The sequence below is a fragment of the Kluyvera cryocrescens NBRC 102467 genome, from assembly GCF_001571285.1.
In the GTDB taxonomy this organism is placed as follows: domain Bacteria; phylum Pseudomonadota; class Gammaproteobacteria; order Enterobacterales; family Enterobacteriaceae; genus Kluyvera; species Kluyvera cryocrescens.
The window spans coordinates 1-99,344 of record NZ_BCTM01000021.1; the positions used below are offsets into that span (position 1 = coordinate 1).

84 protein-coding genes, 1 tRNA gene and 2 pseudogenes are annotated in these 99,344 nt (G+C 52.9%); 60 read left to right on the forward strand and 27 right to left on the reverse strand.

Annotation, left to right across the window (positions count from 1 at the left end; translation table 11 throughout):
- The 12 genes from ftsK to KCR01S_RS15595 form a co-directional block, all read left to right on the forward strand.
- On the forward strand, positions 1-2,701 hold a 2,701-nt coding region (gene ftsK / locus KCR01S_RS15540; RefSeq protein WP_061283683.1), incomplete at its 5' end, for a DNA translocase FtsK.
- Positions 2,702-2,823: 122 nt separating this feature from the next.
- Complete coding sequence (gene lolA, locus KCR01S_RS15545; RefSeq protein ID WP_052284017.1) at positions 2,824-3,435, forward strand: outer membrane lipoprotein periplasmic chaperone LolA; 612 nt, start codon at positions 2,824-2,826, stop codon at positions 3,433-3,435.
- Between the two features lie 9 nt (positions 3,436-3,444).
- On the forward strand, positions 3,445-4,788 hold the full coding sequence (gene rarA / locus KCR01S_RS15550) for a replication-associated recombination protein RarA (RefSeq protein WP_061283685.1): 1,344 nt from the start codon (positions 3,445-3,447) through the stop codon (positions 4,786-4,788).
- A gap of 92 nt (positions 4,789-4,880) precedes the next feature.
- A complete protein-coding gene (gene serS, locus KCR01S_RS15555; protein WP_061283687.1) occupies positions 4,881-6,173 on the forward strand; it encodes a serine--tRNA ligase in 1,293 nt (430 codons plus the stop codon).
- A 199-nt stretch (positions 6,174-6,372) separates the two neighbouring features.
- Positions 6,373-8,817: a dimethylsulfoxide reductase subunit A gene (gene dmsA / locus KCR01S_RS15560; RefSeq protein WP_061283689.1), complete on the forward strand. Its 2,445-nt coding sequence runs from the start codon at positions 6,373-6,375 to the stop codon at positions 8,815-8,817.
- 10 nt (positions 8,818-8,827) lie between these two features.
- Positions 8,828-9,445 (forward strand): DMSO/selenate family reductase complex B subunit, encoded by a 618-nt coding sequence (locus KCR01S_RS15565; RefSeq protein ID WP_052284021.1) that lies wholly within the window; start codon positions 8,828-8,830, stop codon positions 9,443-9,445.
- Between the two features lies 1 nt (position 9,446).
- A complete protein-coding gene (locus KCR01S_RS15570; RefSeq protein WP_061283690.1) occupies positions 9,447-10,310 on the forward strand; it encodes a dimethyl sulfoxide reductase anchor subunit family protein in 864 nt (287 codons plus the stop codon).
- 92 nt (positions 10,311-10,402) lie between these two features.
- On the forward strand, positions 10,403-12,808 hold the full coding sequence (gene ynfF / locus KCR01S_RS15575) for a selenate/tellurate reductase subunit YnfF (protein ID WP_156478774.1): 2,406 nt from the start codon (positions 10,403-10,405) through the stop codon (positions 12,806-12,808).
- Between the two features lie 10 nt (positions 12,809-12,818).
- A complete protein-coding gene (locus tag KCR01S_RS15580; RefSeq protein WP_052284021.1) occupies positions 12,819-13,436 on the forward strand; it encodes a DMSO/selenate family reductase complex B subunit in 618 nt (205 codons plus the stop codon).
- Position 13,437: 1 nt separating this feature from the next.
- On the forward strand, positions 13,438-14,301 hold the full coding sequence (locus tag KCR01S_RS15585; protein WP_061283692.1) for a dimethyl sulfoxide reductase anchor subunit family protein: 864 nt from the start codon (positions 13,438-13,440) through the stop codon (positions 14,299-14,301).
- 263 nt (positions 14,302-14,564) lie between these two features.
- Entirely contained in the window at positions 14,565-15,716 is a 1,152-nt protein-coding gene (locus tag KCR01S_RS15590; RefSeq protein WP_061283694.1) for an MFS transporter, read from the forward strand.
- A 245-nt stretch (positions 15,717-15,961) separates the two neighbouring features.
- Positions 15,962-17,380: an amino acid permease gene (locus KCR01S_RS15595; protein ID WP_061283696.1), complete on the forward strand. Its 1,419-nt coding sequence runs from the start codon at positions 15,962-15,964 to the stop codon at positions 17,378-17,380.
- A 71-nt stretch (positions 17,381-17,451) separates the two neighbouring features.
- On the opposite strand, the gene pflA is transcribed toward KCR01S_RS15595, so the two are convergent.
- The 4 genes from pflA to ycaO form a co-directional block, all read right to left on the reverse strand.
- Positions 17,452-18,192, reverse strand: a complete 741-nt coding sequence (gene pflA / locus KCR01S_RS15600; RefSeq protein ID WP_061283698.1) for a pyruvate formate lyase 1-activating protein — start codon at positions 18,190-18,192, stop codon at positions 17,452-17,454.
- Positions 18,193-18,396: 204 nt separating this feature from the next.
- Positions 18,397-20,679 (reverse strand): formate C-acetyltransferase, encoded by a 2,283-nt coding sequence (gene pflB, locus KCR01S_RS15605; RefSeq protein ID WP_061283700.1) that lies wholly within the window; start codon positions 20,677-20,679, stop codon positions 18,397-18,399.
- Between the two features lie 55 nt (positions 20,680-20,734).
- Complete coding sequence (focA, locus tag KCR01S_RS15610; protein WP_052284027.1) at positions 20,735-21,592, reverse strand: formate transporter FocA; 858 nt, start codon at positions 21,590-21,592, stop codon at positions 20,735-20,737.
- 404 nt (positions 21,593-21,996) lie between these two features.
- Complete coding sequence (ycaO, locus tag KCR01S_RS15615; protein WP_061283702.1) at positions 21,997-23,757, reverse strand: 30S ribosomal protein S12 methylthiotransferase accessory factor YcaO; 1,761 nt, start codon at positions 23,755-23,757, stop codon at positions 21,997-21,999.
- A 128-nt stretch (positions 23,758-23,885) separates the two neighbouring features.
- On the opposite strand from ycaO, the gene KCR01S_RS15620 reads away from it, so the two are divergent.
- The 13 genes from KCR01S_RS15620 to KCR01S_RS15680 all read left to right on the forward strand — a co-directional run bounded on the left by KCR01S_RS15620 (position 23,886) and on the right by KCR01S_RS15680 (position 38,806).
- Positions 23,886-24,578 (forward strand): DUF421 domain-containing protein, encoded by a 693-nt coding sequence (locus tag KCR01S_RS15620; protein ID WP_061283704.1) that lies wholly within the window; start codon positions 23,886-23,888, stop codon positions 24,576-24,578.
- Between the two features lie 162 nt (positions 24,579-24,740).
- Positions 24,741-25,829, forward strand: coding sequence for a 3-phosphoserine/phosphohydroxythreonine transaminase (serC, locus tag KCR01S_RS15625; protein WP_061283707.1), 1,089 nt, complete (start codon positions 24,741-24,743; stop codon positions 25,827-25,829).
- Positions 25,830-25,900: 71 nt separating this feature from the next.
- On the forward strand, positions 25,901-27,184 hold the full coding sequence (aroA, locus tag KCR01S_RS15630) for a 3-phosphoshikimate 1-carboxyvinyltransferase (protein WP_061283709.1): 1,284 nt from the start codon (positions 25,901-25,903) through the stop codon (positions 27,182-27,184).
- A gap of 186 nt (positions 27,185-27,370) precedes the next feature.
- Positions 27,371-28,054: a (d)CMP kinase gene (cmk, locus tag KCR01S_RS15635; RefSeq protein WP_052284032.1), complete on the forward strand. Its 684-nt coding sequence runs from the start codon at positions 27,371-27,373 to the stop codon at positions 28,052-28,054.
- Between the two features lie 113 nt (positions 28,055-28,167).
- Positions 28,168-29,841: a 30S ribosomal protein S1 gene (rpsA, locus tag KCR01S_RS15640; RefSeq protein ID WP_061283710.1), complete on the forward strand. Its 1,674-nt coding sequence runs from the start codon at positions 28,168-28,170 to the stop codon at positions 29,839-29,841.
- 152 nt (positions 29,842-29,993) lie between these two features.
- Positions 29,994-30,278: an integration host factor subunit beta gene (gene ihfB / locus KCR01S_RS15645; protein ID WP_052284034.1), complete on the forward strand. Its 285-nt coding sequence runs from the start codon at positions 29,994-29,996 to the stop codon at positions 30,276-30,278.
- Positions 30,279-30,506: 228 nt separating this feature from the next.
- The gene (locus tag KCR01S_RS15650; RefSeq protein WP_061283712.1) at positions 30,507-32,768 is read left to right on the forward strand and encodes a ComEC family protein; all 2,262 of its coding nucleotides are present in this window, start codon (positions 30,507-30,509) and stop codon (positions 32,766-32,768) included.
- A gap of 36 nt (positions 32,769-32,804) precedes the next feature.
- Positions 32,805-34,553 (forward strand): lipid A ABC transporter ATP-binding protein/permease MsbA, encoded by a 1,749-nt coding sequence (gene msbA / locus KCR01S_RS15655; protein WP_061283714.1) that lies wholly within the window; start codon positions 32,805-32,807, stop codon positions 34,551-34,553.
- Positions 34,550-35,530 carry a tetraacyldisaccharide 4'-kinase gene (lpxK, locus tag KCR01S_RS15660; RefSeq protein WP_061283715.1) on the forward strand — a complete coding sequence of 327 codons (981 nt, stop codon included), beginning with the start codon at positions 34,550-34,552 and terminating at the stop codon, positions 35,528-35,530. Before msbA ends, lpxK begins: the two co-directional genes overlap by 4 nt.
- Before the next feature lie 30 nt (positions 35,531-35,560).
- On the forward strand, positions 35,561-36,793 hold the full coding sequence (locus tag KCR01S_RS15665; RefSeq protein ID WP_061283717.1) for a winged helix-turn-helix domain-containing protein: 1,233 nt from the start codon (positions 35,561-35,563) through the stop codon (positions 36,791-36,793).
- Between the two features lie 51 nt (positions 36,794-36,844).
- Positions 36,845-37,027 (forward strand): protein YcaR, encoded by a 183-nt coding sequence (ycaR, locus tag KCR01S_RS15670; protein WP_052284039.1) that lies wholly within the window; start codon positions 36,845-36,847, stop codon positions 37,025-37,027.
- The gene (gene kdsB, locus KCR01S_RS15675) at positions 37,024-37,770 is read left to right on the forward strand and encodes a 3-deoxy-manno-octulosonate cytidylyltransferase (protein ID WP_061283719.1); all 747 of its coding nucleotides are present in this window, start codon (positions 37,024-37,026) and stop codon (positions 37,768-37,770) included. The genes ycaR and kdsB overlap by 4 nt, the downstream gene beginning before the upstream one ends.
- A 142-nt stretch (positions 37,771-37,912) precedes the next feature.
- On the forward strand, positions 37,913-38,806 hold the full coding sequence (locus tag KCR01S_RS15680; protein ID WP_061283720.1) for a YcbJ family phosphotransferase: 894 nt from the start codon (positions 37,913-37,915) through the stop codon (positions 38,804-38,806).
- Here KCR01S_RS15680 and elyC read toward each other — a convergent pair.
- Positions 38,783-39,562, reverse strand: a complete 780-nt coding sequence (gene elyC / locus KCR01S_RS15685; protein WP_061283722.1) for an envelope biogenesis factor ElyC — start codon at positions 39,560-39,562, stop codon at positions 38,783-38,785. The two genes, KCR01S_RS15680 and elyC, sit on opposite strands and share 24 nt — an antisense overlap.
- A 128-nt stretch (positions 39,563-39,690) precedes the next feature.
- Between elyC and cmoM the strand changes: the two genes are divergently transcribed.
- The 7 genes from cmoM (at position 39,691) to KCR01S_RS15720 (ending at position 50,454) form a co-directional block, all read left to right on the forward strand.
- Positions 39,691-40,485 carry a tRNA uridine 5-oxyacetic acid(34) methyltransferase CmoM gene (cmoM, locus tag KCR01S_RS15690; protein ID WP_061283724.1) on the forward strand — a complete coding sequence of 265 codons (795 nt, stop codon included), beginning with the start codon at positions 39,691-39,693 and terminating at the stop codon, positions 40,483-40,485.
- Positions 40,478-41,800, forward strand: a complete 1,323-nt coding sequence (mukF, locus tag KCR01S_RS15695) for a chromosome partition protein MukF (RefSeq protein ID WP_061283728.1) — start codon at positions 40,478-40,480, stop codon at positions 41,798-41,800. Before cmoM ends, mukF begins: the two co-directional genes overlap by 8 nt.
- A complete protein-coding gene (gene mukE, locus KCR01S_RS15700) occupies positions 41,781-42,485 on the forward strand; it encodes a chromosome partition protein MukE (RefSeq protein WP_061283730.1) in 705 nt (234 codons plus the stop codon). Before mukF ends, mukE begins: the two co-directional genes overlap by 20 nt.
- On the forward strand, positions 42,485-46,933 hold the full coding sequence (gene mukB / locus KCR01S_RS15705; RefSeq protein WP_061283732.1) for a chromosome partition protein MukB: 4,449 nt from the start codon (positions 42,485-42,487) through the stop codon (positions 46,931-46,933). Before mukE ends, mukB begins: the two co-directional genes overlap by 1 nt.
- Before the next feature lie 289 nt (positions 46,934-47,222).
- Positions 47,223-49,007, forward strand: coding sequence for a L,D-transpeptidase (gene ldtD, locus KCR01S_RS15710; protein WP_061283734.1), 1,785 nt, complete (start codon positions 47,223-47,225; stop codon positions 49,005-49,007).
- Between the two features lie 182 nt (positions 49,008-49,189).
- Positions 49,190-49,741, forward strand: coding sequence for a peptidoglycan L,D-endopeptidase MepK (mepK, locus tag KCR01S_RS15715; RefSeq protein ID WP_061283736.1), 552 nt, complete (start codon positions 49,190-49,192; stop codon positions 49,739-49,741).
- A 65-nt stretch (positions 49,742-49,806) separates the two neighbouring features.
- Positions 49,807-50,454, forward strand: a complete 648-nt coding sequence (locus tag KCR01S_RS15720) for an MBL fold metallo-hydrolase (RefSeq protein WP_061283738.1) — start codon at positions 49,807-49,809, stop codon at positions 50,452-50,454.
- 80 nt (positions 50,455-50,534) lie between these two features.
- On the opposite strand, the gene KCR01S_RS15725 is transcribed toward KCR01S_RS15720, so the two are convergent.
- The 4 genes from KCR01S_RS15725 to pncB all read right to left on the reverse strand — a co-directional run bounded on the left by KCR01S_RS15725 (position 50,535) and on the right by pncB (position 56,474).
- Entirely contained in the window at positions 50,535-51,725 is a 1,191-nt protein-coding gene (locus KCR01S_RS15725; RefSeq protein WP_061283740.1) for an amino acid aminotransferase, read from the reverse strand.
- Positions 51,726-51,909: 184 nt separating this feature from the next.
- Positions 51,910-53,088, reverse strand: a complete 1,179-nt coding sequence (locus KCR01S_RS15730) for a porin (protein ID WP_061283742.1) — start codon at positions 53,086-53,088, stop codon at positions 51,910-51,912.
- Positions 53,089-53,703: 615 nt separating this feature from the next.
- Positions 53,704-55,104: an asparagine--tRNA ligase gene (gene asnS, locus KCR01S_RS15735; protein ID WP_061283744.1), complete on the reverse strand. Its 1,401-nt coding sequence runs from the start codon at positions 55,102-55,104 to the stop codon at positions 53,704-53,706.
- A gap of 167 nt (positions 55,105-55,271) precedes the next feature.
- Entirely contained in the window at positions 55,272-56,474 is a 1,203-nt protein-coding gene (pncB, locus tag KCR01S_RS15740; protein WP_061283746.1) for a nicotinate phosphoribosyltransferase, read from the reverse strand.
- Positions 56,475-56,738: 264 nt separating this feature from the next.
- Here pncB and pepN point away from each other — a divergent pair, with 264 nt between their 5' ends.
- The gene (gene pepN, locus KCR01S_RS15745; protein ID WP_061283748.1) at positions 56,739-59,351 is read left to right on the forward strand and encodes an aminopeptidase N; all 2,613 of its coding nucleotides are present in this window, start codon (positions 56,739-56,741) and stop codon (positions 59,349-59,351) included.
- 124 nt (positions 59,352-59,475) lie between these two features.
- On the opposite strand, the gene ssuE is transcribed toward pepN, so the two are convergent.
- Positions 59,476-60,051, reverse strand: coding sequence for an NADPH-dependent FMN reductase (gene ssuE, locus KCR01S_RS15750; RefSeq protein ID WP_061283750.1), 576 nt, complete (start codon positions 60,049-60,051; stop codon positions 59,476-59,478).
- A 251-nt stretch (positions 60,052-60,302) separates the two neighbouring features.
- On the opposite strand from ssuE, the gene pyrD reads away from it, so the two are divergent.
- Both pyrD and zapC read left to right on the forward strand, forming a co-directional pair.
- The gene (gene pyrD / locus KCR01S_RS15755) at positions 60,303-61,313 is read left to right on the forward strand and encodes a quinone-dependent dihydroorotate dehydrogenase (RefSeq protein ID WP_061283752.1); all 1,011 of its coding nucleotides are present in this window, start codon (positions 60,303-60,305) and stop codon (positions 61,311-61,313) included.
- Positions 61,314-61,477: 164 nt separating this feature from the next.
- Positions 61,478-62,020 (forward strand): cell division protein ZapC, encoded by a 543-nt coding sequence (gene zapC, locus KCR01S_RS15760; RefSeq protein WP_061283754.1) that lies wholly within the window; start codon positions 61,478-61,480, stop codon positions 62,018-62,020.
- Here the strand turns inward: zapC and KCR01S_RS15765 are convergent.
- Positions 62,017-63,126 carry a YcbX family protein gene (locus KCR01S_RS15765; RefSeq protein ID WP_061283756.1) on the reverse strand — a complete coding sequence of 370 codons (1,110 nt, stop codon included), beginning with the start codon at positions 63,124-63,126 and terminating at the stop codon, positions 62,017-62,019. The genes zapC and KCR01S_RS15765 overlap by 4 nt on opposite strands.
- A 98-nt stretch (positions 63,127-63,224) precedes the next feature.
- Here KCR01S_RS15765 and rlmKL point away from each other — a divergent pair, with 98 nt between their 5' ends.
- The 6 genes from rlmKL to rmf all read left to right on the forward strand — a co-directional run bounded on the left by rlmKL (position 63,225) and on the right by rmf (position 71,151).
- Complete coding sequence (gene rlmKL / locus KCR01S_RS15770; protein ID WP_061283757.1) at positions 63,225-65,330, forward strand: bifunctional 23S rRNA (guanine(2069)-N(7))-methyltransferase RlmK/23S rRNA (guanine(2445)-N(2))-methyltransferase RlmL; 2,106 nt, start codon at positions 63,225-63,227, stop codon at positions 65,328-65,330.
- A gap of 12 nt (positions 65,331-65,342) precedes the next feature.
- Positions 65,343-67,250, forward strand: coding sequence for an ABC transporter ATP-binding protein (locus KCR01S_RS15775; protein ID WP_061283759.1), 1,908 nt, complete (start codon positions 65,343-65,345; stop codon positions 67,248-67,250).
- Between the two features lie 13 nt (positions 67,251-67,263).
- The gene (pqiA, locus tag KCR01S_RS15780; RefSeq protein ID WP_061283761.1) at positions 67,264-68,523 is read left to right on the forward strand and encodes a membrane integrity-associated transporter subunit PqiA; all 1,260 of its coding nucleotides are present in this window, start codon (positions 67,264-67,266) and stop codon (positions 68,521-68,523) included.
- Positions 68,524-68,527: 4 nt separating this feature from the next.
- Positions 68,528-70,165 carry an intermembrane transport protein PqiB gene (gene pqiB, locus KCR01S_RS15785; RefSeq protein WP_061283763.1) on the forward strand — a complete coding sequence of 546 codons (1,638 nt, stop codon included), beginning with the start codon at positions 68,528-68,530 and terminating at the stop codon, positions 70,163-70,165.
- The gene (gene pqiC / locus KCR01S_RS15790) at positions 70,165-70,728 is read left to right on the forward strand and encodes a membrane integrity-associated transporter subunit PqiC (protein WP_061283765.1); all 564 of its coding nucleotides are present in this window, start codon (positions 70,165-70,167) and stop codon (positions 70,726-70,728) included. The genes pqiB and pqiC overlap by 1 nt, the downstream gene beginning before the upstream one ends.
- A gap of 255 nt (positions 70,729-70,983) precedes the next feature.
- Positions 70,984-71,151: a ribosome modulation factor gene (rmf, locus tag KCR01S_RS24310; protein WP_052284062.1), complete on the forward strand. Its 168-nt coding sequence runs from the start codon at positions 70,984-70,986 to the stop codon at positions 71,149-71,151.
- Between the two features lie 96 nt (positions 71,152-71,247).
- Here the strand turns inward: rmf and fabA are convergent, their stop codons facing one another.
- Together fabA and KCR01S_RS15800 are read right to left on the reverse strand one after the other, a co-directional pair.
- Positions 71,248-71,766: a bifunctional 3-hydroxydecanoyl-ACP dehydratase/trans-2-decenoyl-ACP isomerase gene (gene fabA / locus KCR01S_RS15795; RefSeq protein ID WP_003035875.1), complete on the reverse strand. Its 519-nt coding sequence runs from the start codon at positions 71,764-71,766 to the stop codon at positions 71,248-71,250.
- Between the two features lie 69 nt (positions 71,767-71,835).
- The gene (locus KCR01S_RS15800) at positions 71,836-73,596 is read right to left on the reverse strand and encodes an AAA family ATPase (protein ID WP_061283767.1); all 1,761 of its coding nucleotides are present in this window, start codon (positions 73,594-73,596) and stop codon (positions 71,836-71,838) included.
- Between the two features lie 184 nt (positions 73,597-73,780).
- Here KCR01S_RS15800 and matP point away from each other — a divergent pair, with 184 nt between their 5' ends.
- Positions 73,781-74,236 carry a macrodomain Ter protein MatP gene (gene matP, locus KCR01S_RS15805; protein ID WP_061283769.1) on the forward strand — a complete coding sequence of 152 codons (456 nt, stop codon included), beginning with the start codon at positions 73,781-73,783 and terminating at the stop codon, positions 74,234-74,236.
- A gap of 81 nt (positions 74,237-74,317) precedes the next feature.
- On the opposite strand, the gene ompA is transcribed toward matP, so the two are convergent.
- Both ompA and sulA read right to left on the reverse strand, forming a co-directional pair.
- Complete coding sequence (gene ompA, locus KCR01S_RS15810; protein WP_061283771.1) at positions 74,318-75,373, reverse strand: porin OmpA; 1,056 nt, start codon at positions 75,371-75,373, stop codon at positions 74,318-74,320.
- A gap of 353 nt (positions 75,374-75,726) precedes the next feature.
- Complete coding sequence (sulA, locus tag KCR01S_RS15815) at positions 75,727-76,236, reverse strand: SOS-induced cell division inhibitor SulA (RefSeq protein WP_061283819.1); 510 nt, start codon at positions 76,234-76,236, stop codon at positions 75,727-75,729.
- 218 nt (positions 76,237-76,454) lie between these two features.
- On the opposite strand from sulA, the gene KCR01S_RS15820 reads away from it, so the two are divergent.
- Positions 76,455-77,063 carry a TfoX/Sxy family DNA transformation protein gene (locus KCR01S_RS15820; RefSeq protein ID WP_061283772.1) on the forward strand — a complete coding sequence of 203 codons (609 nt, stop codon included), beginning with the start codon at positions 76,455-76,457 and terminating at the stop codon, positions 77,061-77,063.
- An 11-nt stretch (positions 77,064-77,074) separates the two neighbouring features.
- Here KCR01S_RS15820 and yccS read toward each other — a convergent pair whose 3' ends face one another.
- A complete protein-coding gene (gene yccS / locus KCR01S_RS15825; protein WP_061283821.1) occupies positions 77,075-79,201 on the reverse strand; it encodes a YccS family putative transporter in 2,127 nt (708 codons plus the stop codon).
- A 20-nt stretch (positions 79,202-79,221) separates the two neighbouring features.
- Positions 79,222-79,668, reverse strand: a complete 447-nt coding sequence (locus KCR01S_RS15830; RefSeq protein ID WP_061283774.1) for a YccF domain-containing protein — start codon at positions 79,666-79,668, stop codon at positions 79,222-79,224.
- A 123-nt stretch (positions 79,669-79,791) separates the two neighbouring features.
- Between KCR01S_RS15830 and helD the strand changes: the two genes are divergently transcribed.
- Positions 79,792-81,846 (forward strand): DNA helicase IV, encoded by a 2,055-nt coding sequence (gene helD / locus KCR01S_RS15835; RefSeq protein ID WP_061283776.1) that lies wholly within the window; start codon positions 79,792-79,794, stop codon positions 81,844-81,846.
- Positions 81,847-81,888: 42 nt separating this feature from the next.
- Here helD and mgsA read toward each other — a convergent pair whose 3' ends face one another.
- A complete protein-coding gene (mgsA, locus tag KCR01S_RS15840) occupies positions 81,889-82,347 on the reverse strand; it encodes a methylglyoxal synthase (protein WP_061283778.1) in 459 nt (152 codons plus the stop codon).
- Positions 82,348-82,480: 133 nt separating this feature from the next.
- Here mgsA and KCR01S_RS15845 point away from each other — a divergent pair, with 133 nt between their 5' ends.
- Complete coding sequence (locus KCR01S_RS15845) at positions 82,481-82,894, forward strand: CoA-binding protein (protein WP_052284073.1); 414 nt, start codon at positions 82,481-82,483, stop codon at positions 82,892-82,894.
- 42 nt (positions 82,895-82,936) lie between these two features.
- Here the strand turns inward: KCR01S_RS15845 and hspQ are convergent, their stop codons facing one another.
- Both hspQ and rlmI read right to left on the reverse strand, forming a co-directional pair.
- Positions 82,937-83,254: a heat shock protein HspQ gene (gene hspQ / locus KCR01S_RS15850; RefSeq protein WP_061283823.1), complete on the reverse strand. Its 318-nt coding sequence runs from the start codon at positions 83,252-83,254 to the stop codon at positions 82,937-82,939.
- 68 nt (positions 83,255-83,322) lie between these two features.
- Positions 83,323-84,513, reverse strand: coding sequence for a 23S rRNA (cytosine(1962)-C(5))-methyltransferase RlmI (gene rlmI / locus KCR01S_RS15855; protein WP_061283780.1), 1,191 nt, complete (start codon positions 84,511-84,513; stop codon positions 83,323-83,325).
- Positions 84,514-84,655: 142 nt separating this feature from the next.
- Between rlmI and yccX the strand changes: the two genes are divergently transcribed.
- Complete coding sequence (yccX, locus tag KCR01S_RS15860; RefSeq protein ID WP_061283782.1) at positions 84,656-84,934, forward strand: acylphosphatase; 279 nt, start codon at positions 84,656-84,658, stop codon at positions 84,932-84,934.
- Here yccX and tusE read toward each other — a convergent pair.
- Both tusE and yccA read right to left on the reverse strand, forming a co-directional pair.
- Positions 84,931-85,260 carry a sulfurtransferase TusE gene (gene tusE, locus KCR01S_RS15865; RefSeq protein ID WP_061283784.1) on the reverse strand — a complete coding sequence of 110 codons (330 nt, stop codon included), beginning with the start codon at positions 85,258-85,260 and terminating at the stop codon, positions 84,931-84,933. The two genes, yccX and tusE, sit on opposite strands and share 4 nt — an antisense overlap.
- An 89-nt stretch (positions 85,261-85,349) precedes the next feature.
- Positions 85,350-86,009 carry an FtsH protease modulator YccA gene (gene yccA, locus KCR01S_RS15870; protein WP_061283786.1) on the reverse strand — a complete coding sequence of 220 codons (660 nt, stop codon included), beginning with the start codon at positions 86,007-86,009 and terminating at the stop codon, positions 85,350-85,352.
- Positions 86,010-86,244: 235 nt separating this feature from the next.
- Here yccA and KCR01S_RS15875 point away from each other — a divergent pair, with 235 nt between their 5' ends.
- Entirely contained in the window at positions 86,245-87,864 is a 1,620-nt protein-coding gene (locus KCR01S_RS15875; protein ID WP_061283788.1) for an ABC transporter substrate-binding protein, read from the forward strand.
- 144 nt (positions 87,865-88,008) lie between these two features.
- A tRNA-Ser gene (locus KCR01S_RS15880) sits at positions 88,009-88,096 on the forward strand.
- 103 nt (positions 88,097-88,199) lie between these two features.
- On the opposite strand, the gene KCR01S_RS25475 is transcribed toward KCR01S_RS15880, so the two are convergent.
- From KCR01S_RS25475 to KCR01S_RS25660, 3 genes and pseudogenes are all read right to left on the reverse strand, one after another.
- On the reverse strand, positions 88,200-90,545 hold the full coding sequence (locus tag KCR01S_RS25475; RefSeq protein ID WP_061283791.1) for a 3'-5' exonuclease: 2,346 nt from the start codon (positions 90,543-90,545) through the stop codon (positions 88,200-88,202).
- Positions 90,546-90,686: 141 nt separating this feature from the next.
- Positions 90,687-91,031, reverse strand: coding sequence for an Rrf2 family transcriptional regulator (locus KCR01S_RS15890; RefSeq protein WP_082221741.1), 345 nt, complete (start codon positions 91,029-91,031; stop codon positions 90,687-90,689).
- A 41-nt stretch (positions 91,032-91,072) separates the two neighbouring features.
- A pseudogene (locus KCR01S_RS25660) lies at positions 91,073-91,201 on the reverse strand (hypothetical protein); the annotation flags it as partial.
- Between the two features lie 12 nt (positions 91,202-91,213).
- Between KCR01S_RS25660 and KCR01S_RS15895 the strand changes: the two are divergent.
- Genes KCR01S_RS15895 through KCR01S_RS15915 form a run of 5 tightly spaced genes read left to right on the forward strand, consistent with a single transcriptional unit; the run spans position 91,214 to position 93,807 of the window.
- Positions 91,214-91,984, forward strand: a complete 771-nt coding sequence (locus KCR01S_RS15895; protein WP_061283793.1) for a DUF1376 domain-containing protein — start codon at positions 91,214-91,216, stop codon at positions 91,982-91,984.
- Between the two features lie 2 nt (positions 91,985-91,986).
- Positions 91,987-92,727, forward strand: a complete 741-nt coding sequence (locus KCR01S_RS15900) for an ATP-binding protein (protein WP_061283795.1) — start codon at positions 91,987-91,989, stop codon at positions 92,725-92,727.
- 18 nt (positions 92,728-92,745) lie between these two features.
- Complete coding sequence (locus KCR01S_RS15905) at positions 92,746-93,270, forward strand: hypothetical protein (protein WP_061283797.1); 525 nt, start codon at positions 92,746-92,748, stop codon at positions 93,268-93,270.
- Entirely contained in the window at positions 93,263-93,460 is a 198-nt protein-coding gene (locus KCR01S_RS15910) for a hypothetical protein (RefSeq protein ID WP_061283799.1), read from the forward strand. Before KCR01S_RS15905 ends, KCR01S_RS15910 begins: the two co-directional genes overlap by 8 nt.
- The gene (locus KCR01S_RS15915) at positions 93,457-93,807 is read left to right on the forward strand and encodes a hypothetical protein (RefSeq protein WP_061283801.1); all 351 of its coding nucleotides are present in this window, start codon (positions 93,457-93,459) and stop codon (positions 93,805-93,807) included. The genes KCR01S_RS15910 and KCR01S_RS15915 overlap by 4 nt, the downstream gene beginning before the upstream one ends.
- A gap of 402 nt (positions 93,808-94,209) precedes the next feature.
- On the opposite strand, the gene KCR01S_RS15920 is transcribed toward KCR01S_RS15915, so the two are convergent.
- Together KCR01S_RS15920 and KCR01S_RS25885 are read right to left on the reverse strand one after the other, a co-directional pair.
- Positions 94,210-94,707, reverse strand: a complete 498-nt coding sequence (locus KCR01S_RS15920) for a hypothetical protein (protein ID WP_061283803.1) — start codon at positions 94,705-94,707, stop codon at positions 94,210-94,212.
- A gap of 108 nt (positions 94,708-94,815) precedes the next feature.
- The gene (locus tag KCR01S_RS25885) at positions 94,816-95,019 is read right to left on the reverse strand and encodes an ECs_2282 family putative zinc-binding protein (RefSeq protein WP_072277164.1); all 204 of its coding nucleotides are present in this window, start codon (positions 95,017-95,019) and stop codon (positions 94,816-94,818) included.
- A gap of 219 nt (positions 95,020-95,238) precedes the next feature.
- On the opposite strand from KCR01S_RS25885, the gene KCR01S_RS15930 reads away from it, so the two are divergent.
- The 7 genes and pseudogenes from KCR01S_RS15930 (at position 95,239) to KCR01S_RS25380 (ending at position 99,279) form a co-directional block, all read left to right on the forward strand.
- Entirely contained in the window at positions 95,239-95,505 is a 267-nt protein-coding gene (locus KCR01S_RS15930; protein ID WP_061283806.1) for a phage holin, read from the forward strand.
- Positions 95,480-96,019: a lysozyme gene (locus KCR01S_RS15935; RefSeq protein WP_061283808.1), complete on the forward strand. Its 540-nt coding sequence runs from the start codon at positions 95,480-95,482 to the stop codon at positions 96,017-96,019. Before KCR01S_RS15930 ends, KCR01S_RS15935 begins: the two co-directional genes overlap by 26 nt.
- Entirely contained in the window at positions 95,998-96,534 is a 537-nt protein-coding gene (locus KCR01S_RS15940; RefSeq protein ID WP_061283810.1) for a DUF2514 domain-containing protein, read from the forward strand. Before KCR01S_RS15935 ends, KCR01S_RS15940 begins: the two co-directional genes overlap by 22 nt.
- An 83-nt stretch (positions 96,535-96,617) precedes the next feature.
- Positions 96,618-96,890, forward strand: a complete 273-nt coding sequence (locus KCR01S_RS15945; protein ID WP_061283812.1) for a hypothetical protein — start codon at positions 96,618-96,620, stop codon at positions 96,888-96,890.
- A 104-nt stretch (positions 96,891-96,994) separates the two neighbouring features.
- Positions 96,995-97,291, forward strand: a pseudogene (locus KCR01S_RS15950) (HNH endonuclease); the annotation flags it as partial.
- Between the two features lie 923 nt (positions 97,292-98,214).
- The gene (locus KCR01S_RS15955) at positions 98,215-98,601 is read left to right on the forward strand and encodes a tail fiber assembly protein (protein ID WP_061283814.1); all 387 of its coding nucleotides are present in this window, start codon (positions 98,215-98,217) and stop codon (positions 98,599-98,601) included.
- 279 nt (positions 98,602-98,880) lie between these two features.
- A complete protein-coding gene (locus KCR01S_RS25380; protein WP_061283816.1) occupies positions 98,881-99,279 on the forward strand; it encodes a hypothetical protein in 399 nt (132 codons plus the stop codon).
- The last annotated feature ends 65 nt before the right edge of the window (positions 99,280-99,344 follow it).

The following is a 99,344-nucleotide window of genomic DNA, read 5'->3' on the forward strand; positions in this document are numbered from 1 at the left end:
GCAGCAGCCTGCCTACGAGCAGCCGCAGTACACACAGCCGCAGCAGCCTGCCTACGAGCAGCCGCAGTACGCACAGCCACAGCAGCCTGTCTACGAGCAGCCGCAGTACGCGCCACCTGAACCGCCAGTCAATCAACAACCCTACGCGTCTGAGGAATCCGTTGCGCCGGTGGTTGATCCAGAACCGGCGGTTGAAGAAGAGGTTAAGCCCGCCCATCGCCCGCCACTCTACTATTTCGAAGAGGTAGAGGAGAAACGTGCGCGTGAGCGTGAGCAGTTGGAGGCGTGGTATCAGCCGATTCCAGAACCTTTAGCGCCGGTTGAGCAACGCGGTGTATTCCCGTCCACGACAGCATCGGTGCCGGTACCGGAGCCAACGGCTGCTGTTGCGCCGGTGGCTGCTAGCGTCCGCCATGCCTCCGTTGCAGCGGGTACCGCAGCTGCCGCGGCGGCGCCATTGTTCAGCCCAGCAGAAGGGCCGCGTCCGCAGGTGAAAGAGGGGATTGGTCCCAAGCTGCCGCCACCAAATCGCGTTCGCGTACCGACGCGTCGTGAGCTGGCGTCATACGGGATTAAATTGCCATCGCAGCGCATGGCGGAAGAGCGTGCGGCGCGAGAAGCTGAGAATTATCAACATGAAACTGATGAGAGCCTGACGGAAGATGAAGCCGAGGCAATACATCAGGATGCGCTGGCGCGCCAATTTGCCGCTTCTCAGCAGAGTCGTTACGGTGAAACGGCTGGCGAGAATGGTTACGCTGTTGACGAGGATGATGCGGATACCGCAGCCGAAGCCGAATTGGCCCGTCAGTTTGCCGCCTCACAGCAAACCCGTTATTCCAGCGAGCAGCCACAGGGAGCGCGTCCGTTCTCGGCTGAGGATTATGAATTCTCACCGATGAAAACGCTGGTGGATGACACACCAAAAGCGCCGCTGTTTACGCCGAGCGTGATGCCGGAGCCGACGCCGCCGCAGTATCAGCAGCAGCCGCCACAGCATGCCCAGAGCTACCAACAGCCGCAGCAGTATGCGCAACCGCAAGCGCTGGCCACGCCGCCTGTACAGCCGCATTCACAGTACGCGCAGCCGCAGCCAGCTACGCCGCCTGTACAGCCACAGTCACAGTATGCACAGCCGCAGCCGGCGACTCCGCCTCAGGAGAGTCTGATCCATCCGCTGCTGATGCGTAACGGTGACGATCGCCCGCTGCAGAAGCCAACAACGCCGCTGCCATCACTCGATCTCTTAACGCCGCCGCCAACGGAAGTGGAACCGGTCGACACCTTTGCGCTGGAGCAAATGGCGCGCCTGGTGGAAACTCGCCTTGCGGACTATCGCATTAAGGCCGATGTGGTGAACTACTCTCCGGGCCCGGTTATTACCCGTTTTGAGTTGAACCTGGCGCCGGGCGTGAAGGCTGCGCGAATTTCTAACCTGTCGCGTGACCTGGCGCGTTCACTTTCAACCGTTGCGGTACGCGTGGTTGAAGTCATTCCGGGCAAGCCATACGTTGGTTTGGAATTGCCGAACAAAAAACGCCAAACCGTCTACCTGCGTGAAGTGCTGGATTGTGACAAATTCCGCGATAATCCATCGCCATTGACCGTGGTGTTGGGAAAAGACATCGCCGGTGAACCGGTTGTTGCCGATCTGGCGAAGATGCCGCACCTGCTGGTCGCAGGTACTACCGGTTCAGGTAAATCTGTTGGTGTGAATGCCATGATCCTCAGCATGCTGTATAAAGCGCAGCCTGAAGATGTGCGTTTCATCATGATTGACCCGAAAATGCTGGAGCTGTCGGTCTACGAAGGCATTCCGCACCTGCTGACGGAAGTGGTTACCGACATGAAGGATGCCGCTAACGCCCTGCGCTGGAGCGTGAATGAGATGGAGCGTCGCTATAAGCTGATGTCCGCTTTGGGCGTGCGTAATCTTGCCGGTTATAACGATAAAATTGCCGAAGCGGCCCGGATGGGGCGTCCGATTCCGGACCCATACTGGAAGCCTGGCGACAGCATGGATGCCACGCATCCGGTGTTGGAAAAACTGCCGTATATCGTCGTGCTGGTTGATGAATTTGCCGATCTGATGATGACCGTCGGTAAAAAAGTTGAAGAATTGATTGCGCGACTGGCGCAGAAAGCGCGTGCCGCGGGGATCCACCTGGTGCTGGCAACTCAGCGTCCGTCAGTGGATGTGATTACCGGTCTGATTAAGGCCAATATCCCGACGCGTATTGCCTTTACGGTTTCCAGTAAAATTGACTCCCGCACTATCCTCGATCAGGGCGGCGCTGAGTCGTTACTGGGCATGGGTGACATGCTCTATGCTGGCCCGAACTCTAATAACCCGGTGCGTGTTCACGGCGCGTTCGTTCGCGATCAGGAAGTGCACGCGGTGGTTCAGGACTGGAAGGCTCGTGGGCGTCCGCAGTATGTCGATGGCATCACCTCCGACACGGAAAGCGAAGGCGGCGGCGGTGGTTTTGACGGCGGCGAAGAGCTGGATCCATTATTCGATCAAGCGGTGAATTTTGTTACCCAGAAGCGCAAAGCGTCAATTTCCGGCGTTCAGCGTCAGTTCCGAATCGGCTATAACCGTGCGGCGCGTATCATTGAACAGATGGAAGCGCAGGGCATCGTGAGTGAGCAGGGCCACAACGGCAACCGCGAGGTGCTGGCACCACCGCCATTCGATTGATTGCAAAGATGGGTAAATAAGTCAAAATTAAGCATTTTCTTCTGTCACCGCGCGATATGGCGTCATAGAGTGGGTGGCAGAGGCTCTCCTGGCGGGAGCATGAGGCTATTTAAGGATTAACAATGAAAAAGTTCGCGATCACGTGTGCATTACTTTCCAGTTTTGTTGTTAGCAGCGTTTGGGCTGATGCCGCCGGTGACCTGAAATCTCGTCTGGATAAAGTGAGCAGCTTCCACGCGAGTTTTACCCAAAAAGTGACTGATGGCAGCGGTAATGCGGTTCAGGACGGTCAAGGTGACCTGTGGGTGAAGCGCCCGAATCTGTTTAACTGGCACATGACTCAGCCGGATGAAAGTGTTCTGGTTTCTGATGGTAAAACGCTGTGGTTCTACAACCCATTCGTTGAACAGGCAACGGCCACCTGGCTGAAAGACGCTACGGGCAATACGCCGTTTATGCTGATTGCGCGTAACCAAGCCAGCGACTGGCAGCAGTACAATATTCAGCAAACCGGTGATGATTTCGTTCTGACCCCGCGCGGCAACAATGGCAATCTGAAGAAATTCACCATTAACGTCGGCCGTGACGGCACCATCCATCAGTTCAGCGCCATTGAGCAGGACGATCAGCGCAGCAGCTATCAGCTGAAAACGCAGCAGAATGGCGCCGTGGATGCATCTAAATTCACCTTTACACCGCCGCAGGGCGTGACGGTGGACGACCAGCGTAAGTAAGAGGCATGCGTGGGCAATCTGTCGCTCGATTTTTCCGATAATACTTTCCAACCTCTGGCCGCGCGTATGCGGCCAGAAAATTTAGCGCAGTACATCGGTCAGCAGCATCTGCTGGCTGTCGGCAAACCGTTGCCACGGGCCATTGAAGCAGGCCATCTGCATTCGATGATTCTGTGGGGACCGCCGGGAACCGGTAAAACAACGCTGGCGGAAGTGATTGGCCGCTATGCGAACGCTGACGTGGAACGCATCTCCGCGGTGACCTCCGGAGTGAAAGAGATCCGCGAGGCGATTGAACGTGCGCGGCAAAATCGCAATGCCGGACGGCGCACTATCCTGTTCGTTGATGAAGTCCATCGCTTTAATAAAAGCCAGCAGGATGCGTTTCTACCGCATATTGAAGATGGCACCATCACCTTCATTGGCGCGACCACGGAAAACCCTTCTTTTGAATTGAACTCGGCGCTCCTCTCCCGTGCACGCGTTTACCTGCTGAAATCATTGACCACCGAAGATATAGAGCACGTCCTCACGCAGGCGATGGAAGATAAAGAACGTGGCTATGGCGGGCAGGATATCGTTCTGCCGGAAGAAACGCGTCGCGCGATCGCTGAGTTGGTGAACGGTGATGCCAGACGAGCGCTCAATACGCTGGAAATGATGGCCGATATGGCCGAACTCGATGCCGCTGGCAAACGCGTGCTACAGCCGCAGTTGCTGACGGAAATTGCCGGGGAGCGCAGTGCGCGTTTCGATAATAAAGGCGATCGTTTCTACGATCTGATTTCGGCACTGCATAAATCCGTGCGCGGCAGTGCGCCTGACGCCGCCCTCTATTGGTATGCGCGGATCATTACCGCCGGTGGCGATCCGCTATACGTGGCGCGCCGCTGCTTGGCCATTGCTTCTGAAGATGTGGGGAATGCCGATCCGCGGGCAATGCAGGTGGCGCTTTCTGCTTGGGACTGCTTTACCCGCGTCGGCCCTGCAGAAGGGGAACGGGCTATCGCCCAGGCGATTGTCTACCTTGCCTGTGCGCCGAAAAGTAATGCGGTTTATACCGCGTTTAAAGCAGCAATGGCCGATGCCCGAGAGCGTCCGGATTATGATGTTCCGGAACATCTGCGCAACGCGCCGACCAAATTGATGAAAGAGATGGGCTATGGGCAGGAGTATCGCTATGCCCACGATGAACCTAACGCCTACGCAGCAGGTGAAGAGTATTTCCCCAGCGAAATGGCGCAAACTCGCTACTATCGACCAACGAATCGGGGTCTTGAAGGCAAGATTGGCGAAAAGCTCGCCTGGCTCGCTGAACAGGATCAAAATAGCCGCACAAAACGCTACCGCTAGCGCAGGCGTTGCGGTAATGTTGTCAATGTACCTCTGCGACCGCGGGCTGCGGTCGCATACTCCACTTTCAATTCGATAAGCATAGGATAAGCATGCTCGATCCCAATCTGCTGCGCACAGAGCCAGACGCAGTCGCAGAAAAACTGGCACGCCGGGGCTATAAGCTGGATGTAGATAAACTTCGCGCTCTTGAAGAGCGTCGTAAAGTACTGCAGGTAGAAACTGAAAATCTGCAGGCAGAGCGTAACTCGCGATCGAAATCCATCGGCCAGGCGAAAGCACGCGGGGAAGACATTGAGCCTTTACGCCTGGAAGTGAACAAGCTCGGCGAACAACTTGATGCCGCAAAATCTGAACTGGACGTTCTGCTGGCTGAGATCCGCGATATCGCGCTGGCGATCCCGAACGTTCCTCATGACGATGCACCGGTCGGTAGAGACGAAAACGACAACGTTGAAGTCAGCCGCTGGGGTACGCCACGTGAGTTTGATTTTGAAGTTCGTGACCACGTGACGTTGGGTGAAATGCACAGCGGTCTGGACTTTGCCGCCGCCGTTAAGCTGACCGGTTCACGCTTTGTCGTGATGAAAGGTCAGATCGCTCGTATGCACCGCGCACTGGCGCAGTTCATGCTGGATCTGCACACCGAGCAGCATGGCTATAGCGAAAACTATGTGCCTTACCTGGTTAACCACGACACCCTGTACGGTACCGGTCAACTGCCTAAATTTGCCGGCGACCTGTTCCATACCCGTCCGCTGGAAGAAGAGTCTGACAGCAGCAACTACGCGCTGATCCCAACGGCAGAAGTGCCGCTGACGAACCTGGTTCGCGATGAAATCATCGACGAAGACGATCTGCCGATCAAAATGACTGCACACACGCCGTGCTTCCGCTCCGAAGCGGGTTCTTACGGTCGTGATACGCGTGGTTTGATCCGTATGCACCAATTCGACAAAGTTGAAATGGTACAGATCGTGCGTCCGGAAGACTCCATGGCGGCGCTGGAAGAGATGACCGGTCATGCGGAAAAAGTGCTGCAGTTACTGGGCCTGCCGTACCGTAAAATCATTCTGTGTACTGGCGATATGGGCTTTAGCGCATGCAAAACCTATGACCTTGAAGTCTGGGTTCCTGCGCAGAATACCTATCGTGAGATCTCCTCATGCTCCAACGTCTGGGATTTCCAGGCGCGCCGCATGCAGGCTCGCTGCCGCAGCAAGTCCGACAAGAAAACACGTCTGGTGCATACCCTGAACGGGTCTGGCCTGGCCGTAGGACGTACGCTGGTTGCCGTGCTGGAAAACTATCAGCAGGCCGATGGCCGCATTGAAGTTCCTGCGGTACTGCGTCCTTACATGAATGGTCTGGAATTTATTGGTTAATCCACGCCATGTCGAAAAAAGCGCCGTAAGGCGCTTTTTTTATGTCTGACATTGATACCGAACAATACCTCTCCTGGTAGAACGTTTAATACTCCCTCCTAAGTACTACCAGCATATAAAACTACAATAACAGAATTTCGCTATATAAATAACTATATAGCGATTAATGTTTTCAATGTCAGCAACGAAGTGAGTATCCATGAAAACTGAAACCCCCGATGCTTTACTGGCAGCCGAGGTCAGCCGCCGTGGTTTGATGAAAACTACGGCAATAGGCGGACTGGCGATGGCCAGCAGCGCGTTAACGCTTCCGTTCAGCCGTATTGTCAGTGCTGCTGATGCGATTGCCCCAGCGACGGCTGCGGAACGTATCACCTGGAGCGCCTGTACGGTGAACTGCGGCAGCCGCTGTCCGCTACGCATGCATGTTGTCGACGGCGAGATTAAATACGTTGAGACCGACAATACCGGCGATGATGACTACGAGGGTCTCCATCAGGTTCGCGCCTGTCTGCGTGGCCGTTCAATGCGCCGTCGTGTCTACAACCCAGACCGTCTGAAGTATCCAATGAAGCGCGTGGGTAAGCGTGGGGAAGGTAAGTTCGAGCGCATCAGCTGGGACGAAGCGTTTGACCTGATTACCGATAATATGAAGCGCTTAATCAAAGACTACGGTAACGAGTCCATCTATCTCAACTACGGTACCGGTACGCTGGGTGGGACGATGACGCGCTCCTGGCCACCGGGAAGCACGCTGATTGCCCGCTTAATGAACTGCTGCGGTGGCTATCTTAACCACTATGGTGACTACTCCTCGGCGCAAATTGCCGCCGGTTTGAACTACACCTACGGTGGTTGGGCCGACGGGAACAGCCCGTCTGATATCGAAAACAGCAAGCTGGTTGTCCTTTTCGGTAATAACCCTGGCGAAACGCGCATGAGCGGCGGTGGGGTGACTTACTATCTGGAACAGGCGCGGCAGAAATCGAACGCGCGCATGATCATTGTCGATCCACGCTATACCGATACCGGTGCGGGCCGTGAAGATGAGTGGATCCCGATTCGTCCGGGTACCGATGCTGCGCTAGTCTCCGCGCTGGCGTGGGTGATGATCACGGAAAACATGGTCGATCAGCCGTTCCTCGACAAATACTGCGTCGGCTACGACGAGAAGACTCTGCCTGCAGGTGCGCCGGCTAATGGTCACTACAAAGCCTATATCCTGGGGCAGGGCAGCGATGCAACGGCGAAAACGCCGGAGTGGGCATCGACCATCACCGGTATCCCGGTTGAGCGTATTGTGAAGCTGGCTCGCGAAATTGGCAGCGCTAAACCGGCCTATATCTCCCAAGGCTGGGGCCCGCAGCGCCACGCCAATGGTGAAATTGCGACCCGCGCGATCTCGATGCTGTCAATTCTGACCGGCAACGTCGGGATTCATGGCGGTAACAGCGGCGCACGTGAAGGTTCTTATGAAGTGCCGTTTGAACGTATGCCGACGCTGGAAAACCCGATTGAAACCAGCATCTCCATGTTTATGTGGACCGATGCGATCGTACGTGGCCCGGAAATGACCGCGTTGCGCGATGGCGTCCGCGGGAAAGATAAACTGGACGTACCGATCAAAATGATCTGGAACTATGCCGGTAACTGCCTGATCAACCAGCACTCTGAAATTAACCGTACTCACGAAATCCTGCAGGATGATAAGAAGTGCGAAATGATTGTGGTGATTGACTGCCACATGACGTCCTCGGCGAAGTATGCCGATATTCTGCTGCCGGACTGCACGGCATCCGAGCAGATGGACTTCGCGCTGGATGCTTCCTGCGGCAACATGTCCTATGTCATCTTTACCGATCAGGTCATCAAACCGCGTTTTGAATGCAAAACGATTTATGACATGACGACGCAGTTGGCGAAACGCATGGGCGTGGAACAGAAATTTACCGAAGGGCGGACCCAGGAAGGCTGGATGCGTCACCTGTACGAAATTTCTCGCCAGGCTGTGCCGGAACTGCCAGATTTCGACACCTTCCGCAAGCAGGGCATCTTCAAACAACGCGATCCGGAAGGGCACCATGTGGCCTACAAAGCGTTCCGTGAAGATCCACAGGCGAATCCGCTGACGACGCCATCGGGGAAAATCGAGATCTACTCGCAGGAGCTGGCAAAAATCGCCGCGACCTGGGAGCTGGCGGAGGGGGATGTCATCGATCCGTTGCCGATCTACACCCCGGGCTTCGAAAACTATAACGATCCGCTTGCCGGGAAATATCCGCTGCAGCTGACCGGTTTCCACTACAAGTCCCGCGTTCACTCAACCTATGGCAACGTCGATGTACTGCAGGCGGCCTGTCGTCAGGAGATGTGGATCAACCCGCTGGATGCGAAGAAACGTGGTATTGCCAATGGCGATCGTATTCGTATCTTCAATGACCGAGGTGAAGTGCATATTGAAGCCAAAGTTACACCGCGCATGATGCCGGGCATCGTCGCGTTGGGTGAGGGGGCCTGGTACAACCCGGATGCGGGGCGTATCGATCAGGCCGGCTCTATCAACGTGCTGACTACCCAGCGCCCATCGCCACTGGCGAAGGGTAACCCATCGCACACGAATCTCGTCCAGGTTGAGAAGGTGTAAGGAGTAACCGATGACCACCCAATATGGCTTTTTTATTGACTCCGCCCGCTGCACCGGTTGTAAAACCTGCGAGCTGGCCTGTAAAGATTACAAGAACTTAACCCCGGACGTCAGCTTCCGTCGTATTTATGAATACGCCGGCGGCGACTGGCAGGAAGACAACGGCGTCTGGAACCAGAACGTCTTTGCCTACTACCTGTCGATTGCCTGTAACCACTGCGAAGATCCGGCCTGCACCAAAGTGTGCCCGAGCGGTGCGATGCACAAGCGCGAAGACGGTTTTGTGGTGGTTGACGAAGATGTCTGCATCGGCTGTCGCTACTGCCACATGGCCTGCCCGTACGGCGCACCGCAGTACAACGCCGCCAAAGGTCACATGACCAAATGCGACGGCTGTCATGAACGCGTGGCTGACGGCAAAAAGCCGATCTGCGTGGAATCCTGTCCGCTGCGCGCGCTGGATTTTGGCCCGATTGAAGAGCTGCGCCAGAAGCACGGCCAGCTCGCTGCCGTGGCGCCGCTGCCGTCTGCACACTTCACCAAACCGAGTATCGTGATTAAACCTAACGCCAACGCACGTCCGTGCGGTGACACAACCGGCTATCTGGCCAACCCGAAGGAGGTGTGAGATGGGAAGTGGATGGCATGAATGGCCGCTGATGATCTTCACGGTCTTTGGGCAGTGCGTTGCCGGCGGTTTTATCGTTCTGGCGCTGGCGCTGATGAAAGGTCAGCTGCCGCGTGAGCAACAGCAGCGCGTGGTATTGAGCATGTTTGCGCTGTGGGTGCTGATGGGGATTGGCTTTATCGCCTCAACGCTGCATCTCGGCTCGCCGATGCGCGCGTTCAACTCGCTGAATCGCGTGGGGGCATCCTCGCTAAGTAACGAAATCGCTAGCGGCGCGGTCTTCTTTGCCGTAGGCGGCATTGGCTGGCTACTGGCGGTAACCAATAAGCTGTCGTGCGCGCTGCGCAGCGTATGGCTGGTGGTGACGATGGTGCTGGGCGTGGTGTTCGTGTGGATGATGGTGCGTGTTTACAACACCATCGATACTGTTCCAACCTGGTACCGCATCTGGACGCCGCTGAGCTTCTTCCTGACGCTGTTTATTGGCGGTCCACTGCTGGGCTACCTGCTGCTGTGCTGGGCGGGCGTGCAGGGCTGGGCGCTGCGTCTGCTGCCGGCGGTAAGCCTGGCGGCGCTGGCGGTAAGCGTGGTGGTGTCGCTGATGCAGGGCGTCGAGCTGGCGTCGATTCATAGCTCTATCCAGCAGGCTTCGGCGCTGGTGCCGGAGTACGGTTCGCTGATGGCGTGGCGCATCGGTGCCATCGTGCTGGCGCTGGTGTGCTGGGTAGCCCCACAGCTGAAAGGTTATCAGCCGGCGCTGCCGCTGCTCAGTCTGGCCTTTGCGCTGGTGCTGGTGGGTGAATTAATCGGTCGAGGCGTGTTTTACGGTCTGCATATGACCGTCGGCATGGCGGTGGCCAGCTAAATTTAAAAGCCGGAATGATTTCCGGCTTTTTTTTACGTAAAAGCAAGGATGTATGGGGTGGAAAAATGTCAGATGAGCAAATTGATAAAATTATAAAAACACCGGTAAGTCGAAGAAAGGTTATTCAGGCAGGAGCCGCATCAGGGCTAATTGCCGCGGCTGGAGGTTTCTCATTACCTTTTAGTCGTAAGATTTACGCTGCTAGTGAAAAGGTGGCGAGATTAGAAGAAAAAGCTGTGTGGAGTTCCTGTACCGTTAACTGCGGTAGTCGCTGCCTTCTGCGGTTGCATGTGAAAGATGATGAAGTGTATTGGGTTGAATCTGATACCACCGGTGAAGATATCTATGGGCAGCATCAGGTGAGAGCCTGTCTGCGCGGTCGCTCTATCCGCCGGCGCATGAATCATCCGGACCGTATTAAATATCCGATGAAAAGAGTCGGCAAGCGCGGTGAAGGCAAGTTTGAAAGAATCAGTTGGGATGAGGCATTAGATACAATTGCCAATAGCCTGAAAAAAACGCTGAAAGATTATGGCAACGAAGCCGTGCATGTTTTATATGGCACTGGGGTTGATGGTGGGAATATTACTAACTCCAACGTTCCTTACCGCTTAATGAATTCCTGTGGGGGCTATTTAAGCCGTTATGGTAGCTACAGTACTGCGCAAATTAGCGCCGCTATGAGCTATTTATACGGTGGCAACGATGGTAATAGCCCGGATGATATTGCGAATACTAAATTAGTCGTAATGTTTGGCAATAACCCCGCTGAAACGCGAATGAGCGGCGGTGGGGTGACTTATTATGTTGAGCAGGCGCGTGAACGTTCAAATGCGCGAATGATCATGATTGACCCGCGTTACACCGATACTGGCGCGGGGCGTGAAGATGAGTGGTTACCCATTCGTCCTGGTACCGATGGCGCACTGGCGGCTGGTATTGCCTGGGTACTGATTGCTGAAAATCTGGTGGATCAGCCTTTTCTCGATAAATACTGCGTAGGTTATGATGAGAAAACGCTGCCTGCTGGTGCGTTGCCAAATGCCCATTATAAGGCCTATATCCAGGGTAACGGACCAGATGGTATCGCGAAAACGCCGGAGTGGGCCTCGCGAATTACCGGTATTCCGCAGGATAAAATCATCCAGTTGGCGCGTGAAATTGGTTCGGCTAAACCTGCATATATTTGTCAGGGATGGGGACCACAGCGGCACGCTAATGGTGAGCAAGCATCTCGTGCTATTGCCATGCTGTCGATTCTAACCGGCAACGTTGGGATTAATGGAGGGAACTCTGGCGCTCGCGAAGGAACATTTGATCTGGGTGTTGAGTGGTTTTCAATGCTGGAAAACCCAGTAAAAACACAGATTTCCGTATTCACCTGGACTGAAGCTATTGAGCGTGGCGCTGAAATGACGGCGATCCGTGATGGCATTAGAGGCAAAGATAAGCTCGATGTGCCGATTAAATTTATGTGGTGCTACGCCAGTAATACTCTAATTAACCAAAACAGCCATATCGCCAGAACCCACGAAATATTACAAGACGACACAAAATGCGAAATGATTGTCGGGATGGATCACTTCGTCACGGCGTCAGCAAAATATTATGACATCCTGTTACCCGACCTTATGCCTACCGAACAGGAGGACCTTATCTCCCATGAGTCGGCGGGGAATATGGGTTACGTTATTTTGGGTCAGCCAGCGACCACGGCGAAATTTGAACGCAAGCCTATTTATTGGATGCTCAGTGAAATAGCGAAACGATTGGGTGATGATGTCTGGCAAACCTTTACCGAAGGGCGTACTCAGCATGAATGGATAAAATATCTGTTTGAGAAAACCCGTGAGCGTAATCCGGATATGCCTTCTTACGAAGAGATGAAAACGACGGGGATCTATAAGCGTAAATGTCCCGAAGAGCACTATGTTGCCTATCGTTCCTTCCGTGAAGACCCGCAGGCGAATCCATTAAAAACACCGTCAGGAAAAATTGAAATCTATTCGCAGCGGCTAGCTGATATTGCATCGACCTGGGAACTACCTGAAGGAGACATTATCGATCCGCTGCCGGTATACGCCGCAGAGGTTGAAGGCTGGGACGATCCGCAGCGCCAGCATTATCCGCTACAGCTAACCGGTTTCCACTTTAAGGCGAGAACCCACTCCAGCTACGGCAATATCGATGTTTTGCAACAGGCCTGCCAGCAAGAAGTATGGATTAACCCTATTGATGCGAAACCACGCGGAATCGCCAATGGCGATAAGGTCAAAGTTTTTAATGATCGAGGTCAGCTGTTTATTCAGGCAAAAGTTACGCCAAGGATTATGCCTGGTGTGACGGCAATGGGGCAGGGAGCCTGGCTACAGGCCGATATGTTTGGCGACAAGATCGACCATGGTGGCTCTATCAACATTCTGACCTCATCACGGCCATCACCGCTGGCAAAAGGGAATCCGTCTCACACCAATCTTGTCCAGATTGAGAAGGCCTAAGGACTAACTGATGACGACTCAATACGGATTTTTCATCGACTCCGCCCGCTGCACCGGTTGTAAAACCTGCGAGCTGGCCTGTAAAGATTACAAGAACTTAACCCCGGACGTCAGCTTCCGTCGTATTTACGAATACGCCGGCGGCGACTGGCAGGAGGACAATGGCGTCTGGAACCAGAACGTCTTTGCCTACTACCTGTCGATCGCCTGTAACCACTGCGAAGATCCGGCCTGCACCAAAGTGTGCCCGAGCGGTGCGATGCACAAGCGCGAAGACGGTTTTGTGGTGGTTGACGAAGATGTCTGCATCGGCTGTCGCTACTGCCACATGGCCTGTCCGTACGGCGCACCGCAGTACAACGCCGCCAAAGGTCACATGACCAAATGCGACGGCTGTCATGAACGCGTGGCCGACGGCAAAAAGCCGATCTGCGTGGAATCCTGTCCGCTGCGCGCGCTGGATTTTGGCCCGATTGAAGAGCTGCGCCAGAAGCACGGCCAGCTCGCTGCCGTGGCGCCGCTGCCGTCTGCGCACTTCACCAAACCGAGTATCGTGATTAAACCTAACGCCAACGCACGTCCGTGCGGTGACACAACCGGCTATCTGGCCAACCCGAAGGAGGTGTGAGATGGGAAGTGGATGGCATGAATGGCCGCTGATGATCTTCACGGTCTTTGGGCAGTGCGTTGCCGGCGGTTTTATCGTTCTGGCGCTGGCGCTGATGAAAGGTCAGCTGCCGCGAGAGCAACAGCAGCGCGTGGTATTGAGCATGTTTGCGCTGTGGGTGCTGATGGGGATTGGCTTTATCGCCTCAACGCTGCATCTCGGTTCGCCGATGCGCGCGTTCAACTCGCTGAATCGCGTGGGGGCCTCCTCGCTAAGTAACGAAATCGCCAGCGGCGCGGTCTTCTTTGCCGTAGGCGGCATTGGCTGGCTACTGGCGGTAACCAATAAGCTGTCGTGTGCGCTGCGCAGCGTATGGCTGGTGGTGACGATGGTGCTGGGCGTGGTGTTCGTGTGGATGATGGTGCGTGTTTACAACACCATCGATACTGTTCCAACCTGGTACCGCATCTGGACGCCGCTGAGCTTCTTCCTGACGCTGTTTATTGGCGGTCCACTGCTGGGCTACCTGCTGCTGTGCTGGGCGGGCGTGCAGGGCTGGGCGCTGCGTCTGCTGCCGGCGGTAAGCCTGGCGGCGCTGGCGGTAAGCGTGGTGGTGTCGCCGATGCAGGGCGTCGAACTGGCGTCGATTCATAGCTCTATCCAGCAGGCTTCGGCGCTGGTGCCGGAGTACGGTTCGCTGATGGCGTGGCGCATCGGTGCCATCGTGCTGGCGCTGGTGTGCTGGGTAGCCCCACAGCTGAAAGGTTATCAGCCGGCGCTGCCGCTGCTCAGTCTGGCCTTTGCGCTGGTGCTGGTGGGTGAATTAATCGGTCGAGGCGTGTTCTACGGTCTGCATATGACCGTCGGCATGGCGGTGGCCAGCTAAGTGAATTAAGTCGCCGGGGCGGTTCCGCCCTGGCATTTTTTGTTCATGAATTATTTCGACTGAACTCCCTCCGGCTATTTTCCCCATTTTCTAATAAAAACAAATGAATAGATTTATCTAATGATTTTGTGCCCTCGCGCTGAATAAGAAACATCAATCGTGCTGTCATAAAGTGCCTGTTGGCTGGAATCGGGTGGATTGACAATGTTTTTGGCAGTGGCATGATGCGCTCGAAATCTGTCTATCCTCACGGTTTGTAGCCCATGTCCACCTATACTCGCCCAGTGCTGTTATTGCTCTGCGGCTTACTTTTATTAACGCTGGCGATCGCGGTATTAAACACGCTCGTCCCGCTCTGGCTCGCCCATGAAAATCTGCCAACCTGGCAGGTTGGGATGGTCGGCTCATCCTATTTCACCGGTAACCTGGTGGGTACCATGCTCACGGGACGCCTGATTAAGCGTTTGGGATTCAACTTCAGCTATTACATTGCGTCGCTGATTTTTGCCGCGGGCTGCGTTGGGCTGGGCTTTATGGTGGGCTTCTGGAGTTGGATGTTCTGGCGCTTTATTGCCGGCGTTGGCTGCGCCATGATTTGGGTCGTAGTAGAGAGTGCGCTGATGTGCAGCGGTACTTCACGTAACCGCGGGCGTCTGCTGGCCGCTTATATGATGATGTACTACATCGGCACCGTGCTGGGTCAGTTGATCGTTAGCAAGCTGCCGACCGATATGGCGACTATTTTACCGTTGATGACCGGGGTGATTCTGGCAGGCATTCTCCCGCTGCTGTTTACGCGTATCCTGAATCAGCAGAGCGAACCGCAGGACGGTACTACCCGCGTGTGGCCAATGTTTAAGCTGCGGCAGGCGCGTCTGGGCGTCAATGGCTGTATTATTTCCGGTATTGTGCTGGGATCGCTGTACGGCCTGATGCCGCTGTATCTTAATCACCGTGGAGTCAGCGATTCCGGTATCGGTTTTTGGATGGCGGTGATGGTGAGCGCTGGCATTCTGGGGCAGTGGCCGATTGGCCGCCTGGCAGACCGTTACGGTCGTCTGCTGGTACTGCGCGTGCAGGTATTTGTGGTGATTCTGGGCTGTATTGCGATGCTTAATCAGGCGATGATGGCCCCCGCGCTGTTTATTCTGGGGGCGGCAGGCTTTACGCTGTATCCGGTCGCGATGGCCTGGGCCTGCGAAAAAGTGGAACACCACCAGTTAGTTGCCATGAACCAGGCGCTGTTGCTGAGCTACACCATCGGCAGCCTGCTCGGGCCAACGTTTACCGCCATGCTGATGCAAAACTACTCGGATAACCTGCTGTTTATCATGATCGCGGGAGTATCGTTTGTGTATCTGATGATGCTGCTGCGCAAAGCGGGCCATCATCCAACCCCCGTTGCTCACGCCTGATCTTAGCGGCGCGTTGTTATCCTGATAACGCGCCTCCTCATTTGTTGCCTCCGCGTTATCCCACACTGCATCACGCGCCGGTAAGGCGAGGTTATATCCTTCTGTATCAAACGCCAATAACCACATTAAATGTGCGGGATGTTGGAGTTTTATACCACGACGTTATTCTTTTTTTCTGCCCCCCGCATAATCAGCCGTCTAAAAATAACGCATTTACAGAGAATAACATTCAAGGAACGGTATTTATGGCAAACGGTCAGGATAAGCAGCTGCGATGGTACAACATCGCGCTGATGTCGTTCATCACGGTGTGGGGTTTTGGCAACGTCGTTAATAACTATGCCAACCAGGGGTTGGTCGTTGTCTTTTCATGGATTTTTATCTTTGCGCTCTACTTTACGCCGTATGCGCTGATAGTAGGTCAACTAGGTTCGACCTTTAAAGACGGAAAAGGAGGCGTCAGTACCTGGATTAAAAATACGATGGGGCCAGGGCTGGCGTATCTGGCCGCCTGGACTTACTGGGTTGTCCATATTCCGTATCTGGCGCAGAAGCCGCAGGCTATCCTGATAGCGCTTGGCTGGGCGATTAAGGGCAATGGTTCCCTGATCACTGAGTATGGCGTGGTGGCGTTGCAGGGGTTTACGCTGGCGCTGTTTATTTTCTTTATGTGGGTGGCGTCCCGGGGCATGAAGTCGCTTAAGCTTGTTGGCTCTATTGCCGGGATTGCAATGTTTGTTATGTCGTTACTGTATGTGGTGATGGCCGTGACCGCACCGGCAATTACCGAGGTGACGATCGCCACCACCAATATCACCTGGCGTACCTTTATTCCTCATATTGATTTCACCTATATCACGACTATTTCCATGCTGGTGTTTGCGGTGGGCGGCGCGGAAAAAATCTCCCCGTACGTGAATAACACCCGTAATCCGGGAAAAGAGTTCCCCCGAGGGATGATTTTCCTCGCGGTCATGGTCGCGGTATGTGCGATTCTTGGTTCGCTAGCCATGGGGATGATGTTTGATTCAAACCATATTCCCGATGACCTGATGGCGAATGGCCAGTACTACGCGTTTCAGAAATTGGGCGAGTATTATCATATGGGCAATACGCTGATGGTTATCTACGCCATTGCTAATACCCTGGGGCAGGTTGCGGCGCTGGTGTTCTCTATCGATGCACCGCTGAAGGTGCTGTTGAGCGATGCCGATAGCCGCTACATTCCAGAAAAATTGTGCCGAACCAATGCCTCCGGAACACCGGTGAATGGCTACTTGTTGACGCTGGTGCTGGTGGCTTTGTTAATCATGCTGCCGACTCTGGGCATCGGTGATATGAACAATTTATACAAGTGGCTGCTTAATCTGAACTCGGTGGTGATGCCGCTGCGCTATCTGTGGGTATTCGTGGCCTTTATCGCGGTGATTCGCTTGGGGCAGAAATACCGTCCGGAGTATGTCTTTATTCGTAATCGCTCGCTGGCGATGACCGTCGGTATATGGTGTTTCCTATTCACCGCTTTTGCCTGTATTACGGGGATCTTCCCGAAAATGACCGCGTTCACGCCGGAGTGGATTTTCCAGCTGTCGCTCAACGTCGCAATGCCGTTTGTACTGATAGGGTTGGGACTGATTTTTCCTTTGTTAGCCCGTAAGCGCTAAAAACAAAGAACCCGGCATTATGCCGGGTTCTTTACATCAGCCGTAGAGCCGTGCGTGAAAAGGGAAGGGGATCAGTACATCACCTTATGGCCATACTGTTCGAGAATGCCTTTTACGCGTTCCATGGTCTCTTTCTTCGGCGGATGAACGCCGTCAAGTTTGTACTCTTCGCCCATGGCTACCCATTTATGTTTGCCCAGCTCGTGGTATGGCAACAGTTCAATTTTCTCAACGTTGCCCATATCGCGGGTAAATTCGCCTAATCGATGCGCAGAATCATCGTCATCTGACCAGCCCGGAACCACCACGTAGCGGATCCACACTTTCACGTCTTTCTTCGACAGATACTGGGCAAACTCCAGCGTACGATGGTTGGATACGCCCACCAGATTCTGGTGAATATCATCATTCATCTGCTTGAGATCGAGCATGACCAGATCGGTGACTTCCAGTAATTCATCGATCACCGGATCGTAACGACGAACAAAACCGTTAGTGTCTAGACAGGTGTGGATACCTTCTTTATGACAGGCGCGGAACCAGTCGCGCACGAACTCGGCCTGCAGAATGGCTTCACCGCCGGATGCAGTCACGCCGCCGCCTGATGCATTCATAAAGTGGCGATAGGTCACCACCTCTTTCATCAGCTCTTCGACGGTTATCTCTTTACCACCATGAGTGTCCCACGTATCGCGGTTATGGCAGTAAAGGCAGCGCATCAGGCAGCCCTGGAAGAAGGTAATAAAGCGGATGCCTGGGCCATCAACGGTGCCACAGGACTCAAAGGAGTGAATACGACCAATTACAGACATTGCGGTGTTATCTCCAGTTCTTCCCGGCTTCCAGCCAGGTTTGCGAGCACGGTTATAAAGCCGCGTCGAGTTTATTTTGCGCGTTAACCTCATTATAGAAGTCAGCAGGCAAAATCCACTCAGCGTGAGTAGGTTATAAGAAAGGCCCCACCGAAGTGGAGCCTTTATGTTACGCGTTTTTAATCGCGATTTCAGTCAAATCTATTAGATAGATTGAGTGAAGGTACGAGTGATAACGTCCTGCTGCTGTTCTTTAGTCAGGGAGTTAAAACGTACTGCGTAGCCAGATACGCGGATGGTCAGCTGCGGATATTTTTCCGGGTTTTCCATCGCGTCGAGCAGCATTTCGCGGTTCATAACGTTAACGTTCAGGTGCTGACCGCCTTCGATAGACGCTTCGTGGTGGAAGTAACCATCCATCAGGCCTGCCAGGTTAGTTTTACGAACATCGTCGTCTTTACCCAGTGCGTTAGGAACGATAGAGAAGGTATAAGAAATACCATCTTTAGCGTAAGCAAACGGCAGTTTAGCAACGGAAGTCAGAGAGGCAACAGCACCTTTCTGGTCACGACCGTGCATTGGGTTAGCACCTGGGCCGAATGGCGCGCCAGCACGACGACCGTCTGGGGTGTTACCGGTTTTCTTACCATAAACCACGTTAGAGGTGATGGTCAGAACAGACTGAGTCGGGATAGCGTTACGGTAAGTAGTCAGTTTCTGAATTTTCTTCATGAAACGTTCTACCAGGTCAACAGCCATGTCATCTACGCGAGCATCGTTGTTACCAAACTGCGGGTATTCGCCTTCGATTTCGAAGTCGATAGCCAGACCATCTTCGTCACGAATTGGTTTAACTTTCGCATATTTGATTGCAGACAGGGAGTCAGCAGCAACGGACAGACCTGCGATACCACACGCCATGGTGCGGATAACGTCACGGTCGTGCAGCGCCATCAGGGAGGCTTCGTAGCTGTACTTGTCGTGCATGTAGTGGATGACGTTCAGTGCGGTGACGTACTGTTTTGCCAGCCAATCCATGAAGTGGTCCATGCGGTCAATGACTTCGTCATAGTTCAGCACGTCGCCTTTGATTGGTTCAGATTTAGGACCAACCTGCATTTTCAGTTTTTCATCAACGCCGCCGTTGATTGCGTACAGCATGGTTTTCGCCAGGTTTGCACGAGCACCGAAGAACTGCATTTGTTTACCAACGATCATTGGGCTTACGCAGCAAGCGATAGCGTAGTCATCGTTGTTAAAGTCTGGACGCATCAGGTCATCGTTTTCATACTGCAGAGAAGAAGTATCGATAGACACTTTCGCTGCGTATTTTTTGAATGCCAGTGGCAGTTTTTCAGACCACAGAACGGTGATGTTCGGCTCTGGAGAAGGACCCATGGTGTACAGGGTGTTCAGGAAGCGGAAGCTGTTTTTGGTAACCAGAGTACGGCCATCAACGCCCATACCACCGATAGATTCAGTTGCCCAAATCGGGTCACCGGAGAACAGTTCATCATACTCAGGGGTACGCAGGAAGCGAACCATACGCAGTTTCATGACCAGGTGGTCAATCATTTCCTGAGCGTCTTGTTCAGTGATTTTGCCTGCTTTCAGGTCACGTTCGATGTAGATATCCAGGAAGCTGGAAGTACGACCGAAGGACATTGCAGCGCCGTTCTGAGATTTAACCGCAGCCAGGTAGCCGAAGTAAGTCCACTGAATAGCTTCCTGCGCGCTGGTTGCTGGACCAGAGATGTCGTAGCCGTATTTAGCAGCCATCTCTTTGATCTGACCCAGTGCACGGTGCTGTTCAGAGATTTCTTCACGCAGACGGATAGTTGCTTCCAGGTTTACGCCGTTTTCCAGATCAGACTGCAGAGACAGGAACTGTGCATATTTGTCTTTCATCAGGAAGTCGATACCGTACACCGCGATGCGACGGTAGTCACCAATGATACGACCACGGCCGTATGCATCTGGCAGACCAGTCAGAACGCCAGATTTACGGCAGTTCAGAATGTCTTTGGTGTAAACATCGAATACGCCCTGGTTGTGGGTTTTGCGGTATTCGGTGAAGATTTTTTTCAGCATTGGGTCCAGCTCGCGATTGTACGCTTTGCAGGAACCTTCAACCATTTTGATACCACCGAACGGGATAATCGCACGTTTCAGTGGAGCTTCAGTTTGCAGACCAACGATTTTTTCCAGCGCTTTGTTGATGTAGCCAGCGTCGTGGGAAGTGATGGTAGATGCAACGGAGGTGTCAAAGTCAACTGGCGCGTGAGTGCGGTTTTCCAGTTTAACGCCTTCCATAACGTTGTCCCACAGCTTGGTGGTCGCGTCAGTTGCGCCAGCCAGGAAGGACTCGTCACCCTCATACGGAGTGTAGTTTTTCTGGATGAAGTCACGTAAGTTTACTTCATTCTGCCAGTCACCTTTGGTAAAACCTTCCCAGGCTGTGGCTAACTTTTCATTAAGTTCGGACATGTAACACCTACCTTCTTAAGTGGACTTTTTATTTACTGCCTGGAGCAGCCGTCAATTAATGACGGTCACCGCCACGCAGGTAAATGACCCAGTATGTCAACCCAACCAGCAAACCGCCGCCGATAATGTTCCCGATAGTGACGGGAATCAGGTTATCGGTGATGAAGTGCATCACGGTCAGGTGAGAGAAATTTTCCGGAGACGAACCGACAGCGGTCCAGAATTCCGGGCTAGCAAAATCGCGTATTACGATACCCATAGGGATCATAAACATGTTTGCGATACTGTGCTCAAAACCGCTGGCAACGAACATGGCAACCGGTAAGACCATAATCATGGCTTTATCCATCAGGCTGCGGCCAGAGTAGCTCATCCAGACAGCCAGACAGACCATCAGGTTTGCCAGGATACCGAGAGCAACGGCTTCAATAAAAGTGTGATGCAATTTGTGATCGGCGGTTTGCAGGACGTTGAGTCCCCACCCACCGTTGGCCGTCATATATTCACCGGACAGCCACATGAGCAGTACGAAGAGCAGGCACCCTACCAGGTTACCAACATAGACGTTGAGCCAGTTTTTCGCCAGTTGACCCCAGGTGATTCGGCCGCTGGCTTTCGCCACAACGATAAGCACGGTCGACGTAAAGAGGTCAGCGCCACAAATAACGCAAAGAATGAGGCCTAGTGAGAAGCAGATACCACCAATCAGTTTCGCAATGCCGAACGGCATGCCAGCTGTACCTGTGGTTGCTGTAATATAAAATACAAAAGCAATCGAGATGAAGACGCCCGCAGTAATCGCCAGATAAAAGGTTTTCAGCGGATGCTTGGTTGCTTTATAGACACCTGCTTCTTCGGCAACTTTGGCCATTGCAGCAGGGAGAAGTAGATCAAAAGGGTTGTCAGCTTTCACACTAACTCTCTCTTTTTATTTAATCGGCGACGAGATACTAACAAAGCATTATAGATGAGAATTTGATATAGATCATATCTCGCCTGGCTTATAGGCCTGCAAGTTGGATGGTTTTTCAACGAAAGCAGGGTAATTTACTGAATATAAAGATAAAAATAAATTTTAAGATTTGCAAATTCAGTTGAATTTTTTCTTTACCCTTCATTTTTCGAGTTAATTAAAATGGAGTAATGATCAAGTAAATTAACAATAAAAGTAAGCTACTAATAATTGAGTTTACTTATCTTTAACTTTATTTTCACACTCAGGTGAAGCGAAGCGCGGAAATAAAAAAAGGGGCCAATATGTGGCCCCGTAATATAGCGTAGAGTGTAGGTTAAACCTACTTTTTCTGTGGCTTCAGGTTATTTCGCCCAAAACGCCGCTTTCGCGCGCTGCAGTTTTTCGTAGGCCTGCAACAGCGACTGATGCGCCGGGAAGGCTTTCAGAGAACCGTCAACAGACTGCAGGCCATAGAAAGCCTCTTCGCCGCTCAGCGCTGCGCTAGCTGCTTCTACCGCGTCAGCGCCGTACATCCGCACGAAGGCATTCAGGTATTGCAGCGGCTCGCGCTCTTCTTCCTGGGAGAGCAGCAGCAGCGTCTGCAGGCAGCGGTAGTAATTGGCGCGTTCAGCACTGAAGACCGAGGCGTTGAACTCCATTGTCCATTCCGTCCAAATCAACGCTTGCTCCAAATCGCCGCCCGCCAGCGCGAGCATGGCTTTCAGCTCGCCAATACGCAGGGTGTACCAGCCGTTATCAGAACCCGTCGCCAGACCCAGCAGCTCGCGCACGCGAGTGAAGTCATCCAGCCCTTCGTCATCGATCTGCTCAATCAGGTTCAGGTACTCTTCTTTTTCCCACTCGCTGCCCGGCAGGGAGAGAATGGTTTCACGCAGATGGCTACCCATGTTGTTGTTAGCCAGCCACAGATCTTCTGCCGGATAGATGTCGGACATGCCAGGCACGATGATGCGGCAAGCGTAGACGCTCAGGTGCTCATAGTCGGCGATGTACACTTCTTTATCTTCGGCGTTGAAGATAGCCATCAGCGTGGCGAACTCTTCTTCGGTGGTGCCGGAGAAACTCCAGTCAGCGAACGGATAGTCGGCATCCTGCTTGAACAGATCCCAGGAAATAGAACCGCTAGAATCGATGAAGTGGGTTTCCAGGTTGGTGTGTTCAGCCACTTCTTCATCATCGAAGGTCGGCGGGGTAAACACGTCGAGATCCTTCAGACCACGGCCCTGAAGCAGTTCAGTCACGGTGCGCTCCAGTGCGACACCGAAGTCAGGGTGCGCGCCGAAGGAGGCGAAGCAGGTGCCGTTAGCTGGGTTGAACAGCACAACGCAGATCACTGGATATTTTCCACCCAGAGAACCATCGTAAGCAAAGATTGGGAAACCTTCTGCTTCCAGTTTGGCGATAGACTCTACGACGCCAGGATAACGTGCCAGCACCTCGGATGGAATCTCAGGCAGGCTGATGCTCTCGGCGATAATACGGTTTTTCACGTAACGTTCGAACACCTCTGACAGCCCCTGAACGCGGGCTTCATTACGGGTGTTGCCCGCAGACATGCCGTTGGAAACGTACAGGTTGGCGACGATGTTCATAGGGATATAAATGGTTTCGCCGTCGGACTGGCGAGTGAACGGCAGGCCGCACACGCCGCGATCGTCGTTACCAGACTGCAGATCGACCAGCATGCTCGCGGTCAGCTGATCGTCCGGATCGTAGAATGCGCGCAGACGTGCATCAAGCAGGCCTTCTGGCACATCGTCGTTTTCGGTCAGCGGGAACCATTTTTCGTTCGGATAATGCACGAACGGGCCATTGGCAATTTCCTCACCCAGCCAGAAGTCTGCGAAGAAATAGTTGGTAGAGAGACGTTCAAAGTACTCACCGAGCGCAGACGCCAGCGCGGCTTTTTTGGTCGCGCCTTTGCCGTTGGTAAAGCATAAAGAGCATGCTTTATCACGAATATGCACCGACCAGACGTTAGGAACAGGGTTCAACCAGGAGGCTTCTTCGATATCGAAACCCAGGTCGAGCAGCTTTTGCTGGAAGCGAGCGATGGAATCTTCCAGTGCGGCATCTTTGCCGGGAATATAGGTCTGCGTCATAGCAATCTCTTTTGTCGTACGGAAAGCGCGCAATGATACGGGTTTTGCGTGACGGGTGCTATCTCCGGCGAAAATAAAAGGGAGGTCTATGCTTATAAGCAATAACCTATTGTTAAGGCGTAGAAAACATGAAAGCGTTTGATCTTCAACGGATGGCGTTTGATAAATTCCCGCCTGAATTCTTAGGCGAAGTCGCGCTGAGAACCCTGTTTACCTTTTTATTGGTCTTCCTGTTCCTCAAAATTACCGGGCGTCGCGGCGTTCGGCAGATGTCGCTGTTTGAGGTTTTGATCATTCTGACGCTGGGATCGGCGGCTGGGGACGTCGCCTTTTATGACGATGTGCCGCTAGTGCCGGTTTTCGTGGTCTTCGTCTCCCTCGCATTACTGTACCGCCTGGTGATGTGGCTGATGTCCAAAAGCGAAAAACTAGAAGATTTGCTGGAAGGCAAAGCCATTGTCATTGTGAAAGAGGGGCAGCTCGCCTGGGAGAATGTTCGTAAAGCCAATATGACCGAGCTGGAGTTTTTAATGGAACTGCGGCTCAACAGCGTCGAACAGCTTGGGCAGGTGCGCCTGGCGATTATGGAAACCAATGGGCAGATCAGCGTGTTCTATTATCACGATGATGACGTCAAGCCGGGCTTGTGCATTTTACCCGAAAATTTTGTGCCGCGATTTAGGGTGATGCCTGAGTCGGGCGAGTACGCTTGCGCCAGATGTAGCTATGTTACCGGCCTCAATGTCGGCGAGCGTCAATTATGTCCTCGCTGTATGAATCCGATATGGACGAAGGTTAGCCGGGCGAAACGCGTTGCCTGACAGCCATTTTGTCGGTTTTGCTATCATCGGGTGGCAGAATGTTTTGTGTGACCGGGGCCACATTTCACTGGCGAAAGGTTTTAGACATTGCGGCGCGTGTCACTGAATGATAAAACCGATATCCACAGTTATTACTTATGGCTTTTAGCGTGGTGAGGGAAAATGGCTCAGGTTTTTAATTTCAGTTCAGGTCCGGCGATGTTACCGGCAGATGTTCTTAAACTGGCACAGCAAGAACTTTGCGACTGGAACGGATTAGGCACGTCGGTGATGGAAGTTAGCCACCGTGGAAAAGAGTTTATTCAGGTGGCAGAAGAAGCAGAAAAAGATTTCCGCGACTTGCTTAATATTCCTTCCAACTACAAAGTGCTGTTCTGTCATGGCGGCGGCCGCGGCCAGTTTGCTGGCGTTCCACTGAATATCCTGGGCGATAAAACCACCGCCGACTACGTTGATGCCGGCTACTGGGCCGCCAGCGCGGTGAAGGAAGCGAAAAAATACTGCACCCCGAACGTGATTGATGCCAAAGTCACCATTGATGGTAAACGCGCCGTGAAACCAATGCGTGAATGGCAGCTCTCCGACAACGCGGCGTACCTGCACTTCTGCCCGAACGAAACTATCGACGGTATTGCTATTGAAGAAACGCCAGACTTTGGCAAAGACGTTGTGGTGGCTGCCGATTTCTCCTCCACTATCCTGTCCCGCGCGATTGACGTCAGCCGCTACGGCGTTATTTATGCGGGTGCGCAGAAAAATATCGGTCCTGCTGGGTTAACGCTGGTGATCGTGCGTGAAGATCTGTTGGGTAAAGCACACGTAGCCTGTCCGTCGATCCTTGATTACACCGTGCTCAATGACAACGACTCCATGTTCAACACGCCGCCGACCTTTGCCTGGTATCTCTCAGGCTTGGTGTTCAAATGGCTGAAAGAGCAGGGCGGCGTAGAGGCGATGGATCGCATCAATCAACAGAAGGCCGATCTTCTGTATAGCACCATTGATGGCAGCGATTTCTACCGTAACGACGTGGCGAGCGCTAACCGCTCCCGCATGAACGTTCCGTTCCAGTTGGCTGATAGCGCACTGGACAAAGTGTTCCTCGAAGAGTCCTTTGCTGCGGGTCTGCATTCGCTGAAAGGCCACCGCGTGGTCGGCGGGATGCGTGCTTCTATCTATAACGCGATGCCGCTGGCAGGCGTACAGGCGCTGACGGACTTCATGCAAGACTTCGAACGCCGTCACGGTTAATCTGGCTATATCTATTCATCCCCACGGTCATCCCGTGGGGTTTTTACTTCTGTTTTAGAGAGTTGAGTTTCATGGAATCCCTGACGTTACAACCTATCGCGCGTGTCGACGGCACCATTAATCTGCCCGGTTCTAAAAGCGTGTCGAACCGCGCTTTGCTGCTGGCGGCATTGGCTCGTGGTACGACTGTCCTGACCAATCTGCTGGACAGCGATGATGTTCGCCACATGCTCAACGCGCTGAAGGCTCTGGGAATTCACTATACCCTGTCCGCCGACCGTACCCGTTGTGAAGTCACCGGTAATGCAGGCATGCTGCAGTCTACTGACGAGCTGGAACTGTTCCTCGGCAACGCAGGAACGGCAATGCGCCCGCTGGCGGCGGCGTTATGCCTGGGTCAGAATAACATTGTGCTGACCGGCGAACCGCGTATGAAAGAACGCCCTATTGGCCATCTGGTCGATGCGCTGCGCCAGGGCGGTGCTCAGATTGATTATCTGGAGCAGGAAAATTATCCGCCGCTGCGCCTGAAAGGCGGTTTCACCGGGGGGAATGTCGAGGTTGACGGCAGCGTATCCAGCCAGTTCCTGACCGCGTTACTGATGACGGCTCCGCTGGCGCCGCAGGACACCACGATTGCTATCAAAGGCGATTTGGTTTCGAAACCGTATATCGATATCACTCTGCATCTGATGAAAACCTTTGGTGTGGAAGTGGAAAACCACCACTACCAGCGCTTTGTTGTGCGCGGTAGCCAGCAGTATGTCTCTCCAGGCCAATATCTGGTGGAAGGCGATGCGTCCTCCGCGTCCTATTTCCTTGCCGCGGGTGCGATTAAAGGCGGCACGGTGAAAGTGACCGGTATTGGTCGTCATAGCGTTCAGGGCGATATCCGTTTTGCGGATGTGCTGGAAAAAATGGGCGCGACCGTGACCTGGGGCGATGATTTTATTGCCTGTACTCGCGGTGAACTAAACGCCATCGATATGGACATGAACCATATCCCTGATGCGGCCATGACCATCGCCACTGCTGCACTGTTCGCCAAAGGCACCACCACGCTGCGCAATATCTACAACTGGCGCGTGAAAGAGACTGACCGCCTGTTTGCTATGGCTACCGAGCTGCGTAAAGTTGGCGCGGAAGTGGAAGAGGGCGAGGACTACATTCGCGTTACGCCGCCTGCGTCGCTGAACTTTGCGGAAATCGGCACCTATAACGATCACCGTATGGCGATGTGCTTCTCGCTGGTGGCGCTGTCTGATACGCCTGTCACCATTCTTGACCCGAAATGCACGGCGAAAACCTTCCCGGATTATTTCGAACAATTGGCGCGGATCAGCACCCTAGCCTGAGCCCGACGCTAGCGTAAAAAAGTACACTTTCCGGGCTGGCGTCCTGCCAGCCCACTATACTTATCTATTCTCCTGCACTTCTTAGGCCTAATTCTGGAATTCGCAGACAAAAGTAACCGTCTGGCGCAGAGATGCGTATAATGCGCGGCGTTTACGTTGAATATGCCTTTTATTAAGGAGATAGAGATGACGGCAATTGCCCCGGTAATTACCATTGATGGCCCAAGTGGCGCGGGTAAAGGCACACTGTGCAAAGCCATGGCAGAAGCATTGCAATGGCATTTACTGGACTCTGGCGCGATTTATCGCGTACTGGCTTTAGCTGCGTTGCATCATCATGTCGACGTGACGTCGGAAGATGCGCTAGTTCCATTGGCTGTTCACCTTGACGTGCGCTTTGTTTCGACCGATGGGACGCTGGAAGTTATCCTTGAAGGTGAAGACGTCAGCGGCGAAATCCGGACCCAGGACGTTGCCAATGCGGCGTCTCAGGTTGCGGCATTCCCACGCGTTCGTGAGGCGCTGCTGCGCCGCCAGCGCGGGTTCCGCGAAGCGCCAGGCCTGATTGCCGATGGCCGTGATATGGGCACCGTGGTCTTCCCGGATGCGCCGGTAAAAATCTTCCTGGATGCTTCATCGGAAGAACGTGCCAACCGCCGCATGCTACAGTTGCAGGAAAAGGGCTTTAGTGTTAACTTTGAGCGCCTTTTGGCAGAGATAAAGGAACGTGATGACCGCGATCGTAATCGTGCTGTTGCGCCACTGGTCCCTGCTGCTGATGCTTTAGTGTTGGATTCCACCACCTTAAGCATTGAGCAAGTAATTGAAAAAGCGTTAGACTATGCGCGCCAGAAATTGGCACTCGCGTAAAACGCGACAGAATTTGTAGTACCCCCGTTGCAATGGATTGACAGCGGGTATGTGAAACAACCCCATCCGACAAGGTGTCAGGTGGACGTTAAATCTAACTTCGAAGATTAAACATGACTGAATCTTTTGCTCAACTATTTGAAGAATCTTTAAAAACAATCGAAACCCGTCCGGGTTCCATCGTTCGTGGTGTTGTTGTTGCTATCGACAAAGACATCGTTCTGGTTGATGCGGGCCTGAAATCTGAATCTGCAATCCCTGCAGAGCAGTTCAAAAACGCAGCCGGCGAGCTGGAAATCCAGGTCGGTGACGAAGTTGACGTTGCGCTGGACGCAGTAGAAGACGGCTTCGGCGAAACCCTGCTGTCCCGTGAAAAAGCTAAGCGTCACGAAGCTTGGATCACGCTGGAAAAAGCATACGAAGACGCTGAAACTGTTGTTGGTGTTATCAACGGCAAAGTTAAAGGTGGCTTCACTGTTGAGCTGAACGGTATTCGTGCGTTCCTGCCAGGTTCCCTGGTAGACGTTCGTCCAGTGCGCGATACGCTGCACCTGGAAGGCAAAGAGCTTGAGTTCAAAGTAATCAAGCTGGACCAGAAACGTAACAACGTTGTTGTTTCTCGTCGTGCCGTGATCGAATCCGAAAACAGCGCAGAGCGCGATCAGCTGCTGGAAAACCTGCAGGAAGGCATGGAAGTTAAAGGTATCGTTAAGAACCTCACTGACTACGGTGCATTCGTTGATCTGGGCGGCGTTGACGGCCTGCTGCACATCACTGATATGGCATGGAAACGCGTTAAGCATCCAAGCGAAATCGTAAACGTTGGCGACGAAATCACTGTTAAAGTGCTGAAGTTCGACCGCGAGCGTACTCGTGTATCTCTGGGCCTGAAACAGCTGGGCGAAGATCCATGGGTAGCTATCGCTAAGCGTTATCCAGAAGGTACCAAACTGACTGGCCGCGTGACCAACCTGACCGACTACGGCTGCTTCGTTGAAATCGAAGAAGGCGTTGAAGGCCTGGTACACGTATCCGAAATGGATTGGACCAACAAAAACATCCACCCATCCAAAGTTGTTAACGTTGGTGACGTAGTGGAAGTTATGGTTCTGGATATCGACGAAGAACGTCGTCGTATCTCCCTGGGTCTGAAGCAGTGCAAAAACAACCCATGGCAGCAGTTCGCAGAAACCCACAACAAGGGCGACCGCGTTGAAGGTAAAATCAAGTCTATCACTGACTTCGGTATCTTCATCGGCCTGGACGGCGGCATCGACGGCCTGGTTCACCTGTCTGACATCTCCTGGAACGCTACAGGCGAAGAAGCAGTTCGTGAATACAAAAAAGGCGACGAAATCGCAGCAGTTGTTCTGCAGGTTGACGCAGAGCGTGAACGTATCTCCCTGGGCGTTAAACAGCTCGCAGAAGATCCGTTCAACAACTGGGTTGCTCTGAACAAGAAAGGCGCTATCGTTAACGGTAAAGTAACTGCAGTTGACGCGAAAGGCGCAACCGTAGAACTGGCCGACGGCGTTGAAGGTTACCTGCGTGCTTCTGAAGCATCCCGTGACCGCGTTGAAGATGCAACTCTGGTTCTGAGCGTTGGCGATGACGTTGAAGCTAAATTCACCGGCGTTGATCGTAAAAACCGCGCAATTAGCCTGTCTGTTCGTGCTAAAGACGAAGCTGACGAGAAAGATGCAATCGCTACTGTTAACAACAAACAGGAAGACGGCAACTTCTCCAACGCTATGGCTGAAGCATTCAAAGCAGCTAAAGGCGAGTAATCTTGCTGATTCGGGTTTAACAACCTGAATTGTGATGAGTTTACTTGACAGATTGCAGGTTTAGGCCTGTAATCTAGCACAAAGGGCGGCTACGGCCGCCCTTGTTTAATAAGCTGTTAGCTAATTTTCCTTAAAAGGAAACCGGAGGAATCATGACCAAGTCAGAATTGATTGAAAGACTTGCCAGCCAGCAATCCCATATCCCTGCAAAAGCAGTGGAAGATGCGGTGAAAGAGATGCTGGAGCATATGGCCTCAACTCTTGCTGAGGGTGAGCGCATTGAAATCCGCGGTTTCGGCAGCTTCTCTCTGCACTACAGAGCACCACGTACCGGGCGTAACCCGAAAACTGGCGACAAAGTGGAACTGGAAGGCAAATACGTGCCGCACTTCAAGCCGGGTAAAGAACTGCGCGATCGCGCCAATATTTACGATTGAGTTTTTATCGCCTGTGCGAAAAACTTGATTGAGAGAAAAGCACCTACGGGTGCTTTTTTCGTTTCTGCTCCCCTTAAGCATTGCATGCTGTCTGGAATCCGCCTCGTACATTCGCTGTAACGCGCCATCGCATTGACCGTTTCTCTGGAATTCCCCACCTAAAGCCAACTTTAGCAAGACGACAGCAGCAGTCCACCGCGCCACACTTCTGACGACAAGGAGGTGTTAATGCGTTTACCACAGCTGGCCGGCTGCGCACTGTTGGGCATTCTTCCAATAAGCGTACTGCCGGAATTGCCTTCGCCAGATACCCTTAAACTCGCTATGCCAGGAGTGATTGCTTTGGCGTTATTTGGGCGAGCAGGGCGGGCTGCGTCTCTTATCGGGCTCCTATTTTGTTGGGGAGTTTTTGCTGCATGGCAGGTGCTGTTGCCAGCGCAAATGCTACCGGGCAAAAACCGGCACATGGAGATAGTCATCACGCAAACGGATGGGCAAACCAGCCATCGGGGCGCAATGCTGCGGCTGGAAGGGCGGCGATATTTTCCGCAAACGGAAATAGCATTATATGGGAGCTATCTACCACAAGCCCCCTGCGTTGGACAGCGCTGGCAAATGACGGTGAGCGTGCGCGCCGTCCACGGGCAGCTCAATGACGGCGGTTTTGATGCCCAGCGTTACGCACTCTCACAAAATCGCCCGCTGACCGGGCGGATTGTTAAAGCGCAACCCATCGACAGACGATGTAGCCTTCGCGCTCGGTTTCTGGCTTCGCTGCAAGCATCGCTGGCTGACCTGCCGTGGCGCGATGTGATGCTGGCGCTAGGCCTGGGTGAGCGTCTATCGGTGGCTCCGGAAATCAAAATGCTGATGCAGCAAACCGGGACCTCGCATTTAATGGCCATTTCTGGACTGCATATAGCACTCGGTGCCTCACTGGGATGGTTGTTTGTTCGCGGCGTGCAATTTTTCTTGCCCGGGTGGCTCATTTGCTGGCGCCTACCCTCGGTTGTCGCGCTTTTTACGGCAATCGGCTATGCCATGCTGACGGGGATGCAACCCCCTGCGTTACGCACCGTTGTGGCCGCATCGATGTGGTACGCATTACGTTTGAGCGGCCGGCAGTGGACGGCGTGGGAAGTGTGGCTGTGTTGTCTGGCCGCAATCGTATTTATCGATCCCTTGGCGGTGCTCTCAGACAGTTTGTGGTTGTCGGTATTTGCGGTCGGCGTACTGATTTTTTGGTATCAATGGGCGCCATTGCCACGTGGGCGCTTTCCGCGTTTCCTTAGGCCACTGGCGAGCCTTATGCATTTGCAGATCGGATTATCGCTGTTGCTGTCGCCCGCGCAGATTGCCCTTTTTCACGGCATAAGCCTCACCTCATTGCTAGCAAATGTTGTTGCTGTGCCCGTGGTGACTTTGCTCGCCGTGCCGCTCATTTTACTGGCCATGTTTTTACACCTGTTCGCACCCGACATGATAGAGATGATGGTGTGGCGTTGCGCCAATGGTGTGTTAGCGCTGCTCTTTGATTATTTGCAGAGACTACCAACCGGATGGCTGAATATTGGCGTGGCCTGGCTGGGAGTATCGCTGCTCCCATGGCTGGCAGTGATTGTGTGGCGTTTGCATGCATGGCGGCGCTTTCCCGCGCTTTGGCTCTCCCTCGCAGTGCTGCTCTCATTTCCACTGTGGCGAAAAACACCTCAGGATCGGTGGCAGGTTGTGATGCTGGATGTGGGACAGGGTCTGGCGGTGGTGATTGTCAGGGGAGATAAAGCCCTGCTCTATGATACGGGGCTGGCATGGCCCGATGGTGACAGCGGTGAACAATTGATCGTTCCCTGGCTGCGCTGGCATGGGCTCACGCTGCAGGGGATCGTCCTGAGCCACGATCATCTGGATCATCGTGGCGGGCTGGGCTCCGTGCAGCAGGCATGGCCGCAGACGTGGATCAGAAGCCCACTTGGTTGGGAAGGGCATCTGCCCTGTGCACGAGGTGAGCGATGGCACTGGCAGGGGCTGACCTTCCGCGTACTCTGGCCATTAGCTGGAAAAGCGCCAAAAGGGAACAATAGTTCATGCGTGGTGAAGGTCAGTGAGGGTAAAAACAGCATTCTGCTGACGGGAGATATTGAATTCCCGGCGGAAATGGCCATGATTAGCCGTTTCTGGCAACCATTTGCGTCTACAATTATTCAGGTTCCACATCACGGCAGTTCGACATCGTCAGGGGTAGCGTTTATCCAACGGGTAGGAGGAGCTGCGGCGCTGGCTTCTGCATCTCGCTATAACGCATGGCGGCTGCCTTCTTCAAAAATAAAGGCACGCTATCTTCAACATCATTACGCCTGGTTTGATACCCCTCATCAGGGGCAGATAACCGTCACTTTCAGCGCGAATGGCTGGAAGATTGAGGGCTTACGAGATCAACTTTTACAGCGTTGGTATCATCAGTGGTTTGGCGAGACTCGCGATAACGGGTAGAATATGCGGCTATTTCAACATAAGCTGGTTTTTTGAATGCAGAACGACAAAGATCTCTCCACGTGGCAGACCTTCCGCCGACTCTGGCCGACTATCGCGCCGTTTAAAGCAGGGTTGATCGTGGCGGCCATTGCGTTAGTCCTTAACGCGGCCAGCGATACCTTCATGTTATCGCTTCTTAAACCATTACTGGATGATGGTTTTGGTAAAACAGATCGCTCAGTGCTGCTTTGGATGCCGCTGGTCGTTATTGGCTTGATGATCCTGCGTGGTATCACAAGCTATGTTTCAAGCTACTGTATCTCCTGGGTTTCTGGCAAAGTGGTTATGACCATGCGCCGTCGGCTGTTTAGCCATATGATGGGGATGCCGGTCTCATTCTTCGACAAGCAGTCCACCGGGACGCTGCTGTCGCGTATTACCTATGACTCCGAACAGGTCGCGTCATCTTCTTCAAGCGCGCTGATTACCGTGGTGCGTGAAGGTGCGTCGATCATTGGTCTGTTCATCATGATGTTTTACTACAGCTGGCAGCTGTCGGTCATTCTTATCGTTCTGGCACCTATTGTGTCGATTGCGATTCGCGTGGTCTCCAAGCGCTTCCGTAGCATCAGTAAAAACATGCAAAACACGATGGGTCAGGTTACTACCAGCGCTGAACAGATGCTGAAAGGGCATAAAGAAGTGCTGATGTTCGGCGGTCAGGCCGTAGAATCCCATCGCTTTGATAAAGTCAGCAACAAGATGCGTCTGCAGGGGATGAAGCTGGTCTCCGCGTCATCGATTTCTGATCCGATCATTCAGCTGATTGCTTCTCTGGCGCTGGCGTTTGTTCTCTATGCCGCAAGTTTCCCAAGCGTCATGGAAACGTTAACTGCCGGTACCATCACCGTGGTCTTCTCCTCAATGATTGCTCTGATGCGTCCGCTGAAATCGCTGACCAACGTCAATGCGCAGTTCCAGCGTGGGATGGCTGCCTGTCAGACGCTGTTTGCGATTCTTGATAGTGAGCAAGAAAAAGACGAAGGCAAACTGGAAATTGAGCGTGCGAAAGGGGCGATTGAGTTCCGTAACGTCACCTTTACCTACCCAGGCCGCGAAACACCGGCACTGCGTAATATCAACCTCGCGATCCCGGAAGGGAAAACGGTGGCTCTGGTTGGTCGCTCCGGTTCGGGCAAATCCACTATCGCCAGCCTGTTGACCCGTTTTTATGATATCGATGAAGGTGAAATCCTGCTCGATGGTCATGATTTACGCGAGTACAAGCTCTCCGCGCTACGTAATCAGGTCGCATTGGTCTCACAAAACGTGCATCTGTTCAACGATACCGTCGCCAACAACATTGCCTATGCGCGCACGGAAGAGTTCAGCCGTGAGCAGATTGAAGATGCGGCACGCATGGCCTATGCGATGGACTTTATCAACAAAATGGATAATGGCCTCGACACGATTATTGGTGAAAACGGCGTGCTGCTCTCCGGCGGTCAACGTCAGCGTATTGCCATTGCGCGTGCGCTGCTGCGCAACAGCCCGATTTTGATCCTTGATGAAGCCACGTCTGCGCTGGATACCGAATCTGAACGTGCGATTCAGTCGGCGCTAGATGAACTGCAGAAAAACCGCACCTCGCTGGTTATCGCGCACCGTCTCTCTACCATTGAACAGGCCGACGAAATTATCGTGGTCGAAGAGGGGCAGATTGTCGAACGCGGTAGCCACAGTGATTTGCTTGAGCAGCGCGGCGTGTATGCGCAACTGCATAAAATGCAGTTTGGCGAATGATAGCTAAAATCTGGTCGGGCGAATCGCCGCTTTGGCTACTGCTGTTGCCGCTTTCCTGGCTGTACGGCCTGGTGAGCGGCCTCATCCGACTTTGCTATCAGATCGGCCTGAAGAAAGCCTGGCGCGCACCTTGCCCGGTTGTCGTGGTAGGGAATCTGACCGCCGGCGGTAACGGTAAGACCCCGGTCGTTATTTGGCTTGTTGAGCAGTTACAGCGCCAGGGCATCAGGGTGGGGGTGGTTTCTCGCGGCTATGGCGGCAAAGCGGAAAGCTATCCGTTGCTGCTGGATGCCGACACCACCACTGCACAGGCGGGTGATGAACCGGTGCTTATATATCAGCGCACCGGTGCGCCGGTGGCTGTTTCTCCGGTACGCGTTGATGCGGTAAAAGCGCTGCTGGCCGCGCACGATCTTCAGCTTGTCGTGACGGATGATGGGCTTCAGCACTATCGTCTGGCGCGGGACAAAGAGATTGTCGTTATCGATGGCGTACGCCGATTTGGCAACGGCTGGTGGCTACCCGCAGGGCCAATGCGCGAACGCGCTTCGCGCTTGCGATCTGTTGATGCCCGGATTGTTAACGGTGGAGAGCCACAGGCTGGGGAAATCCCAATGACTCTACGTCCTGGCGAAGCGGTCAATTTACTCACGCATCAAAGGCTACCGGTTTCGGCGTTGCAAAACGTAGTCGCGATGGCCGGTATTGGCCATCCTCCCCGATTTTTTGCAACCTTAAATGAGTGCGGGTTACAACCGGTACGCACCGTTGCACTGGCAGACCACAAGGCACTCACTGAAGCGGACGTACGGGCGCTGGTTGAACCCGGGCAACAGCTTATTATGACTGAAAAAGATGCGGTGAAATGCCGCCGCTTTGCGCAGGAAAACTGGTGGTATCTGCCGGTCGATGCTGTTCTTTCCGGCGACCGCGCGCAGACGCTGCTACAGGACTTGATTACCCTCGCACGACGCTAAACGGCGTCGGCGATATCCGGGGGAACCGGTATGGCTGAACAGCATCTTACTCTGCGCGCCGCGCGTCATCTCCACCTTGCGGCGCAGGGGCTTCTCAATCGCCCGCGCCGGCAGGCAAAAGCGCACGATATTCTTCGTACTATCCAACAAATGTCTCTGCTGCAAATCGACACCATCAACGTGGTGGCCCGCAGCCCTTATCTGGTGTTATTCAGTCGTCTGGGCGCTTATCCATCGACATGGCTCGATGAGGCGCTTTCCCGCGGAGAGCTTATGGAATATTGGGCTCATGAGGCCTGCTTTCTGCCGCGTAGCGATTTTCCGCTGGTGCGCCACCGGATGCTGGCGCCGCATAAGATGGGCTGGAAGTATCACCAGAGCTGGATGAGTGAACACGCACAGGACATTGCAGCGCTTAAATCTCATATTGCTGAGAATGGTCCGGTGCGCTCTGCTGATTTTTCACACCCGCGCAAAGGTGAAAGCGGTTGGTGGGCGTGGAAGCCGCACAAGCGCCATCTGGAAGGTTTGTTTACGGCTGGCGAAGTCATGGTGGTAGCAAGGCGTCACTTCCAGCGCGTCTACGATCTCACCGAGCGTGTGATGCCCCACTGGAATGATGCAACGGATGCACTGACGCAACCGGCCGCGGAAAGGCTTATGCTGGAGAATAGCGCCCGGAGCTTAGGTATTTTCCGCCCTCAATGGCTGGCGGACTATTATCGTCTGCGCCAACCCGATCTCAATGCGCTGTTGGCACAGTGGCAGGATGAGCAGCAGATAGTGGCTGTTGATGTCGATACGCTGGGCGAGATGTGGGTGCACAGTAGCCTGTTACCGGAACTCGCCCGAGCGGTCGAGGGTAAGCTGAATGCGACCCACAGCGCGGTACTGTCGCCATTCGATCCTGTGGTCTGGGATCGCAAGCGAGCTGAGCAGCTATTTGATTTCAGCTACCGTCTTGAGTGCTACACGCCTGCGCCTAAACGACAGTATGGCTATTTTGTGCTGCCGCTGTTGCACCGTGGCGAAATCGTTGGCCGCATGGACAGCAAAATGCACCGTAGCCGCGGCGTGCTGGAAATATTCGCGCTGTATTTACAAGACGGCGTGCGGGTCAGTCAGCAGCTCGAACGTGGGCTAAAACTGGCCATTAATGACTTTGCTCGCTGGCAGGGGGCAACGCGCGTTGAGCTTGGCGCAATAGCGGAAAAACTCTTTAGTGAACAACGTGGCGGATGGGAGATTGACGCCGACCGTTAGCGCTCTATGATATGCTGCACTGGTTTTCGATACGGCCCATCAGGAGGAACCATGGATCACCGTCTACTTGAAATTATTGCCTGCCCGGTTTGCAACGGCAAACTCTACTACAGCCAGGACAAGCAAGAACTGATTTGCAAACTTGATAATCTGGCGTTTCCCCTGCGTGACGGGATCCCCGTATTGCTGGAAACCGAAGCCCGCGTGCTCGCTGCTGAAGAGAACAGACCATGAGTTTTGTCGTCATTATTCCCGCGCGTTTTGCCTCAACGCGCCTGCCGGGTAAACCGCTGCAGGATATCAACGGCAAACCGATGATTGTGCACGTGCTGGAGCGCGCGCGCGAGTCCGGCGCTGAGCGTATTATCGTGGCAACCGATCACCCGGAAGTGGCTAGCGCCGTTGAAGCCGCCGGGGGTGAGGTTTGCATGACCCGCGCTGACCATCAGTCAGGCACTGAGCGTCTGGCGGAAGTGGTTGAGAAGTGCGGCTTCAGCGACGATACCGTCATTGTTAATGTCCAGGGCGATGAGCCGATGATCCCTGCGGTCATTATCCGCCAGGTGGCAGAAAATTTAGCGGCCAGCCAATGCGGTATGGCTACGCTGGCAGTACCGATTCATGACGCTGAAGAAGCCTTTAATCCGAATGCGGTCAAAGTGGTCATGGACAAAGACGGCCACGCGCTCTATTTTTCACGCGCCACCATTCCATGGGATCGTGACCGCTTTGCGAAAAGCCGCGAAGAGATTGGCGATACGCTGCTGCGCCACATTGGTATCTATGGCTACCGCGCCGGATTTATTCGCCGCTACGTCACCTGGACGCCAAGCCCGCTTGAGCACATTGAGATGCTTGAACAGCTGCGCGTGCTGTGGTACGGCGAAAAAATTCACGTTGCCGTGGCGAAAGAAGTTCCGGGCACCGGCGTTGATACGCCAGAAGATCTGGCTCGCGTTCGCGCCGAAATGAAGTAATCTCCTCCGCCCCCTTGTTCACAGGGGGCGCATTCAGCCTCAATGTTTCCTGACTATCTGTTGCAATTTTGATCTTGTCTGGTGAAATTCACGCTCTATATGCTCATTATGAAAGCAATGGCTTTTATAGAGGCAATCTGACATGGAACAGCTACGTGTAGAACTCAGCCATCTTTTGGGTGAATCACTCAGCCGCGTGGAGTGTATTAACGAGCAGACGGATACCGCGCTATGGTCGCTGTATGATGCCAACGGCAATCCGATGCCGTTATTGGCGCGGAGCTTTTCCTCGCCGGGGCTGGCTCGCCAGCTAGCGTGGAAAATATCGATGCTGGCGCGAAGCGGCACCGTTCGGATGCCGGTGGTATACGGGGTGATGACGCATGAAGAACATCCAGGACCGGACGTCCTGCTGCTGGAGCGCCTGCGCGGTGTGCCAGTGGAAGCGCCTACCCGCAGCCCGCAGCGTTGGGATGCCCTGAAAGATCAAATTGTTGAGGCCATGCTGGCGTGGCACCGCGTGGACAGTTCCGGCAGCGTCGGCTTTGTCGATGGCACTCAGGAAAACAGTTGGCCTCAGTGGTATCGCCAGAGAATTGAAGTGCTGTGGGGTACCCTCAGCCTATACCACAGTACGGGGCTGACGATGCAGGACAAACGGCTGCTATTTCGCACGCGCGAATGTCTGGATGCGCTGTTTGCCGGTTTCAATGACAATTGCGTGCTGGTACACGGCCACTTAACGCTGCGCAGTATGCTTAAGGATGCCCGCAGCGATCAGCTGCTGGCGATGGTTGGGCCTGGGCCTATCTTGTGGGCACCGCGGGAATATGACCTGTTCCGCCTGCACGAGAGCGAACAGGCGGAACAGCTGATGTGGCATTATCTCCAGCGCGCCCCCGTTGCGGAGGCGTTTCTTTGGCGACGCTGGCTCTATCTGCTGTGGGACGAAGTCGAGAAACTCGTGAATACCGGTAAATTTAGCCGCGCGAATTTTGATCTCGCGTCAAAATCACTGCTCCCCTGGCTCTCCTGAGTTACCTTTCAACCATTGCCAGATACGGCCAAGCGTCTCATAACCGACCCGGTCGCTGTGCATCAGCCAGACCGGGGAAGGGATTATGCGCTCCCACGGATTGAGCGGTGAAACAATGGCCAGTTGGTTAGCCGGAGCGGGAAGCGGGTGCAGCCCAACGTGTTGGAAGAAAATCATCGCCCGGGGGAGATGAGAAGCGGAAGTCACCAGCAGGAAAGGCGCATCACCAATGGCCGCTTTAACGGCGCTGGCCTCTTCTTCGGTATCTTTTGGACTGTCCAGCACGATGATCTCACTGCGCGGTACGCCAAGGCTTTCCGCCACGCGGGCACCGGCTTCTGCGGTACTCACCGGATTGGTTAGCGCGCGGGCGCCGGTGAAGATCATTTTTGCTCCAGGATGGGCTTGCCATAGGCGAATCCCTTCCGCCAAACGCGGCAGACTGTTGTTGATCAGATTGGAGCTTGGTGCCCATTCGGGATTCCAGGTATAACCACCACCTAATACCACCACATATTGCACCGGCTCTTCGCCACGCCAGGTGGGATACTTATCTTCAATCGGTTTCAGCAGCCCATCCGCAACCGGCTGTAGGCTCAATAACAGTATGGCGAGCCAACCCGCGGTAATGGCGGTTTTGCCCAGTTTTTGAAAACGCGTAAACCAAACCAGGACAATTCCTAAACCTATCAGCAAAAGAAGCAGCGGCAGTGGCAGCATCATTCCACCGATATACTTTTTCAGCATAAAAAGCATTCTGTAGCGTACCTTTTTTAAGCATCTGACCGTATGAATGCAGTGATATTACACCAGGTAGCTTCATTCTCGCCGTGGGTGTGACAAAATAGACCTTTTGTGGCTGGCGAAGTCAGTAAGGATGCGCTGTGCAGGATCGCAATTTTGATGACATGGCGGAAAAGTTTTCACGCAACATCTATGGCACCACCAAGGGCCAGCTGCGTCAGGCTATTCTGTGGCAGGATCTGGACACGCTGCTGGCAACGATGGGCACCCAACCACTGCGCATCCTTGATGCTGGCGGCGGGGAGGGGCAGACAGCACTCAAAATGGCGGAACGTGGGCACCATGTGACGCTGTGCGATCTTTCCGCGGAGATGATTGCGCGTGCGCGCAAGGCGGCCGACGAGAAAGGTGTGAGCGACAACATGCATTTCATACATTGCGCGGTCCAGGATGTGGACGAGCATTTGGAAAGCCCGGTTGATCTGATATTGTTTCACGCTGTGCTGGAGTGGGTGGCCGATCCGCTGGACGTCTTAAAAACGCTGTGGTCGGTGCTTCGTCCGGGCGGCGCATTATCATTAATGTTCTACAATGCAAACGGCCTGTTGATGCATAACATGGTGGTGGGTAACTTCGATTACGTCGTTGCCGGCATGCCGAAAAAGAAAAGGCGGACGCTGTCGCCGAACTATCCGCGCGATCCGCAGCAGGTCTATAGCTGGCTGGAAGAGATAGGCTGGCACATTAACGGGAAAACCGGCGTGCGAGTGTTTCATGACTATTTGCGCGACAAGCAGATGCAGAAGAACTGTTTTGATATTCTGCTGGAACTTGAAACGCGCTATTGCCGCCAGGAACCGTATATTAGCCTGGGGCGCTATATTCATGTCACCGCGCTGAAGCCGCAGACAGAAACAAGGATAAACGATGAGTGAATTTTCCCAGACAGTCCCCGAACTGGTTGCCTGGGCCAGGAAAAATGATTTTGCCATCTCGCTCCCCGTCGATAGGCTCTCATTTCTGCTGGCCGTCGCAACGCTGAACGGCGAACGACTGGAAGGTGAAATGACGGAAGGCGAGCTGGTGGATGCATTTCGTCACGTCAGTGATGCGTTTGAGCAAACCAGTGAAACCATCGGAACGCGTGCCAACAACGCGATTAACGACCTGGTTCGCCAACGTCTGCTGAACCGCTTTACCAGCGAAATCACGGAAGGGAACGCCATCTATCGTTTGACGCCGCTGGGCATTGGCATTACCGACTACTATATTCGTCAGCGCGAATTTTCGACGCTGCGCCTGTCAATGCAGCTGTCTATCGTCGCCGGCGAATTAAAACGTGCGGCAGACTCTGCGGACGAAGGGGGCGACGAGTTCCACTGGCATCGCAACGTTTACGCGCCGCTGAAATACTCGGTGGCGGAGATTTTTGACAGTATTGACCTGACGCAGCGCATCATGGACGAGCAGCAGCAGTCGGTTAAAGATGATATCGCTCAGCTATTGAATAAAGACTGGCGTGCGGCGATTTCCAGTTGTGAACTGCTGCTGTCGGAAACGTCCGGCACGCTGCGTGAGCTCCAGGACACGCTGGATGCTGCGGGCGATAAGCTGCAGGCGAACCTGCTGCGTATTCAGGATGCCACGCTCAGTCATAACGATTTGCAGTTTGTCGACCGCCTGGTCTTCGATCTGCAAAGTAAGCTCGACCGTATCGTAAGCTGGGGCCAGCAGGCGATTGACCTGTGGATTGGCTATGACCGCCACGTGCACAAATTTATCCGTACCGCGATTGATATGGATAAAAACCGCGTCTTCGCCCAGCGCCTGCGTCAGTCGGTGCAAAACTATTTCGATGCGCCATGGGCGCTCACCTATGCCAACGCCGATCGTCTGTTGGATATGCGTGATGAAGAGATGACGCTGCGGGACGAAGAGGTCACCGGGGAACTTCCGCCGGACTTAGAATACGAAGAATTTAACGAAATTCGCGAACAGCTCGCCGCGCTGATTGAAGAGCAGCTGGCGATTTATAAAACCAAACAGCTACCGCTGGATCTCGGCCTGGTCGTCAAAGAGTACCTGGTTCAATACCCGCGTGCGCGTCACTTTGACGTTGCGCGAATCGTGGTTGATCAGGCGGTACGTTTGGGTATTGCACACGCAGATTTCACCGGACTGCCGGCAAAATGGCAGTCGATTAATGATTACGGAGCCAAGGTACAGGCGCATGTCATCGACAAATATTGAACAAGTGATGCCGGTTAAACTGGCACAGGCTCTGGCCAACCCTCTTTTTCCTGCGCTGGATAGCGCGCTGCGTGCCGGTCGCCATATTGGCCTCGACGAGCTGGACAATCACGCATTTTTAATGGATTTCCAGGAGTATCTGGAAGAATTTTACGCCCGCTATAACGTGGAGCTTATCCGTGCGCCGGAAGGTTTTTTCTACCTGCGCCCGCGTTCCACCACGCTGATTCCGCGTTCGGTACTCTCCGAGCTGGATATGATGGTCGGTAAGATCCTCTGCTACCTCTATCTCAGCCCGGAACGTCTGGCGAATGAAGGTATTTTCACCCAGCAGGAGCTGTATGACGAGCTATTGGCGCTGGCCGAAGAAGCTAAGCTGCTGAAGCTGGTGAATAACCGCTCCACCGGGTCCGATCTCGACCGACAGAAACTGCAAGAAAAAGTGCGTTCCTCACTCAACCGCCTGCGCCGTTTGGGGATGGTATGGTTTATGGGCCATGACAGCAGCAAGTTCCGCATTACCGAATCCGTCTTCCGCTTTGGTGCCGACGTGCGCTCCGGCGATGACGCACGTGAAGCGCAGCTGCGCATGATTCGCGACGGTGAAGCGATGCCTATCGAAAACCATCTGCAGCTCAATGACGAGAACGACGACAATCAGCAGGATAGCGGGGAGGAAGAGTAATGATCGATCGCGGTAAATTTCGTTCGCTAACGCTGATTAACTGGAACGGGTTCTTTGCCCGAACCTTCGACCTGGATGAACTGGTTACCACGCTGTCCGGCGGTAACGGTGCGGGTAAATCGACAACCATGGCGGCCTTCGTCACGGCGCTGATCCCGGACTTAACCCTGCTGCACTTCCGTAACACCACCGAAGCCGGGGCGACTAGCGGTTCACGCGATAAAGGTCTGCACGGTAAGCTGAAAGCCGGCGTGTGTTATTCGGTATTGGATGTGATGAACTCGCGCAATCAGCGGGTGGTGGTGGGCGTCCGTCTGCAACAGGTTGCCGGACGAGACCGTAAAGTAGACATCAAACCGTTCGCGATTCAGGGGCTGCCGACCTCTTTCCAGCCGACGCAGCTGCTAACCGAAACGCTTAACGAGCGCCAGGCGCGCGTACTGACGCTACAGGAACTGAAAGACAAGCTGGATAATATTGAAGGCGTCCAGTTCAAACAGTTCAACTCGATTACCGACTATCACTCGCTGATGTTTGATCTGGGCATCGTGGCGCGTCGTCTGCGTTCCGCATCGGACCGTAGTAAGTTCTATCGTCTGATTGAAGCTTCGCTGTATGGCGGTATCTCTAGCGCCATCACCCGCTCGCTGCGCGACTACCTGCTGCCGGAAAACAGCGGCGTGCGCAAAGCGTTCCAGGACATGGAAGCGGCGCTGCGTGAAAACCGCATGACGCTGGAAGCGATCCGCGTGACGCAGTCCGATCGCGACCTGTTCAAACACCTTATCTCCGAAGCCACCGACTACGTGGCCGCTGACTATATGCGCCACGCCAACGAACGTCGGGTGCATCTGGATAAAGCGCTCGAGTATCGCCGTGAGCTGTTTACCTCGCGATCGCAGTTGGCCGCGGAGCAGTACAAACACGTAGATATGGCGCGTGAGCTGCAGGAGCACAACGGGGCTGAAGGGGATCTTGAAGCCGATCACCAGGCCGCCAGCGACCACCTGAATCTGGTACAAACGGCCCTGCGTCAGCAGGAAAAAATTGAACGCTATGAAGCGGACCTGGACGAGCTGCAAATTCGTCTGGAAGAACAAAATGAAGTGGTGGCCGAAGCCGCCGATCTGCAGGAAGAAAACGAAGCTCGGGCGGAAGCCGCTGAGCTGGAAGTGGATGAACTGAAAAGCCAGCTGGCGGATTACCAGCAGGCGCTGGACGTACAGCAAACGCGCGCAATTCAGTACACCCAGGCGCTGCAGGCGTTACAACGTGCGAAAGAGCTTTGCCATCTGCCTGATTTAACGCCGGAAAGTGCGGATGAATGGCTGGAAACGTTCCAGGCAAAAGAACAGGAAGCGACCGAGAAACTGCTGACCTTAGAGCAGAAGATGAGTGTGTCGCAGACCGCACATAGCCAGTTTGAGCAGGCGTTCAAAATCGTGGAAGCGATCAACGGTCCGCTGGCCCGCGAAGAAGCCTGGAACATTGCCCGTGAACTGCTGCGCGATGGCGTTAACCAGCGTCATCTTGCAGAACAAGCCCAGCCGCTGCGTAGCCGTTTGAACGAACTGGAACAACGTCTTCGCGAGCAGCAGGAGGCCGAACGCCTGCTGGCTGATTTCTGCAAGCGTCAGGGTAAACAGTACGATATCGAAGAGCTAGAAGCGCTGCACCACGAGCTGGAAGCTCGTATCGCCGCGCTGAGCGATTGCGTTAGCGATGCGCGCGATCAACGCATGGCGCTGCGTCAGGAACAAGAGCAACTGCAATCGCGCATTTCCGCGCTGATGCACCGCGCGCCTGTGTGGTTGGCTGCGCAAAATAGTCTAAACCAGTTGTGTGAACAAAGCGGCGAGCAGTTTGAGTCGAGCCAGGACGTTACTGAGTATCTGCAGCAGCTTCTGGAGCGTGAACGTGAAGCTATCGTTGAGCGCGATGAAGTTGGAGCGCGTAAACGTGCGGTCGATGATGAAATTGAACGTCTAAGCCAGCCGGGCGGTTCGGAAGATCAGCGCCTTAATGCACTGGCAGAACGTTTTGGCGGCGTACTGCTGTCGGAAATCTACGACGATGTCAGCCTGGAAGATGCGCCGTACTTCTCTGCGTTGTATGGCCCATCGCGTCATGCCATCGTGGTACCGGATCTGTCGCAGATCGCCGAATATCTGGAAGGGCTGGAGGATTGCCCGGAAGATCTCTATCTGATTGAAGGGGATCCGCAGTCGTTTGATGACAGCGTGTTTGCCGTTGATGAGCTGGAAAAAGCGGTGGTGGTGAAAATTGCCGACCGCCAGTGGCGTTATTCTCGCTTCCCGTCGGTGCCGCTGTTTGGTCGCGCCGCGCGTGAAAGTCGCATTGAAAGCCTGCACGCTGAGCGTGAAGTACTGTCTGAACGTTTTGCGACGCTGTCGTTTGATGTACAGAAAACGCAGCGTCTGCATCAGGCGTTTAGCCGCTTCATTGGTAGTCACCTGTCAGTGGCCTTTGATGACGACCCAGAAGCGGAAATCCGTAAGCTGAACACGCGCCGCAATGAGCTTGAGCGCTCGCTCAGCAGCCATGAAAGCGACAATCAGCAGCAACAGGCGCAGTTTGAGCAGGCGAAAGAGGGCGTTGCGCTGCTGAACCGCCTGCTGCCGCGTCTGAGTCTGTTAGCGGATGAAACGCTGGCCGACAGGGTCGATGAAATTCAGGAACGTCTGGATGAAGCGCAGGAAGCTGCGCGCTTTATCCAACAGCACGGCAATCAGTTGGCGAAACTGGAGCCTATTGCTTCAGTGTTGCAAAACGATCCGCAGCAGTTTGAACAGCTAAAAGAAGACTTTGCCTGGTCACAGCAGGTACAGCGAGAAGCCCGTCAGCAGGCATTCGCGCTGACCGAAGTGGTACAGCGTCGCGCTCACTTTGGTTATTCCGACTCTGCCGATATGCTTTCCGGCAATAGCGATCTGAACGAAAAACTCCGCCAGCGTCTTGCGCAGGCGGAAAGCGAGCGTAGCCGTGCACGTGAGGCGATGCGTACCCACGCTGCGCAGGTGAGCCAGTACAGTCAGGTGCTGGCATCGCTGAAAAGCTCGTATGACACCAAAAAAGAGCTGCTCAACGATCTGCATAAAGAACTTAAAGACATCGGCGTACGCGCGGATGCCGGAGCGGAAGAGCGCGCGCGCGCGCGCCGCGATGAACTGCATGCCCAGCTCAGCAATAACCGTGCACGTCGTAACCAACTGGAGAAAGCGCTGACCTTCTGCGAAGCGGAGATGGATAACCTGACCCGTAAGCTGCGCAAACTGGAACGCGATTATCTGGAAATGCGTGAGCAGGTGGTGAGCGCGAAGGCCGGATGGTGCGCCGTTATGCGTCTGGTGAAAGACAACAACGTTGAACGTCGTCTGCATCGCCGCGAGCTGGCCTATCTTTCTGCCGATGATTTGCGTTCGATGTCGGATAAGGCATTGGGTGCACTGCGCCTGGCGGTAGCGGACAACGAACATTTGCGTGATGTGCTGCGTATGTCGGAAGATCCGAAGCGTCCGGAGCGTAAAATTCAGTTCTTCGTCGCCGTGTATCAGCATCTGCGCGAGCGTATCCGTCAGGATATCATCCGCACCGATGACCCGGTTGAAGCCATTGAACAGATGGAAATTGAGCTGAGCCGTCTGACTGAAGAACTGACCAACCGCGAACAGAAGCTGGCGATTAGCTCGCGCAGCGTGGCGAATATTATTCGCAAAACGATTCAGCGTGAGCAGAACCGTATTCGTCAGCTGAACCAGGGACTGCAGAATGTCTCCTTTGGCCAGGTGAACAGCGTTCGTCTGAACGTTAACGTGCGGGAAACCCACTCGATGCTGCTGGATGTCCTTTCTGAGCAGCATGAACAGCATCAGGACCTGTTTAACAGCAATCGCCTGACCTTCTCAGAAGCGCTGGCGAAACTGTATCAGCGTCTTAACCCACAGATCGATATGGGGCAGCGTACCCCGCAGACGATTGGTGAAGAGCTGCTCGACTATCGTAGCTATCTGGAGATGGAAGTTGAGGTCAACCGTGGTTCTGACGGCTGGCTGCGTGCGGAATCAGGCGCACTGTCTACCGGTGAAGCTATCGGTACCGGGATGTCGATTCTGGTGATGGTGGTTCAGAGCTGGGAAGATGAAGCGCGTCGTCTGCGCGGCAAAGATCTGTCGCCGTGCCGACTGCTGTTCCTCGATGAGGCCGCGCGTCTTGACGCCCGCTCTATCGCGACGCTGTTTGAACTGTGTGAACGACTGGAGATGCAGCTGATTATCGCAGCACCAGAGAACATCAGTCCGGAGAAAGGGACAACCTATAAGCTGGTACGTAAAGTGGTCAATAACCACGAGCACGTTCATGTGGTGGGTCTGCGTGGTTTTGCCGCTCAGCTTCCTGAAACATTACCGGGCACCGCCGACGCCTCGTAGCCTGCGGCCTATCGACCTGAAAAGTGAAGTACTATCAGGCTGATAGGTGCGTTTCATTCGCGCGTTGATGGCCATCGCGCGCCGCGATCGCACCGCACAGAGACCTTCTGGTCCGAATACAGAACCAAGGGCGACCATCATGTCGCCTTTTTTGTTATCCTCATTACGGCCATATCGCGTTATTATCTTTAGACTTCTTTACATTTCACCGGGCAAAAATGTTTTTGTCTTTATATACTGAAGGTAAGCCCACGTTAGGGGTCTTCGTATATATAACAGGGGGCAAGGGATGTTGCTTACTAAGAAAAATGGTCGTCGATTGTCAGCCGTAAGTTTGTGCCTGACAATGACATTTGCTCCACTGTTTACCGCTTTTGCAGATGAACCCGAGGTGGTTCCATCTGATAGCACCGCGCTGCCTGCGGAACCGTCAGCGGTCCTCCAGCACCCGGGTTCGCAATCATCGGCGATGGCGAGTCTGGCGGGGAGTCAGCCTCTGGCCGAGGGGGCCGCGGCGGCAAGTCGCGCCGAAATCCAGTCTCTTTTGCCTGCCGGATACCAACCTGTCTATCTTAACCCGCTGGTGACGCTGTATGCCGCCCGCGGAATGAAACCGATGTGGGAAAACCGCGACGCGGTTCGCGCTTTCCAGCAGCAGTTAGCCGAGGTGGCGATTGCCGGTTTCCAGCCGCAGTTTACCCGCTGGGTAGAGCTGCTCACCGATCCCAGCGTCAGTGGTATGACGCGCGATGTGGTGTTATCCGATGCGCTGATGGGCTACCTCCACTTTATTAGCGGTATTCCCGTGCAGGGCAATCGCTGGCTGTACAGCGATAAGCCTTATACTCTGGCGACGCCGCCATTATCGGTGATTAATCAGTGGCAACTGGCGCTTGATAGCGGTGCGCTGCCGCAGTTTATTGCAGCTCTGGCGCCACAACATCCGCAGTATGCCGTTATGCATCAGGCGCTGTTGGCCCTGACGGGAGATTCACGCCCGTGGCCGAAACTGACCTCAACGGCTTCTTTACGTCCTGGTCAATGGAGTAGCGACGTTCCGGCGCTGCGCGAGATTTTGCAGCGCAACGGCGTGCTGGACTCCGGGCCGGATATTGCGCTGCCTGGCGATAATATTGGCAAGACCCGGAAAACGACGAAGTCCAGCGCTGCTGCTTACGACCCAACGCTGGTGGCTGCGGTCAAACGTTTCCAGGCGGCGCAAGGGCTGGGTGCTGATGGGGTGATCGGGGCATCAACGCGTGACTGGCTAAATATCTCTTCTGCTCAGCGTGCGGGCGTCCTGGCACTCAATATTCAGCGTTTACGCTTGCTCCCGGGAAAAGTCTCTACCGGCATTATGGTGAATATTCCTGCCTACTCGTTGGTTTACTACCTGAACGGTAGCGAAGCCTTGGCTTCGCGCGTTATTGTCGGGCGTCCGGACCGCAAAACGCCGATGATGAGCAGTGCGCTGAATAACGTGGTGGTGAACCCACCGTGGAATGTACCGCCAACCCTGGCGCGTAACGATATCCTGCCGAAACTGCGTGATGATCCAGGCTACCTTGAACGTCACAACTATACGGTTTTGCGCGGCTGGAATAGCAAAGAAGCCATCGACCCGTGGCGCGTTGATTGGTCAACCATCACGGCGTCGAATTTACCGTTCCGCTTCCAGCAGGCGCCGGGAGAGCGTAATTCTTTAGGGCGCTATAAATTTAATATGCCCAGTTCGGATGCTATTTATCTCCACGATACGCCGAACCATAATCTGTTCCAGAAAGATGCAAGGGCATTAAGCTCAGGATGTGTACGTGTAAATAAAGCATCCGATCTGGCAAATATGTTGTTACAGGATGCCGGCTGGAATGATGCGCGAATTTCGGATGCGCTGAAACAGGGGAATACCCGCTACGTTAATATCCGGCAAAATATTCCGGTTAACCTCTATTATCTGACCGCCTTTGTCGGGCCTGATGGTCAGACACAATATCGAACAGATATTTACAATTATGATGTTACTGCGCGATCCGGTGCACAAATTCTGCCAAAAGCGGAACAATTAATCAGATAAATGAAGTAGTTCAGGTAATGTAGTTGTCGAATAAAAAGCATTGAAGCCAGCCTCGAACGTCCAGGGCTGGCGGATCTGCGCTGCAGGCCGCCTTGACGCTGGCTTTGATGCCCGGTAAGGTGCTTAACGTGCGCCGAAGTGCATATTTTTCGATCACATTTACTACTGTAGACCTGATTATCATGGACAAATTTGACGCTAATCGCCGCAAATTGCTGGCGTTAGGTGGTGTTGCGCTGGGCGCAGCTGCCATCTTACCCACGCCTGCATTTGCTACCCTCTCGACCCCACGTCCGCGTATTTTAACGCTGAATAACCTGAACACAGGTGAGTTGATAAAAGCCGAGTTTTTTGACGGCCGAGGCTATATTCAGGATGAATTAGCAAAACTAAACCATTTTTTCCGTGACTATCGCGCGAATAAAATAAAGAGCATCGATCCGGCATTGTTTGATCAGCTCTATCGCCTGCAGGGATTATTAGGCACCAATAAACCTGTGCAATTGATTTCGGGATATCGCTCCGTTGATACCAATAACGAGCTGCGATCGCACAGCCGTGGGGTGGCAAAACATAGCTATCACACGAAAGGGCAGGCAATGGATTTCCATATTGAAGGTATTTCCTTAAGCAATGTACGCAAAGCTGCGTTATCTCTGCGCGCAGGTGGTGTAGGATATTACCCACGTAGCAACTTTGTGCATATTGATACCGGGCCGTTACGGCATTGGTAACTCTAGGCCCGATCGTTTAGCGCCATTGATGGGACTAAACGGTGATGAGTATAAACAGGAGCAGCATGAATTATCGCATTATTCCGGTTACTGCCTTCGCGCAAAACTGTTCGTTGATCTGGTGTGAGCAAACTAAGCTGGCGGCGCTTGTCGATCCAGGTGGTGACGCCGAAACGATCAAACAGCAGGTTGCCGATGCTGGCGTGACGTTGCAGCAAATTTTGCTGACCCATGGTCATCTTGATCATGTGGGTGCGGCGGCGGAACTGGCGCAGCATTACGGTGTGCCGGTGATTGGTCCGGAAAAGGAAGATGAGTTCTGGTTGCAGGGTTTGCCTGCACAAAGCCGGATGTTTGGCCTTGACGATTGCCAACCGTTGACGCCGGACCGCTGGTTGAACGAAGGCGATACGGTGAGCGTCGGTAATGTGAAGCTACAGGTGCTGCACTGCCCTGGGCATACGCCGGGTCACGTCGTCTTTTTTGACGATGGGGCGCGTTTACTGATCTCAGGTGACGTCCTGTTTAAAGGTGGCGTAGGGCGCAGTGATTTCCCTCGCGGCGACCACGCGCAGTTGATTGACGCGATTAAGCGTAAGCTGCTGCCGCTGGGCGACGATGTGAAGTTTATTGCCGGGCACGGGCCGATGTCGACGCTGGGTCACGAGCGTTTGCATAACCCATTCCTGCAGGATGAACTACCCGTCTGGTAAAAAATTAAAAAGGCCGCGAAAGCGGCCTTTTTTGTCACTGCGATAAACCCCGGCAAGAGCAGACCCGGCCGGGGTGGTATTTACAGGACGGCGACGATGGCTTCACACAGTGGTGCCATATTGTCTGGTGTCATACCGGCGACGTTAATTCGACCGGAAGCAACCGCGTAAACACCGAACTCTTCACGCAGGCGCAGAACCTGTTCTTTGGTCAGACCGCTGAAGGAGAACATGCCGTTCTGTTTAGTGATAAAGCTAAAGTCGCGGCCCGCCCCTTTTTCCTGCAGCGTGTTCACAAACAACAGACGCATACGCTGAATACGCTGGCGCATATCGGTCAGTTCTTGTTCCCAGATAGCACGTAGCGCATCGTTACTAAGAATGGTTGCCACCACGGAAGCACCGTGAGCCGGCGGGTTAGAGTAGTTGGCACGGATAACGGCTTTCATTTGGCTGAACGCGCGGTCGGCCGTATCGGCATCTGCGGTAACCAGCGTACAGGCACCCACACGCTCGTTATACAGACCGAAGTTCTTCGAGTAAGAGCTCGCGACAATCAGTTCTTTATGCAGGGCGGCAAAGGCACGCAGGCCTTCAGCATCTTCTTCCAGACCGCGGGCGAAGCCCTGATAGGCAAAGTCAAACAGCGGCAGCCAACCTTTTTCAATAGACAGCGCGGCCAGCTGTTGCCACTGCTCAAGCGTCGGATCGATACCGGTTGGGTTATGGCAGCAGCCGTGGAACAGGACCACATCACCGGCCTGAGCATCGTTCAGGCTAGCCAGCAGTGCATCGAAGTCCAGGGCGTGTTTTTCCGCGCTGTAGTAGTTGTATTCACGTACTTCCAGACCCGCGGCGCCAAACACGCTCTTGTGGTTTGGCCAGCTTGGGTTACTAACCCAAATACGTTTTACGTCAGTGTTTTTCGCGAGGAAATCTGCCGCGACGCGCAGTGCGCCGGTGCCGCCAGGCGTCTGTGCGGTGCGAGCGCGTTTATCGCTGACGATAGCGCTGCCTTTACCAAACAGCAGTTCCTGTGTGCAACGACCGAATTCAGGAATACCATCAATACCGAGATAGTTTTTGGTGGTTTCGTTTTCCAGCAGATACTGCTCTGCTTTCTTCACGCTAGTCAGAACCGGTGTTTTACCGGTTTCGTCTTTATAGACACCAATCCCGAGATTGATTTTTCCCGGGCGTTCGTCGGCGCGAAACAGATCGGCCAGGCCCAGAATCGGGTCGGCAGGGGCGGCGGTGATGTTCTCAAACATGACGAGGTTCCATTTATAAGTTCGGGGGAAATCCGCTATCAGGTTAACGGTAGATTTACAAAATGCCAACCGTTAGCGACAAAAAGCGCGGTGCTTTTCAAAAGTTACGATCTTCATCTTAGGAACGTAAAAAAGCAGGACCGAAGTCCTGCTTTTTAGGCATATAGCAGCGAGGGTCTGCTGATTAGAACTGGTAAACGATACCTACTGCAGCCTGGTCGTCGGTACCCAATTCAGTTGCAGCGGAGTAAGCGTTGTCGTCCAGCAGGTTGAACTTGTACGCAGCGTATACGTTCATGTTCTTGTTGAAGTAGTACCAGGTACCGACTTCGATGTATTTAACCAGATCCGCGTCGCCGCCTTTGAAGTCGCCACGAGCGATCAGGTCTTTACCTTTGGACTGTACGTAGCCGATGGACGGACGCAGACCGAAGTCGAACTGATACTGAACTACAGCTTCGATGTTCTGAGTTTTGTTCGCGAAGTTGTTGTCATTTTCACGAGTCATATTCTGAGTCTGAGCATACATAACTGCTGCATAGATGTTATTAGCATCGTATTTAGCTGCAGTGGACCATGCTTCAGCTTTGCTACCGCCAGCGCTTGCCCATGTGTGGGTCACGCCACCAACGGTGGTGCTGCCAGGGTTAACCTGGGAGTTGGTACGGTCAGCAATTTCATAGCCAGCTGCCAGCGCGATACCGTTACCGAAATCGTACTGAGCGGAGGTGCTGAAGCCGTCGCCGTTTGCTTTAGCGCCGTTGCCGCCGTAGCCTACGTTTTTAACGGTGCCGTCAGAGTTGTAGGTCGCAGCAATTGGGTTGGAGCGATCGTTTTTACCCTGATACTGAAGCGCGAAGCTCAGACCATCAACCAGACCGAAGAAATCGCTGTTACGGTAGGTCAGCAGGCCAGAAGAACGACCGTTCATGAAGTTGTCGGTAGCAGCCCAGGAATCGCCGCCCCATTCAACCAGCATATCGGTGTAAGCCGCTACGTCGTAGATCGCGCCGTAGTTACGACCGTAGTCGATAGAACCGGCATCACCAAATTTCAGACCCGCGAAGGCCAGACGAGTTTTGGTACCCTGGGAGCCTTCGGCGTTAGAGGCGTCCATGTTGTATTCCCACTGACCGTAACCGACCAGCTGATCGTTGATCTGGGTTTCGCCTTTAAAGCCGATACGCGCATAAGTGGTATCTTCGTTGCTGGTGTCGCCGTTGGTGGTCCAAATGTGCTCACCAACTGCCTTACCATAGAAGTCCAGTTTGTTGGCATTTTTGTTGTAGATTTCTGCAGCATTTGCTGCGCCAGCTACCAGCAGAGCAGGGATAACCACTGCCAGGATATTACGCTTCATCATTATTTATTACCCTCATTAGGTTTTTTTTTATAGACACTCTCGACTTTCAGCGATTACTTCCGTCAATAAAAATTTACGGAACTATTGATGAGAGTTTGGTGTCTTTATGTGTCTGAGAGGCATCTTTCCATTCAAAACATTCTTTCGCTAGCCTGAAAATGCTACAAACATCAATAATTAGTAAGCAAAAGAAATAATGTGTAAGAATTTGTGTATTTTGAGGAACTTTGTGAACTAACTCAAAATTCTGAGACACACGCGGGAAAAATGAACGCTTGCTTATCTATCAATATGAATTTCTTATCTTTTATTCGCATAACGCTTTTTCTTATCGCACTGAGCGGATGAGTGATATTTTCCCTATGACATTTTTTAGCCATCTGGATAGCTGTGTTTTTGACTAAAAACTGTGCTAAGGCTTCAGCGAATTCTGACACGCAATAAAATAACGACGTTTTTTTGTACGAAATGATGACGGGAAATGGGCTGTAACAAAGTGGGGAAGGCGAGGTCTTGATGTTTAGGTTTGTTAAACTTAATAAAGATTTCTTTACATAATCCGCAGGTGGCGTAAAAAAGGCCAGCACGATGGCTGGCCTTTGTGAGGCAGATAACTTAGAAGGCTGCGTTTCGCGGCGTTCTTGGGAACGCGATCACGTCGCGAACGTTTTGTACGCCGGTCACATAAGCAATCAGGCGTTCGAAGCCGAGGCCAAAACCGGAATGAGGCACAGTGCCGTAGCGACGCAGGTCGCGGTACCACCAGTAGTCTTCTTTGTTCAGACCCATTTCAGCCATACGAGCATCAAGAACGTCCAGACGCTCTTCACGCTGGGAACCCCCGATGATTTCACCGATACCTGGCGCCAGAACGTCCATGGCGGCTACGGTTTTGCCATCGTCGTTAAGACGCATATAGAACGCTTTGATCTCTTTCGGATAGTTTTTCACTACCACCGGCGCTTTGAAGTGTTCTTCAGCCAGATAGCGTTCATGTTCAGAAGAGAGATCCACGCCCCAGTAAACCGGGTTCTCAAACTTCTTACCGCAGTTTTCCAGAATGGTGACCGCATCGGTGTAGTCCACCTGGGCGAAGTCAGCGGTGACGAAACGTTCCAGACGCTCGATAGCATCTTTATCAACGCGCTCGGCGAAGAATTTCATATCGTCCGCACGCTCGGTCAGCACGGCTTTGAAGACGTACTTCAGCATGGCTTCTGCCAGCGCGGCGTTATCAGCCAAATCGGCAAACGCAACTTCCGGCTCCAGCATCCAGAACTCTGCCAGGTGGCGGCTGGTGTTGGAGTTTTCCGCACGGAAAGTCGGGCCAAAGGTGTAGATTTTAGACAGCGCACAGGCATAGGTTTCGCCGTTCAGCTGACCGGAAACGGTCAGGAAAGCTTCCTTCCCAAAGAAATCTTTGTCGTAGTCCACTTTGCCCTGATCGTTACGCGGCAGGTTTTCCATATCCAGCGTAGAAACGCGGAACATTTCGCCTGCGCCTTCGGTATCGGACGCGGTGATAAGCGGCGTGGAAACCCAGAAGAAGCCTTGCTCATCGAAGAAGCGGTGCAGCGCCTGTGCCAGCGTGTGACGAACGCGAGCGACCGCGCCAATCAGGTTGGTACGTGGACGCATATGCGCTACTTCGCGCAGATACTCAATGCTGTGGCGTTTAGCCGCCATTGGATAAGTATCGGGATCTTCAACCCAGCCGGTCACTTCGACGCTGGTGGCCTGAATTTCAAAACTCTGACCCTCGCCCTTAGAGGCGACAATCTTACCGGTGACAATAACGGAACAGCCGGTGGTCAGACGCAGCACTTCCTGATTGTAATTGGGCAGAGAATTATTAATAACGGCCTGTACAGGATCAAAGCAGGAACCGTCATAGACGGCCAGGAAGGAAAAGCCAGCTTTTGAATCTCGGCGGGTACGTACCCAGCCGCGCACGGTGACTTCGCTGTCAACGGCTACGCGGCCCTGGAGTACGTCGGCTACAGGCACAACGCTCATAATAGTCTCTCTATTCGTAGTCCAATAAAAAAATCGTTTTCCCCATCACTGCGGGGGGATATCTATGTTACCTGTCATCTTCTATCAGACAAGCAGAATTCGCATGGGGAGAGGGTGTTTTGCTAAATAAATAAAGAAGAAGGGAGCCTGGCGGCTCCCTTTGATGATTAACTGGCCTTTTTGATCTGCGGGAGATCGAACGCTTTTCGTAACGCGCGGACAAACGCTTTGTCGTGGCAAATGGTTTTCCCAGGGCTGTCCGACAGCTTAGCCACAGGTTTGCCGTTACACTCCACCAGCTTGATGACAATATTCAGCGGTTTGACCTGAGGGATATCGCAGGTCAGGCGAGTGCCGATCCCAAAACTTAAATTCACGCGCGATGAGAAATGGCGGTAAAGCTCGATGGCTTTTGCCAAATCGAGGTTATCAGAGAACACCAGCACTTTGGTTAACGGATCGATGCCCAGCTTCTGATAATGGCTGATGGCTTTTTCGCCCCATTCAAACGGGTCACCCGAGTCGTGGCGCAGCCCCTGATAGCGGGTGGCAAATTCAGGGCCAAAATCGCGCAGGAATGCGTCCATGGTAATACAGTCGGTCAGGGCGATGCCGAGCTGGTCAGGATATTCCGTCAGCCAGGCGGCCAATGCCGCGCGTTGGCTGGTGGCCAGATCCGGACTAATTTGCTGGTGCGCCTGGAACCACTCGTGTGCCTGGGTTCCCATCGGGGTCAACGTCAGGCGGCGTGCCAAATCATAGTTGCTGGTGCCGGTGAACCACGACTCCTGCTGCAGTCGGCTGACAATCGCTTCCTGTACATCGCGTGAGAAACGACGGCGGGTACCGAAATCCATGAGCTTAAAGGCAGACATGTCGATGTCGGCCGTCATTTGATTAAAATCGGTGAGCTTACGTTCCAGCATGGCCAGCGCTTCCGGCACGCCATTTTCTGGCGAACGGTAACGGTGAACCAGTTCGCTAATCACGGCCAGCAGTGGGACTTCCCACATAATGACCTCACGCCACGGGCCCTCAAGACGAATATTGAGTTTGCCATTGTCGTTGGTGACGGTCACCTGTTGCGGATCGTAGCGAAAATCACGCAGCCAGGTCAGGTAGTCTTGTTTAAAGAAAGGAAGTCCAGACAGCCAGTGATATTCGTCATCTTGCAGCGTAAGAGAACGCATGGCGTCGACTTGTTCGCGAATTGCGTCAGCATAAATACCTAGCAGATCGTCTCCACGGCAGCGGAATTCGGCCGCTACATTAACATCGTAGTAGTGGTGGAAAACGGCCTGCTGCATATGCAGTTTGTAGGCATCTGTATCCAGCAGCGAGTGCAGAACAGGGGAAGCGAATTGTGTCATGGTGCGCAGTAGCATCCTCTCACAGGAGCGTTTAGTACAATAAACAACAGGGGAGAATCGCTGGAGTATACCTTGTTTATCGATTTATTGAACCCCGATCACAACATAAGGCACGAAGAGCCACTCATGCGTTTTGTGCGTTATGTTGCGTAAATGTATCATTTTTCCCTATTTGACTGGAAAAGATGAAGATTCTGCGTAGCGTGATTAACACAACAGGAATAGACTGGGGATGACATTTACATAAGATGCTAAAGGTTTTTTATGACACAACAGCCCCAAGCCAAGTACCGCCACGATTACCGTGCGCCGGACTACCTGATTAGTGATATTGACCTGGCCTTTGACCTGGATGCCGCAAAAACCGTCGTGACAGCGGAAAGCCAGGTTTCCCGCCACGCAGCGTCTGATGTGCCGCTTCGTCTGGATGGTGAAGATTTAACGCTGGTCTCCCTTCATGTTAACGGTGAACCGTGGACAGACTATAAAGAAGAGGGAAGCCAGCTGGTTATCGCGGGTCTGCCAGAACAATTCACCCTGAAGATTGTGAATGAAATTAGCCCTGCGGCTAACACGGCCCTGGAAGGTCTGTATCAGTCTGGCGAAGCGCTGTGCACTCAGTGTGAAGCTGAAGGTTTCCGCCATATCACCTGGTATCTCGACCGTCCGGACGTGCTGGCCCGCTTTACCACCAAAATTACCGCGGATAAGAGTAAATATCCGTTCCTGCTCTCCAACGGCAACCGTATTGCCGAAGGCGAACTGGACAACGGCCGTCACTGGGTGCAGTGGCAGGACCCGTTCCCAAAACCGTGCTATCTGTTTGCGCTGGTGGCCGGTGACTTCGATGTGCTCCGCGATACCTTTAAAACGCGCTCCGGGCGTGAAGTGGCGCTAGAGCTGTTCGTTGACCGTGGCAACCTTGACCGCGCGCCGTGGGCGATGACCTCACTGCAAAACTCCATGAAGTGGGATGAAGAGCGTTTCGGCCTCGAATACGATCTCGACATCTATATGATCGTTGCCGTCGACTTCTTTAATATGGGGGCGATGGAAAATAAAGGGTTGAACGTCTTTAACTCCAAATATGTGTTGGCGCGTACTGATACCGCCACGGATAAAGACTATCTCGATATTGAGCGCGTGATTGGCCATGAATATTTCCATAACTGGACAGGTAACCGCGTAACCTGCCGCGACTGGTTCCAGCTAAGCCTGAAAGAGGGCCTGACGGTATTCCGCGATCAGGAGTTCAGCTCCGATCTGGGTTCACGCGCGGTCAACCGCATCAGCAACGTGCGCACCATGCGCGGCCTGCAGTTTGCGGAAGATGCCAGCCCAATGGCGCACCCAATCCGCCCGGATAAAGTAATTGAAATGAATAACTTCTACACCCTGACGGTGTATGAAAAAGGGGCGGAAGTGATTCGCATGCTGCACACGCTGCTGGGCGAAACGAACTTCCAGAAAGGGATGCAGCTCTACTTTGAACGCCACGACGGCAGCGCGGCAACCTGTGATGATTTTGTTCAGGCGATGGAAGACGCATCGAACGTCGATCTGTCCCATTTCCGCCGCTGGTATAGCCAGGCCGGTACGCCAATTGTCAGCGTTCACGATGACTACAATCCGGAAACCGAGCAGTACACGCTGACCATTCGCCAGCGCACGCCGGCAACGGCGGAGCAAGAGGAAAAACTCCCGCTGCATATCCCGTTCGATATCGAGCTCTACGATAACGAAGGCAAAGTGATCCCACTGCAGAAAGATGGTCATCCGGTACACCACGTACTGAATGTAACTCAGGCCGAGCAGACTTTCGTGTTTGATAACGTCTACTTCCAGCCAGTGCCATCGTTACTGCGTGAATTCTCCGCGCCAGTGAAACTGGAATATAAATGGAGCGATCAGCAGCTGACCTTCCTGATGCGTCACGCGCGCAATGATTTCTCCCGCTGGGATGCCGCGCAGAGTCTGCTGGCGACTTATATCAAACTGAATGTGAATCGCCATCAGCAGGGTCAACCACTGTCGCTGCCGATCCACGTTGCTGATGCATTCCGCGCGATCCTGCTGGATGAGAAGATCGATCCGGCGCTGGCGGCTGAAATTCTGACGCTGCCGTCGGCTAGCGAGATTGCTGAGCTGTTCGAGATTATCGATCCTATTGCCATTGCGGCGGTACGCGAGGCGTTGACTCGGACGCTGGCTAGCGAGTTGGCCGACGAATGTCTGGCCATCTATAATGCGAACAAGCTCGATAGCTATCGCGTTGAACATGCGGATATCGGTAAACGTTCGTTACGTAATACCTGCCTGCGTTACCTGGCATTTGGTGACGCTGAGCTGGCGGATAAGCTGGTGAGCCAGCAGTATCACGACGCCGACAACATGACCGATGCGCTGGCTGCTCTGTCTGCTGCCGTGGCCGCCGAGCTGCCGTGCCGCGATGCGTTGATGCAGGAGTACGACGATAAGTGGCATAAAGACGGGCTGGTGATGGATAAGTGGCTGATTCTACAGGCAACAAGCCCTGCAGATGATGTGCTGGCAACGGTACGTAAGCTGTTAAACCACCGTTCCTTCAGCATGAACAACCCGAACCGCATTCGCTCCCTGATTGGCGCATTTGCGGGCAGTAACCCAGCGGCATTCCACGCAGAAGACGGTAGCGGTTACCAGTTCCTGGTGGAAATGCTGACCGAGTTGAATAGCCGTAACCCGCAGGTGGCTTCACGCTTGATTGAGCCGCTTATTCGTTTGAAACGCTATGATGCGAAACGTCAGTCGCTGATGCGTGCTGCGTTGGAACAGCTGAAAGGGCTGGATAATCTGTCTGGCGATCTGTACGAGAAGATTGCAAAAGCGCTAGCGTAACGTTGATCCCCCGGACGAGGCGTTTACGCTAACTCCGGGTCACTCTGGTCACGTTATGGTTGGCTGTACTCCCGTAAAAGGGGACAAAAAACGCCGCTGGGTTATCCACGCGGCGTTTTTTTTATCAAACATGCTCAAGCTTTCGCGCGGCCCCAAGAGTTGGCACCTGAATATCCCGGCGATGTAACGCCTGCCAGAATGTCTCCAGCGCGCTATCAAGGCGATTGTGGAGATTCTGGCTAAACTGCGGCTTATGCTGATAGTCGGTTACCTGGCTATCGTCGGCAAATACACCTTGCAGAATTTCCTGTGCCTTCAGCGCGTTTAATACGGGTTTCAGCGCGTAATCGACCGCCAGCATATGCGCGACGGTGCCACCGGTTGCCAGCGGCAACACCACTTTACCTTCCAGTGCGCGTTCCGGCAGTAAGTCGAGCAAGGCTTTCAACGCGCCGGCGAACGATGCTTTATAGACAGGCGTCGCGATTATCAGCCCGTCCGCATGGGCTAATTGTTCGGTGAGGGTTTGCAGCGCGGGGCTGTCAAACCGGGCATGAAACAGATCTTCTGGCGCAAAATTCTGTAGATGCCAGTGAAACACTTCAACATCCGCCGCCGATAGTTTCTCTCGAGCGTACTCGAGCAGGGCGCTGGAGCGAGAAGGAAAGCGGGGGCTACCTGCTAAAGTAATGACGCGCATATTCTCTCCTTATAACCAAAAACAAACATTAATCTATAATTGATAACATTTGCGTTAGTGTGTCAGAGGCATCAGGAGAGGCGAAATACTTTTTCTGACGTTGGTTTATCAGAAAATGCATATGGACTGGGGCTACCTTGGCGATAGATAGGAAAACGATTGCGCTTTTTTTGCCATAGGTCAATTCCCTTTCTTAGCAAGATCGCACATAATACGCCCCCGGTTTGCACACCGGGAATCCAGGAGAGTTCATGTACTATCCCTTCGTTCGTAAAGCACTTTTTCAGCTCAATCCAGAGCGCGCTCATGAATTAACGTTTCAACAATTACGCCGTATTACCGGAACACCGCTGGAAGCGTTAGTGCGCCAGAAGTTGCCGGAAAAACCGGTCACCTGTATGGGACTGACGTTTAAAAATCCACTGGGTCTGGCAGCGGGTCTGGATAAAGATGGTGAATGTATTGATGCCTTAGGGGCTATGGGATTCGGTTCGATCGAGATCGGTACCGTCACGCCACGCCCGCAGCCGGGTAACGACAAGCCGCGCTTGTTCCGCCTGGTCGATGCTGAAGGTTTGATCAACCGCATGGGCTTCAATAACCACGGCGTTGATAACCTGGTTGAGAACGTTAAAAAAGCGCATTTCGACGGTATTCTGGGGATTAATATCGGTAAGAATAAAGATACCCCTGTCGAACAAGGTAAAGATGACTATCTGATTTGTATGGAAAAAATCTATGCCTATGCCGGTTATATTGCGATAAATATCTCTTCACCAAATACCCCAGGGCTGCGTACGCTGCAATATGGTGAAGCGCTGGATGATTTACTTTCTGGTATTAAAAATAAACAATCTGAACTCCAGGAAAAACACCATAAATACGTTCCAGTGGCCGTAAAGATCGCGCCGGATCTTTCTCATGAAGAGTTGATCCAGGTTGCCGATAGTTTAGTTCGCCATAATATTGATGGGGTAATCGCAACCAACACGACATTAGATCGTTCTCTGGTTCAGGGGATGAAACATTGTGATGAAATGGGTGGATTAAGCGGTCGTCCATTACAATTAAAAAGCACCGAGATTATTCGTATGCTGTCGGCGGAATTAAAAGGCCAGTTACCTATTATTGGCGTCGGTGGGATTGACTCAGTGATTGCGGCCCGCGAGAAGATTGCTGCCGGGGCTTCGTTGGTGCAGATCTATTCCGGGTTTATTTTTAAAGGCCCACCGCTGATTAAAGAAATCATTACTCATATCTAGTCTTTTTCCTCGTAATGTGATCCAGGGCTTTATTTCCGGCCCTGGTTGCTTTATATTTCCATATTGTTGCTTATTTAAACATATTGGTCTTTTATTATTTAAGGCAAAGTAACGCAACGGAAGAACAGGCAAAGCAATGGACGCGAAAATGATGGGGGAGACAAATGCGAATTAAACCTGATGATAACTGGCGCTGGTATTATGATGAAGAGCACGATCGTATGATGCTCGATTTAGCCAATGGCATGTTATTTCGCTCGCGTTTTGCTCGCCGAATGTTAACTCCCGATGCTTTCGATCCCACCGGTTTTTGCGTTGATGATGCCGCACTCTATTTTTCCTTTGAAGAAAAATGCCGTGACCTTGTGTTATCGAAAGAACATCGTGCTGAACTGATCTTAAATGCGCTGGTGGCCATTCGTTTCCTTAAACCGCAGATGCCGAAAAGCTGGCATTTTCGCGCGCATCAGGACACATGGTCCCCGACTACCGGAGACGCCGCCTGCGTGTGGCTTAGCGATGACGACAGTCAGGTGAATCTGCTGGTGGTTGAGCCCGGCGAAAACGCCGCGCTCTGTCTGCTCGCTCAGCCGGGTTTGGTGCTGGCTGGCCGCACGATGCAGTTGGGGGATCCGATTAAAGTGATGAACGACAGGCTGCAACCTCAGCCGGGGCTGGACGGCTACAGCCTGGAACAGGCCGTTTAACGCTTTAGCTTCAGCGCTGTTTTCGGTACGCAACTGCAGCTCAGAATGGTGCCATCATCGCGAATCGCGCTTTTCTTCAGCGGATTCACTTCCCCATCCAGCAGCGTCACCCGACAGCTTCCACATAGCCCCGCACGGCAGGAGTAGGGTACACGGATGCCTTGCTGTTCAAGCTGCTCAAGTAAAATTTGCTGATTATTGCCACCGAAGGTTGTCCCCTCCCAGTCGATATCCACCAACGCATTTTGCTGAACCGGCGATGCCACCGCGTCATCACTTTTCCCCGCGCTGTAGATTTTTGCCGGACCAGTCGTCAAAATTTCAACCTCATCGCCTACGCGAATCACCCCGCTATTACGGGCAATCAGGTTCTGGCCAAAGTCGACGTCGCCACTGGCGGGGTCGGTGCGGAAGGATTGCAGCGTACTAAGCGGCTCGCCGCTCGGGTGTTTTTGCCCTTTTTCTGGACTGATGGTGGTAAAGACGCAGCGGCTGCAGGGTTTCACGACATCAAACACTACCGCACCGATGCGGATGGTTTTCCAGCTATCCTCAGCCCAGGGCTCGACGCCGGTTACCACCAGGTTCGGACGGAACTGCTCCATCTGAACGCTGGCCCGACAGCGCTGCTGAAGATCGCGCAGCGAAGCTTCGTTAGTGAGTAAAAAAGGAAAGCCGTCGGCAAAAGAGAGCGGCACCGCATCGTGGCGTTTTACGCGACGAGTGAGGTCAGTTCCAAGCCAGCGAAGCTGAACCTCGCGCTTAAAGAAGGGAGATAGCCACTGATTGATAGCGTCCGGAGCAATACGCGAGGTAAAATGATTGCCCCACACTTCGGTCGGCGATGCCTGCCCGGTAAAATCAGCAAAACGCACGAGCGCGCTGCTGCCGTCGGGGGCGGTGAGATGTAAACCATCGTGCAGGACGGCGGGGGTGAAGCGCACCATCGCTGGAAACTGACGGGCGGTGATAAAAGTGCCATCAGATTCGGTAATCATGAAAATGCGGTCAAATGCGAATCCGCTAATATCAGCGAACGCATGCGTAAGACCAATACCCCGCATCGATTTCACCGGATGAATAAAAAGCCGCGATAATGTAGCCACAACGCTATCCCTGAGTCGAAATTAAGCCTTTAACTTTATGACATGGGCTACAGATTGGCTATAATGCGCAACAATTTTCTGCGAGTAAAAGTGACGATATGAATTCTCTGTTTGCCAGTACGGCCCGTGGGCTGGAAGAGCTGTTAAAAACTGAACTGGAAGGTCTGGGTGCACAAGAGTGCCAGATCACCCAGGGTGGCGTCCATTTCCAGGGCGATACGCAGCTTCTGTACAAAAGCCTGATGTGGAGTCGCCTGGCGTCGCGCATCATGATGCCGCTGGGAGAATGTAGCGTCTGGAGCGATCTCGATCTTTATCTTGGCGTACAGGCTATCGACTGGACATCGATCTTTACCCCGGATGCCACCTTTGCGGTGAGCTTCGGCGGTCTGAACGATAGCATTCGTAACAGCCAGTACGGTGCGTTGAAGGTGAAAGATGCCATCGTTGATGCCTTTACGCGCAAAAATCTGCCACGCCCTAACGTCGATCGCGAAAATCCCGATCTGCGTATCAACGTTCGTCTGAACAAAGAAACGGCCTATATTTCGCTCGACTTGAGCGGTGACGGCCTGCACCTGCGCGGCTATCGTGACCGTACCGGGATGGCGCCGATCAAAGAAAACCTCGCAGCGGCTATCGTGATGCGTTCTGGCTGGGTGCCGGGCACGCCGCTTCTCGATCCTATGTGTGGTTCCGGTACGCTGCTGATTGAAGCGGCAATGTGGGCCACCGACCGTGCGCCGGGGCTGCATCGTAGCCACTGGGGCTTTAGCGGCTGGGCGCAGCATGACGACGTTATCTGGCAAGAAGTCAAAGCGGATGCTCAAACGCGCGCCCGTGCGGGTTTAGCCGCCTATGAATCGCGTTTCTATGGTTCTGATACTGATCGACGCGTTGTTGAAATTGCACGTAGCAACGCCCGTCGTGCGGGTATTGGCGAGCTTATCACCTTTGAAGAAAAAGACGTTGCCCAGCTTAGCAATCCATTGCCGAAAGGCCCATACGGCACGGTGATCAGTAACCCGCCGTACGGTGAACGTCTGGAAAGTGAACCGGCGCTGATTGCACTGCATAGCCTGCTGGGCCGTACCATGAAAAGCCAATTTGGTGGCTGGAATTTATCACTGTTTAGCGCCTCGCCTGAGTTGTTAAGCTGTGTGTCTCTGCGCGCCGAGCGCCAGTTTAAAGCCAAAAACGGCCCGCTGGACTGTGTGCAGAAAAACTATCACCTGGCCGAAAGCACCGGTGAAACGAAAGCGACAGTGGCCGAAGATTATGCCAACCGTCTGCGTAAGAATCTGAAGAAATATGAAAAGTGGGCGAAGCAGGAAGGTATCGAATGCTATCGTCTGTATGACGCTGATCTCCCGGAATATAACGTTGCCGTTGACCGTTATGCCGATTGGGTTGTGGTCCAGGAGTATGCGCCACCGAAAACCGTCGATGCGAACAAAGCGCGCCAGCGTCTGTTTGATATCATCGCCGTAACCATCTCCGTACTCGGTATTGCGCCAAATAAACTGGTGCTGAAAACCCGCGAACGCCAGAAGGGCAAAAATCAGTATCAGAAGATGAACGAGAAGGGGGATTTCATGCAGGTGAGCGAGTATTACGCGCGCCTGTGGGTCAACCTGACCGATTATCTGGATACCGGCCTGTTCCTCGACCACCGTATTGCCCGTCGTATGCTGGGTCAGATGAGTAAGGGTAAGGATTTCCTTAACTTGTTCTCTTATACCGGCAGCGCTAGCGTGCATGCGGGTCTCGGTGGGGCGCGCTCCACCACGACCGTTGATATGTCTCGCACCTATCTGGAATGGGCTGAGCGCAACCTGCGCCTGAATGGTTTGACCGGCCGACCACATCGCCTGATGCAGGCCGACGTGTTGTCCTGGCTGCGCGATACCGACGAACAATTCGACGTGATCTTCATCGATCCCCCGACCTTCTCGAACTCCAAACGTATGGAAGATGCGTTTGATGTTCAGCGCGACCATCTGCGCCTGATGAAAGATCTGAAACGTCTGCTGCGTAAAGGCGGCACCATCATGTTCTCCAACAACAAACGCGGTTTCCGTATGGATCACGACGGGCTGGCTGAACTGGGACTGAAAGCACAAGATATTACCCAAAAAACGCAGTCGCCAGATTTTGCCCGCAACCGTCAGATCCACAACTGCTGGCTGATTACCGCGGCCTGAAAGGAATAAAGAATGTCATTAATTAGTATGCATGGCGCCTGGCTGTCGTTCAGCGACGCGCCGCTTCTCAATAATGCCGAATTGCACATTGAGGACAACGAACGCGTCTGCCTGGTAGGCCGTAACGGCGCGGGCAAATCGACGCTGATGAAAATCCTCAATCGTGAGCTGGGGCTGGACGACGGGCGTATCATCTACGAGCAAGATCTGGTTGTGGCGCGTCTGCAGCAGGATCCGCCGCGTAACGTAGAGGGAAGCGTTTACGATTTCGTCGCCGAAGGGATTGCGGAGCAGGCGGTTTATCTCAAGCGCTATCATGATATTTCGCATCTGGTGATTACCGATCCGAGCGACAAAAATCTGCAAGAGCTGGCGAAAGTCCAGGAACAGCTGGATAACCACGGGCTGTGGCAGCTGGAAAACCGTATTAATGAAGTGCTGGATCAGCTGGGCCTGAAAGCGGATACCGAACTGGCATCGCTTTCCGGTGGCTGGCTGCGTAAAGCGGCGCTGGGCCGTGCGCTGGTTAGCGCACCGCGCGTTCTGCTGCTTGACGAACCGACGAACCACCTGGATATTGAAACTATCGATTGGCTCGAAGGCTTCCTGAAGGCCTTCAAGGGAACGATCATTTTCATCTCGCACGACCGTTCGTTCATCCGCAACATGGCAACCCGCATCGTCGATCTCGATCGTGGTAATCTGGTGACCTATCCGGGCAATTACGATCAATACCTGGTAGAAAAAGAAGAGGCGCTGCGCGTTGAAGAACTGCAAAACGCCGAATTCGACCGCAAACTGGCGCAGGAAGAGGTGTGGATCCGTCAAGGGATTAAAGCCCGTCGTACCCGTAACGAAGGCCGCGTCCGCGCGCTGAAAGCGATGCGTAATGAACGCAGCGCCCGTCGTGAAGTGATGGGCAGCGCGAAGATGCAGGTCGAAGAGGCCTCTCGATCCGGTAAGATCGTCTTTGAAATGGAAGACGTGAACTACCAGGTTGACGGCAAAGTGCTGGTGAGAGATTTCTCCGCGCAGGTGCAGCGTAGCGATAAAATTGCGCTGATTGGTCCAAACGGCTGCGGTAAAACCACGCTGCTCAAGTTGATGCTGGGCCAGCTGCAGGCCGATAGCGGACGTATTCATGTGGGTACCAAGCTGGAAGTGGCCTACTTCGACCAGCACCGGGCAGAGCTCGATCCGGACAAAACGGTGATGGACAACCTGGCGGAAGGTAAGCAAGAAGTCATGGTTAACGGTAAGCCACGCCATGTGTTGGGCTATCTGCAGGACTTCCTGTTCCATCCTAAGCGGGCGATGACCCCGGTTCGCGCGCTGTCCGGCGGTGAACGTAACCGTCTGCTGTTGGCCCGACTGTTCCTGAAACCAAGCAACCTGCTGATTCTCGATGAACCAACCAACGACCTGGATGTCGAAACGCTCGAATTACTGGAAGAGCTGATCGACGGCTACCAGGGGACCGTGCTGTTGGTGAGCCACGATCGTCAATTCGTGGACAATACCGTGACGGAATGCTGGATCTTCGAAGGCGAAGGGCGTATTGGTCGTTATGTCGGCGGCTATCATGATGCGCGTGGACAGCAGGCGCAGTCGCAGCCCCGCCAACAGGCGGTTGTGAAGAAAACTCCGGAACCGGCTCAACCAAAAGCAGAAACTGTCAAACGAACGGCAAGCAAATTAAGCTATAACCTGCAGCGCGAACTGGAACAGTTGCCGCAAAAGCTGGAAAAACTGGAAGCGGACCTGGAAGCCTTACAGCTACAGGTAGCTGATGCGACATTCTTTAGCCAGCCGCATGACCATACCCAAAAGGTATTGGCGGAGATGGCGCAGGCTGAACAAGCGCTGGAAGAAGCGTTTGAACGCTGGGAATATCTGGAAGCGTTGAAAAACGGCGCCTGACTGAGGACTTTTCATGTGCGAACAACATCATGCTGCGCAGCATATTCTGTGTTCACAGTGTGACATGCTGGTGGCGTTGCCGCACCTTGAGCACCGACATAAGGCAAATTGCCCACGCTGTGGTACAACGCTGACCACCTCGTGGGATGAACCCAGACGGCGCCCAACGGCGTACGTCCTGGTCGCGCTCTTTATGCTGATATTGGCGAACCTGTTTCCCTTTATCAGCATGAATGTGGCAGGGGTCAGCAGCGAAATTGAGCTGCTGGAAATCCCAAGCGTCATGTTTTCTGAAGACTATGCCAGCCTTGGCACCTTTTTCCTGTTGTTTGTACAACTGGTGCCAGCGTTTTGCCTGATCGCCATTCTGCTGCTGGTTAATCAGGTCAGAATGCCCTACAGGCTTAAAACATTTCTCGCGCGTATTTTGTTTACGCTCAAAACCTGGGGAATGGCGGAAATCTTCCTTGCTGGGGTGCTGGTGAGCTTTGTGAAGCTCATGGCCTATGGCGACATTGGCGTTGGCAGCAGCTTCCTGCCCTGGTGCCTCTTCTGTTTGCTGCAATTGCGCACTTTCCAGTGTGTCGATCGCCGCTGGCTATGGGACGATATCGGCGCGATGCCGGTACTTTCACGGCCGTTAAAGCCGGGAATTACCGGAATTCGCCAGGGGCTGCGTTCCTGCTCTTGCTGCACGGCGATTCTCCCCGCCGATCTCCATGAATGCCCGCGTTGCCATAGTAAAGGCCATGTCCGACGTAAAAATAGCCTGCAGTGGACGGTTGCGCTGCTGGTAACGTCAATCATGCTTTATCTTCCTGCCAACATTTTGCCGATCATGATTACCGATCTGCTGGGCGACAAAATGCCGTCGACGATTATTGCCGGGGTGATTTTACTGTGGAGTGAGGGATCGTATCCGGTGGCTATGGTGATTTTCATTGCCAGTATTATGGTCCCGACGCTAAAGATGATCGCGATTGCCTGGCTGTGTCTGGACGCAAACGGGCTCAAACGGCGCCATCAGGATAGTGAACGAATGCACCTGATTTATGAAGTGGTGGAGTTCGTGGGGCGCTGGTCAATGATTGATGTCTTTGTCATTGCGGTGCTTTCCGCGCTGGTGCGCATTGGGGGGTTAATGAATATCTATCCGGCAATTGGCGCGCTGATGTTTGCGTTGGTTGTCATAATGACCATGTTCTCAGCAATGACCTTTGATCCGCGTCTGTCCTGGGATCGGGAACCTGAATCAAGCCATGAGGAGTCGTAATAGCATGGAAACCAAGAGTGGGGAGGCAAACGTGCAGAAAGTGAAAAACTGGTCTCCCGTTTGGATCTTCCCGATCGTCACGGCGCTGATCGGCGCCTGGATACTGTTTTACCATTACAGCCATCAGGGGCCGGAGGTGACGCTGATTACCACCAACGCCGAAGGCATTGAAGGTGGTAAAACCACGATTAAAAGCCGTAGCGTGGACGTCGGGGTTGTGGTGAGTACCACATTGACTGATGACCTGACGCATGTGGAAATTAAAGCGCGGCTGAACTCCGGTATGGAAAAGCTGCTGCATAAGGACTCCGTCTTCTGGGTGGTTAAGCCACAAATTGGTCGCGAAGGGATCAGCGGTCTTGGGACGCTATTGTCCGGTGCCTATATTGAACTGCAGCCCGGTTCAAAAGGCCCAGAGCCGGGAAATTATCAGCTGCTTGACGCACCGCCGCTCGCGCCACCGGATGCCAAAGGCATTCGCGTAGTGCTCGACAGTAAAAAAGCAGGGCAGCTTAATCCGGGCGATCCGGTGCTCTTTCGCGGCTATCGGGTAGGTTCGGTTGAAACCAGTACCTTCGACCCGAAAAACCGTAGCATCTCTTATCAGCTATTTATCAGTGCGCCAAATGACCGTCTGGTCACCAGCAACGTTCGTTTCTGGAAAGACAGCGGCGTGGCGGTTGATCTCACCTCTGCCGGGATGCGCGTGGAGATGGGATCGCTGTCGACGCTATTTAGCGGCGGGGTGAGCTTTGATGTTCCGGAAGGAGTCGAACTGGGCCAACCCATTGCCGAGAAGACTGAATTCAAACTCTACGACGATCAGAAAAGCATTCAGGACTCGCTGTATACCCAGCATATTGATTACCTGATGTTCTTTAAAGATTCGGTTCGGGGCTTGCAGGTGGGAGCACCGGTTGAATTCCGCGGTATCCGCTTGGGAACCGTGGCGCAGGTACCGTATTTTGTGCCTGGACTGCATCAGTCATTGACCAGCGACTATCGTATTCCGGTTAAAATCCAGATTGAGCCTGAGCGGCTTGCCGCCCAGTTCGGCGAAAGTCCTGATATTCGAGGCCATCTGCCTGCGCTGATTGAGCGCGGCCTGCGCGGCTCGCTGAAGACCGGGAATCTGGTCACGGGTGCGCTGTATATCGATCTCGACTTCTATCCAAAAGAGCCGCCGGTGTCTAACGTGAAAGCGTTCGACGGCGTGGCGATCATTCCTTCAGTGAGTGGTGGCCTGGCGCAAATCCAGCAACGAGTGATGGAGACGCTGGATAAGTTCAATAACTTGCCGCTGACGCCGATGGTTGAACAGGCAACGAATACGCTGACGGAAAGTCAGAATACGATGCGTCGTCTGCAAACGACGTTGGATAATCTGAATAAGATCACCGCAAGCCAGTCTGCGCAACAGCTACCCGCTGATATGCAGAAAACGCTGCGCGAGTTGAACCGGAGTATGCAAGGCTTCCAGCCAGGTTCTGCGGCTTACAACAAAATGGTGGCCGATATGCAGCGTCTGGATCAGGTATTGCGTGAACTGCAGCCAGTGTTGAAAACCCTGAATGAGAAGAGTAACGCGCTGGTATTCGAAGCGAAGGATAAAAAAGATCCAGAGCCTAAGAGGGCGAAATAATGAAAAAGTGGTTAGTACTGGCTGCGGTCTGCCTGTTGGCGGCCTGCAGTAGCGGTGGGGAGAACAAGACCTATTACCAGCTGCCGCTGGCAACGGGAACCGTGCAAAACGGCACTACCGCAAGCCAACGTATGCTTTGGGTTGAGCAGGTTAGCGTACCGGATTTTCTGGCCGGTAGCGGCGTGGTATATCAGACCAGCGATGTTCAGTATGTTATTGCCAACAATAACCTTTGGGCGAGTCCACTGGATCAACAACTGCGCACCACGTTGGTTTCTAACCTGAGTAATCAGCTTCCAGGTTGGGTGATCTCATCGCAGCCGCTGGGCAGCGACCAGGATACGCTGAATATGTCGGTAACTGGTTTCCATGGCCGTTATGATGGAAAAGTGGTGGTGAGCGGTGAATGGTTGCTGAATCATCAGGGGCAACTGACTAAGCGTCCATTCCATATCGAAATGGCTCAGCAGCAGGATGGCTATGATGCGATGGTGAAGGTTCTGGCCGAAGCCTGGAAACAGGAAGCGAGCGCTATTGCCCAGATTATCAATCGCCAACCATAAATAGAATTAATTGTTCTAAGGACCGCCGTCGGTGTAAAACCGCCGGCGGTTTTTTTATGTCTGGCTTCAATTGGTTACTTATGCCACATCACGTTTTTTGTACAAATGAACTTCTGATTAGCTCACAAATATGACATTGGTATGAATTCTGCGCATTGACGGGGCCATTTTTTAGCGGTATTCGTATTATGTGGTCGCATACTTTGTAACCACTGTTTTCTTTTCCACCAGACCAAGATATGAGGGAAACGAGGCATGAAGAGACAAAAAAGAGATCGCCTGGATAGGGCACATCAGCGTGGATACCAGGCCGGGATTACCGGACGGTCGAAAGAAATGTGTCCTTACCAGACTATTAACCAGAGGTCTCACTGGCTGGGAGGCTGGCGAGAAGCCATGGAGGACAGGGCAGTAGTTGCCTGACACTGTCTCTTTAAAAAGAAACCTCCGCATTGCGGAGGTTTCGCCTTTTGATTCACAACACTAATCTATCGCCAGCAAGACTGACGGCAAATCGCATTAGAATGCAGAAGTATCCTGGAACAGACCCACTTTCAGGTCGTTCGCGGTGTAGATCAGACGGCCGTCAACCAGAACTTCACCATCCGCCAGACCCATGATCAGACGACGGTTAACGATGCGCTTGAAGTGAATGCGGTAGGTCACTTTTTTCGCTGTTGGCAGAACCTGACCGGTAAATTTGACTTCACCGACGCCGAGCGCACGGCCTTTGCCTTCGCCACCCAGCCAGCCCAGGTAGAAACCAACCAACTGCCACATTGCATCCAGACCCAGACAGCCAGGCATCACGGGATCGCCAATAAAGTGACAACCGAAGAACCACAGGTCCGGATTAATATCGAGCTCAGCTTCAACATAACCTTTGTCAAAGTTGCCGCCGGTTTCGGTCATTTTAATGACACGATCCATCATCAGCATGCTCGGAGCAGGTAACTGCGGGCCTTTTGCGCCAAACAGTTCACCGCGACCAGAGGCAAGAAGGTCTTCTTTTGTATAGGATTCGCGTTTATCTACCATGTTTTAAGTAAGCCTTATTTTAAGTTCGGAACGCAGGATAGCTAACACGTGTACGCTGAACAAGTCCGATCAGTTGGATTGCGCACGGTTGAGCCAACGTAACGGCCACGGATAACGGTGGCGTGGCTCCTGTTGAGTGGCTTGGGCGATACGCTCCTGAATCGTTTGCAGGAGAGTTTGACCTTCACCATCCCAGTTGAGCTGTGTCAGAAGCGGCAACGCATCGCTGACATCATCGATAGCCCAAATAGAGAACGTACCCGCTTCAACGGCTTCCTGTACTTCAGTTGAGAGACTTAAATGGCGGACGTTAGAGGAAGGAATGATAACCCCCTGCGAGCCGCTTAAACCGCGCTGTGCGCAGATTGCAAAGAAGCCTTCAATTTTCTCATTCAGGCCGCCTACCGGCTGGGCACGACCAAACTGATCGACCGAGCCAGTCATCGCGATGCTCTGATTGATTGGCACATTAGCCAGGGCGCTAATAAGCGCACACAGTTCGGCCATAGACGCGCTATCGCCGTCCACTTCACTGTATGACTGCTCAAACGTCAGCGACGCGGAGAACGGCAGTTGCTGCTCCAGATCAAGCTCCGCCATCAGGAAGGCCTGCATAAGCATCATCCCTTTGGCATGAATATTACCGCCGAGTTCAGCTTTACGCTCAACATCAGTAAATTCACCATCACCAATATGGACTACACAGGTGATACGAGAAGGTTCACCAAACGGACGCGGGTGGCCAGGAAAATCGATAACGGAAAGCGCGTTAATCTGGCCAATACATTCGCCTTCGGTTTCAATCAGGATCTGCTCGAGCAGAATTTCATCCTGCATACGCTCAGCAAGGAAACCTTCACGCCATTGACGCTGCTCAAGCATCGTTTTGAGCTGTTCCGCGTTGATGATGCCATTGTCCGTAAACGGCGCTGCTTCACGCAGTTGACGAGCGATCCACAGCGGGCAGAGTGGCATAATCTCTTGATCGCCACTGTCGCGCGCACCTTCCTGCATGAGCAATGGCCATGCATCGGCAGCCAAGCCAGGAAGCGATTTCTCGCGCGCAACGTTCCAGACCCACTGGCACCACTGCTTGAGCGTCTCTTCATCGCTGATTTGCAGGTTGTCTTCAAACTCGCTGTAGAGCGATGTTTCTGCCAGCTCTGGTTCCATTTCCTCGAAATCAGCAAGTGAATCGCGATCGCCCATCAGTACGACTTTGAGGGTGAGGGGCATGGAAGGGATGCTAACGGGTAGCGGACGTGCATCGTCGAAGGTCAACCAGTCAAATCGCTGCTGGGAGACGATGTTTTTCAAACGCATCCACAGCAGCGGTTGAGCCATTAACGTACGCAGAGACAGGATCAGAATGCCGCCGTTGGCTTGGTGAACCAGGCCTGGCTGAAGGGTAATTTCACCATTGAACTGGCGCACGCAGCCAAACAGCTGCTCGGCTTCGATCCAGTCGGCATAGATAACGGGGCCCGAACTGGCAAAATTGTCATCAGCATTACGCGCGGGCGTGAGCGTAACTTTACTGCCGTTCACATGATAGTTAACGCCCGTTAGGGTCGCTTCATGATCTTCGCGTAACGACAGCGTTGTTTGCTTAAGAAGCTGCAGGTACTCTTTTTCTTCTGGGGCTTTTACCAGCAAGAAAGGGGAGACCCCCTGCGGATGAAGGAACTGTTCCAGCGCGTAATGTAAACGCGCCTGCAGCTCGCTGAATAAGGAATCGTTCTCTGAGGCCAGATCAGGCTGGGCAAATAGCGCCTGAAATGCTTCAGTCGCGGGGGCGAGAAAGCGCCGGGAAAGAGTATTTATAGTCAATGTCGCTATTTTTAGTCAGATGTAAAGTGCGTGATTATACCTGATGCCAACGGGAAGCTCACGGAGAATAGGGAAGTATCTTCGGGCGTTGGCCTCATCCGCATCACAGTTGCAGATTTCTTCTCAGCACATTGGGAAAAAACTGTTATTCTGAAAAGAGTTACACGGTCACACTGAGATCGCAATGAAATATCAACAACTGGAAAATCTTGAAAGCGGCTGGAAGTGGAAATACCTGGTGAAAAAGCACCGGGAAGGCGAATCCATCACCCGCTACATTGAAGCCAGCGCCGCACAAGAGGCTGTCGATGTTTTGCTGAAACTGGAACATGAGCCGGTTCAGGTTAATGACTGGATTACCCAGAATATTAATCCGCAACTGGTTAACCGAATGAAGCAGACGATTCGCGCACGCCGTAAGCGCCACTTCAATGCTGAACACCAGCATACGCGTAAAAAGTCTATCGACTTAGAGTTTGCTGTCTGGCAGCGGTTGGCCGGTTTAGCGCAACGGCGTGGAAAAACGCTATCGGAAACCGTCGTGCAACTGATTGAAGATGCTGAAAACAAAGAGAAGTACGCCACTAAGATGTCCAGCCTTAAGCAGGATCTTGAAGCGATGCTTGGCAAAGACAAATAGGCTTTGTCGCCTACATTTGACGATGTAAAACCGATAGGTAAAAAAAACCCCGCAGCGCGGGGTTTTTTATTAGACGAGAACTTATGCCTGAGGCTGAGTTACAACGTCTTTGCTACCTTTAACTTCGATCTCTACGCGACGATCTGGTGCCAGGCAGTCGATCAGTGCAGCTTTCGCTTTCACGTTGTCACAGGTGTTGCCGGTAACTGGGTTAGCTTCGCCCATGCCACGTGCGGAGATTTTGTCAGAAGGGATACCTTTAGATACCAGGTAATCAACGACGGACTGTGCACGTTTCTCGGACAGACCCTGGTTGTAAGCGTCAGAACCGATGCGGTCAGTGAAGCCCAGAACCACTACGGAACCGTCTTTCGGATCCAGGTTGCTCAGCTGGCTGTACATCTGATCCAGAGCCTGCTTACCTTCTGGTTTCAGGGTAGATTTGTTGAAGTTGAACAGAACATCAGACTTCAGAGTGAAGTGTTTGGTCTGTACTTCTGGAGCTGGAGCCGGAGCTGGAGCGATTACTGGAGCTGCTGCATCCTGCTGGCCGAAACGGTAGGAAACGCCTACGCTCAGCATGCCGTTGTCAGGACGAACACCAACGGTGTTTGCGTCGCCGATGTTGTTAACCCACTGGTATTCCAGACGGGTAGCGATGTCACGAGTCACAGCCCACTCAACGCCGCCAGCGAATACTGGGGAAACGCCGGTGTCGTGGTGATCGCCAGCAATGTTGTTGCTGGAGTCAGCACGCCATACCATACCACCCAGACGAGTGTAGATGTCCAGATCGTCAGTTACTGGGTAACCCAGTTTAGCGGTCAGCTGAACGCCTTGAGCTTTCAGAGCACCGTTAGTCTGGCTGCCGGTGTATTCCATACGGCCCAGCCAGTCGTAACCCATTTCGAAACCAACGTACGGGTTAACCTGGTAGCCACCGAACGCGCCTGCGCCCAGCTGGCTGTTGTGGGTAGAGCCGTTGTTGTTCAGGTCACTCTGGTACCAACCGGTGTCATGGAACTGAGACCAGCCCAGTTTACCACCAGCATACCAAGTGTTGTCTTGCGGAGCGGCCTGCGCTACAGAAGCGAAGCCTGCCAGTGCCACTGCAATCGCGATAGCTGTCTTTTTCATTTTTTGCGCCTCGTTATCATCCAAAATTTGCCATGAAGTTCTAAATAGACTCACGGTTAAATCCTTCCACCGGGGTGTGGCTTAGTGAATTACTTAGCAGATATCTGCGGTGTAAGCTGAGCACCCCTGGCGATGTAAAGTCTACAACGTCGTTCGAAACTTACAAGTGTGAACTCCGTCAGGCTTATGAAAAAAAAAGAGTTGTATACGCAATATTTAACAAATATGTTGAGAAATTAAGCAGTGCAAAATACTGGAAACCGCACCAGACAAGCCTTCTGAGAAAAAACTATCAGGAAATCTAAGAGATAAAAAAGTTGCAAAAAAAATACCAGGAAAATTCCTAATTTCGCTTAATGGAACAAATTTGAGTGAATTTTTAGCCCATTAAATTGTCCAGTGGGGTGTGATGCAGAGTGAACTGGACGCATTATGAACACCATGGCATTACCTTCCTCTGCGGCGCTGAGTAAACGCGCATGTTCTTCTGCTGATAATTCATCCGTTAACCAACCGATAACAACGCTATAATTTCCAGTGCGCGATGCGCGAACCATGGAGTCGAGCATATCGCATGGCAACATCTGACGAAGTTGCATCACCTTTGTTAACGGAAGACCCGATTCCTGAACCCACTGGCGACTCAGCTTCTGCTGTGGGGTAAGCCACAGCTGCCAGCGCGACTGTTGGCCTAGCTGCTGGAGCAATGGCAGTAATAAGAGCTGTGCCATCATCGGCTGATCTTCACGATAGAGGACTTCGCTAATTAACGCAGCGGAAGTACTTTTCGCTGAAGTGAAAGCATGAGGAGCCGTTGTGGCGACAGCGGCAGTAGAATGATTTACGACACCAGAAGTATACATAGCTAATCCAACCTTGTGGGTTACTGTATGCATATACAGTACTACCCGTCTTGCTAAAGATCAACCTCATTTTCTGAAAGTAACTCGCAAAATTGCACACTAATTGCGCGTGGCGACAAATTCATCTTGCTGTGCCTGATGAACTTCCCTATGTTGCTTATTAAATGTTCTATTAACATTTATTATGTTTTCATCTACATGATTATTAAGGATTAATCATGAAAGCAATATCATATAAACGGATTTATCAGTCCCAGGAATATTTCTCCGCATTGGGGAAAATCAGCTCCCGAGCGTTGTTCGGTGGCTACAGTCTGGCGGTCGACAACACGGTCTTTGCCATGGTTGCGGAGGGGGAATTGTATTTGCGGATGTGTGAAGACAATGCCACTTACCTGGCTCATCGCTCCCCTTCATTACTGACGTTACGCAAACGCGGAATGCCGTTGCAGCTAAAGTACTTTCATGTGGATGCCGAGCTTTGGTCAGATCCACCGGTATTATTACGTCTTGGCTTATCCTCGCTGGAGGACGCGCGGCGAGAGAAATCTCTGCAACGAACGCCGTTACGTTTGAAGGATTTGCCAAACCTCTCTTTTCATTTGGAACTGTTATTGCACGAAGCCGGCGTGACGGATGCGTGGTCATTACGGCAGATCGGCGCAGAGTCAGCCTGGCTACTGCTGCGTAAGATTCGTAAACAGATCAGTATTAATGTACTGATGTCACTGGAAGGGGCAATCACGGGTGTTCATGCTGCGGCACTCCCGACGCAAAGGCGTCAGGAGTTGCAGAGTTGGGCACAGACCTACGTGAAAAAAGTCTAAGCGCGATGGTGTTAAGCCAGAACCTGCTTTTGTAACCGACAGATTTCGGGCAACAGTGAAATCATCAAACCAATTTGCTGCAATACTAATGGCTCTTTGCTGTCTGGACGGGTATCGAGATGATTAATCCGCGCGGCTAAACCTGCTAAAGCCATCTGCACTCTCTCTTCATCTGAGGGCTGATGATGTAACGCATCATCGACGTAGCAGACGGCATCGTCCAGAAGAGCCAGAATCTCAGGCGTGGTCAACTTCTCTCGGTGGGCACCCAACGCGGAGATATAGCTGGTCAACGTGTGATTAAGACACAGTAGACGGAATGCGGTTTCACGCATCTCCGCGCTGACTTTGGGTTCCGTCGACATGTTAGAAACGACAGAGGCCAGTTCAGCATCACGGTTATGCGCATCACGTCGGGCAATGCGGTAGGCCAGGCGGTTATCACGCCCCTGGTGATACTGTTCAAGAATGGCATCAAGATAGCGGCAGTTTGCATCGACGGCGCGCTCAAGCACACGCGGCAAATTACGGAATTTCCAGTCTGGCCAGATAAAGCTCACCGCAATCCACGCAATACCGCAGCCTATCAGCGTATCAATAACGCGTGGCAGCGCCACTTCAAACCCTTCGCCAAGGAGGTTGAAACACAGTAGCACCAGCAATGTAATGAACATGGTGGCATGGGCATACTGGACGTTGCGAAATGCGAAGAAGAGAACGCCAGTAATGACTATCAGCACCAGTTGGCCTTCAAGAGATGGCACAAGAAGGAGAATCGGCAGACCCAGCGCCACGCCCACAAGCGTACCAATAATACGCAGCGCCAGACGGTGACGAGTGGCGTTATAGTTTGGTTGGCAAACAAACAGGCTGGTGAGCAAAATCCAGTAGCCGTGCTGTAGACCGGTAAATTGTATAAAGGCATAGCCGGCGCACAGAACTAATGACATTCGTACCGCGTGGCGAAAGAGCGCTGATTCTGGCGACATGTTGCGGCTAAGACGTAAGCGAATATCATCAAATCCGTGCAAACTGTCATCCGCCAGCAGGGTTTCCGTTTCGCTGTTCGTTTGCGATTGCAGCTGTTCAGATTCAATCGTGGCAAGCTGCGCATCAATGGCCCGCAGGTTGTTAAGCAGAAAACCCAGCGCTTTAATTTGCTCTGGTGCCGCACCGCTGGCGCGTACGCGATCGAGGGCGGCATCGAGATGGGTGAACGCGCGTTCAAAGCGGACATCGTGCTGGTATGGGGTGCGCAGCAGAATGGCTTTTGCCAGCGCCTGGCAGGCCATCGACTGCATCGACAGCAGACGCTGGAAGCGGAACATCACATCGCTATAGCGGAAATTATCCCGCAGCGCCTGATACTGAATATGCGACGAACTGGCCCGCTCGTGGATATCCTGCGCCACAAAATAGTAGTGCAGCGTGCGGCGCGTACTGCGCTGACCGCGGTCGCCGCGCAGGCGTGTTAATAAAGACGCTTTTGTTTGGTTTAGCGTGGCCATCAATTGCCCGTTAGCCAGCGCCAGATCGTAAAGCGGTGCCTGATCTTCATCATCGAGATCAGGATCAAACAAACGGGACTTCAGCTCAAGATAGTGGGCGAGTTGTTCATAGCTACGAGCGAGGTTATCCTGCAATGGCCGAATGGGAAAAATCAGATGGCCGGTCAGCGTCAGCAGGTTATACCAGACGGCGCCGGCAATCAGCAGCATCGGTTGCATATACCAGTGGCTATAAAGCGATACGCCAAGCATGGTGTAAATAGCGATAAGCAGCGCACCAAACGCAATGGTGGCATAGCGCTGGCCCAGACCGCCAAGCAGAATAAATCCGATTGTTGAGGCGGTCAGCCCCAGCGCGAACAGCCATGGCCACGGGAAAAGTATTTCTACCGACGCGGAGGCGATAAAAAAGCAGATAAGCGTAATGACCAGATTGCGCAGTCGCCCACTTAAACGATCGTCTAAGTCGGTCAGCGCCGCCGCGACGACGCCAAGAGTCAACGGAATCGTCAGCTTGACGTCGCCCAGCCACCAGGGCAGAGCGCAGGTCCCCACTAGCGCGATGAAAATTCTGGCGTTATACAGCCAGGCGCTGTTCCATGTATAGCGGCGAAGCAAAGGGCTTAGCATCTTCGGCATTGAGTCCTGATTTACTGGAAACGACGGCGAGCGTTAGCTTCACGTGCTGCGCGAGCCACTTCAACCGGGACCACGCGACGGCCAACCGGCCACAGCGCGATGGCGGCAATCTTGAAGTTTGCGATACCGACCGGAATACCAATAATCGTCACGCACTGAGCGATACCCGCCATAATGTGCGTCAGGCACAGCCACCAGCCAAACAGCACCAGCCAGATAATGTTCAGCAGCGTGCCGCCGGCATTCATGACGCTGCTTTTGGCGCCGGGCTCTAATTCATCGATGTGCACGGCTTCATTACCGTAGGGCAGCAGCGACAGTTTGGTGATTTCCCAGCATGAACGCGTGAGCGGTAGCGTGATAATCAGTACAATGCTGAACAGCGTTGCTATCAGCCAGCCTAGCGTTGTCAGAAATCCACCTAATACAAAATTCAAAATATTCAGAACAGTACGCATAAATCCTCTGTGCAGCGCTGTGAAAAATAAGACCTGATGATTGTAACGTTTTTTTACGCTGGAGCACCTATTCTCTGGCGGTTACACTGTGAGATATCGAAAAAAGTCAGGACTCGGCATGACATGGAATTAAAAGCAACGACGCTGGGCAAGCGCATGGCGCAGCATCCCTACGACCGGGTTGAGATCCTCAATGCGGGCGTCAGGGTATCCGGCCCTCAGCATGAATATCTCATTCCTTTTAATCAGTTAATCAACATCAACTGTAAACGCGGGTTGGTGTGGGGTGAGCTGGAATTTGTTTTGCCTGAGGACAAAGTTGTGCGTCTGCACGGAACGGAGTGGAGCGATACGCAACGTTTCCATCGTCACCTCATGGGACTATGGCAGGAGTGGAGCGCAGAAATGAGCGCTATTGCTGCCGGCCTTCTTCAGTCTCAGTTGGCCATTATCGCCGGAAGCAGTGTCGAAACGCAGTGGTTGACCCGACAAAAGGCGCAGGCGATTCGTCAGCAAATCATCACCGCGCTTGAAGGTCTTCCGTTACCCACAAGCCGGCTTGCTGAATTTGATAACTGCCGCGATGCCTGGCTACAGTGCCAGGCCTGGCTTGCTGATAAAGAAAGCGGTAGAGCGAAGCATAACCAGCGTTATACCGAGGCCATGCTCGCACAGTACAACGACTTTTTTGACCAGATTGAATCCTCTCCGTTAAACGCATCTCAGGCCCAGGCCGTGGTGAACGGTGAGCGATCGCTGTTGGTGTTGGCCGGTGCAGGCAGCGGGAAAACCTCCGTGCTGGTGGCGCGAGCGGGTTGGCTCCTGGCGCGTGGTGAAGCGTCACCTGAGCAAATACTGCTGTTGGCATTTGGCCGTAAAGCCGCGCAAGAAATGGATGAACGTTTACAGGCACGGCTACATACCGATGAGATAACGGCGAGAACTTTCCATGCGCTCGCGTTGTTTATCATTCAACAGGGCAGTAAAAAAGTGCCGGTGGTGAGCAAACTGGAAAATGATGCTGCCGCGCGCCACGCACTGTTCACGCAATGCTGGCAGGCACAGTGTCGTGAGAAAAAGGCGCAGGCGAAAGGCTGGCGTCTTTGGTTGCAGGAAGAGTTGGGCTGGGATGTTGCCGATGAAAGCTTCTGGGAAAATGAAAAAATCATCAAACGAATGGGCAGCCGGCTGGATCGTTGGGTAAGTTTGATGCGGATGCACGGCGGTGCGCAGGCGGAAATGATTGCCGCCGCGCCGGAGGACGTGCGCGATCTCTTCGCGAAGCGTATCAAACTCATGGCACCGTTACTGAAAGCGTGGAAAACCGCGTTGAAAGACGAGGGGGCGGTGGACTTCTCTGGGCTTATCCATCAGGCCATTATCATTCTGGAAAAAGGAAAATTTGTCAGCCCATGGAAACATATTTTGGTCGACGAGTTCCAGGATATCTCCCCGCAGCGCGCGGCGCTGCTGGCCGCACTGCGTAAACAGAATTCGCAAACCTCGCTGTATGCCGTGGGAGATGATTGGCAAGCTATCTATCGCTTCAGCGGTGCGCAGCTATCACTGACTACCGCGTTCAATCACTATTTTGGTGAGGGGGATAACTGCGCGCTGGATACCACCTACCGCTTTAATAGCCGTATTGGTGAAATCGCCAACCGCTTTATTCAGCAAAACCCGCACCAGTTGAATAAGCCGCTTAACAGCCTGAGCGCCGGGGACAAAAATGCCGTCACGCTGCTGGAAGACGATAAGCTTGACGACTTGTTTGATAAGCTCAGCGGCTACGCCACCCCGGAGCAGCGGATTTTGGTGCTTGCTCGCTATCACCATCTTAAACCCGCAGCGCTTGCTAAAGCGGCAACCCGTTGGCCGAAGCTGAATATCGATTTTATGACCGTGCATGCTAGCAAAGGCCAGCAGGCGGACTACGTGATTATTCTGGGGCTTCAGGAAGGGTTTGATGGTTTCCCGGCGCCTGCCAGGGAGTCGATTATGGAACAGGCGTTGCTGCCCGAGCCGGAGGATTTCCCGGATGCCGAGGAGCGGCGTTTGTTATATGTGGCAATCACCCGTGCAAAACTTAAGGTCTGGCTGCTGTTTAACAAGGCTCAACCATCACCGTTTGTGGAGATTTTAAAGCAGCTTTCAGTGCCGGTGGCGCGCAAACCGTAGTATGAACCGGCACCGCCGCAGCGGGCCGGTAGTGTTTGCTGATTACTTCAGGCGTTCGACAAGATAGCGCTGGTAGTCAGGGATCAGGATATCAACCGGTTCGCCGAATTTTGGCGATTGAATAATGAAATCCGCGGTGGAAGCGTTGGTGGCAACCGGAATGTTCCAGACGGTTGCCAGACGCAGCAAGGCTTTGACGTCTGGGTCATGAGGTACCGCATTAAGCGGGTCCCAGAAGAAGATCAAAACATCGATTTTTCCTTCCGAAATCAGCGCGCCGACCTGCTGATCGCCGCCCATTGGGCCGCTCAGCAGCGCCTGCACTTCCAGGCCCGTTGCTCGCTGTACCAAATTACCGGTGGTGCCGGTGGCGGACAGCGTATGCTGGGCCAGGCACTCCTTATGACGCTGCACCCATTTCATCAGCATATCTTTGCAGTGGTCGTGCGCAACCAGCGCAATGTGTTTACGCGCCGCCAGGGTGCGAGTAGTGAGTTCCATAAAACCATCCCTAAGTGTGTAATCCAGACAGATTACTGCATGCGAATCAGGCTGCAAGCCCTGATTGGCAAAAATTTGACGCGCGACATCGGTGGTCTGGCTTACACTTAAGTGATTGGCCTGGAGGATAATGATGACTGAAAACGATATTGCCAGTATTTTAACCACAACGCGCACCATCGCTCTGGTGGGAGCCAGCGATAAACCCGATCGTCCGAGCTATCGGGTCATGAAATATCTGTTGGATCAGGGCTATCACGTGATCCCGGTTTCCCCTAAGGTGGCGGGAGGCACGCTGCTTGGGCAGAAAGGCTATGCCACTTTGGCTGATGTACCGGAAAAGGTGGATATGGTTGACGTATTCCGTAATTCGGAAGCTGCGTGGGGCGTAGCGCAAGAGGCGATTGCGATAGGTGCTAAAACGCTGTGGCTGCAGCTTGGCGTGATCAACGAGCAGGCGGCGGTGCTGGCGCGCAATGCAGGGCTGAACGTGGTGATGGACCGCTGTCCGGCGATCGAAATCCCCCGGCTTGGTCTGGCGAAGTAATAAAAAACCCCGCAACGCGGGGTTTCTTCATTTAGCGGGCGGCTAGTTGCGTAGCCGCGGTGCCTGTAGCTGTCGGCGAATGGTGCGGGCCAGTTCATCCATGGTGGGTTGTTCCGGATGATCCTCACGTGGCTCACTGCTTAACTGCGCTTCGGCCAGATAGGTATGCATCGGCTGGCCTTCATCGTCTTCCATCACCACGTGATACCAGGGCAACGCACGAAGTTCATCGTTAGCCGCCAGATCGTCGGGTTCGGGATCGTCAAGCGAGTAAACCGGGTCGATATCCACCACCACACCCAGGTAGCCCAACAGGGAGTGCCGCACCTGTTGGCCAATACCGAATTTGCTGGTAATCATCATATACACCTCCCGGGAAACAGCGCCTACTCTCTACTCTATATATAGACACCATTTCGCTTTTCAAGTTACATGACGCGGCAGGCAAACCCTTTCAAATACAGCCCTTCCGGGTACGTTGCGATCACCGGGTGATCGGCTGCCTGACGGAACTGCTCTATAAATTGTACATCACGACCGGCATCTACAGCGGCGTCGGCGATGATTTTCTGGAATAAATCCGTGGTCATCAGGCCTGAACAGGAGAAGGTCAGCAGAATGCCACCAGGGTTCAGCAGTTGAATCGCCAGCATATTGATGTCTTTGTAACCGCGACAGGCGCCCATCAGCTGATTTTTGTTCTCAACGAACTTTGGTGGATCCATAACGATGACATCGAATTTCTCTCCCTGATCGCGGTATTTGCGCAGCAGTTTGAAGACGTCATCGCGCACGAATTCGGCTTTGCTCAGATCGAGTTTGTTGAGCTCTACGTTCTGGCGGGCAATGTCCAGTGCTTCCTGAGAGGTATCGACGCTGGTGACCTGACTGCATCCGCCCATCAGCGCGGAAACGGCAAACCCCCCGGTGTAGGAGAAGCAGTTCAGTACGCGTTTATTGGCCACGTAGCGACGGGTCGCCAGACGGCTGTCGCGCTGATCGAGATAGTAGCCCGTTTTATGACCGCCCTGAATATCGACCAACAGCTTCATACCGTGCTCTTCAATCGGCAGCAGGGCAGGCGGCAGTTCGCCGGTGACAGGCCCCTGGGTTAACTCCATCCCTTCTTTTTTACGCACCGCGACATCACTGCGATCGTAAATCGCACAGTGTGGATAGAGCGTTTGCAGGGCGCTGATCAGGGCCGCGCGCTGGTATTCGGCACCGGCGCTCAGTAATTGCAGGACCAGGAATGAGCCAAAGCGGTCAATGGTGACCCCCGGCAGACCATCGGATTCGCCGGCGATCAAACGGTAGCTATCCAGCCCGTCTTTTTGCGCCAGCCAGTCGCGCCAGCTTTGCGCTTGCTGCAGGCGGCGGACGAAGAAATCGATGTCGATGGTTTCGTTCGCGTCAAATGTCCAGACGCGGGCACGGATCTGCGATGCCGGTGAATAGGCGCCGCGGGCTAACCATTTACCCTGATGGTCAACAATATCAATGGTCTCGCCGAGGTTGGCTTTGCCTTCCATGCGGGCTACCGCGCCGGAAAAGACCCAGGGATGACGGCGCAGTAATGATTTTTCGCGCCCTTTGGCTAACACTAAACGTACACTCATAGTTTTTATATCTGGCTATTTGAAGGAATCAGGCTGCATTTTCCCGACTTCCCCACACAAATGCAACGAACGACGGAAGAATGTGCAGGCGATTAACGCTACAGTGTCAGCATTAAGTGAAAACGTTTGGGAGGATTTTCGCGTGGAGAAATGTGTGATCTGTTGGGTTTACGGGCAGGTACAGGGCGTGGGGTTTCGCTACTTCACCCAGCAGGAAGCCGGGAGGCTTGGGCTACGCGGTTATGCGATGAACCTGGATGATGGCAGCGTTGAAGTGGTGGCCTGCGGTAATGATGAGCGGGTGGAGAAACTGCTGGCGTGGTTAAAAGCGGGCGGCCCGCGCAGCGCTCGGGTTGATAAAGTTCTGGCGGAGCCTCATCAACCCGAAAAAGCGTGGAGCAATTTTAGCATCCGCTATTAGATGCACTTCACCGGCTTAGGCAGGCCAGCAATTTTCGTTGCCTGTTTAGCCGGGCCTTTCGGAAACAGACGATACAAATAGCGGCTGTTGCCTTTTTCTTCACCAAAGGTATTGGCCATCGCTTTTACCAGCATACGAATAGCCGGCGAGGTGTTGAATTCCAGGTAGAAATTACGCACGAAACGGACCACTTCCCAGTGTTCAGGGCTCAGCTCAATCCCTTCATTTGCCGCGATGGCTTCCGCCAGCCCCTCGCTCCAGAGCGTCGTGTCTTTGAGATAGCCTTCGCTATCGGTTTCAATTTCGGTGTTTTGGTAGATAAGCATAATATTTCACGCTGCAAACAGATGGCGGGAAGTGTAGCAAAAAAAAAGGCCCCGCATAAGCGAGGCCTTGATACTGAAGCGTCTTCGGGTTAGTCGCGGCTCGCGAAGCCCAGGATGCTCAGCAGGCTGACGAAGATGTTGTACAGGGAAACGTACAGGCTCACCGTCGCACGGATGTAGTTGGTTTCACCACCGCGAATAATGTTGCTGGTCTCATACAGGATGGCACCGGAAGAGATCAGGATGAACACTGCGCTAATCGCCAGGTGCAATGCAGGCAGCTGCAGGAAGATGTTTGCCACCATACCAATCAGCACCACCACAATACCCGCCATCAGCATACCGCCGAGGAATGACATGTCTTTACGGGTGGTCAGCACGTAGGCCGAGCAGCTAAAGAATACCAGCGCCGTACCGCCTAATGCCATGCCGATAACGTCGCCCATGCCCGCAGACAGATAAGCGTTCAAAATTGGCCCCAGGATATAGCCCAGGAATCCGGTGAAGGCGAATGCTGACAAAATGCCAACCGGCTTGTCTGCCGTTTTATAGGTCAGGAACATCAAACCGTACATGCCGACCAGCGTCAGGATTAATCCCGGAGACGGCAGCATCAGCACGGTGCTGGCGGTGGCGGTGATGGCAGAAAACGCCAGCGTCAGGCTCAGCAGGAAATAGGTATTACGCAGGACTTTGTGTGTGCTCAAAAGCGATGAGCGGTCACGCGATGATGTAATGATGCGTTCCATGAGTCACTCTCTTATGACAGATGTTATTAGTGGCTCAGCATAAGAAAAGTTTCCTTTATACCCAAATGTTTTTACCCATCTTTACTCTGCATTATCAGGGGATTACTACCGGGTCACAGATTTCTCGCTAAAGTCATAAAGAGCGAGATCAATCTCTTATAGGTCGTTGAAAGAACTTGCGTAATTCTGTATCCGTGCCAAGAGTGAAAAGGGTTAAAACAACAAGGCAATGGAAATGAAAATACAAAAACATAACTACATCACAATGGTCATTCTGGCAATGGGTATGGCAGGAGCCGCGCAGGCGGCAAATGTGCCGGAAGGCACTGCGCTCGCCGAACAGCAAACGCTGGTGCGCAGCAACGGCAACGAGCCGGCATCGTTGGATCCGCATAAGGTAGAAAGCGACGTCGAGTTCAATATCATCAGCGATCTGTTTGATGGGCTGGTGGCGGTGAAGAGCGATGGCAGCATCGAGCCACGCCTGGCGCAGTCCTGGGAGAATAAGGATAACACCGTCTGGACATTCCACCTGCGCCCGGGGATTACGTGGGCGGACGGTACCGCGATTACCGCCCAGGATATCGTCTGGAGCTGGCAGCGGTTGGTGACGCCGACCACCGGTTCACCTTACGCCAGCTATCCCGGCAACATGCATATTGTTAATGCCGCGGATATCGCGCTGGGTAAAAAAGAGCCCGACACGCTTGGCGTGAAGGCGCTAAACGACACCACTTTAGAAGTGACGCTGACGCAGCCAACGTCCTCTTTCCTCGCCATGCTAGCGCACCCATCGATGGTGCCGCTCGATAAAGTATTGGTGACTCGCTACGGCGATAAGTGGGTCAAGCCGGAACATTTCGTCGGCAGCGGCGCATACCGTTTGCAGGACTGGGTGGTGAATGAGCGCATCGTTGCCGTGCGTAACCCGCGCTACTGGGATGATAAGCACACGGTGATTAACCAGGTGACCTATCTGCCGATTCGTTCGGAAGCATCGGACGTTAACCGCTACAAGGCAGGTGAAGTGGATATCGTGTACACGCTGCCAATTAATCAATTTAGCCAATTGAAGAAAACGCTGGGTGACGAGGTCGATGTCTCGCCGCAGCTAGCGACCTATTATTATGAGTTCAATACTACGCGTGCGCCGTTCAACGATGTGCGCGTGCGTCGGGCGCTGAATATGGCGCTGGATAAAGACATCATCGCTGAGAAAGTGATGGGGCAGGGACAACGTCCGGCATGGGTCATCAGCCAGCCGGAAATCGGCGGCGTGAAGCTTCATGGTCCTGACTACGCGTCCTGGCCGCGCGATAAGCGTATCGCGGAAGCGAAAAAGCTGCTGGCAGAGGCAGGATTTAGCGAATCACATCCGCTGTCGTTTAATCTGCTTTACAACACGTCGGAATCGCACCAGCGCGTGGCGATTGCCGCCGCATCAATGTGGAAGAAAAATCTGGGCGTTGAAGCCAAATTGCAAAATCAGGAATGGAAAACCATGCTGGATGCGATGCATACCGGCAACTTTGATGTGGTGCGCTATGCCTGGATTGCCGATTATGATGATGCCTCGACCTTCCTGAATACCTTCCGTACCGGTGACAGCGAGAACACGGCGAAATACAGCAATCCGGACTATGACGAAGCGTTACGCGATGCCGCGAAGGCGCAAGACCCCGCTCAGCGCGCGCGTGATTATCAGAAAGCGGAAGATTTGCTGGGACGCGATGTACCGGCCATTCCGGTCTATCACTACGTGCGCACGCACCTGGTGAAGCCGTGGGTTGGTGGTTTTACGCCAGACCGACTGGGGTATTACTACACCAAAGATATGTATATCAAAAAACATTAAGCAGAAAAATGGCGGCTAAAGCGCTGTAAAACTAGCCGTTTTGTTGTTTTTTCAGACGAACAACAACTTTTTGGCTGTTTTTCAGGCAAACGAACATATTGGTGCTTTACAGGTCCGTTCGGGATGTTTATAGTGCGCCTCATTGGAAGCGTGGCCGAGCGGTTGAAGGCACCGGTCTTGAAAACCGGCGACCCGAAAGGGTTCTAGAGTTCGAATCTCTACGCTTCCGCCAAATTAAACAAGGGGTTACCGAAAGGTAGCCCCTTGTTGTTTTGGGCTCTTGGTATAGTGTTGGTATATTCACTTGGTATATTTCTCGTTTTAACCCTCCTCATTTATTCCTTTTTAGCCAGTGGCGGCACGTTCAACGTCGGTGATATTTTGACCTTTCTATCGTAGGTCGTAACCTGAATCTCAGTTTTGTGTCCACTGAACAGCTGCTTGTCTTTGCTGCTAGCGATCGCCGAACGAGCCTCTGGAGATTGTTTTAACCACCAGATAATTGTCCCGGCGTCAGGGACACCACCAAGGAGCATGGAGGATTCAAGGGAAACCGCTGTATAAAACTCTGCCCCTGTATTGCCGGTGTTCGGGTTAAAGAACACTGCGCCGATCGAAACAATAGGAGCGTTTGATTTATTTCCCATGGTTTCGAGGTCAACCATGAGGTGCCGATAATCATCATTGTGATGACCGGCATCATTAATCATGGGATCTGTTTGATCACCATCTTCAACATTGCCCGCAGCTGCGTCAGCTGCAGCTTTGCTGATTGGTATTTCAGAACTAACCGCGGTTTCATCATTGAGAGCTTCTTCCATCTGCACATCAGTGGTTTCCTCGGTTGGTTTTTCTGGGGCTGCTAGTAGGTTCTCGATGGAGAACATGCTGTCGCCAAGATTCGCAATTTGTGGCTTGTTGCCAGCAATCTTTGCCCATTCCGGTAGGTTGTGCGTTTCGGCACCTTGCTCATCCAGGATCGATTGTTCATCTGCTTTTGCCCACTTCGGCATCGCATGCTGTTCAGTTGATAGGTCTTCAGGATCCTCCGGGTCACTGATTCCTTCTACAAGTTCACTGCGTCTGGTGACGAGCTTTTTGCTTACATCTTCGTACTGGGAATCATCAGCCGTAGCATGCGTGCTTTCATCTTGTTGTGAAGGTAAATGTCGGGCTGCGGCAAGTAATTCAGCACTAGGGTTTACGTGATCGGTTTCTGTCAGATTTTTGGTTATATACGCAAGGTGCTCGCTCGGGAATAAATGGATCTCCGGGCGCGCCTGGCGAATCAGGGCAAATATTGCTGCGCGGGAATAGTCCAGGATGCCAGCGGATTTTCTCAGCAATTCAGACCAGGCGCTAAACGCTGGCATTGTTTGCTTATTTTTTACGATGTCCTTACTACGCTGCAGGATCCCCCGAGGAAATGCGTAAATATCAAAATCCATCGGTAGTAATGCGGCCGCGATATCGATGTCCAGCGTATCAAGGGAGTGCTCTAATAAATCCCCGCGGTCTGTTTTGCCAACGCCGCCAGCGTTTGTCCCTGTATCCGTGGTTTTCATTGGGATCGGGCCACATGGTTTGCCTGTACGCCATGCTTTCACGAATACGCCGCGGTTGATATGCGGGGTAATCCACCAGTCACGGATGAAAGAGATTAACTGGTTGAGCTCTGGTTTTTTATTTTCAGACGGCCAGATTGATTTGATCGCTTCACACAGGAAACTAAGGTTTGCGTCGTTCGCCTTATCCTTAAACTCACCGGCGTTCTCGGCGGCCAGAAGCAGATTCTGAACGTAGCTGTTATCGGTGTCTGTTTCGGCGTCAGCGATTTGTTTAATCAGGTCTGTGTCGGCGATGGTCACCAGCTCATGAGTTAAGTATTGAGCCAGCAAACGACGGCGGAATGACATGCTGGCAACAGCTACCTGCAGGTTTTCTGGCTCGGTTTGTGGCTCTTGCTTCCGTGTCCAGGCTTCTACCACTGCAACGCGTTCATCTTCGGTGTCGCATGTTTCATAGTCCTGGACAAACAGGGCTATGTCCTGCCCGGTCATTTCATCAGTTTTTTCATGCCAGATTTCTGCTAACAGCTTAACCAGCAAACTACGCGCCGCACAGGCGCAGCCTGACTCAATAAGTTTTGCCGCGAGTTTATCTGTCAGTTCTAAAACGTCCGGAGATGTTAGCGCAGCAGCTGCGACACACAGCGCATTGTGAGTACCGTCATTATTCTTGAGATATTCATTGATGGTGCTGACTTCTTCCTGTGATGGGTGCTGCTTGCCGTAGAGCCAGTGACAGGCCACCTGTTGAGCAGGGGAGAGCTCGCGAACAGAAATGTAGTCGTTACTCTCTGTTTTAGTCTTTTCGGAAACAGCTGGTGGCGTGGCTTCCACAACGATTTTTTGCCAGCAGTTGTTGTCATCTAGCTGGTAACGGTCGCACCAGGTGTCATCCAGTACGCTTTCTACTGGCAGATCGTCCAGAACAGGAAAGTTTGTGCGGATAGGGAGCTGGTGGTCGGCAGCACGCCCGACGGTGATCCCTTCGTCCTCAAGGATGTTCAGTATCTCGCGGTCTGCTCGCGAATCAGATTTTGCAGAAAACCAGCAAAAAATGCTTTTAGCCTCAGTGGCTTTCGCTTTTGCTTTAATCAGGTACGCATAGTTGTTCATTGCGTTCGGGCTCCTTCAGGTTGTAAGATACCCGGCAGCTGATGGCAGCCGCCTTGGTGGTGGTCATTGGTCAAAACTCGAAACCGGAACGCTTTGGTCGGCTTTCCGGGTGCTTAACCCGCCTTGCGCGGGTTTTGTGCTTTATGGGGCTGGAGAATCGCCCCGCAGCAGCTGCGACACGTGAACGCCGTCAAGCGCTCGCAGGATAGGCTCAAAGGTTTTATGGGCTGGCAGTTTAGATACCGCAGTGATTACGTCTGTAACGGTGATGTCTTCACCTCGAGGGCTATAACCGCCACCGGGTCCGCGCTGCGAGATAACCAGGTTACCGTTGCGCAGCTTTTTGAATATCTGCTCGAGGTATGAAGTGGACAGCTTTGATTCTTTGCTGATAGCCGTCAGGGACACCGGCGAACCATCGTACATTTTGTTCAGGGTAGCGACGGCCTGGACGGATGCCAGAACGCGTTTCATTCCAAATTCCATATTCACATCTCCGGCCGCGACGGCCATTGGTCAAAACTCGATTAGAAACTTTTTACTGGCTGTTGGTCGGCAGCCGGGTCGCCTTTCTGGGCTAGGAAGTAGCAGAGTCGGCGGATCCACACTTCGATTAAATTCAATTTCACGGCTTGTTGCCGAGCTGGTCGGGCTGCAAGGCAGACACCATGCATTTGTCTACGGAAGAGCATGGAGCATACCTGCTGCTGATGTTCAATTACTGGCAGACAGGCAGGCCGATCCCCAAAAACCGACTAGCGAAAATTGCACGGCTGAGTAACGACCGTTGGATTGCCGTTGAAAGTTCGTTGAAAGAGTTTTTCAACGATAACGGCACCGAGTGGTCGCAGGAAAGAATCGAGAGAGATCTTGAAGCCGTCAAAACGTCAATTAGTCAGAAGTCAGCAGCGGGAAAAGCCTCGGCAGAGGCTAGAAAGGCTAAAAAATCAACGAATGACCAACGGAATGGGAACGGGCGTTCAACGGGTGTTAATCCACCGTTGGAACAGAACGACAACGGAAACCCAACTAATAAAGATCCAGATACAGATCTAATAAATAAAACCAGAGAGAGAGAAGCGTGCGAGCCTGGCGTTGAACAGAACGGGAAAAGTCCCGGCCAGGAATATCTCGCGCCTTTCGGGAAATTCTCGATCACCCCTGAATGGCATCCGGGACCCGACTTTGTGAAACAAGCAGCGTTGTGGGGCATCCAGCTTGGTACTGAACCGGGCTACTCCCCCGAAGAGTTGCAACAGTTCCGCGACTTCTGGGAACCAGAGGGCAAGGTTAAACACCACCAGCAGTGGGAGCAGGCGTTTGCACAAAGCCTCAGAAACTCCCGATCACAGCCACGTAGCTTTGGCGGTTCAAAAAAACCGACCGGGATAAAGATTTCTCAACCTGACACAACGATCCCACCGGGATTCAGGGGCTAACCATGAAATCAACGAGTGACCTGTTTAGCCGTTTACAAAAAATGATGCCGCCGGGTGTTCAGCCTCGCTTCCAGAACGCGCAGGAGCTGATGGAGTGGCAGCGGACGGAGGGGCAAAAACGAGCTGCTGAAGTCGAGAAAGAAAACCGCAAAGTTCGCACCGAAAAGATCATCGGGCGTTCTGGCATCTGCGAACTTCACCGCGGCTGCACGTTCGCCAGCTACCAGGTAAACAGCGATGGCCAGCGGCATGCGTTGAGCATGGCAAAGAGCTATGCCGATCATTTTGGTACCGGGTTTGCCAGCTTCATTTTCAGTGGCGGCTGCGGAACTGGGAAAAACCATCTGGCGGCGGCCATCGGCAACAGTCTGATCAAACGAGATCACAGCGTGCTGGTTATCACCGTGATGGACCTGATGCTGAAAGTTCGGGAGTGCTACGACGGCGGCCAGTCCGAAGCGTCGTTGCTGGATAGTCTGTGTCGCGTCGATCTGCTGGTGCTGGACGAAGTAGGGGTGCAGCGAGAAACGCGCGGCGAGCAGGTGGTGCTTAATCAGATTATCGATCGTCGCCTGGCGGCAATGAAACCGGTCGGGGTGTTGACCAACCTCAACCATGACGAACTGACGAATATCTTAGGCGAGCGAGTAATGGATCGCCTGACGATGGACGGCGGTATCTGGGTGAATTTCACCTGGGGAAGTTACCGCAAAAACGTGACCCATTTACGGGTTGTTAAGTAACAAAGCGAGTTTTGACCAATGACCAAAAAGACCAAAGACCGAGTAACACAGGCGCAGCTGGTGCTCGCCATTGTGGACAGAACACCTGATTGCGTCCTGCAGGATATTTGCGAAGCGCTGGATCTTCCGTCAAGCAGTGCGGGAAATCATCTGCGCCAGCTGTATTACGCAGGAAAGCTGGGGCGGATTAACAACGGCACTCAGTACGTTTACCGGGTACGTGCAGGCGTTGAGGTAACCGACATTAGCGAAAACCACGACGAGTACGTGAATGCAGACGAATACCTGTATGCCGGTGTTCCGATGGATTACGTTTCTGAAATCAACGCATACGTATCTCGCGATGTTGAAGCTGAGAATCCATTCAAGGCAACAGACACGTATCTGGCTGACGTTCGAGCGAAAGGGGCCGAGCAGGCTGGCGAATACCTGAAACAATACGCCCAAGGGTTGCATGAAGATGCGCGCTTGGTCCTGCAGGATGCCGGAGAACTCTGCAATGGATTTGCCGCACAGTTACGCCAAGGAGCGGAGCATGAGTAACAACACCAAGCCGCTGAATTACGACCCGGCAGACCCTGACAAGATGCTTCTACCTGCTGGCGATACGTGTGGTAACTGCCGTCATATCCATCGCTGCAAAGCAATGTTCGGACATACCGAAACGGATACCTATTGCGATTGGTCGCCATCGCGCTTCATCCCGGCAAAAACAGAAGGAGCTGCCCAATGAACGATATCACCGCACTGGCGCAGACTGAAATTAATGATGCGCTGGCTCAGCTGAAACAACTCAGCGAATACCCAACTCCGTCCACTCAATACGCCCGAGTGCTGCGTAAATACATTACCTCGCTGGTAGAGGCGCTGGAGAAGGCGCAGAGCAAGGCGACCCAGCAGGGAAACATCGCATGCGAACTATTCGATGAAGTAACCCAGCTTCGTCGAAGTGCCGACGACAAAGCACCAGAGCTTCGCGCTCAGTTACCTAGCTTCAGCGCTACACCACATCTACTTTTACTAAGCCCTACCATTATCAGGAGGTCACTTGGAAGAAGGTGTCTATATTGTTCGCTATAAAGGTGAAGTTCAGTTGGCTAGATGGTCAAATGATCCAATCGAGATTGCTGACTCACCAAATGAAACAATCGGTTATTGGACGATAGTACAGAGTAAGGACATAGCCTTGCCGAATGAGGTTGAGGTCCTTAAAGGGCCACTTCAGTAGTTTTGTGAGTGATAACTAACTAATACGATCCCTGGCATTCGCCGGGGATTTTCATTTTCAGGCTCCGGGAATCACTCCTAACTTATCTTTTGACATAAGAGCCCGCGAGCCTGATCCCTTTCCAAAATACAGCACCAGTCCCGTAGCGAGGTGAGAGTATGCATCAAATGGACAAATTGAGAGAGGACAATTTCCATAGGGAATCTGGTGGGAATTTAGTTAGGGGCGCATACATGATTCGCCCCTCTAGCGAGCTAAAGTGACTGGAGTAACTTCTCAATTGCCTGAATTACGTTCTGTGGATGCAGGACAGCCGGGGTCAGTAGTTGAAGCGTTAAATGTTTTATGGTGTCTGCGGGAAGCTCGCGAAGTTTAGAAATCAGTACTGATTTCTTCTCTTCCGGAAGATTAGCAACTCGAATGATATCCTCTAGCGCGATGATGGTGCTGTCATGTAGTTTCACTGTTTGAACATTCAGAATCGCACCTAGTCCGCCATCATCACGTATGAAATCTATGCCTTTGTGAGTTATCTCGGGGACATCAATAGGAATAAATCCATCACCTGTATTATGCAAACCGCTTTTGATCAACCCATGCTGCTCCAGATAAAGGAGATTAGCTAATGAGGTCATATAATTAGGAAAATGACCCAAAAGGGAATCAACTTCACTCTCTGTTAGTTTTTCTGGATAGGTATCATACAAAATTTGCAGTAATTCTCGCTGTGTAGCCCGATCAAATTTATCCATTTTTATATTGCGCCTTGATATGTCCATTTAGGAGGAAAAATGGAACAGAAAGGAATGCTGGTATCAATCACAGCAGATACCAGCCGGATTGAAAGAAAACTCAATACGTTACTTGAAATGTTTCCCGAGCATATCTCTGATGAGTTCCTCAGCATGCTCACGGGCTTGTCGGGTAATATCATCTTTGCTGATAGTTTGCCCGCAGTTGGTACATGTGGTGCCTTCGATATCATCTACTCCCTTGATTTCGACTCCGCTGCGTACGATGAGATCGTGGCCGCAGCCAGGGCATTTGAAGGGAACATTACTCATCAATAACTCCTTGTCTGATGTGGTTTCATTTGGCGATCTAACGATATCAGACAGGATGGAACTCTGTCATTGGTAGAACCTATACAGCCTCGCTAACGCGGGGCTTTTTGTTTTCACACTAACGGGAATCACTTCCTACTTTCATTTTTACATAAAAGCCAGTAGGCATGATTTCTTCCCGTCACACACAGCGCCATCCGAATAATCGGAGGTGAGGTTATGAAAAGAATGAGCACCATTTACAGCAGACTTTCATACGGTACAGGCACCACGCTTGCTGGATGCGGTGTCTCGGCAAAGGCGTACGCCGATACAACAAAACTTGGAGCGTGGATGTTGGCCGACAGAATTGCGGGGTTAAGCCTGAGCGACTGGGCAATTATTGTCGGTATTGCCTGCACCGTCATCACCTGCGGCGTTAACTGGTATTACCGTCGTAAAGAACGGGAGGATCGGTTAAATGCCCGTCAACAAAACGAAGCTTAGTGCGGCGATGCTAGCGCTGCTGGCATCCGGTGCAACAGCGCCATTTCTATTTGACCAGTTCATCAGCGAGAAAGAAGGTAATGCCCTGGTGGCCGTTGTCGATCCCGGTGGAATCTGGTCGCTATGCCACGGCGTCACCGTAATCGACGGTAAGCGAGTCGTGAAAGGCCAAACCGCCACAGAAGCGCAATGTGAGAAGGTTAACGCTATTGAGCGTAACAACGCGCTGGCGTGGGTTGACCGCAATATCAAGGTACCGCTGACTGAACCGCAGAAGGTCGGCATTGCGTCGTTCTGCCCTTACAACATCGGGCCGGGTAAATGCTACCCATCAACCTTCTATAGCCGCATGAACGCCGGTGACACGAAGGGGGCTTGCGAAGCCATTCGTTGGTGGATTAAAGACGGTGGCCGCGATTGCCGCCTGACCAAAGGCCAGAAGAATGGCTGCTATGGTCAGGTGGAACGGCGGGACCAGGAAAGCGCGCTGACGTGCTGGGGGATAGACCAGTGAAAGCAGGCGTAGTATGCATCATCGTGATTGTCTCTCTGGCTGGTGCGTTTCTCGCTGGTAGTCAGTGGACGAATCACAGTTGGAAAACAAAGTGGGCCGAACGGGATAGCGCTGATTCATCAAAGGTGGCGAATGCGCAGACGGCAGCCCGAATGATTGAACAAGGGCGGGCTATCGCCCGTGATGAGGCTGTTAAAGATGCTCAAGCTAAAGCAGCGAGCGCTGCCGTTACTTCTGCTGGCCTGGCTACCACTGTTAACCAGCTGCAACAGCAAGCAAGAAAGCTCGCTACCCGCCTGGACGCCGCAAAGCACACCGCAGGTCTTGCCGCTGCCGTCAGAAGCAAAACAGCCGGAGCCGACGCCGCAATGCTCGCCGACATGCTCGGAAGTCTTGCAGAAGAAGCTCGATATTATGCTGGACGAGCTGACGAAAGCTACCGGGCAGGAATGACGTGTGAGCGGATTTACGAATCAGTGAGCTCCTCGAGCAACGATTCCATAGCCATACGATAGTTGTCACATAGTCTATTGATGGAACTTGATTGTTCAGCTCAACTCGAATCATATTGCGATTTTGAATAAGTCGGGAAGCGAATATGACTCATAAACTGGATGCTCTGGACAGATGGCTGAACGTTGATACCTGGTGCTCTGGGCATCCGTCAGATGATGCGCGGTTCTTCAAAGCCGTCTACGCAGTATTGCTGGCTAATAAAGGTGTTTACATTGATGCTGAAGAAGTCGGGAATTACATAGAAGCGCGTTACAAAGGAAGGTTGGCAGATGAGTTTCTATTTGTGGAGTCTCAAAGGGCAGTGATTCGATTCGAAACAATACGCTCTTTTTGCATCGCAAACAAAATTGCGTAGCAAAGCCTCATTAAATGTAATGAGTTTCCTTACTGTTTTTATTGCCATCACAAAGGCCACCTACGGGTGGCTTTTTTAATGGCTTGAACCCTAGGAGCAGAGTCATGGTAAAACCGGTGAAAAGTAATAGCGATCCACGTATCTATGGCAGTAAGTGGGATAGGGGGCGACAGTCTTTCCTGCGAGCTCACCCGCTGTGCGTTATGTGCCAGGAGCAGGGAAAGGTCGCCGCTGCAACGGTGGTGGATCATATCATCCCGCACAAGTTAAAAGAGGCGCTGCGGTCGGGAGGCAAGGACGCGTTATCAAAAGCCCAGAAGCTATTCTGGGACCAGAAGAACTGGCAAGGCTTATGTAAGCCTCACCACGATTCAACGAAGCAGCGCATGGAAAAGAGAGGGATTGCGGACCTGTACGCTGACGTTGCTGCAGGTAACCGCCCGACAACTGATGAAGCAACATGGCAGGCCGACCCGACAAAGCGTAACTGCTACGTTCTGAACTCCGCGCCGGGCAAGATGCGTTTGCCTGACCGTAACGGCGTTCAACCGGGGAGTATCAAAGCACCGGTAATGCGCGGTGATGGTGGAACGCTGACAGCTGGGAGTGTGCAGAAAGGTGGTGTGCCTAACATTGCTGGTCGCATTGCTGGGTGGACAGACAGAACTGGTGCTATTTGGTCTACTGCACAATTAACACCCCCATTTAAACTATTACCGCGTGGCGACGGCGGGTATCCACAATATAACTATGGCGTCTCAGACACTGGGTCAAATGGGCTAGATAGGCAACTGGGTATAGATTTATCAACAAGCAGTGATGCTTATGTCCCCGGGCTAACCGAGGTTCGCGCAAACTCCATTGTCGGTTGCTTCGTTATCTGCTACGCCGGTCGCGCACAGAATGCTGGTTCATTCGATGCAATGACTCTTTCCGCGCGCATGGAGTCAATAAATAGCGATCTACAGGCGAAGAATATCGCGACCAATGCGCGGATTGATTACGCATTGCTGTCACCAACTACGCAAATTTCCGTGGGTCAACGGCTTATTTTAGCTAACCCATTCGGCATCAACACGCCGGTAATTGTGCAGGCAGAGTTATTATCATCTACCGGACTCTGGTTTAATACTGGATGGGCATATAATCCAAGCACCAATGGCTCTTATGGTACAAGTGCATCGTATTCTCAGGGAGAAGGAATTGTTGTCCAAGCTGGTTCAGCTAAGTTGAATACTGCTGGTACAAACTCTGGCGGTGGTGGTGGCCCTGCAGCAGAACTAACAACTGGCACTTATCGAGTCTATGTGTGGAAGGTAACAGCATGATTATTTATGTCTGGAAAGGCGATTCTCGCTCATATGGTTCCTCCCCTGATGTGTGGGGAGGGAATGTACTACCTGTAGCGGTCCCTGATAACTTCAGCGGAGGGAATAAAACCTATAATCCGGAAACTGGAGAATGGATCATAGACCCGCCATATGCACGAACTCATGAAGATGACGTTCGTGATGCAGAGACATGCCGTCGTAATATGAAAGCAGAAGCTGAGAAGACAATGTCTGGCTGGATTCTAGATCTGAGTCTGGGGTTGATTAGCGACGAGGATAAGCAAAAGCTAATCGCCTGGCGGTTGTATGTGAAAGCGCTGGATGCGCTGGAACTGGACGCTGCGCCGGATATTGAGTGGCCACCGCGTCCGGAAAATTAACGCCACAGCGCTTTACTCTGCCGAACCGCCATCATAATGGCTTTCCCCATGCTTTCGCACTGAGGGAAACCAGGTCACCTCCAACGCCAATACGCTAAATCGGTATAGTAGAAAAGTAATACTTGAGGCACTGGCGGAACGTAAATCTGAAAGCGACCCGCCATTTGACATAGGGGTGAAATGTAACTCATTGATGTAATATATGTTATATGTTATATGTTATATGTTATATGTTATATGTCATTGCGAATTTAGAATGAAAAAGTAACAGTCTGAAAAATGAGCCAATTCACCACCAAAGAAATCGCGCTAATATCTTATAAGCTAAAAGATATCAGTGATACATGGTCAGATTTATGGGTTTTTCTTTACCTCGTGCCACTTAGTGTTGGCCAGGTTATCAATCTCAAGCATAGAAACTTTGACGGAAAATATCTGAATCTCGAAAAGGGGGCGAGATTTAAAAGTGTTCAGTTAGAGGCTCCTCCTCTGATCTGCGAACTCATACAGAGGCGCAAAGAAAAATATCCCGATGATATCTATATTTTTCAGAGTCATTCTAACAGGGTCAAATTTCAGGGTAAGCCTGTAACCGTTATTGCGTTCAACCAGGCATTGAAAATTGCATCCAAAGGTATCACGGAACAAATAGTGAGCAGCAAAAGCGCTCGACTATAGATCTAGATGCTACTGGAAGGTGAGCGCCTAATTGTTGGTATATTATCTGGGGGAAAGTGGCTAAG

Coding starts and splice junctions, on each gene's coding strand:
- pflA (WP_061283698.1), bottom strand. CDS start 18,192: ATGTCTGTAATTGGTCGTATTCACTCCTTTGAGTCCTGTGGCACCGTT.
- ycaO (WP_061283702.1), bottom strand. CDS start 23,757: ATGACGCAGACCTATATTCCCGGCAAAGATGCCGCACTGGAAGATTCC.
- KCR01S_RS15595 (WP_061283696.1), top strand. CDS start 15,962: ATGGCAAACGGTCAGGATAAGCAGCTGCGATGGTACAACATCGCGCTG.
- msbA (WP_061283714.1), top strand. CDS start 32,805: ATGCAGAACGACAAAGATCTCTCCACGTGGCAGACCTTCCGCCGACTC.
- mukF (WP_061283728.1), top strand. CDS start 40,478: ATGAGTGAATTTTCCCAGACAGTCCCCGAACTGGTTGCCTGGGCCAGG.
- rmf (WP_052284062.1), top strand. CDS start 70,984: ATGAAGAGACAAAAAAGAGATCGCCTGGATAGGGCACATCAGCGTGGA.
- KCR01S_RS15945 (WP_061283812.1), top strand. CDS start 96,618: ATGACTCATAAACTGGATGCTCTGGACAGATGGCTGAACGTTGATACC.
- KCR01S_RS15900 (WP_061283795.1), top strand. CDS start 91,987: ATGAAATCAACGAGTGACCTGTTTAGCCGTTTACAAAAAATGATGCCG.
- KCR01S_RS15580 (WP_052284021.1), top strand. CDS start 12,819: ATGACGACTCAATACGGATTTTTCATCGACTCCGCCCGCTGCACCGGT.
- KCR01S_RS15680 (WP_061283720.1), top strand. CDS start 37,913: ATGGAACAGCTACGTGTAGAACTCAGCCATCTTTTGGGTGAATCACTC.
- matP (WP_061283769.1), top strand. CDS start 73,781: ATGAAATATCAACAACTGGAAAATCTTGAAAGCGGCTGGAAGTGGAAA.
- KCR01S_RS15935 (WP_061283808.1), top strand. CDS start 95,480: ATGCCCGTCAACAAAACGAAGCTTAGTGCGGCGATGCTAGCGCTGCTG.
- aroA (WP_061283709.1), top strand. CDS start 25,901: ATGGAATCCCTGACGTTACAACCTATCGCGCGTGTCGACGGCACCATT.
- sulA (WP_061283819.1), bottom strand. CDS start 76,236: ATGTATACTTCTGGTGTCGTAAATCATTCTACTGCCGCTGTCGCCACA.
- KCR01S_RS15895 (WP_061283793.1), top strand. CDS start 91,214: ATGCATTTGTCTACGGAAGAGCATGGAGCATACCTGCTGCTGATGTTC.
- pflB (WP_061283700.1), bottom strand. CDS start 20,679: ATGTCCGAACTTAATGAAAAGTTAGCCACAGCCTGGGAAGGTTTTACC.
- ssuE (WP_061283750.1), bottom strand. CDS start 60,051: ATGCGCGTCATTACTTTAGCAGGTAGCCCCCGCTTTCCTTCTCGCTCC.
- helD (WP_061283776.1), top strand. CDS start 79,792: ATGGAATTAAAAGCAACGACGCTGGGCAAGCGCATGGCGCAGCATCCC.
- KCR01S_RS15830 (WP_061283774.1), bottom strand. CDS start 79,668: ATGCGTACTGTTCTGAATATTTTGAATTTTGTATTAGGTGGATTTCTG.
- rlmKL (WP_061283757.1), top strand. CDS start 63,225: ATGAATTCTCTGTTTGCCAGTACGGCCCGTGGGCTGGAAGAGCTGTTA.
- dmsA (WP_061283689.1), top strand. CDS start 6,373: ATGAAAACTGAAACCCCCGATGCTTTACTGGCAGCCGAGGTCAGCCGC.
- KCR01S_RS15620 (WP_061283704.1), top strand. CDS start 23,886: ATGAAAGCGTTTGATCTTCAACGGATGGCGTTTGATAAATTCCCGCCT.
- KCR01S_RS15570 (WP_061283690.1), top strand. CDS start 9,447: ATGGGAAGTGGATGGCATGAATGGCCGCTGATGATCTTCACGGTCTTT.
- KCR01S_RS15590 (WP_061283694.1), top strand. CDS start 14,565: ATGTCCACCTATACTCGCCCAGTGCTGTTATTGCTCTGCGGCTTACTT.
- pqiA (WP_061283761.1), top strand. CDS start 67,264: ATGTGCGAACAACATCATGCTGCGCAGCATATTCTGTGTTCACAGTGT.
- zapC (WP_061283754.1), top strand. CDS start 61,478: ATGCGAATTAAACCTGATGATAACTGGCGCTGGTATTATGATGAAGAG.
- KCR01S_RS15955 (WP_061283814.1), top strand. CDS start 98,215: ATGATTATTTATGTCTGGAAAGGCGATTCTCGCTCATATGGTTCCTCC.
- mukB (WP_061283732.1), top strand. CDS start 42,485: ATGATCGATCGCGGTAAATTTCGTTCGCTAACGCTGATTAACTGGAAC.
- pqiB (WP_061283763.1), top strand. CDS start 68,528: ATGGAAACCAAGAGTGGGGAGGCAAACGTGCAGAAAGTGAAAAACTGG.
- KCR01S_RS15775 (WP_061283759.1), top strand. CDS start 65,343: ATGTCATTAATTAGTATGCATGGCGCCTGGCTGTCGTTCAGCGACGCG.
- KCR01S_RS25885 (WP_072277164.1), bottom strand. CDS start 95,019: ATGAGTAATGTTCCCTTCAAATGCCCTGGCTGCGGCCACGATCTCATC.
- KCR01S_RS15930 (WP_061283806.1), top strand. CDS start 95,239: ATGAAAAGAATGAGCACCATTTACAGCAGACTTTCATACGGTACAGGC.
- KCR01S_RS15875 (WP_061283788.1), top strand. CDS start 86,245: ATGAAAATACAAAAACATAACTACATCACAATGGTCATTCTGGCAATG.
- KCR01S_RS15890 (WP_082221741.1), bottom strand. CDS start 91,031: ATGGAATTTGGAATGAAACGCGTTCTGGCATCCGTCCAGGCCGTCGCT.
- asnS (WP_061283744.1), bottom strand. CDS start 55,104: ATGAGCGTTGTGCCTGTAGCCGACGTACTCCAGGGCCGCGTAGCCGTT.
- serC (WP_061283707.1), top strand. CDS start 24,741: ATGGCTCAGGTTTTTAATTTCAGTTCAGGTCCGGCGATGTTACCGGCA.
- KCR01S_RS15650 (WP_061283712.1), top strand. CDS start 30,507: ATGCGTTTACCACAGCTGGCCGGCTGCGCACTGTTGGGCATTCTTCCA.
- cmk (WP_052284032.1), top strand. CDS start 27,371: ATGACGGCAATTGCCCCGGTAATTACCATTGATGGCCCAAGTGGCGCG.
- KCR01S_RS25380 (WP_061283816.1), top strand. CDS start 98,881: ATGAGCCAATTCACCACCAAAGAAATCGCGCTAATATCTTATAAGCTA.
- kdsB (WP_061283719.1), top strand. CDS start 37,024: ATGAGTTTTGTCGTCATTATTCCCGCGCGTTTTGCCTCAACGCGCCTG.
- ldtD (WP_061283734.1), top strand. CDS start 47,223: ATGTTGCTTACTAAGAAAAATGGTCGTCGATTGTCAGCCGTAAGTTTG.
- KCR01S_RS15720 (WP_061283738.1), top strand. CDS start 49,807: ATGAATTATCGCATTATTCCGGTTACTGCCTTCGCGCAAAACTGTTCG.
- mepK (WP_061283736.1), top strand. CDS start 49,190: ATGGACAAATTTGACGCTAATCGCCGCAAATTGCTGGCGTTAGGTGGT.
- KCR01S_RS15910 (WP_061283799.1), top strand. CDS start 93,263: ATGAGTAACAACACCAAGCCGCTGAATTACGACCCGGCAGACCCTGAC.
- lolA (WP_052284017.1), top strand. CDS start 2,824: ATGAAAAAGTTCGCGATCACGTGTGCATTACTTTCCAGTTTTGTTGTT.
- fabA (WP_003035875.1), bottom strand. CDS start 71,766: ATGGTAGATAAACGCGAATCCTATACAAAAGAAGACCTTCTTGCCTCT.
- pepN (WP_061283748.1), top strand. CDS start 56,739: ATGACACAACAGCCCCAAGCCAAGTACCGCCACGATTACCGTGCGCCG.
- rpsA (WP_061283710.1), top strand. CDS start 28,168: ATGACTGAATCTTTTGCTCAACTATTTGAAGAATCTTTAAAAACAATC.
- KCR01S_RS15730 (WP_061283742.1), bottom strand. CDS start 53,088: ATGATGAAGCGTAATATCCTGGCAGTGGTTATCCCTGCTCTGCTGGTA.
- tusE (WP_061283784.1), bottom strand. CDS start 85,260: ATGCTTATCTACCAAAACACCGAAATTGAAACCGATAGCGAAGGCTAT.
- KCR01S_RS15845 (WP_052284073.1), top strand. CDS start 82,481: ATGACTGAAAACGATATTGCCAGTATTTTAACCACAACGCGCACCATC.
- pncB (WP_061283746.1), bottom strand. CDS start 56,474: ATGACACAATTCGCTTCCCCTGTTCTGCACTCGCTGCTGGATACAGAT.
- mgsA (WP_061283778.1), bottom strand. CDS start 82,347: ATGGAACTCACTACTCGCACCCTGGCGGCGCGTAAACACATTGCGCTG.
- yccA (WP_061283786.1), bottom strand. CDS start 86,009: ATGGAACGCATCATTACATCATCGCGTGACCGCTCATCGCTTTTGAGC.
- ompA (WP_061283771.1), bottom strand. CDS start 75,373: ATGAAAAAGACAGCTATCGCGATTGCAGTGGCACTGGCAGGCTTCGCT.
- ihfB (WP_052284034.1), top strand. CDS start 29,994: ATGACCAAGTCAGAATTGATTGAAAGACTTGCCAGCCAGCAATCCCAT.
- KCR01S_RS15565 (WP_052284021.1), top strand. CDS start 8,828: ATGACCACCCAATATGGCTTTTTTATTGACTCCGCCCGCTGCACCGGT.
- ycaR (WP_052284039.1), top strand. CDS start 36,845: ATGGATCACCGTCTACTTGAAATTATTGCCTGCCCGGTTTGCAACGGC.
- hspQ (WP_061283823.1), bottom strand. CDS start 83,254: ATGATTACCAGCAAATTCGGTATTGGCCAACAGGTGCGGCACTCCCTG.
- lpxK (WP_061283715.1), top strand. CDS start 34,550: ATGATAGCTAAAATCTGGTCGGGCGAATCGCCGCTTTGGCTACTGCTG.
- elyC (WP_061283722.1), bottom strand. CDS start 39,562: ATGCTTTTTATGCTGAAAAAGTATATCGGTGGAATGATGCTGCCACTG.
- KCR01S_RS15820 (WP_061283772.1), top strand. CDS start 76,455: ATGAAAGCAATATCATATAAACGGATTTATCAGTCCCAGGAATATTTC.
- KCR01S_RS15920 (WP_061283803.1), bottom strand. CDS start 94,707: ATGGATAAATTTGATCGGGCTACACAGCGAGAATTACTGCAAATTTTG.
- KCR01S_RS25475 (WP_061283791.1), bottom strand. CDS start 90,545: ATGAACAACTATGCGTACCTGATTAAAGCAAAAGCGAAAGCCACTGAG.
- KCR01S_RS15905 (WP_061283797.1), top strand. CDS start 92,746: ATGACCAAAAAGACCAAAGACCGAGTAACACAGGCGCAGCTGGTGCTC.
- pqiC (WP_061283765.1), top strand. CDS start 70,165: ATGAAAAAGTGGTTAGTACTGGCTGCGGTCTGCCTGTTGGCGGCCTGC.
- yccS (WP_061283821.1), bottom strand. CDS start 79,201: ATGCTAAGCCCTTTGCTTCGCCGCTATACATGGAACAGCGCCTGGCTG.
- rlmI (WP_061283780.1), bottom strand. CDS start 84,513: ATGAGTGTACGTTTAGTGTTAGCCAAAGGGCGCGAAAAATCATTACTG.
- KCR01S_RS15725 (WP_061283740.1), bottom strand. CDS start 51,725: ATGTTTGAGAACATCACCGCCGCCCCTGCCGACCCGATTCTGGGCCTG.
- serS (WP_061283687.1), top strand. CDS start 4,881: ATGCTCGATCCCAATCTGCTGCGCACAGAGCCAGACGCAGTCGCAGAA.
- pyrD (WP_061283752.1), top strand. CDS start 60,303: ATGTACTATCCCTTCGTTCGTAAAGCACTTTTTCAGCTCAATCCAGAG.
- KCR01S_RS15665 (WP_061283717.1), top strand. CDS start 35,561: ATGGCTGAACAGCATCTTACTCTGCGCGCCGCGCGTCATCTCCACCTT.
- mukE (WP_061283730.1), top strand. CDS start 41,781: ATGTCATCGACAAATATTGAACAAGTGATGCCGGTTAAACTGGCACAG.
- KCR01S_RS15915 (WP_061283801.1), top strand. CDS start 93,457: ATGAACGATATCACCGCACTGGCGCAGACTGAAATTAATGATGCGCTG.
- KCR01S_RS15585 (WP_061283692.1), top strand. CDS start 13,438: ATGGGAAGTGGATGGCATGAATGGCCGCTGATGATCTTCACGGTCTTT.